Annotated in this window: 104 protein-coding genes and 2 pseudogenes (1 of these 106 cut by a window edge); 57 read left to right on the plus strand and 49 right to left on the minus strand. The window is 64.7% G+C overall.

Features of this window, described 5'->3' with window-relative positions:
• The first annotated feature begins 485 nt into the window (after window positions 1-485).
• The 8 genes from MRBLMD1_RS13625 (at window position 486) to MRBLMD1_RS13660 (ending at window position 8,828) form a co-directional block, all read left to right on the plus strand.
• Window positions 486-1,244 (plus strand): LamB/YcsF family protein, encoded by a 759-nt coding sequence (locus tag MRBLMD1_RS13625; RefSeq protein ID WP_364400472.1) that lies wholly within the window; start codon window positions 486-488, stop codon window positions 1,242-1,244.
• 2 nt (window positions 1,245-1,246) lie between these two features.
• The gene (locus tag MRBLMD1_RS13630) at window positions 1,247-2,914 is read left to right on the plus strand and encodes a 5-oxoprolinase/urea amidolyase family protein (RefSeq protein WP_364400474.1); all 1,668 of its coding nucleotides are present in this window, start codon (window positions 1,247-1,249) and stop codon (window positions 2,912-2,914) included.
• On the plus strand, window positions 2,907-4,655 hold the full coding sequence (locus MRBLMD1_RS13635) for an acetyl/propionyl/methylcrotonyl-CoA carboxylase subunit alpha (protein WP_364400477.1): 1,749 nt from the start codon (window positions 2,907-2,909) through the stop codon (window positions 4,653-4,655). The genes MRBLMD1_RS13630 and MRBLMD1_RS13635 overlap by 8 nt, the downstream gene beginning before the upstream one ends.
• A 49-nt stretch (window positions 4,656-4,704) precedes the next feature.
• Window positions 4,705-5,382, plus strand: a complete 678-nt coding sequence (locus tag MRBLMD1_RS13640; RefSeq protein ID WP_364400480.1) for a GntR family transcriptional regulator — start codon at window positions 4,705-4,707, stop codon at window positions 5,380-5,382.
• A gap of 209 nt (window positions 5,383-5,591) precedes the next feature.
• Window positions 5,592-6,305, plus strand: coding sequence for a DUF969 domain-containing protein (locus tag MRBLMD1_RS13645; protein WP_159632746.1), 714 nt, complete (start codon window positions 5,592-5,594; stop codon window positions 6,303-6,305).
• Window positions 6,302-7,273, plus strand: a complete 972-nt coding sequence (locus MRBLMD1_RS13650; protein ID WP_364400483.1) for a DUF979 domain-containing protein — start codon at window positions 6,302-6,304, stop codon at window positions 7,271-7,273. Before MRBLMD1_RS13645 ends, MRBLMD1_RS13650 begins: the two co-directional genes overlap by 4 nt.
• Before the next feature lie 21 nt (window positions 7,274-7,294).
• Window positions 7,295-8,392 (plus strand): DUF2891 family protein, encoded by a 1,098-nt coding sequence (locus tag MRBLMD1_RS13655; RefSeq protein WP_364400486.1) that lies wholly within the window; start codon window positions 7,295-7,297, stop codon window positions 8,390-8,392.
• 172 nt (window positions 8,393-8,564) lie between these two features.
• On the plus strand, window positions 8,565-8,828 hold the full coding sequence (locus tag MRBLMD1_RS13660) for a hypothetical protein (RefSeq protein ID WP_224025242.1): 264 nt from the start codon (window positions 8,565-8,567) through the stop codon (window positions 8,826-8,828).
• On the opposite strand, the gene MRBLMD1_RS13665 is transcribed toward MRBLMD1_RS13660, so the two are convergent.
• The 5 genes from MRBLMD1_RS13665 to MRBLMD1_RS13685 all read right to left on the minus strand — a co-directional run bounded on the left by MRBLMD1_RS13665 (window position 8,825) and on the right by MRBLMD1_RS13685 (window position 15,112).
• Entirely contained in the window at window positions 8,825-8,971 is a 147-nt protein-coding gene (locus tag MRBLMD1_RS13665) for a hypothetical protein (protein ID WP_201302453.1), read from the minus strand. The two genes, MRBLMD1_RS13660 and MRBLMD1_RS13665, sit on opposite strands and share 4 nt — an antisense overlap.
• The gene (locus MRBLMD1_RS13670; RefSeq protein WP_224025244.1) at window positions 8,964-9,524 is read right to left on the minus strand and encodes a hypothetical protein; all 561 of its coding nucleotides are present in this window, start codon (window positions 9,522-9,524) and stop codon (window positions 8,964-8,966) included. The genes MRBLMD1_RS13665 and MRBLMD1_RS13670 overlap by 8 nt, the downstream gene beginning before the upstream one ends.
• Before the next feature lie 181 nt (window positions 9,525-9,705).
• On the minus strand, window positions 9,706-12,534 hold the full coding sequence (locus MRBLMD1_RS13675) for an FAD-binding and (Fe-S)-binding domain-containing protein (protein WP_364400491.1): 2,829 nt from the start codon (window positions 12,532-12,534) through the stop codon (window positions 9,706-9,708).
• A 16-nt stretch (window positions 12,535-12,550) separates the two neighbouring features.
• On the minus strand, window positions 12,551-13,297 hold the full coding sequence (locus tag MRBLMD1_RS13680; RefSeq protein ID WP_159632741.1) for a FadR/GntR family transcriptional regulator: 747 nt from the start codon (window positions 13,295-13,297) through the stop codon (window positions 12,551-12,553).
• Window positions 13,298-13,366: 69 nt separating this feature from the next.
• Complete coding sequence (locus MRBLMD1_RS13685; protein WP_159632740.1) at window positions 13,367-15,112, minus strand: L-lactate permease; 1,746 nt, start codon at window positions 15,110-15,112, stop codon at window positions 13,367-13,369.
• Between the two features lie 187 nt (window positions 15,113-15,299).
• Between MRBLMD1_RS13685 and MRBLMD1_RS13690 the strand changes: the two genes are divergently transcribed.
• From MRBLMD1_RS13690 to ppsA, 5 genes are all read left to right on the plus strand, one after another.
• The gene (locus tag MRBLMD1_RS13690) at window positions 15,300-16,103 is read left to right on the plus strand and encodes a (Fe-S)-binding protein (RefSeq protein WP_224025246.1); all 804 of its coding nucleotides are present in this window, start codon (window positions 15,300-15,302) and stop codon (window positions 16,101-16,103) included.
• Window positions 16,100-17,650 carry a LutB/LldF family L-lactate oxidation iron-sulfur protein gene (locus MRBLMD1_RS13695; protein ID WP_141180897.1) on the plus strand — a complete coding sequence of 517 codons (1,551 nt, stop codon included), beginning with the start codon at window positions 16,100-16,102 and terminating at the stop codon, window positions 17,648-17,650. Before MRBLMD1_RS13690 ends, MRBLMD1_RS13695 begins: the two co-directional genes overlap by 4 nt.
• Window positions 17,647-18,285 carry a LutC/YkgG family protein gene (locus MRBLMD1_RS13700; protein ID WP_141157908.1) on the plus strand — a complete coding sequence of 213 codons (639 nt, stop codon included), beginning with the start codon at window positions 17,647-17,649 and terminating at the stop codon, window positions 18,283-18,285. Before MRBLMD1_RS13695 ends, MRBLMD1_RS13700 begins: the two co-directional genes overlap by 4 nt.
• A gap of 9 nt (window positions 18,286-18,294) precedes the next feature.
• Window positions 18,295-19,113, plus strand: a complete 819-nt coding sequence (locus tag MRBLMD1_RS13705) for a pyruvate, water dikinase regulatory protein (protein WP_141157907.1) — start codon at window positions 18,295-18,297, stop codon at window positions 19,111-19,113.
• 146 nt (window positions 19,114-19,259) lie between these two features.
• Window positions 19,260-21,671 carry a phosphoenolpyruvate synthase gene (gene ppsA, locus MRBLMD1_RS13710; RefSeq protein WP_364400498.1) on the plus strand — a complete coding sequence of 804 codons (2,412 nt, stop codon included), beginning with the start codon at window positions 19,260-19,262 and terminating at the stop codon, window positions 21,669-21,671.
• 11 nt (window positions 21,672-21,682) lie between these two features.
• Here ppsA and MRBLMD1_RS13715 read toward each other — a convergent pair whose 3' ends face one another.
• A complete protein-coding gene (locus tag MRBLMD1_RS13715) occupies window positions 21,683-22,117 on the minus strand; it encodes a nuclear transport factor 2 family protein (RefSeq protein WP_364400501.1) in 435 nt (144 codons plus the stop codon).
• Window positions 22,118-22,286: 169 nt separating this feature from the next.
• On the opposite strand from MRBLMD1_RS13715, the gene MRBLMD1_RS13720 reads away from it, so the two are divergent.
• Complete coding sequence (locus MRBLMD1_RS13720) at window positions 22,287-23,336, plus strand: helix-turn-helix transcriptional regulator (RefSeq protein ID WP_364400504.1); 1,050 nt, start codon at window positions 22,287-22,289, stop codon at window positions 23,334-23,336.
• 15 nt (window positions 23,337-23,351) lie between these two features.
• Window positions 23,352-24,269 carry a CPBP family intramembrane glutamic endopeptidase gene (locus MRBLMD1_RS13725; protein ID WP_159632732.1) on the plus strand — a complete coding sequence of 306 codons (918 nt, stop codon included), beginning with the start codon at window positions 23,352-23,354 and terminating at the stop codon, window positions 24,267-24,269.
• A 1-nt stretch (window position 24,270) separates the two neighbouring features.
• Here MRBLMD1_RS13725 and MRBLMD1_RS13730 read toward each other — a convergent pair whose 3' ends face one another.
• The 5 genes from MRBLMD1_RS13730 to MRBLMD1_RS13750 all read right to left on the minus strand — a co-directional run bounded on the left by MRBLMD1_RS13730 (window position 24,271) and on the right by MRBLMD1_RS13750 (window position 30,332).
• Window positions 24,271-25,008, minus strand: coding sequence for a hypothetical protein (locus MRBLMD1_RS13730; RefSeq protein WP_275181613.1), 738 nt, complete (start codon window positions 25,006-25,008; stop codon window positions 24,271-24,273).
• Window positions 25,009-25,128: 120 nt separating this feature from the next.
• Complete coding sequence (locus MRBLMD1_RS13735; protein WP_364400507.1) at window positions 25,129-25,989, minus strand: carbohydrate ABC transporter permease; 861 nt, start codon at window positions 25,987-25,989, stop codon at window positions 25,129-25,131.
• A 26-nt stretch (window positions 25,990-26,015) separates the two neighbouring features.
• On the minus strand, window positions 26,016-26,975 hold the full coding sequence (locus MRBLMD1_RS13740) for a carbohydrate ABC transporter permease (protein WP_364400510.1): 960 nt from the start codon (window positions 26,973-26,975) through the stop codon (window positions 26,016-26,018).
• Between the two features lie 61 nt (window positions 26,976-27,036).
• Complete coding sequence (locus tag MRBLMD1_RS13745) at window positions 27,037-28,326, minus strand: ABC transporter substrate-binding protein (RefSeq protein ID WP_364400513.1); 1,290 nt, start codon at window positions 28,324-28,326, stop codon at window positions 27,037-27,039.
• Window positions 28,327-28,364: 38 nt separating this feature from the next.
• Window positions 28,365-30,332 (minus strand): glycoside hydrolase family 127 protein, encoded by a 1,968-nt coding sequence (locus MRBLMD1_RS13750; RefSeq protein WP_364400516.1) that lies wholly within the window; start codon window positions 30,330-30,332, stop codon window positions 28,365-28,367.
• A 205-nt stretch (window positions 30,333-30,537) separates the two neighbouring features.
• On the opposite strand from MRBLMD1_RS13750, the gene MRBLMD1_RS13755 reads away from it, so the two are divergent.
• Window positions 30,538-31,554: a LacI family DNA-binding transcriptional regulator gene (locus MRBLMD1_RS13755; protein ID WP_364400519.1), complete on the plus strand. Its 1,017-nt coding sequence runs from the start codon at window positions 30,538-30,540 to the stop codon at window positions 31,552-31,554.
• Window positions 31,555-31,575: 21 nt separating this feature from the next.
• Here the strand turns inward: MRBLMD1_RS13755 and MRBLMD1_RS13760 are convergent, their stop codons facing one another.
• Window positions 31,576-32,466: a potassium channel family protein gene (locus MRBLMD1_RS13760; RefSeq protein WP_224025260.1), complete on the minus strand. Its 891-nt coding sequence runs from the start codon at window positions 32,464-32,466 to the stop codon at window positions 31,576-31,578.
• A gap of 50 nt (window positions 32,467-32,516) precedes the next feature.
• Here MRBLMD1_RS13760 and MRBLMD1_RS13765 point away from each other — a divergent pair, with 50 nt between their 5' ends.
• The 3 genes from MRBLMD1_RS13765 to MRBLMD1_RS13775 are packed head-to-tail and all read left to right on the plus strand — an operon-like array spanning window position 32,517 to window position 34,269.
• On the plus strand, window positions 32,517-33,029 hold the full coding sequence (locus tag MRBLMD1_RS13765; RefSeq protein ID WP_364400523.1) for a GNAT family N-acetyltransferase: 513 nt from the start codon (window positions 32,517-32,519) through the stop codon (window positions 33,027-33,029).
• Window positions 33,026-33,700 (plus strand): DUF1214 domain-containing protein, encoded by a 675-nt coding sequence (locus MRBLMD1_RS13770; protein ID WP_364400526.1) that lies wholly within the window; start codon window positions 33,026-33,028, stop codon window positions 33,698-33,700. Before MRBLMD1_RS13765 ends, MRBLMD1_RS13770 begins: the two co-directional genes overlap by 4 nt.
• Entirely contained in the window at window positions 33,697-34,269 is a 573-nt protein-coding gene (locus MRBLMD1_RS13775) for a DUF1254 domain-containing protein (RefSeq protein WP_364400529.1), read from the plus strand. Before MRBLMD1_RS13770 ends, MRBLMD1_RS13775 begins: the two co-directional genes overlap by 4 nt.
• Before the next feature lie 88 nt (window positions 34,270-34,357).
• Here the strand turns inward: MRBLMD1_RS13775 and MRBLMD1_RS13780 are convergent, their stop codons facing one another.
• Window positions 34,358-36,034 (minus strand): FAD-binding dehydrogenase, encoded by a 1,677-nt coding sequence (locus MRBLMD1_RS13780; protein ID WP_364400532.1) that lies wholly within the window; start codon window positions 36,032-36,034, stop codon window positions 34,358-34,360.
• Window positions 36,035-36,195: 161 nt separating this feature from the next.
• Here MRBLMD1_RS13780 and MRBLMD1_RS13785 point away from each other — a divergent pair, with 161 nt between their 5' ends.
• From MRBLMD1_RS13785 to MRBLMD1_RS13795, 3 genes are all read left to right on the plus strand, one after another.
• Window positions 36,196-37,002: an SPFH domain-containing protein gene (locus MRBLMD1_RS13785; RefSeq protein WP_364400535.1), complete on the plus strand. Its 807-nt coding sequence runs from the start codon at window positions 36,196-36,198 to the stop codon at window positions 37,000-37,002.
• 161 nt (window positions 37,003-37,163) lie between these two features.
• The gene (locus tag MRBLMD1_RS13790) at window positions 37,164-38,555 is read left to right on the plus strand and encodes an OFA family MFS transporter (RefSeq protein WP_364400538.1); all 1,392 of its coding nucleotides are present in this window, start codon (window positions 37,164-37,166) and stop codon (window positions 38,553-38,555) included.
• On the plus strand, window positions 38,552-38,698 hold the full coding sequence (locus tag MRBLMD1_RS13795) for an MFS transporter small subunit (protein ID WP_364400541.1): 147 nt from the start codon (window positions 38,552-38,554) through the stop codon (window positions 38,696-38,698). Before MRBLMD1_RS13790 ends, MRBLMD1_RS13795 begins: the two co-directional genes overlap by 4 nt.
• A gap of 222 nt (window positions 38,699-38,920) precedes the next feature.
• Here MRBLMD1_RS13795 and MRBLMD1_RS13800 read toward each other — a convergent pair whose 3' ends face one another.
• Window positions 38,921-39,352, minus strand: coding sequence for a DUF2177 family protein (locus MRBLMD1_RS13800; protein ID WP_364400544.1), 432 nt, complete (start codon window positions 39,350-39,352; stop codon window positions 38,921-38,923).
• Window positions 39,353-39,594: 242 nt separating this feature from the next.
• On the opposite strand from MRBLMD1_RS13800, the gene MRBLMD1_RS13805 reads away from it, so the two are divergent.
• The 3 genes from MRBLMD1_RS13805 (at window position 39,595) to MRBLMD1_RS13815 (ending at window position 43,027) form a co-directional block, all read left to right on the plus strand.
• Window positions 39,595-40,464 (plus strand): DUF1295 domain-containing protein, encoded by an 870-nt coding sequence (locus MRBLMD1_RS13805; RefSeq protein WP_364400548.1) that lies wholly within the window; start codon window positions 39,595-39,597, stop codon window positions 40,462-40,464.
• A 219-nt stretch (window positions 40,465-40,683) separates the two neighbouring features.
• On the plus strand, window positions 40,684-41,703 hold the full coding sequence (locus tag MRBLMD1_RS13810) for a TerC family protein (RefSeq protein WP_364400551.1): 1,020 nt from the start codon (window positions 40,684-40,686) through the stop codon (window positions 41,701-41,703).
• Window positions 41,704-42,166: 463 nt separating this feature from the next.
• Window positions 42,167-43,027 (plus strand): GmrSD restriction endonuclease domain-containing protein, encoded by an 861-nt coding sequence (locus tag MRBLMD1_RS13815; RefSeq protein ID WP_364400554.1) that lies wholly within the window; start codon window positions 42,167-42,169, stop codon window positions 43,025-43,027.
• Between the two features lie 8 nt (window positions 43,028-43,035).
• On the opposite strand, the gene MRBLMD1_RS13820 is transcribed toward MRBLMD1_RS13815, so the two are convergent.
• Entirely contained in the window at window positions 43,036-43,497 is a 462-nt protein-coding gene (locus tag MRBLMD1_RS13820; RefSeq protein WP_364400557.1) for a hypothetical protein, read from the minus strand.
• A gap of 162 nt (window positions 43,498-43,659) precedes the next feature.
• Between MRBLMD1_RS13820 and MRBLMD1_RS13825 the strand changes: the two genes are divergently transcribed.
• Entirely contained in the window at window positions 43,660-44,094 is a 435-nt protein-coding gene (locus tag MRBLMD1_RS13825) for an SRPBCC family protein (RefSeq protein WP_364400560.1), read from the plus strand.
• 215 nt (window positions 44,095-44,309) lie between these two features.
• On the opposite strand, the gene MRBLMD1_RS13830 is transcribed toward MRBLMD1_RS13825, so the two are convergent.
• Entirely contained in the window at window positions 44,310-44,933 is a 624-nt protein-coding gene (locus MRBLMD1_RS13830) for a DUF4190 domain-containing protein (RefSeq protein WP_307488714.1), read from the minus strand.
• A 600-nt stretch (window positions 44,934-45,533) separates the two neighbouring features.
• On the opposite strand from MRBLMD1_RS13830, the gene MRBLMD1_RS13835 reads away from it, so the two are divergent.
• On the plus strand, window positions 45,534-45,800 hold the full coding sequence (locus MRBLMD1_RS13835; protein WP_307488713.1) for a hypothetical protein: 267 nt from the start codon (window positions 45,534-45,536) through the stop codon (window positions 45,798-45,800).
• 24 nt (window positions 45,801-45,824) lie between these two features.
• Here MRBLMD1_RS13835 and MRBLMD1_RS13840 read toward each other — a convergent pair whose 3' ends face one another.
• The 4 genes from MRBLMD1_RS13840 to MRBLMD1_RS13855 all read right to left on the minus strand — a co-directional run bounded on the left by MRBLMD1_RS13840 (window position 45,825) and on the right by MRBLMD1_RS13855 (window position 50,207).
• Entirely contained in the window at window positions 45,825-46,223 is a 399-nt protein-coding gene (locus MRBLMD1_RS13840) for a YybH family protein (protein ID WP_364400564.1), read from the minus strand.
• Between the two features lie 65 nt (window positions 46,224-46,288).
• Complete coding sequence (locus MRBLMD1_RS13845; protein ID WP_307488710.1) at window positions 46,289-46,891, minus strand: TMEM175 family protein; 603 nt, start codon at window positions 46,889-46,891, stop codon at window positions 46,289-46,291.
• A 38-nt stretch (window positions 46,892-46,929) separates the two neighbouring features.
• The gene (locus MRBLMD1_RS13850; RefSeq protein ID WP_364400568.1) at window positions 46,930-49,566 is read right to left on the minus strand and encodes a PEP/pyruvate-binding domain-containing protein; all 2,637 of its coding nucleotides are present in this window, start codon (window positions 49,564-49,566) and stop codon (window positions 46,930-46,932) included.
• The gene (locus MRBLMD1_RS13855; RefSeq protein WP_364400571.1) at window positions 49,563-50,207 is read right to left on the minus strand and encodes a DUF998 domain-containing protein; all 645 of its coding nucleotides are present in this window, start codon (window positions 50,205-50,207) and stop codon (window positions 49,563-49,565) included. Before MRBLMD1_RS13855 ends, MRBLMD1_RS13850 begins: the two co-directional genes overlap by 4 nt.
• A gap of 327 nt (window positions 50,208-50,534) precedes the next feature.
• Between MRBLMD1_RS13855 and MRBLMD1_RS13860 the strand changes: the two genes are divergently transcribed.
• Both MRBLMD1_RS13860 and MRBLMD1_RS13865 read left to right on the plus strand, forming a co-directional pair.
• Window positions 50,535-50,855 (plus strand): GYD domain-containing protein, encoded by a 321-nt coding sequence (locus MRBLMD1_RS13860; protein WP_159632709.1) that lies wholly within the window; start codon window positions 50,535-50,537, stop codon window positions 50,853-50,855.
• Window positions 50,856-51,127: 272 nt separating this feature from the next.
• Window positions 51,128-51,658 (plus strand): hypothetical protein, encoded by a 531-nt coding sequence (locus tag MRBLMD1_RS13865; protein ID WP_224025279.1) that lies wholly within the window; start codon window positions 51,128-51,130, stop codon window positions 51,656-51,658.
• 487 nt (window positions 51,659-52,145) lie between these two features.
• On the opposite strand, the gene MRBLMD1_RS13870 is transcribed toward MRBLMD1_RS13865, so the two are convergent.
• From MRBLMD1_RS13870 to pxpA, 7 genes are all read right to left on the minus strand, one after another.
• Window positions 52,146-54,851, minus strand: a complete 2,706-nt coding sequence (locus tag MRBLMD1_RS13870) for a PEP/pyruvate-binding domain-containing protein (RefSeq protein WP_364400575.1) — start codon at window positions 54,849-54,851, stop codon at window positions 52,146-52,148.
• A gap of 9 nt (window positions 54,852-54,860) precedes the next feature.
• Entirely contained in the window at window positions 54,861-55,178 is a 318-nt protein-coding gene (locus MRBLMD1_RS13875) for a hypothetical protein (RefSeq protein ID WP_364400578.1), read from the minus strand.
• 173 nt (window positions 55,179-55,351) lie between these two features.
• Window positions 55,352-56,338 (minus strand): biotin-dependent carboxyltransferase family protein, encoded by a 987-nt coding sequence (locus MRBLMD1_RS13880; RefSeq protein ID WP_364400581.1) that lies wholly within the window; start codon window positions 56,336-56,338, stop codon window positions 55,352-55,354.
• Entirely contained in the window at window positions 56,328-57,233 is a 906-nt protein-coding gene (locus MRBLMD1_RS13885; protein ID WP_364400583.1) for a 5-oxoprolinase subunit B family protein, read from the minus strand. Before MRBLMD1_RS13885 ends, MRBLMD1_RS13880 begins: the two co-directional genes overlap by 11 nt.
• Entirely contained in the window at window positions 57,230-58,579 is a 1,350-nt protein-coding gene (locus tag MRBLMD1_RS13890; RefSeq protein ID WP_364400586.1) for an acetyl-CoA carboxylase biotin carboxylase subunit, read from the minus strand. Before MRBLMD1_RS13890 ends, MRBLMD1_RS13885 begins: the two co-directional genes overlap by 4 nt.
• A gap of 9 nt (window positions 58,580-58,588) precedes the next feature.
• Window positions 58,589-58,828 (minus strand): acetyl-CoA carboxylase, encoded by a 240-nt coding sequence (locus MRBLMD1_RS13895; RefSeq protein ID WP_018770516.1) that lies wholly within the window; start codon window positions 58,826-58,828, stop codon window positions 58,589-58,591.
• 13 nt (window positions 58,829-58,841) lie between these two features.
• On the minus strand, window positions 58,842-59,594 hold the full coding sequence (pxpA, locus tag MRBLMD1_RS13900) for a 5-oxoprolinase subunit PxpA (RefSeq protein ID WP_364400589.1): 753 nt from the start codon (window positions 59,592-59,594) through the stop codon (window positions 58,842-58,844).
• 112 nt (window positions 59,595-59,706) lie between these two features.
• On the opposite strand from pxpA, the gene MRBLMD1_RS13905 reads away from it, so the two are divergent.
• Window positions 59,707-61,152, plus strand: a complete 1,446-nt coding sequence (locus tag MRBLMD1_RS13905; protein ID WP_159632703.1) for a PucR family transcriptional regulator — start codon at window positions 59,707-59,709, stop codon at window positions 61,150-61,152.
• Here MRBLMD1_RS13905 and MRBLMD1_RS13910 read toward each other — a convergent pair.
• Window positions 61,149-62,204, minus strand: a complete 1,056-nt coding sequence (locus tag MRBLMD1_RS13910; RefSeq protein ID WP_159632702.1) for a LacI family DNA-binding transcriptional regulator — start codon at window positions 62,202-62,204, stop codon at window positions 61,149-61,151. The two genes, MRBLMD1_RS13905 and MRBLMD1_RS13910, sit on opposite strands and share 4 nt — an antisense overlap.
• A 266-nt stretch (window positions 62,205-62,470) precedes the next feature.
• Between MRBLMD1_RS13910 and MRBLMD1_RS13915 the strand changes: the two genes are divergently transcribed.
• From MRBLMD1_RS13915 to MRBLMD1_RS13945, 7 genes are read left to right on the plus strand one after another with little or no spacing between them, the layout of a single operon-like run.
• Window positions 62,471-63,490: an asparaginase gene (locus tag MRBLMD1_RS13915; protein WP_364400593.1), complete on the plus strand. Its 1,020-nt coding sequence runs from the start codon at window positions 62,471-62,473 to the stop codon at window positions 63,488-63,490.
• 44 nt (window positions 63,491-63,534) lie between these two features.
• Window positions 63,535-64,425, plus strand: coding sequence for a polysaccharide deacetylase family protein (locus tag MRBLMD1_RS13920; RefSeq protein ID WP_224025290.1), 891 nt, complete (start codon window positions 63,535-63,537; stop codon window positions 64,423-64,425).
• A complete protein-coding gene (locus MRBLMD1_RS13925) occupies window positions 64,422-65,813 on the plus strand; it encodes an MFS transporter (RefSeq protein ID WP_364400596.1) in 1,392 nt (463 codons plus the stop codon). The genes MRBLMD1_RS13920 and MRBLMD1_RS13925 overlap by 4 nt, the downstream gene beginning before the upstream one ends.
• Window positions 65,800-66,567: an SDR family NAD(P)-dependent oxidoreductase gene (locus MRBLMD1_RS13930; protein ID WP_364400599.1), complete on the plus strand. Its 768-nt coding sequence runs from the start codon at window positions 65,800-65,802 to the stop codon at window positions 66,565-66,567. Before MRBLMD1_RS13925 ends, MRBLMD1_RS13930 begins: the two co-directional genes overlap by 14 nt.
• Before the next feature lie 38 nt (window positions 66,568-66,605).
• The gene (locus MRBLMD1_RS13935; protein WP_364400602.1) at window positions 66,606-67,346 is read left to right on the plus strand and encodes an SDR family NAD(P)-dependent oxidoreductase; all 741 of its coding nucleotides are present in this window, start codon (window positions 66,606-66,608) and stop codon (window positions 67,344-67,346) included.
• A gap of 41 nt (window positions 67,347-67,387) precedes the next feature.
• Window positions 67,388-67,726, plus strand: a complete 339-nt coding sequence (locus MRBLMD1_RS13940) for a hypothetical protein (RefSeq protein WP_364400605.1) — start codon at window positions 67,388-67,390, stop codon at window positions 67,724-67,726.
• Window positions 67,723-68,823 (plus strand): NADH:flavin oxidoreductase, encoded by a 1,101-nt coding sequence (locus tag MRBLMD1_RS13945; protein WP_364400608.1) that lies wholly within the window; start codon window positions 67,723-67,725, stop codon window positions 68,821-68,823. The genes MRBLMD1_RS13940 and MRBLMD1_RS13945 overlap by 4 nt, the downstream gene beginning before the upstream one ends.
• Before the next feature lie 19 nt (window positions 68,824-68,842).
• Here MRBLMD1_RS13945 and MRBLMD1_RS13950 read toward each other — a convergent pair whose 3' ends face one another.
• From MRBLMD1_RS13950 to MRBLMD1_RS13960, 3 genes and pseudogenes are all read right to left on the minus strand, one after another.
• The gene (locus MRBLMD1_RS13950) at window positions 68,843-69,592 is read right to left on the minus strand and encodes an SDR family oxidoreductase (protein ID WP_364400611.1); all 750 of its coding nucleotides are present in this window, start codon (window positions 69,590-69,592) and stop codon (window positions 68,843-68,845) included.
• Between the two features lie 85 nt (window positions 69,593-69,677).
• Entirely contained in the window at window positions 69,678-69,824 is a 147-nt protein-coding gene (locus MRBLMD1_RS13955; RefSeq protein WP_364400613.1) for a hypothetical protein, read from the minus strand.
• Window positions 69,825-69,870: 46 nt separating this feature from the next.
• Window positions 69,871-69,924: pseudogene (locus MRBLMD1_RS13960) on the minus strand (hypothetical protein); the annotation flags it as partial.
• A gap of 449 nt (window positions 69,925-70,373) precedes the next feature.
• Here MRBLMD1_RS13960 and MRBLMD1_RS13965 point away from each other — a divergent pair.
• Window positions 70,374-71,762, plus strand: coding sequence for a serine/threonine-protein kinase (locus MRBLMD1_RS13965; protein ID WP_364400615.1), 1,389 nt, complete (start codon window positions 70,374-70,376; stop codon window positions 71,760-71,762).
• Here MRBLMD1_RS13965 and MRBLMD1_RS13970 read toward each other — a convergent pair.
• Both MRBLMD1_RS13970 and MRBLMD1_RS13975 read right to left on the minus strand, forming a co-directional pair.
• Window positions 71,755-73,470 (minus strand): thiamine pyrophosphate-binding protein, encoded by a 1,716-nt coding sequence (locus tag MRBLMD1_RS13970; protein ID WP_364400618.1) that lies wholly within the window; start codon window positions 73,468-73,470, stop codon window positions 71,755-71,757. The genes MRBLMD1_RS13965 and MRBLMD1_RS13970 overlap by 8 nt on opposite strands.
• A gap of 120 nt (window positions 73,471-73,590) precedes the next feature.
• Complete coding sequence (locus tag MRBLMD1_RS13975) at window positions 73,591-74,094, minus strand: Lrp/AsnC family transcriptional regulator (RefSeq protein WP_364400620.1); 504 nt, start codon at window positions 74,092-74,094, stop codon at window positions 73,591-73,593.
• 93 nt (window positions 74,095-74,187) lie between these two features.
• Here MRBLMD1_RS13975 and hisC point away from each other — a divergent pair, with 93 nt between their 5' ends.
• The 3 genes from hisC to MRBLMD1_RS13990 all read left to right on the plus strand — a co-directional run bounded on the left by hisC (window position 74,188) and on the right by MRBLMD1_RS13990 (window position 77,578).
• Complete coding sequence (gene hisC / locus MRBLMD1_RS13980; RefSeq protein ID WP_364400622.1) at window positions 74,188-75,297, plus strand: histidinol-phosphate transaminase; 1,110 nt, start codon at window positions 74,188-74,190, stop codon at window positions 75,295-75,297.
• Between the two features lie 45 nt (window positions 75,298-75,342).
• Window positions 75,343-76,755, plus strand: a complete 1,413-nt coding sequence (locus MRBLMD1_RS13985; RefSeq protein ID WP_364400624.1) for an amino acid permease — start codon at window positions 75,343-75,345, stop codon at window positions 76,753-76,755.
• A 208-nt stretch (window positions 76,756-76,963) separates the two neighbouring features.
• The gene (locus tag MRBLMD1_RS13990; RefSeq protein ID WP_324644429.1) at window positions 76,964-77,578 is read left to right on the plus strand and encodes a toll/interleukin-1 receptor domain-containing protein; all 615 of its coding nucleotides are present in this window, start codon (window positions 76,964-76,966) and stop codon (window positions 77,576-77,578) included.
• A 401-nt stretch (window positions 77,579-77,979) separates the two neighbouring features.
• Here MRBLMD1_RS13990 and MRBLMD1_RS13995 read toward each other — a convergent pair whose 3' ends face one another.
• The 5 genes from MRBLMD1_RS13995 to MRBLMD1_RS14020 form a co-directional block, all read right to left on the minus strand.
• Entirely contained in the window at window positions 77,980-80,121 is a 2,142-nt protein-coding gene (locus tag MRBLMD1_RS13995; protein ID WP_364400627.1) for an AAA family ATPase, read from the minus strand.
• Window positions 80,108-80,674 carry a hypothetical protein gene (locus MRBLMD1_RS14000; protein WP_324644431.1) on the minus strand — a complete coding sequence of 189 codons (567 nt, stop codon included), beginning with the start codon at window positions 80,672-80,674 and terminating at the stop codon, window positions 80,108-80,110. The genes MRBLMD1_RS13995 and MRBLMD1_RS14000 overlap by 14 nt, the downstream gene beginning before the upstream one ends.
• Window positions 80,671-82,008 (minus strand): SIR2 family protein, encoded by a 1,338-nt coding sequence (locus tag MRBLMD1_RS14005; protein WP_364400630.1) that lies wholly within the window; start codon window positions 82,006-82,008, stop codon window positions 80,671-80,673. Before MRBLMD1_RS14005 ends, MRBLMD1_RS14000 begins: the two co-directional genes overlap by 4 nt.
• A 420-nt stretch (window positions 82,009-82,428) precedes the next feature.
• Window positions 82,429-83,805: a hypothetical protein gene (locus tag MRBLMD1_RS14015; protein WP_364400635.1), complete on the minus strand. Its 1,377-nt coding sequence runs from the start codon at window positions 83,803-83,805 to the stop codon at window positions 82,429-82,431.
• A gap of 160 nt (window positions 83,806-83,965) precedes the next feature.
• Window positions 83,966-84,532, minus strand: a complete 567-nt coding sequence (locus MRBLMD1_RS14020) for a hypothetical protein (protein WP_364400637.1) — start codon at window positions 84,530-84,532, stop codon at window positions 83,966-83,968.
• Window positions 84,533-85,338: 806 nt separating this feature from the next.
• On the opposite strand from MRBLMD1_RS14020, the gene MRBLMD1_RS21995 reads away from it, so the two are divergent.
• The 6 genes from MRBLMD1_RS21995 to MRBLMD1_RS14045 all read left to right on the plus strand — a co-directional run bounded on the left by MRBLMD1_RS21995 (window position 85,339) and on the right by MRBLMD1_RS14045 (window position 93,216).
• Window positions 85,339-85,881 carry a hypothetical protein gene (locus MRBLMD1_RS21995; RefSeq protein ID WP_414703703.1) on the plus strand — a complete coding sequence of 181 codons (543 nt, stop codon included), beginning with the start codon at window positions 85,339-85,341 and terminating at the stop codon, window positions 85,879-85,881.
• Window positions 85,882-86,039: 158 nt separating this feature from the next.
• Window positions 86,040-88,721 (plus strand): Z1 domain-containing protein, encoded by a 2,682-nt coding sequence (locus tag MRBLMD1_RS14025; RefSeq protein WP_364400640.1) that lies wholly within the window; start codon window positions 86,040-86,042, stop codon window positions 88,719-88,721.
• On the plus strand, window positions 88,718-89,710 hold the full coding sequence (locus tag MRBLMD1_RS14030) for a PD-(D/E)XK motif protein (RefSeq protein ID WP_364400643.1): 993 nt from the start codon (window positions 88,718-88,720) through the stop codon (window positions 89,708-89,710). The genes MRBLMD1_RS14025 and MRBLMD1_RS14030 overlap by 4 nt, the downstream gene beginning before the upstream one ends.
• Complete coding sequence (locus MRBLMD1_RS14035; RefSeq protein WP_364400645.1) at window positions 89,710-91,545, plus strand: hypothetical protein; 1,836 nt, start codon at window positions 89,710-89,712, stop codon at window positions 91,543-91,545. Before MRBLMD1_RS14030 ends, MRBLMD1_RS14035 begins: the two co-directional genes overlap by 1 nt.
• On the plus strand, window positions 91,532-92,413 hold the full coding sequence (locus MRBLMD1_RS14040; RefSeq protein ID WP_324644439.1) for a hypothetical protein: 882 nt from the start codon (window positions 91,532-91,534) through the stop codon (window positions 92,411-92,413). The genes MRBLMD1_RS14035 and MRBLMD1_RS14040 overlap by 14 nt, the downstream gene beginning before the upstream one ends.
• Window positions 92,413-93,216, plus strand: a complete 804-nt coding sequence (locus tag MRBLMD1_RS14045) for a hypothetical protein (protein WP_364400648.1) — start codon at window positions 92,413-92,415, stop codon at window positions 93,214-93,216. Before MRBLMD1_RS14040 ends, MRBLMD1_RS14045 begins: the two co-directional genes overlap by 1 nt.
• 138 nt (window positions 93,217-93,354) lie before the next feature.
• Here MRBLMD1_RS14045 and MRBLMD1_RS14050 read toward each other — a convergent pair whose 3' ends face one another.
• Window positions 93,355-94,812, minus strand: a complete 1,458-nt coding sequence (locus MRBLMD1_RS14050; protein ID WP_324644441.1) for a DNA cytosine methyltransferase — start codon at window positions 94,810-94,812, stop codon at window positions 93,355-93,357.
• Window positions 94,813-95,196: 384 nt separating this feature from the next.
• On the opposite strand from MRBLMD1_RS14050, the gene MRBLMD1_RS14055 reads away from it, so the two are divergent.
• The 3 genes and pseudogenes from MRBLMD1_RS14055 (at window position 95,197) to MRBLMD1_RS14065 (ending at window position 98,262) form a co-directional block, all read left to right on the plus strand.
• Window positions 95,197-96,300, plus strand: coding sequence for an HNH endonuclease (locus MRBLMD1_RS14055; protein WP_364400651.1), 1,104 nt, complete (start codon window positions 95,197-95,199; stop codon window positions 96,298-96,300).
• A pseudogene (locus MRBLMD1_RS14060) lies at window positions 96,290-97,230 on the plus strand (MFS transporter); the annotation flags it as partial. The gene MRBLMD1_RS14055 and the pseudogene MRBLMD1_RS14060, both read left to right, overlap by 11 nt.
• A 39-nt stretch (window positions 97,231-97,269) precedes the next feature.
• Window positions 97,270-98,262, plus strand: coding sequence for a nucleoside hydrolase (locus tag MRBLMD1_RS14065; protein WP_364401443.1), 993 nt, complete (start codon window positions 97,270-97,272; stop codon window positions 98,260-98,262).
• 45 nt (window positions 98,263-98,307) lie between these two features.
• Here the strand turns inward: MRBLMD1_RS14065 and MRBLMD1_RS14070 are convergent, their stop codons facing one another.
• From MRBLMD1_RS14070 to MRBLMD1_RS14080, 3 genes are all read right to left on the minus strand, one after another.
• Window positions 98,308-98,628: a hypothetical protein gene (locus tag MRBLMD1_RS14070; protein ID WP_364400653.1), complete on the minus strand. Its 321-nt coding sequence runs from the start codon at window positions 98,626-98,628 to the stop codon at window positions 98,308-98,310.
• Window positions 98,629-98,746: 118 nt separating this feature from the next.
• Window positions 98,747-99,121 carry a PH domain-containing protein gene (locus tag MRBLMD1_RS14075; protein ID WP_364400656.1) on the minus strand — a complete coding sequence of 125 codons (375 nt, stop codon included), beginning with the start codon at window positions 99,119-99,121 and terminating at the stop codon, window positions 98,747-98,749.
• A gap of 96 nt (window positions 99,122-99,217) precedes the next feature.
• A complete protein-coding gene (locus MRBLMD1_RS14080) occupies window positions 99,218-100,000 on the minus strand; it encodes a GntR family transcriptional regulator (RefSeq protein ID WP_364400659.1) in 783 nt (260 codons plus the stop codon).
• A gap of 138 nt (window positions 100,001-100,138) precedes the next feature.
• Here MRBLMD1_RS14080 and MRBLMD1_RS14085 point away from each other — a divergent pair, with 138 nt between their 5' ends.
• Complete coding sequence (locus MRBLMD1_RS14085) at window positions 100,139-100,987, plus strand: class I SAM-dependent methyltransferase (protein WP_364400661.1); 849 nt, start codon at window positions 100,139-100,141, stop codon at window positions 100,985-100,987.
• Here MRBLMD1_RS14085 and MRBLMD1_RS14090 read toward each other — a convergent pair.
• Entirely contained in the window at window positions 100,984-101,559 is a 576-nt protein-coding gene (locus tag MRBLMD1_RS14090; RefSeq protein ID WP_364400664.1) for an HNH endonuclease, read from the minus strand. The genes MRBLMD1_RS14085 and MRBLMD1_RS14090 overlap by 4 nt on opposite strands.
• 195 nt (window positions 101,560-101,754) lie before the next feature.
• Between MRBLMD1_RS14090 and MRBLMD1_RS14095 the strand changes: the two genes are divergently transcribed.
• The 3 genes from MRBLMD1_RS14095 (at window position 101,755) to MRBLMD1_RS14105 (ending at window position 103,553) form a co-directional block, all read left to right on the plus strand.
• Window positions 101,755-102,492, plus strand: coding sequence for a hypothetical protein (locus MRBLMD1_RS14095; protein WP_364400666.1), 738 nt, complete (start codon window positions 101,755-101,757; stop codon window positions 102,490-102,492).
• A 20-nt stretch (window positions 102,493-102,512) separates the two neighbouring features.
• The gene (locus MRBLMD1_RS14100) at window positions 102,513-103,010 is read left to right on the plus strand and encodes an SRPBCC family protein (RefSeq protein ID WP_364400668.1); all 498 of its coding nucleotides are present in this window, start codon (window positions 102,513-102,515) and stop codon (window positions 103,008-103,010) included.
• Between the two features lie 252 nt (window positions 103,011-103,262).
• Window positions 103,263-103,553, plus strand: coding sequence for a hypothetical protein (locus MRBLMD1_RS14105; RefSeq protein ID WP_364400671.1), 291 nt, complete (start codon window positions 103,263-103,265; stop codon window positions 103,551-103,553).
• Window positions 103,554-103,680: 127 nt separating this feature from the next.
• On the opposite strand, the gene MRBLMD1_RS14110 is transcribed toward MRBLMD1_RS14105, so the two are convergent.
• The gene (locus tag MRBLMD1_RS14110; RefSeq protein ID WP_364400674.1) at window positions 103,681-103,983 is read right to left on the minus strand and encodes a YciI-like protein; all 303 of its coding nucleotides are present in this window, start codon (window positions 103,981-103,983) and stop codon (window positions 103,681-103,683) included.
• A 245-nt stretch (window positions 103,984-104,228) separates the two neighbouring features.
• Between MRBLMD1_RS14110 and MRBLMD1_RS14115 the strand changes: the two genes are divergently transcribed.
• Window positions 104,229-105,170 carry an endonuclease NucS domain-containing protein gene (locus MRBLMD1_RS14115; protein WP_364400676.1) on the plus strand — a complete coding sequence of 314 codons (942 nt, stop codon included), beginning with the start codon at window positions 104,229-104,231 and terminating at the stop codon, window positions 105,168-105,170.
• A 137-nt stretch (window positions 105,171-105,307) separates the two neighbouring features.
• On the opposite strand, the gene MRBLMD1_RS14120 is transcribed toward MRBLMD1_RS14115, so the two are convergent.
• The 4 genes from MRBLMD1_RS14120 to MRBLMD1_RS14135 all read right to left on the minus strand — a co-directional run bounded on the left by MRBLMD1_RS14120 (window position 105,308) and on the right by MRBLMD1_RS14135 (window position 109,392).
• The gene (locus tag MRBLMD1_RS14120) at window positions 105,308-106,081 is read right to left on the minus strand and encodes a DeoR/GlpR family DNA-binding transcription regulator (protein WP_364400679.1); all 774 of its coding nucleotides are present in this window, start codon (window positions 106,079-106,081) and stop codon (window positions 105,308-105,310) included.
• A 115-nt stretch (window positions 106,082-106,196) separates the two neighbouring features.
• Complete coding sequence (gene pdxA / locus MRBLMD1_RS14125; protein ID WP_364400682.1) at window positions 106,197-107,201, minus strand: 4-hydroxythreonine-4-phosphate dehydrogenase PdxA; 1,005 nt, start codon at window positions 107,199-107,201, stop codon at window positions 106,197-106,199.
• Complete coding sequence (locus MRBLMD1_RS14130) at window positions 107,201-108,406, minus strand: four-carbon acid sugar kinase family protein (RefSeq protein ID WP_364400685.1); 1,206 nt, start codon at window positions 108,404-108,406, stop codon at window positions 107,201-107,203. Before MRBLMD1_RS14130 ends, pdxA begins: the two co-directional genes overlap by 1 nt.
• Window positions 108,403-109,392, minus strand: a complete 990-nt coding sequence (locus MRBLMD1_RS14135) for a 2-keto-3-deoxygluconate permease (protein ID WP_364400688.1) — start codon at window positions 109,390-109,392, stop codon at window positions 108,403-108,405. Before MRBLMD1_RS14135 ends, MRBLMD1_RS14130 begins: the two co-directional genes overlap by 4 nt.
• A 186-nt stretch (window positions 109,393-109,578) precedes the next feature.
• Here MRBLMD1_RS14135 and MRBLMD1_RS14140 point away from each other — a divergent pair, with 186 nt between their 5' ends.
• A complete protein-coding gene (locus MRBLMD1_RS14140; protein ID WP_364400691.1) occupies window positions 109,579-110,244 on the plus strand; it encodes a DUF3841 domain-containing protein in 666 nt (221 codons plus the stop codon).
• A gap of 351 nt (window positions 110,245-110,595) precedes the next feature.
• The gene (locus MRBLMD1_RS14145; RefSeq protein ID WP_364400694.1) at window positions 110,596-111,438 is read left to right on the plus strand and encodes an esterase/lipase family protein; all 843 of its coding nucleotides are present in this window, start codon (window positions 110,596-110,598) and stop codon (window positions 111,436-111,438) included.
• Between the two features lie 85 nt (window positions 111,439-111,523).
• Here the strand turns inward: MRBLMD1_RS14145 and MRBLMD1_RS14150 are convergent, their stop codons facing one another.
• Window positions 111,524-112,039, minus strand: the 3' end of a protein-coding gene (locus MRBLMD1_RS14150; protein WP_364400697.1) for an MFS transporter. It continues 705 nt past the right edge of the window; only the last 516 of its 1,221 coding nucleotides appear in the window; the start codon falls outside the window, past its right edge — the gene reads right to left on this strand; it ends in the stop codon at window positions 111,524-111,526.

Genomic DNA, 112,039 nt, shown 5'->3' on the forward strand with positions numbered 1-112,039 from the left:
TAAGACCCACAGCGCCGATGGTACTGCACCCGGGAGGGTGTGGGAGAGTAGGTCACCGCCGGAACAACTATTAATGGTCGAGGCCCCAACCACACGGTTGGGGCCTCCCACATTTAACACACAAAACACCCCATGCCGCAGCGAGCGGAACCCCGTTCCAGGGAAACCCTCGGGCCAGTGCTCCAACGCGCCATCCCATCCTGCCCGGATTCTTCGGACTCGCCATCACTTCCCGCCCACTACCTGACAGCAGGTGATGCTGAAGGGGGAGAAGGGGCAGGATGTGAGAGCGCGTTGGGGGAGAAGGGGCAGGATGTGATAGCGGGTAGGGGGAGAGGGGGGCAGGATGTGATGCCGCGTTGGGGGAGAAGGGGCAGGACGTGATGCCGCGTCGCGGAGAGGTTCGTAACGAGGATGATGGATTGTTGAACAATCCGGCTTTTTAGGGCATTCTTGAAGGACACCAATCCGAGACGGAGATCACAATGCCCAGCATCGACCTGAACAGCGACGTCGGCGAGTCCTTTGGGAACTGGTCCTTCGGCGACGACGCCGCCATTTTCGAAAGTGTATCCAGCGCCAACGTAGCCTGCGGCTTCCACGCGGGCGATCCCGTGGGCATCATGGCCACCTGCCAGGCTGCTGTGAAGGCCGGCGTCACCGTTGGCGCCCACCCCGGTTACCGGGATCTGGCCGGATTTGGCCGCCGCTTCGTGGACATGACCCCGGAAGAGCTGACCGCTGACGTCGTCTACCAGATCGGCGCAGTCCAGGCAGTAGCCCTCGCAGCAGGAACAGCCGTCCGCTACGTCAAGCCCCACGGTGCCCTCTACAACACCATCGTGAACCACCCCAAGCAGGCCGGCGCCGTGGTCGCAGCGATCCTCGCCGTGGACCCCACGCTGCCCCTTATGGTGCTCCCCAACTCCGAGATCCAGCGCCAGGCCGAAGCCGCCGGACTGCGGACCGTGGCCGAGGCGTTCGCTGACCGGGCCTACAATCCGGACGGCACCCTGGTCTCCCGGCGCGAACCGGGCGCAGTGCTGCACGAGGTCGCTGACGTCGTCGAGCACGTCCTGCGCCTGGCCACCGACGGCGTTGTCCGTGCCATCGACGGCTCCCTGGTCCCCGTCAACGCCGAGAGCATCTGCCTGCACGGTGACACCCCCGGGTCCGTGGCGATGGCCGCCGCCGTCCGCGCCGCACTGGTGGATGCCGGCATCCAGATCCAGAGCTTCGCCTAGCCATGACCGCGCAGCAGCACGAGGCTCAAACTGCCGCCCACGCGGCCCTGACCGGGATCCGCCCCGCAGGGGACAGGGCCATCCTGGTGGAGCTGCCGTCCCTGGACGCCGTCCTCAGCCTCCAGGCGCAGCTCACCGCACATCCGCAGCCGGGCCAGGTGGACGTCATCGCTGCCGCCTCCACGGTCCTCATCACGACGGATTCGCCGCAGGCAGCGCAGGCACTGGCCGCGCACGTCCGCAGCCTGGACCTCGAGGCGCCCACAGAAACCGCGGGCACGCTGGTCACCATCGACGTGGTGTACGACGGCGAGGACCTGGATGAGGTTGCCACGCTCACCGGGCTGGACCGCGGGGGAGTCGTGGCAGCCCACACCGGCCAGCTGTGGACCGCGGCCTTCGCGGGCTTTGCTCCGGGCTTCGCCTACCTCACCGGGCAGGATTCCAGCCTGGAGGTTCCCCGCCGCCGCTCGCCGCGCACCGCCGTCCCCGCCGGAGCTGTTGCCCTGGGCGGCGCCTACTCGGCCGTCTACCCCCGGCAATCCCCGGGCGGCTGGCAACTGATCGGCCGGACCGATGCTGCCATGTGGGACTTGGGCCGGGAAAGTCCCGCGCTGGTCCGGCCCGGGGACACCGTCCGGTTCAACGCGGTCCGTGCCCAAGCGACCGTGACCCACCACCAGCAGTCCAATGCCGGCGCGGCCTCAAAGGAAGCACAAGCCACCGAAGGCCTCGCCGTCCGAAAGCCCGGACTGCAGTCCACCATCCAGGACCTGGGCCGCCCGGGCTACGCGTCGCTGGGCGTCAGTAGCGCCGGCGCCATGGACCGCGGAGCACTCCGCCGCGCCAACCGCCTGGTGGGCAACGGGGAAGGCGATGCCGGAATCGAACTCCTCTTCGGCGGACTGGAACTCGTTGCCCTCAGCGACCAGGTCCTGGCGGTCACCGGAGCAGCCGTTCCGTTGGAGATCATGCCGGATGGGCTGCGGGCTGGGGAAGAAAGGCGGACGACGGCGGTACGCCACGCGGCGTGCGATGCCCCCTTTGCCCTCCTGGCAGGGGAGCGGCTGACCGTCGGCACCCCCACCGCAGGCCTCCGCTCCTACGTGGGTGTCCGCGGCGGACTCGGCGGACCCGAAGCCCTGGGCAGCCGTTCCACGGACACCATGTCCGGCATCGGTCCCGAACCGCTTCAGGCGGGCACCGTCCTGCCCGTGCGGACTCCCAAGCCCGGGAGCATCGTGGGCCACCCCGAGGCCTTGCCACTCCCGGACCGGAACGAAGCCACAGTGCTGCGCGTGGTCCCCGGACCCCGGGAGGACTGGTTCAGCGGCGAAACCCTGCAGGATTTCCTCACCCAGGAGTGGACCGTCACACCCCAGTCGAACCGGATCGGCCTCAGGCTGAACGGCCACGCCCTCACCCGCAGCCGGGACGGAGAGTTGGCCAGCGAAGGAACCGTCCGCGGCGCCGTGCAGGTACCCCCGGAAGGCCAGCCCGTCCTGTTCCTCTCCGACCACCCGGTGACCGGCGGGTATCCGGTGATTGCCGTCGTCGTCCACGCAGACCTGGACAAAGCCGCCCAACTTCCCCCGGGCACCACCGTGCGGTTCGCCGCCATGCTCCCGGCAGAACTGCCCGAAACTCCTAAGGAAAGCCCCCATGCGTAAAGTCCTCATTGCCAACCGAGGCGAGATTGCCGTCCGGATCGCCCGGGCCTGCGACGATGCAGGCCTGGAAAGCGTGGCCGTCTACGCCGATCCCGACGCCGATGCACTGCACGTTTCCGCCGCCACCGAGGCGTACGCGCTGCCCGGCTCCAAGCCCCAGGACACCTACCTGGACATCGAAAAAATACTCGCCATCGCGGTGAAAAGCGGCGCCGACGCCGTCCACCCCGGCTACGGCTTCCTATCCGAAAACGCCGGCTTCGCCCAGGCAGTCATCGACGCCGGGCTGACCTGGATCGGGCCGTCCCCGGAAACCATCCGGCTCCTGGGCGACAAGGTCAGCGCCCGCGAAGTGGCGGTCCGCGCCGGCGCCCCGCTGGCCCCGGGCAGCGACGGCCCGGTGGCCAGCGCCGCCGAGGTCCGGGCGTTCGCCGAGCAGGTGGGACTCCCCGTCGCCATCAAGGCTGCCTTTGGCGGCGGCGGCCGCGGCCTGAAGGTGGTCCGGAACCAAGCCGACATCGAGGAAAGCTTCGACTCCGCCGTCCGTGAATCCCTGGCCGCCTTCGGCCGCAGCGAGTGCTACGTGGAGAAATTCCTTGACCGGCCCCGCCACGTGGAAGCCCAGGTCATCGCCGACACGCACGGCAACGTGGTGGTGGTGGGCACCCGAGACTGTTCCCTGCAGCGCCGCCACCAGAAACTCGTCGAGGAGGCTCCCGCGCCCTTCCTCACCCCCGACCAGCGGGCGGCCATCCACGCCTCGGCCAAGGCCATTTGCCGCGAGGCCGGCTATGTGGGCGCCGGCACGGTGGAGTACCTGCTGGACGGCAGCGGCTTCCTGAGCTTCCTGGAGGTGAACACCCGGCTGCAGGTGGAGCATCCCATCACGGAGGAGACCTCGGGCGTGGACCTGGTGGCAGCCCAGTTGGCCATTGCGGCGGGGGAGAAGCTGCCCATCCTGGAGGACCCGGAACCGCGCGGCCACGCGTTCGAGTTCCGGATCAACGCCGAGGACCCGGGCCGCGGCTTCCTGCCGTCCCCGGGTGCCGTCACCGGGTTCGAGGTGCCCACCGGACCCGGCATCCGCGTGGATACCGGTGTCCGCGCCGGTTCCGTGGTGCCGGGGCAGTTCGACTCCCTGCTCGCCAAACTGGTGGTCACCGGCGCGGACCGGCAGCAGGCCCTCCGCCGCGCCCGCCGCGCCCTGCGCGAGTTCCGCATCGGCGGCCTGGCCACCGTGCTGCCGTTCCACCGGGCCGTGGTGGAGACCCCTGACTTCACCCGCACCGACGGGCTGGACATTTACACCACCTGGATCGAGAGCGGGTTCGCGGCATCCCTGGAGGCGGACCCTGCCTTCAGTCCCGCCGCCCCGGAGGAGCCCCGCCGCACCATCGGCATCGAGGTGGACGGCAAGCGCATGGAACTGGGGCTGCCCAAGGCGCTGCTGGATTCACTGCTGGACGGCGGCGGCCGCCGGGGTGCGGACGGCCCGAAGCAGAAGGCAGAGGAAGAGGCGGAACAGAACGACGGCGACCTGCTGGCCACCATGGCCGGCACCGTGGTCAAGTGGCTGGCCCAGCCCGGAGCCTCGGTCGAGGAAGGGGAAACGGTCCTGGTGCTCGAAGCCATGAAGATGGAGACCGCCGTCGCCGCCCACCGCGCCGGCACGCTGGGCGAGCAGTTCGCAGCGGCGGGGGACCCCGTGGCGCCAGGCCAAGTGCTCACCAGCATCGGGTGAGCGGGGACGCCGGCGCGCCGGCACAGGCCTGGGCCGATATCGTGGTGCCATGACGTTTGACGAGGTGCTGGCCGATCTCCAGGCCCAGGCCAGGACCACAAAGCACTCCGAGACCGGGCTTTGGGTGGCCGCCCAGCTGCGCAGCCGCATCGCGGCCGGCAAGCTCAAGCCCGGTTCCAAGCTCGCGGAGGAAGCCCTCCGCGAGGCCCTTGGCGTGTCACGCAACACCCTGCGGGAGGCGTTCACCGCGCTCCACGCCGAGCACATCGTCACCCGCATCCCCAACCGGGGCGTCTTCGTCGCCCACCCGACGGCGGATGACATCCGCGAGATCTACCGCGTCCGCCGCTTCCTGGAACCTGCGGCAGTGCTGTGGTCCGGCGAGACCTCCATCGAGCCGCTGCCGGCCATCATTAAGGCCGCCAGGGCCGCCGCCGTGGAGGGGGACATTCCCGGCATGGCGGGCGCCAACCAGGACTTCCACCGCGCCCTCGTTAACCGTGCCGGCAGTGAGCGGCTCAACAGCCTCATGGACCAGGTCCTGGCCGAAATGCGCCTGGTGTTCCACTCCATGGCCGCCAACCCCGCATTCCATGAGCCGTACGTGGAGGACAACGCCAGGATCGTGGAGCTCATGGAAGCCGGGGACCGGGCCGCGGCAGCGGACTTCCTGTCCGCCTACCTGGACCGAGCCGAAGCGCAGCTGCTCGCTGCCGTCGAACGCTGACCAAGACCCTTCCCAGGGAGGGGTTGCAGGATTGTTGAACAAAACGGTATGCTGTGGATCACACCGTTGTTCTGCAGCTCACTGCATCCTGCAGCTCTGACGTAACCGGGGCTCCCGCCCCTCGGCGCCGCCCAACCAGTCAACCGGGCACGGACGCGCCGGCCCCCACTTTCGCAGACCCGTCACGGGTCCCCTGGGAAGGGATAATCATGCTTGTACTCATCGGGGTGCTGCTGGTGATCGTTGGCTTCGCCATCCGCCTGAACCCCCTGATTGTCGTCACCGTCGCCGGCATCGTCACCGCACTGCTGGGCGGGATGAACCCCGCACAGATCCTCGACTCGTTCGGCACCGGCTTCGCCAGCAGCCGTTCGGTCACCATCTTCGTGGCGGTGCTGCCGGTGGTGGGCATTATCGAGTACTTCGGACTGCAGGAGCAGGCCAAGGTCCTCATCGGCCGCCTGGCCAAGCTGACGGCGGGCCGCGTCCTGATCGGCTACCTGGCCGTCCGCCAGATCACCGCCGCCGTGGGCCTGAACAGCATCGGCGGCCACGCCCAGACCGTCCGCCCGCTGGTGTTCCCCATGGCCGAGGGCGCAGCACTGCGCCGCTACGGGCACGTTCCGGAAAAGATCAGCGAGAAGATCAAGGGCCACTCCGCCGGCGCTGACAACGTGGGCGTGTTCTTCGGCGAGGACGTCTTCGTGGCCGTGGGCTCCATCCTGCTGATCACCACGTTCGTGGACACCACGTACCACCTCCACCTGGAACCGCTCCAGCTGGCCCTCTGGGCCATCCCCACCGCCATCGCCGCCTTCCTCATCCACGGCTTCCGGCTCCTTCGCCTGGACAAGCAACTGGACAAGGAATACCGCGAATACGAGCTCACCGCCCAGAAGGAAACCGCAGGAGAAGCCAAATGATCAACGTTGAAGCCGTCTACTGGCTGATCGGCATTCTGTTCGTCGCCTGGGCATCGCTGATTGCCGCCGATGCCAACCACCCCCGCCGCTGGGGCAGCTCCGCCTTCTGGGGCCTGCTGGGCCTGTGCTTCTTCTACAGCACCTGGGTCCAGGCCGGCACCGCGCCCGGCTGGATCCTGGGCATCGCGGTCCTGATCCTGGTTGTCCTGGCCTCCACCGGCCTGCTGGGCCACGGCAAGCACCGCACCTCCACCGGCCCGCAGCGCGAGGCCTTCGCGAAGCGCTTCGGCAACAAGCTCTTCATCCCCGCCCTGACGCTGCCCCTGGTCACCGTCATCCTGGTCCTTGCGGCGCCCGTGCTGAACATCGGCGGCACCCCGCTGCTGGACCCCAAGAACACCACGCTGGTAGCCCTGGCCATCGGCGCCGTGGCCGCCGTCGTCGTCGCCCTCCTGATCCTTAAGCCGAAGAACCCGGCAACGCCCATTTTTGAGAGCCGCCGCATCCTCGAATCCATCGGTTGGGCCGCGCTGCTGCCGCAGATGCTCACCACGCTGGGCATCCTCTTCACCAAGGCCGGCGTGGGAACCGCCGTGGGCGCCCTGGCCTCCGGGCTGCTGCCCAAGGGCTCGCTGATCGCAGGCGTGCTGGTCTACTGCATCGGCATGTTCCTCTTCACCGTGCTCATGGGCAACGGCTTCGCCGCCTTCCCCATCATGACCGCCGCCATCGGCTGGCCCGTGCTGGTGCAGACCTTCCACGGCGACCCCGCCATCATCTTCGCGATCGGCATGCTCGCCGGCTTCTGCGGCACGCTCTGCACCCCCATGGCCGCCAACTTCAACCTGGTGCCGTCCGCACTGCTGGAAATGAAGAACAAGTACGGCGTCATCACGGCGCAGGTGGGCACGGCCATCCCGCTGCTGGCGGTCAACATCGCACTGATGTACTTCCTGGCCTTCCACTAAACCCCTTCGCAAAGGAGCACCATGGACAACGATCTTCGCGCACAGGCGGCACCGGATTACGCGGCCGTGGTGCTGGGCAACCTTTCCGAGCCCTTCCCGCACTCGGCCCACCACACCCAGGTGTCCGCCGACGACCGGCCCACCCCGGAGCAGATCCACCCCGCCTTCTACACCTCCTTCGACTGGCACTCCTGCGTGCACATGCACTGGCTGGGGGCCAGCCTGCTGGGCGGCACCCCCGGGTCACCTTCTGCCGGGGCTGCCCCGGCGGGAGCGTCCGACGGCGGCACGGCGGCCTGGGTGGACAGCTCCACCGAGGCGTCCCTCCGGGAAGCGCTGGGCGCCAACCTGACGCAGGCGAAGCTGGCAGTGGAACGGGACTACCTGGTGGCCAACCCCTCCTGGGAGCGGCCCTACGGGTGGGCGTGGCTGATGCGGCTGGCCGCCACATGTTCCGCGTCCTCCGATGCGCAGCTCCGGGAATGGGGCACCGCCTTGGAGCCGCTGGTGGACGCCGTGGCGGAGCTCAGCGTGGCGTGGATGGCCAAGGCCCAGTACCCGGTCCGGCACGGGCTGCACACCAACGCCGCGTTCGGTGTCGGCTACATGCTGGATGCCTTCCGGTCGCTGGGCCGGGCTGATGCTGCCGCGGCGTGCGAGGAAGTGGCCCGCACCTGGTTCGGGAACGACCGTGGCTGGCCGGGCGACTGGGAGCTCAGCGGCCAGGACTTCCTCTCCGCCGGGCTGAGCGAGGCGGACCTGATGCGCCGCGTCCTGTCCGCCGACGAGTTCGACGCTTGGTTCGCGGCGTTCCTCCCCGGCCTTTCCGCTGAGTCGCGGATCCTGCAGCCTGTCAGCGTCACGGACGAAACCGACGGCTACCTGGTGCACCTCCACGGGTTGAACCTGACCCGCGCCGGACAGGTGGCCCGGATCATCGCCACCCTCCGGGAATCCTCCACGTCCGTGGCGTCCGCCGCGGCGGCTGAGCTCAACGAGGCCCTGGACCCGCTGCTGAAGGCCGGGCTTCGCGGGCTGGAGAGTGGCGACTTCATGTCCACGCACTGGCTGGCCAGCTTCGCCTGGGACGCGCTGGGATCCGTGGCGGCGCTGGACTGACTATCCAGCAGGTGACGGGATGAACCAGTCACACTCGGTGTGAAGGGACGCGGCGGTGCCCATATGGGCGCCGCCGCGTTAGTCTTTTCCCACCACGCCCAGTGCGTGACCTGGGAGCAGCGGGCAGGGTCGTAATGAGCTGACCGTCCGCCCGCGAGCCCAGAGGAATTCCATGCGCCAGCACGCCAGCACCTGCACGCCAGACCCTGCAACGGCAGGGCAAACCGCCCTCAAGCCCAGGAGGAAGCGGACCAGGCATCCCCGGATCGCCGTGGGGGACAGGGTCCGCTTCGCCGAGGGAACCGTCTCCGGCACCGGGGTGGTGGATGCCGTGACCTCCGACTACTCCGTTATCTGGGTATGGACGGACGAAGGCCAGGGCCGGCGGATGTTCCTGCAGGGGTACGGAAGCATCGTCACCGCAGTGGAGGCCTAATTCAGCTGTTCGGAGCGCGCGGCGCGCCGCCCGTCCGCTTGGAGGATGCCGTCCCGGACCCCTGCGCGGATCACGCCGTACAGGATGTAGAAGAAGACGGCTCCCACGAGGACAAACAGGACCAGCCCGGTAAAGTCACCCATTGTTTTCCTCCTCCGGCCAGTACGGCTGAACGGAAGCCGCTGCCTGACGCAGGGCCCCGCCGTCGAGCATCAACGACGTTTCCTCCAGGCCGAAGTCGGTCCATTGGCAAACCAGCCGGAGATCCCCGGCTGGGGGCAGCGGCCACAGCCAAAGGGTGCCGCTGCCGGAGAACTCCTCATCGCCCCCGCCGCCACCGCCGCCGTTCAGGGCGAGGACCGGAGGCTCCGGGTTGGTGCCCGGTTCCATCAGCCCGTAGGGAATTTGGCTGCCGGTGCTCGCTTTTGAACCGTCAGGAAATTCGACGCCGAACATCAGCCCGGTCTGCCGCTCGCTGCGCCCGCGAAAGCCCCTGCCGGGCTGGAAGAACAGCGGCTGCAAATCGTCCCAGTCCCTATCGGATTGATCGGTCCGGCGGAAGAGCCAGGACAGACTGAACAGGCACCCGGTAGAGAAGACTTCGGCGCCTTTGACCGCCACCACCATTCCCGGTGTCCGGCTCACGAACGTGCCCAGATGGACAACGGCAGGCAGTTCGTAGGCGGGTGCAGCCACCCAAGGGGGCGGGACGTGCCTGGTTGACCGCGGCCGGGGCGGCAGGGGAGGGACGGGAAAGTCCTGGAAGAAGGTCATGATGGTCCTTGGGTCCGCTGGCTGCGACCGACCAGCGGAACAAGCGGCTGCGCCGCCCTGGATCCCCCAATCCGTCCTTGCCCGGCCAGTCTAGCGGGATGCCTCAGGGCCGGGTGGCCTCCTCGAGGATTTCCAGCAGGTGGCGGTAGGAGTGGCCGGTCGCCTTGGACATCCCCAGCTCGCAGGTGCGGTTGGTGGAGGCATAGGCATCGAACTCCCGCTCGTTGATCTCGCCGGCCTGCCGGTTGGTGGCGGAGTCGGTGAGTTCAGGGTGGAGCAGGCCCCGGTCGCCGGCGAACGCGCAGCACCCCCAGTTGACCGGCACGAACACGTCATCCGTGACGGCCCCGGCGATGTCGAGCAGCGCGGGGTTGGTTCCCAGCTGGGTGGATGAGCACGTGGGGTGCAGGGCCATGGAACCCAGGGGAGCGGTTACCGTGAGCTGGCCCAGGACGTGCTGGTGGACGAACTCCACCGAGTCAACGAAGCGCAGTCCGGCATACCGTTCCCCGTCCGCGCCGGCAAGACGCTTCATGGTCTCCAGGCCTTCCGTGCAGGAAGCGGCATCGCACACCACGGGCAGCCTGCCGCGGCCGCTGGCCTCGTACAGCTGGTCCAGGACCTTGGCGGTCATGGCGTCGTAGCCCTGGGAGAAGCCCTTGGATTTCCACGGCGTGCCGCAGCACAGGCTCTGGATGCCTTCGGGGACGGTTATGCCCACTCCGGCACGTTCGCAGAGGTCCAGGAATGCCTGGGCTGAGCCCTTTCCCTTGCCTTCCGGTCCCTCCGCGGGGCCGAACATGGTGCCGATGCAGGCCGGGAAGAACACCGCCACGCTGCCTGGGTCCCGGCGTTCCCGGCGCCTGGAACCGCCGCCGGGCAGCACGTCGGCGTAGGCGGGCACCGCCTCCGGTCCCAGCAGCGCACGGCCGACGGCGGTCGCGGCCTTTGGCAGCGGCGCCGGCATGGCCTTGGCTACAGTCAGGGCCAGGCCGCCGCCGGCGGTCACGGCGCCCCAGTTTTCGGCGGCCTTGTTCCAGCCGGCCGCGGCGACGGTGTTCGCATTTTCCTTGCGCAGCCGACGGACCAGGTCCCCGGTGTTGATCAGCACCGGGCAGGCGGTGACGCACATGCCGTCCGCAGCGCAGGTCTGCATGCCGTCGTAGTCATAGTCCTTGCGCAGGCTGCCGGCGAGGGCGTGGTCGCCGCGCTGCTCAGCGGCAGCAATGTCGCGCCGAAGCACGATGCGTTGGCGCGGAGTAAGCGTGATGTCCTTGCTGGGGCACACCGGTTCGCAGTACCCGCACTCGACACAGCGGTCCACCTCCTCCTCGACGGTGGGAGCCACCTTGAGGTTTTCGATGTAGGAGAGGGGGTCGTCGGCGAGCAGCACACCCGGGTTCAGGAGGTTGGCCGGGTCGATCAGCCGCTTGATCTCCTGCATGACTGCGTAGAGCTCGTCGCCATACTGGCGGCGGACGAAGGGGGCCATGATGCGGCCTGTCCCGTGCTCGGCCTTGAGTGAACCGCCCGCGCCGAGGACCAGGTCCACCATCTCGTCGGTGAAGGCCTGGTAGCGCAGCAGTTGGTCCGGATCGTCGAAGCGCTCGTTGAGCATGAAGTGGACGTTTCCGTCTTTGGCGTGCCCGAAGATCACCGATTCCTTGTAGTGGTGCTCGTGGAAGAGCTGTGTCAGTTCGCCGCAGGTGCCGGCAAGGGCGGGAACCGGGACAACGATGTCCTCCAGCAGTGCGTTGGTTCCGGAGGGGCGGGCGCCTGCCACGGCCGTGTACAGGCCCTTGCGGACGTGCCACAGGGCAGCCCGGTCTTTCGGGTCGGAGGTCAGCGCGAAGGGTGTTGCAAGGTCCAGCGAGTCGAACAGCTGCTGCGAGCCTGCGCGCTTGCCGGACAGTTCGGCGGCGTCCGAGCCCTGGTGTTCCACCAGCAGCGCGGCGTGTCCTTGGACCGGCAGGGTACGGATCGCGGCGGGGGCGTCGGCGGCGGCCTGGGCCACCTTCAACGCTGCCGCGTCCATGAGTTCAATGGTGGCAAGGCCGGTGGACACCAGGTCCGGCAGGACTCCCATCGCCGCGTCGAGGGTGTTGAAGACCAGCAGACCGGTGGCAACGGCAGGTTTGACCTCGACGGTGCGGAAGACAGCCTCCGCCACGAAGCCGAGGGTTCCCTCGCTGCCGATCATCAGGTGCATCAGGATGTCCACGGGGCGTTCGTAATCCAGGAAGGAGTTCACGCCGTAGCCCATGGTGTTCTTCATCGAGAACAGTGAACGGATGATGCGGACGGACTGGTCGTTTCCCACCACCCGCCGGCGCAGCTTCAGGAGCCCCTCGTGGAGTTCCGGTTCCAGCTCGCGCAGCCGCCGGTCTGCGTCGGCGTCGGCGGTGTCGATGACCGTGCCCGAGGGCAGCACCAGCACCATTGATTCCAGCGTCCGGTAGGTGTTGAGCTCAGTGCCGCACGCCATTCCTGAGGAGTTGTTGGCGATGACACCGCCCACGGTGCAGGCGATTTCGCTGGCGGGATCCGGGCCGAGCTTGCGTCCAAAGGGGGCAAGCCTGGCGTTGACGCTGCGCACCGTGGCGCCGGGCTGGACACGGACCCGGGCGCCGCCGTCGAGCACCTCAACGCCGCGGAAATGCTGGCGGGTGTTGATCAGCAGGCTGTCACTCAGGGCCTGACCGGACAGGCTCGTGCCACCGGAACGAAAGGTGGCGGGAAGCCCAAGCTCCCGGCTGCGCCGGAGCAGGGCGCCAACGTCGGCGGCATTGCGTGGGGTGGCCACCCCTTGCGGGACCAGGAGGTAGTGCGAGGCGTCATGTGCCATGGCATGGCGGTCCAGGTCCCGCGTGCTGACGGTATCCGGATCCAGCAGGTGGACGGGGGATTCGGCTCCTGCGGCTGTGGTTCTCATGCGTGGCTCCAAGAAATCAGGTAATGGGGTGGGGCGGGGTGGCGTCCCCGGCCCGCTGGTAGAACCATTCGATGTGTTCGCGCAGCAGGCGTGCGGCGAGTTCGCCGTCACGGGACTGGACGGCATCAAAGATTCCGTGGTGTTGGGTGCGCAGGGCTGCCAGGACCGCCGGCCAGTCCTCCATCGCGTCCATGGCTCCCTTGACGTAGCCCACGATCGAGCCGCTGAGGGACTCCATGATGGTGGCCATGACTTCGTTGCCTGCAAGCGAACTCAGCGCCACATGGAACCTGGCGTCCAGCTCGTGGAAGGTTGCCCGGTCCAGCTCGGGTTGGTCCATGGCCTCCAGCAGTTGGGCCGCCTGTTTCCGCTCCGCGTCGCCGCCTTCGCGCGCGGCACCGGCGCGGGCAGTCCACGTCTCCAGGAGGATACGGGTTTGGACGATGTCCTGGACCGGCAGCCGGTTGCTGGCTACATGCAGCCGGAGGGCGGAGGAGAGTCCGGCGGACGGATCGGAGACCACAATGGCACCGGAGGTGGGACCGGAGCCTACCGAGCTGCGGACCACGCCCATGGCGTCGAGGATACGGATGGCCTCGCGTACGGACGCCCTGGATATTCCATAGTTTTCCGCCAGGGTCCGTTCGCCCGGGAGCCGGTCTCCGACCTTGATTTTGCCGGCCCGCAGGTCCGCTTCAATGTCTTTCAGGAGCGCATCGTGGGTTCGACGTCGGGGGGCTGCTCCGGCTGCGGCGGGTGTCACGGGCGATCCTCTGGAGTGGTGGAGTGCGGGCCGGGAGGGCCCGCACCCCGGTTGTGCGCGGGTGGAGGGCTACGGGAGCATCCAGCCCAGGACTGGGGTGGATTGCAGGTAGACGATGGTGCACAGCACCAGAAGCAACCCCACGCTCCATCCGACTACCTTACGCAGAAGGACCGACTCCTGGCCGTCAAGGTTCACGGCGGTGGCGGCAATGGCGAGGTTCTGCGGGCTGATGAGCTTGCCCACCACACCGCCCGCCGTATTGCCGGCCACGAGCAGGTTCGGGTCGATGCCTGCATTCAGGCCGGCGGTCTGCTGCAGCTTGGCAAACAGTGCGTTCGCGGAGGTGTCCGAACCTGTCACGGCCGTGCCCAGCCAGCCGAGCACCGGGGAGAGGAACGCGAAGAAGCTTCCGGTGCCGGCCAGCCAGACGCCGATCGAGACCGTCTGGCCCGAGTTGTTCATGACGTAGGCGAGGGCGAGCACCGTGATGATGGTCAGGCCGGCCCAGCGCATCTTGAAGATGGTCCGTCCGATTTCGGCCACGGCGTTGCCAACTGTCATGTGGAAGCGGCCGCCCTCATCGAAGCGGGCGTAGACGGCCGCGACGATCAACCCCGTGATCAGCAGGAGCGTGCCCGGGCTGGACAGCCACTGGAAGACGTAGACGGTGGAGGACAGCGGCTTGCCGTCGGCGCCCACCAGGGCGTCGTGCAGGACAGGCCATGGAACCTTGACATCGGTGGCGGCGAGGGCGGCCGGAAGGTCGACGCCGAGCTTCCACAGTTTGGCGATGCCGAACACCACGATGACCAGGAAGTAGGGAAACAGTGCCAGCCACGTGCGTGCCGGGGTGAGGCTTTCGCCGTCGGCCGCCTCTATGGTGGCGACGCTGCCGGACCGGGCGATTCGCGGACCCTGGCCTGCCGGCGTGGTGCCGGCCGCAGCGGCCTCCGCGGCGACGCCCAGCCGGTCACGCGCTGCTGTGGTGCCCCGGGGCTTCCAGAAGCGGAAGAACAGCACAGCCGCGCCCAGGCCCACCAGCGAGGCCATGATGTCGGTGAGTTCGTAGGAGAAGAAGTTCGAGCAGAGGAACTGCGCTGCGGCAAAGGAGAATCCGATGACAAGCGCGGCAGGCCAGCAGTCCTTCAAGCCCTTGCGTCCGTCCAGGATGAAGAGCAGGATCAGCGGGACGAAGGTTGCCAGCAACGGCGCCTGGCGGCCCACCATGGCACCAATGTCCGTGGCGTGCAGGCCCGTGAGTCCCGCAGCGGTGGTGATCGGGATGGCCATGGCACCAAAGGCGACCGGGGCGGTGTTTGCCACCAGCACGGCAGCAGCGGCGCGGAGCGGGGGCAGGCCCAGGGCCAGCAGCATGGTGGCGGTGATGGCCACCGGCGCACCAAAGCCGGCAAGGGCCTCGAGCAGCCCGCCGAAGCAGAACGCGATCAGGACGCCCTGCAGTCGGACGTCGCCCCCGCCGATGACGTCGAACACCCGCCGGAGGTCTTCAAACCGGCCGCTGAGCACCGTGACCTGGTAGAGCCAGACGGCCATGACCACGATCCACAGCACGGGGAAGGCGCCGAAGACCCCGCCCTGGGTGGCGGACAGAAGCGCCAGTCCGGCGGGCATCTTGAAAGCCAGGATGCCTACCGCCAGGGCCACCAGCAGGGCGAAGGCCCCGGCCACGTGGGCTTTGGTCCTGACGACGGCGAGAAGGACAAAGAAGGTCAGCAGCGGCAGCAGGCCGACGATGGCCGACCAGGCAACGCTGTTCAGCACCGGGTCTGTGCTGGGGGTGAAGTGGTCCACGAAGTTCCTCCACGATGAGGGCGATGGGGATGGCTTTGGTCAGACCACAATGGTCCGACCACGGAAGTGTAGCCCACTTTCGGCCAAAGTGTGAGCCGGTTCACCCTTCGCCGGTGGGGTTGTCAGTGGCCGCCATCACGTGGTCTACTGTGGTCAGACCATACCCTCACCCTTCCGGAAGGCCGTCATGAGAATTGCCTTGTTCGCCACCTGCATCGTGGACGCGATGTACCCGGCCACGGCGAAGGCCACCGTCAGGATCCTGGAGCGGCTGGGACACGAAGTGGTGTTCCCCGCCGGCCAGGCCTGCTGCGGCCAGATGCACGTCAACAGCGGCTACCTCAAAGAAGCCGTCCCGGTGGTCGCCAACCACGTGGCCGCATTCGATACCGCGGACTACGACGTCGCGGTCGCCCCGTCCGGGTCCTGCGTGGCCTCGGTGAAGCACCAGCACCCCATGGTGGCGCGCGCCTGCGGCGACGCTGCCCTGGAAGCCCGGGCCACCGCCGTCGGCACCAAAACCTACGAGCTGTCCGAACTCCTGGTGGACGTGCTGGGCGTGACCGACGCCGGGGCGCAGCTGGGTTCCTACTTCCCGCACCGGGTGACCTACCATCCCAGCTGCCACGGGATGCGGCTGCTGCGGCTCGGGGACAGGCAGTCCCGCCTGCTGCGGACCGTGCAGGGAATCGACCTTGCCGAGCTGCCCGAACAGGACCAGTGCTGCGGCTTCGGCGGCACGTTTTCCGTGAAGAACGCCGATGTTTCGTCGGCCATGCTCCAGGACAAGGCGGCCAACATCGAGTCCACCGGGGCCGAGCTCTGCACCGGCGGGGACGCCTCCTGCCTGATGCACATCGGCGGCGGACTGTCCCGCCAGGGCAGCTCCACCACCACCCTCCACCTGGCTGAAATCCTCGCCAGCACCTTGGAAGAACCGGCGTCCGTCACCGGCGAAGTCCGCGTCTCCACCGGAAAGGCCCTGCGATGACCACCTTCCTGGGAATGCCCTCCCTGCCGGCCTTCGGCTCGGGCAACCTGTTCGCCGGGGAGTCCTTCCCCACGGCGGCGCACCGTGAACTGGGCAACGCGCAGTTGCGCGCCAACCTTGGCCATGCCACCCACACCATCCGCGACAAGCGCCAGGCGGTGGTCTCCGAACTGCCTGACTGGGAACAGCTGCGTGATGCGGGGTCCGCCATCAAGCAGGCGGTGATGTCCAGGCTGCCCGAGCTCCTGGAGGAGTTTGAAACGAACTTCACCGCACGCGGCGGCGTGATCCACTGGGCACGCGACGCCGGGGAAGCCAACGAAATCGTGGCCGGACTGGTCCGGGACACCGGCGAAACCGAAGTGGTCAAGATCAAGTCCATGGCCACCCAGGAAATCGGGCTCAACGAGTACCTCGAGGAGCAGGGCATCGGGGCCTTCGAAACCGACCTCGCCGAGCTCATCGTCCAGCTGGACCACGACAAGCCCAGCCACATCCTGGTTCCCGCCATCCACAAGAACCGCACCGAAATCCGGGACATCTTCCTCCGCGAAATGCCCGGTGCCGATCCTGCGCTGACCGACGATCCCTCCGTCCTGGCCATGGCTGCCCGCGAGCACCTGCGCCGGAAGTTCCTCACGGCGAAGGTAGCCGTGTCCGGGGCCAACTTCGCCCTTGCCGATTCCGGCACCCTGGCAGTCGTGGAATCCGAAGGCAACGGCCGCATGTGCCTCACGCTTCCGGAAACGCTGATCACGGTGATGGGCATCGAGAAGCTGCTGCCCACCTGGCAGGACCTGGAAGTGTTCATGCAGCTGCTCCCGCGTTCTTCCACCGGGGAACGGATGAACCCGTACACCTCCCTGTGGACCGGAGTGACGGAGGGCGACGGGCCGCAGAACGTGCACCTGGTGCTCCTGGACAACGGCCGCAGCGCCGCGCTCGCCGACGAAATGGGCCGCTCCGCCCTGCACTGCATCCGCTGCAGCGCCTGCATGAACGTCTGCCCGGTGTACGAGCGCACGGGCGGCCACGCCTACGGCTCCACCTACCCGGGCCCCATCGGCGCGATTCTTTCCCCGCTGCTCACCGGCATCCAGGCGGAGGAAAACAACTCCCTGCCGTACGCCTCCTCCCTGTGCGGTGCCTGCTACGACGCCTGCCCCGTCAAGATCAACATCCCGGACATCCTGGTGCACCTGCGCAGCGTGGATGTGGACAGCAAACGCGGGAAGAAGAAGGTCCCCAGCCAGATGGACGTGGGCATGAAAGCCGCATCCTGGGCTTTGTCCTCCGGCAAACGCCTGGGCCTGGTGGAGAAGGGGCTGCCGCTGGGCCGCCTGGCCGCGGGGCCGGACAGGAAGATCACCAAGCTGCCCGGCATCGCCGCCGGCTGGACCCAAAGCCGCGACATCCCGGCGCCCCCGGCACAGTCATTCCGGGACTGGTGGGCCAAGGAACACCGGAACGCCGGCGACGCTCCCGGCACACCGGAAGCCGGTCCGTCCCGTACGCCGTCCCCAGACACAAAGGAAACCCCGCAATGACCGCACGCGAAGACATCCTCTCCCGGATCAGGGCCGCATTGCAGGACAGCCCGCAGGCGCCGCAGATTCCGCGGGACTACCGGGCAGCATCGGAACTCGACACGGACGCACTCATCGAGCTCCTGGTGGACCGGCTGGTGGACTACAAGGCGCAGGTGGCGGTGGTTCCGGAAACGGAGGTGCCCGCACGGATTGCCTCGCTCCTTGACGGGGCGAACAGCTTCGTCGTGCCCGAAGGGTTCGACGCCGGATGGCTGGCAGGGACCGATGAAGGCGGCGGCGGCGGGTCCCGCCGCCGCGTCGACTCTCCGGCGGCACCGCTCAGCGTCGCCGAGCTCGATGGCATCGATGCCGTGGTGACCGGCAGCGCCGTGGCCGTCGCGGAGACGGGAACCATCATCCTGGACGGCAGCGCCAACCAGGGCCGCCGCGCCATCAGCCTGGTCCCGGACCACCATATCTGCGTGGTGAAGGCCGCCGATATTACCGGGATCCTGCCCGAGGCGCTGGGCCGGATCGACGGGACCCGGCCCATCACGATGATCAGCGGACCGAGTGCCACCAGCGACATCGAGCTTGAACGCGTGGAGGGCGTCCATGGCCCGCGCAGGCTGGACGTCATCATTGCCCGCTAGAGTCATCCCATGACCACTGCTGCTCTACGGCCTGTCTACTTCCTGTCGGACAGCACCGGCATCACCGCGGAAACCCTGGGGAATACGCTGCTGACGCAGTTCCCCGTGGACAACTTCGACCGCGTCACCATCCCCTTCATCACCACGGCTGAACAGGCCCGGTCCGTAGTCCGGACCATTGACGGCCTGGCTGCCACAGGGCCGCAGCCGCTGGTCTTTTCCACCGCCGTCAGCAGCGAGATACGGCAGATCCTGGCCGGCTGCAAGGGTGTCATCGTGGACCTGATCGGTACGCACGTGGGGGTCCTGGAACAGGCGCTGGGGGCACCGGCCAGCGGCGAACCGGGCCGGGCGCACGGGCTGGGGAACGCCGCGCGCTACCAGTCCCGGATGGCGGCGGTGGAGTACGCGATGGAGCACGACGACGGGCAGAGCCTGCGTGCGCTGGAGAAGGCCCAGGTGATCCTGGTGGCCCCGTCCCGGTGCGGCAAGACGCCCACCACCATGTACCTGGCGCTGCAGCACGGGATCTTCGCCGCAAACTTTCCACTGGTGGATGAAGACTTCCAGCACGACGGGCTGCCCAAGCCGCTGCGGCCTTTCGTGTCGAAGTGTTTCGGCCTGTCCTCCAACCCGCTGCGCCTCAGCCAGATCCGGACCGAACGGCGGCCCAGCTCCCCGTATGCGTCCCTGCGGCAGTGCGGTTTTGAGCTGCGCAGCGCCGAGCAGCTGTACGTCTCGCACCGCATTCCGTACCTGAATTCGGCCACCGTCTCCGTGGAGGAGATGGCGGCCACCATCCTGCAGCGGATGAACCTCAAGCACTAGCCCGGAATTTCACAAACGTGGCGTAGCGCACATCATGTGGAAAGTCCGCTGCAGACCTGAAACTGTTAGCTGGATCTTTCTTCCGGCCGGCACTACCGTGCGCGGCCGGCGATGCCTACGCCACCCTCTGCAAAGGAGCAGTAAATATGACGACTGACGTTCTGTGGTTCTCTGAACTCGGACTCAAGGACCTGGACAAGGTGGGCGGCAAGAACGCCTCCCTGGGCGAGATGGTGCAGAACCTGACCTCTGCCGGCGTCCAGGTTCCGGACGGGTTCGCCACCACGGCCGACGCGTACCGCAGGTTCCTGTCCGATTCCGGCCTGGACCAGAAGATTGCCGACCGGCTGGTGGGTCTGGACACCGATGACGTGACGGCCCTGGCCGCCGCCGGCCAGGAAATCCGCTCCCTGGTCCGCGATACCCCCTTCCTGCCGGACTTCGAGGCGCAGGTCCGCGAGGCGTACCAGCAGCTGGTGGACAAGCACGCCGGCTCCGCCGACCTGTCCTGGGCCGTACGGTCCAGCGCCACCGCGGAGGACCTCCCCGATGCCTCCTTCGCCGGGCAGCAGGAAACCTTCCTGAACGTCCGTGGGATCGAGAACATCCTGCAGGCCATCAAGGACGTCTTCGCCTCCCTCTACAACGACCGCGCCATCGCCTACCGCGTGCACCACAAGTTCGAGCACGCCGAGGTGGCACTCTCCGCCGGCATCCAGCGCATGGTGCGTTCCGACGTCGGTGCGTCCGGTGTCATGTTCACCATGGACACCGAGTCCGGCTTCCAGGACGCCGTGTTCGTCACCTCCTCCTACGGGCTGGGCGAAGCCGTGGTGCAGGGTGCCGTGAACCCGGACGAGTTCTACGTCTACAAGCCCGCCCTGGAGGCCGGCCGCCCGGCGATCCTCAAGCGCGGCCTCGGCGAGAAGGCCCTGCAGATGACGTACACCAACAGCAGCGAGATCGGCCGCACCATCGATTTCGTCCCTGTCGAGGACTCCCTGCGCGCACGCTTCAGCCTGACGGACGACGACGTGGAGCAGCTTGCACGGCACGCCGTCGCCATTGAGAAGCACTACGGCCGTCCCATGGACATTGAGTGGGGCAAGGACGGGACCGACGGCGGCCTGTACATCCTGCAGGCACGCCCGGAAACCGTGCAGTCACGCCGCGCCCCCGGCAGCATGAGCCGGTTCCGCCTGAACGAAAGCGGTCCCGTGCTGGTGGAGGGCCGTGCCATCGGCCAGCGGATCGGCGCCGGCAAGGTCCGGATCCTCACCTCCATCGACCAGATGGCCTCCTTCCAGACCGGCGACGTCCTGGTGGCGGATATGACGGACCCCGACTGGGAACCCATCATGAAGCGAGCCTCCGCCATCGTCACCAACCGCGGCGGCCGTACCTGCCACGCCGCCATCATCGCCCGCGAACTGGGGATTCCCGCCGTCGTGGGCACCGGCAACGCCACTGACTCGCTGTCCGACGGCCAGGAGGTCACTGTCTCCTGCGCCGACGGCGAGACCGGCACCATCTACCAGGGCCTGCTGGACTTCAGTGTTGAGGAAACCGGCATCACCCAGCTGCCCGAGGCGCCGGTGAAGGTCATGATGAACGTCGGCACCCCGGAGCAGGCGTTCACCTTCGCCCAGCTTCCCAACCACGGCGTGGGCCTGGCGCGGCTGGAGTTCATCATCAACCGGCAGATCGGCATCCACCCCAAGGCCCTGCTGAACCTGGACAGCCAGCCCGAGGACGTGGCCGCCGAGATCCGGGAGCGGATCAGCGCCTACGACAGCCCCCGCGACTACTACATCAAGCGGCTGGCCGAAGGCGTGGCCACCATCGCCGCGGCATTCGCGCCGGAGCCGGTGATCGTGCGCATGTCCGACTTCAAGTCGAACGAGTACGCCAACCTGATCGGTGGACCGGCCTACGAGCCGCACGAAGAGAACCCGATGATCGGTTTCCGCGGCGCGTCCCGGTACCTGGAGCCGTCCTTCCGGGACTGCTTCGACCTTGAGTGCGAGGCGCTGTCCTTTGTCCGCAACGAGATGGGCCTGACCAACGTCAAGCTGATGATCCCGTTCGTGCGGACCCTGGACGAGGCGCAGGGCGTCATCGAACTGCTCGCCGAGAACGGCCTGCGCCGCGGCGAAAACGGCCTCGAAGTGATCATGATGTGCGAGCTGCCGTCCAACGCCCTGCTGGCCGACGAGTTCCTGGAGCACTTCGACGGCTTCTCGATTGGCTCCAACGACATGACCCAGCTGACCCTGGGCCTGGACCGCGACTCGGCCATCGTGGCCAACAGCTTCGATGAGCGGGACGCGGCCGTCAAGAAGCTGCTCAGCATGGCCATCAAGGCCTGCCGCGCCCGCGGAAAGTACGTGGGCATCTGCGGCCAGGGCCCCAGCGACCACCCGGACTTCGCCGAGTGGCTGGTGAAGGAAGGCGTCAATTCCGTCTCGCTGAACCCGGACACCGTGGTGGACACCTGGATCCGGCTCGCCGGGGCGTCGGAGGAGACGCCGAACGTCGCCGCGGCTGCCGGCGTATAGCGGGTAGCCCCTTACCCCTGGGCCGGCTCGGGCAGCAGCCCGAGCCGGCCCAGGAGTTCCGTCTGGTCGAAGTCGGCGTGGTGCGAGGTAATCACGCCGTCCTTCACCGCAGTGACGTCGCAGCTCCTGACCCTGAGCTGCCGTCCGGTGGGCGGCAGCGTACCGCCGGTGGGCAGGCGCAGCTGCCCGGTGTTCGTGCCCACCACAAAGCCTTCGGCGACGGCCACGTCTCCGGCCTCATGCGTGGCTGTCCGTTCGTACCTGACGTCAGGCATGGCTTCCCAGAAGTGCGAGTAATAGTCCGCGATGGCTTGTTGGCCGGTGATCGCGTCGTGGTCCGGGGTGCGGACCACGGCGTCCACGGCGTAACAGCCCGCCAGTGTTTCCCTGTCCTTTGCATCCATGGCCGCCATCAGCCGGTCCATGACGTCGCGTGCCTGTCCCATTACAGCCTCCATTGATGTGTCGGCGCCGGGCCTGGTGCCCGCGTCCATGAAGGAAACGTACGACGGCGGAACGCACCGCTGCGATCCCCTCGCCGGGGGTTTCGGGTCACGGCCGGAAACCCCCAAATCAGGGGATTGCCGCGCTGGCCGCCGGGACGATACTGGAGGTATGTGGGAGGAGCGCGCGGAGCGTGCCCGGCGCGACATCGCCGCCATGGCCGCCGGCGGGATGGACCTGGCCGGCCTCTACGCGGCGGCGCTGGCCGTCGTGCAGCGGGAGGTGCCGTTCGAGCAGGGCTGCTGGGCCGCCGTCGACCCCGACTCCATGGTGATGACCTCCATCACCAACTGGCAGCCGTGGCCCGTGGCCAGCCATCAGTTCGAGGAATATTTCCTGCGTTTTGCCCAGTCCGAGTACACCGGCCGGGAGCCGAACACGTTCGTGGAACTGCTGCGGCGTCCCCGCCCGATCGCCAGGATTTCGGACGCGCCGCACCGGGAGGTGGTGCGCAGTGTCCGGATCAACGATCTGCTCAAGCCCCTGGGCCTGGAACATGAGCTGCGTGCCGCGTTCCGGGTGGACGATGCGTGCTGGGGAGTGGGCAGCATCTTCCGGGAAGGCGGCCGCGACTTCACCGACCGGGAGGTGGAATTCCTGGGCGCGGTGTCCGCCACCCTGGCTGCGGCGACCAGGGCGGCCGTCCGCGTGGCGCACCCAGCCTGGCCCGCCGCCGTCGGGCCCGTCATTGTCCTGGCCGGGCTGCACGGGGACTTGCGTGCAGCCACGCCCGCGGCTGCGTCCTGGTTGGCCGCGGTGGAGGACGCGGCGCCCGGCCGCTTCAGCCAAACGCTCCTGGGGGTGGTGGCGCAGGCGCACGCCGCAGCATCCGGGACGGCCCGGGCGAGGATGCGCGGCGCCGGGAACAGCTGGGTGGTGCTGCAGGCCAGCCGGTTGATCACCGGCGATGACCCGGAGCAGATGGTGGTGACCGTGGAACCTGCCACCACCCATGAACTCGCCAGCCTGCTGCTGATGGCGTACGGCGTCACGGCACGGGAGCGGGACGTCTGCCTGGAGGTGTTGTCGGGCGGTTCCACCGCGGAGATCGCCGGGCACCTGTTCATCTCCCCGCATACCGTGCACGACCACCTGAAATCGGTCTTCGAAAAAGTGGGCGTCGGGAGCCGGGGCGAGCTGGTGGCCCGGCTCGTGGCGTGAGGGAAGGGAGGACGCATGCATGCGCTGGCGGATTCCATGCGCAGGCACCCGTTGCCGTGGTACTCCGCCGTGACCTTCCTCCTGTCCTGGGGAGCCATCGTGGCGGCCGTGTGGATGGTCACCGGCGGCCTGTCGCCCACACCCGAACAGTTCCAGCGCACCATCCCCGCCACCGTGCCGGCCATGCTGCTGGGGCCCGCGGTGGCAGGCCTGGTCCTGACAGGAATCGTGTCGGGACGGGAAGGGTACCGGGAGCTTTGGGCGCGGCTGCTGATCTGGCGGGTCGAGGGGCGCTGGTACCTTTTCGCCCTGCTGGCCGCTCCGGTGACGCTGGCCGCACCCGTGCTGGTGCTCTGGATATCGTCCCTGGATTATGCCCCGCGGATTGCCACGGAGCCGGACAGGGTTGGAACACTCGTCACGGGATTGGTCCTGGGGCTGGTGGCCGGGCTCTTCGAGGAGATCGGGTGGACCGGGTTCGCCATTCCCAGGGCCAGGCAGCGCTACAGCGTTCTCTGGACGGGAGTCCTGGTGGGGGTGCTGTGGGGCGCCTGGCACTTCTTCGTGAACTACTGGGGTGGTGGCGGGACGAACGGCGGCGTGCCGCTGGCGGTCTTCATGCCGCTGTGGGTTGCCGGTGTCCTGGTTGGCCAGCTGACGGCCTACCGGGTGCTCATGGTCTGGGTCTACGAGCACACGGGGAGCGTGTTCGTGGCGGCGGTGATGCACGCCAGCCTGGCGGCATTCCAGTTCATCCTCAACCCCCTGGCACCGGGAGTTCCCCAGCAGGTCTACCCGTGGGGGCAGGCGGCCACCATGTGGCTGCTGGTAGCCGCCGTGGCACTGACCAGCCGGGGCGAGATGACGGGTCCGCGGCGGTTCCTGCCGATCCACGTCCGGTCCCGGCACCGGCCGCCGCGGCGGCGAAGGTAGCTTACGGGGTCTTGCGGGTGGTGGCGGGAAGATGCTGCGCAGGATCGAACCGGTCGAAGGACGAGGCGCCAATCACGAAGATGCCGCGCTGGGGGATCCAGAAATCACCCAGCCTGGTCTGCACGGTGAGTGGCTGCGGGGTGCCGAGGTCCTCGCCGCCGAGGGTTGCCGTGCTGCGGGAGATGAACCACATGCGCCGGGGTTTGGCCCGGAAGCCCTGTTTGTTGGGAACACTGCCCGTCAGTCCGAGGTGTCCAGCGCTGAGCATGGGGCCGGCGGCGGAGCCCATCGACTTCAGGAATGCCTTGTTGGACAAAAGCTTGTTGGGCAGCGCCGTCATCACCGCGCTCATGGCAGCGGTGATGGGCGTCGATCCGAGTTCCACGTCCCAGGTGAGGTCCACTTCCTGGCCGATGGTCACGGTGAAGGATGTGTCGCCGGTCCAGTCGACGCCGACGTCGCACTGGACGGCATCGGTGAGGCCGGCGCTGAAATAGCGGGCGCAGGAGACATCCGGTGCTGCGTTCGCGTAGATGGTCCAGGAGCCGGAGGGCCTGCGCAGCCAGACCGAGGTGTAGCCCGGGCCCACGCTGGTCACGGGGAAGCGCCGCATGGCCAGGACGTGGCCGGTGCTGAACGTCAGCCCCATCACGCCGTATCCGGAGAACCGTTCGTCGTCGCCGGGAGTGAGCGTGGCCTGGTGTTCCGCTTCGAGGGCCCGCGTCCGGATGGTCTTCATGGCTATTCGCCTCCCCATGGATGGTGGGCTGAGTTTACGCCCGGCCCCGCGCGGCTACAACGGACGTCGAGTCCGGGTGGGTGTTATGGGGCGTAAGCTTCCTTTGCCTGGTCCCAGGGCTTATTTCATGGCGCCCGTGAGCATGCCTCGCACGTAGTACTTCTGGAGCAGGACGTAGATGACGATGCACGGGATGATGGTCACCGCGACGCCGGCCTGCAGCGCTCCCCAGTCCAACGTCCCAAAGGTGCCGCTGGAGAGCACGTTCAAGGCGACGGGAAGCGTGTACTTGGACTGGTCGGTCATCAGGATCAGCGCCGCGAAGAACTCGTTCCACGAGGCGAAGAAGATGAACAGTGCGGTGCTGATTACCCCCGGAATCGCCACTGGAAGCAGCACCCGGACCATCGCCCGAAGCACGCCGCACCCGTCCACCAAGGCGGCTTCCTCGATGCTCGACGGCAGCGCGGCGAAAGAGTTTCGCATCAGGAAAATGCCGAAGGGCAGGTTGAAGGTGGTGTAGACGAGCATCAGGCCCAGAAGGTTGTTGGTCAGCCCAATCTGGTGCAGCACCAGGTACAGCGGCGTGATGACCGCCTGGAAGGGAATCATGAAGGTGGCCAGCGTGGCGAAGAACAGCAAGTTGCTGCCACGGAACCGCAACCTGGCGAAACCGTAGCCCGCAAGCGTGCTTAGCACGATGGTCAGGAGGGTGGCGCCGATGGAGACCATGACGCTGTTGCCGAGCTGCTGGATGAAGCCCACGCCCCCGTTCTCGTTGCTGAAGAGCTTGGCGAAGTTGCCCCAGGAGAAAGAACCGGGGAACAGCGTCGGCGGAGCGGCCGCGGCCTCGGCGGGGGACTTGATTGACTGGGAGACCACCACCCAGAACGGGTAGAGGAACAGGGCCGCAAGGCTGACATTGATGATCCACCAGGCTGCGCGCGGCACCGGGCGAAGACTGGACTGCAGTGAAGTCATGAGGGGTCCGTTTCCGAAGTGGTGGACTAGTTGTGGTCCGAGTTGCGGAGAATGAGCATCTGGATGGCGCTGACGATCGCGAGCACGATCATCAGCAGGGCCGAGAGCGCGGCGCCGTAGCCGAGCTGGAAGCCCTGGAAGGAAACCCGGTAGATGTGGTAGACCGCGGTGATGGTCTGGTTGGCCGGACCGCCGCTGGTCATGATGTAGAACTGGTCGAAGGCCAGCAGGGAACCGGACACCGAAAAGACCAGCACCAGGGCGAGAGTGGGCCGCAGCAGCGGCAGGATGATGTACCGGAACACCTGCGTCCGGCTGGCACCGTCGATCCTGGCCGCTTCCTCGAGCTCAACGGGTATGGACTGCAGCCCGGAGTTCAGCAGCAGCATCTGCATGCCGGCGACCTTCCAGACCACCATTGCGCATACGATGCCCAATGCGGTGGCGAAGGTGCCGAACCAGTTGTCCGAGTGCGATGCCAACCCGCTGCGGGTGAGTAAGTCCAGCATGGGCCCGATGTTGGGCTGGGCCATGAAGAGCCACAGGTAGCCGGCGGCGGCGAAGCCGACCACCACCGGCAGGAAATAGATGGACTGAAAGACCCTGGATGCTTTTCCAGGGCGCCGGATGAGCAGTGCCAGCGCGATTCCGATGACCAGCAGCAGGGGAGTCATGATCAGCGTGTAAAGCAGGGTAAACCCCGCCGCACGCAGGAAGTCCTGGTCCTGGAATGCGGTTGTGTAATTTCCCAGGCCGATGAAGCCGATCTTTCCCAGCAGCGGCCAGCGGTTCAGGGACATCCACAGCATCAGGACCACGGGCAGGAAGAAGAAGACGGTGAGGAGGATCAGAGCCGGGGTGACCACCGCGGCGCCGAGCCTGCTGCGCGAGGTGGAAAGGGTCCTCCGGCGCCCCCGGGGGCGCGGAGGCACCGACGGGCGTCTGATCTTGCCGGGCCGCGCCGTCACGATGGTGTTGTGTGCCAAGGTAGTTCTCCTTTAGGACAAGACGGGTGCTGCCGCGGTCTGCGGCAGCACCCGTGGAATGTCAGGGTCCGGTCTGGATAATCTGCTGGGCGGCCTGCTGCGCCTTCTGCTGCGCGGCCTGGACGTCGCCGCCGAATACGGCCTCGTTGATCATGGTGGCCCAGGGCCCGTTGTTGTCGTTGAACAACTTGTTTTCCACGACGCTGTATGGTGTCTTTCCGGTTTCGAGCGCCTTGCTGAAAATCTCGTTGCGGGGGTCCGCCGAGGCATAGACGCTCTTCACCAGGTCGGTCCTGACAGGAACGATGGAATTCTTGGCCAGCAGGGTCTGGGCCTCGTCGCCGGTGGCCCACTTCACGAAGTCCCATGCCGCAGGCTTGTTCTTCGATCCCGTGGTGACGGCAATGTTGTCACCACCCGCAAAGGAGGCCGACCCGCCGTTCTCGCCCGGGATCGGGGCGATGCCGTAGTCGATCTTCTTGTCCGTGTTCAAGGTCTGCGTGAAGAAGGCACCGAGCACCACCATGCCCACTTTTCCGGCCTGGAACAGGGCGGGCTGGGCTGTGCCGGAGTCGGTCTTCGCCGCCTCCGGCATCACGCCGGCGTCGTGCATCTGCTTGTAGAACGTCAACGCCTTGGTTACCTCGGGGGAATCCAGCTTGGCGGTCTTGCCATCGGCGGAGAGCACGTCACCACCGCTGGCCCAGACGCTGGGTGTGAACTCGAAGATGTTGCAGCCGCCGCATTGTCCGGCCATGGTGAAGCCGTAGGTGTCCGGTCCCAGTGCACGTATTTTCTTGGCTGCGCTGAGGATTTCCTCGTAGTTGGCCGGCGGCTTGGCGGGATCAAGGCCCGCCTTTTGAAAGAGTTCCTTGTTGTAGAACAGCACGGACGCTTCCGCCGTGAAGGGCAGGGCGTAGGTCTTGTCCTCCCAGGTGGAGAGTCGGGCGTGGGACGGGCTGAGCTTGTCCTTGTACGGCAGTTTGAATGCCTCGTCCGTGATGTCCTGCAAGACGCCGGTGGACGCGAAGTAGGGCAGGTAGACCAGGTCGATCGATGCCACGTCCGGTCCCGACCCGCCGGCGGTGGCGGTGCCGAATTTCTGTACGAAGTTTCCGCTGGGCACGATGGTCACCTGGACCTGGGCCTTGTGCGACTTGTTGTAGGCATCCGCAAGGATGTCCATGAATCCTTTCTGCGAATCGCGTGCCCAAAGCGTGATGGTCCCGCTGGGCTCCCCGCCGGAGGAGGCCTGCAGCGTGTCTGAGCCGGAAGGTCCGCCGCAGCCGGTGGCTGTGAGGGTGAGGGATGCCGCCAGCGCCAGTGCTGCGGCGAGTTTTGTGCGTTTCATATGCTGTTCCTCTTCATAGGGATGGTGTGGCGGTGCAGCTAGGCGACGGGGATCCAGACCCGCATGGCGGCCGGACCGCGGTTGGCCCAGCGGAAATACGGAATGGCAGTCAGTGCGACGGGCCGCTGCTCCACGGCATCAGCTCCGTGGGTTCGGTAGAGCGGTTGCTGCCCCGGGGTACGGGCCACTCCTGCGGCCTTGAGTATCGTTCGCACCCCCGGGATGCCGTCCGCGGGGATGATTTCCACTGGAGCGGCCGCGTCGATGGCAAGGTCTTCAAGTACGACGCCGTCTGCCTGGTCGTGTTGCTCCAGGCAATAGACGACAGGTCCACGCGCCAGGGCGACGGTTCCGCGGACGGCGTCAACACGTGGGTTAGCGCTAACAATACGGGCCGGCATGGGTAGTGTGAGCAGGACTGTGGTCCTGCCTTCCCAGTCGCGGTGCAACCGGATATAGCCCAGTGCGTCCGGCGCGGCCTCCACCGCGGAGCCGTCAATCACAACCTGGGGGTGCTCGCACCAGGAAGGGATGCGCACAGAAAGCGTCCATTCGCCGGCAGGGGCCGTAACCTCGATGCTGGCCGTCTCGTCCCACGGGTAATCCGTTGTGGTGGCAACTGATACTTCACCACCGAAAGGCTCGCCCGAAGCGCGCACCTCGCCGTCATGCAGCAGCTGAAGCTGCAGCCCGGACTCATCCTGCGTGGCCACGTAGTGGTGCAGGGACGCCACCAGTCGTGCCAGGTTCGGCGGGCAGCAGGCGCACGCGTACCAGGACAGGCGTTCCGACGGCGCGTCCTCGGTGGATCCGTCGTGGCCGGTGCGCAGCTGCAGCGGATTCGAGTAGAAGAAGCTGTTGCCCTCCAGGGAGGTCGAGGAGGCGATGCCGTTGTAGAGGGCCCGTTCCATCTCATCGGCATATTTGCCATTGCCTGTGGCGAGCAGCAGGCGCCAGCTGAAGTGCAGGCTCGCTATGGAGGCGCAGGTCTCGGCGTAGGCGCGGTCCGGTGGCAGCTCAAAGGCGTCCCCGAACGCCTCGTCCCGGTGGCGCGATCCCAGGGCGCCGGTCAGATAGGCCTTTTGGGAAAATATGTTCTCCCATAGCGATTCGGCGGCCTCCAGCAGGGACCGATCACCGTTTTCGAGGTAGGCATCGGCTACTCCGGTTGAGAGGTAAACCTGCCGCACCGCGTGCCCGGTTGCTTCCTGGGCTGCCTTGCGAATGGGAAGGTGGTCCTGGAAATACTGGCGGCCGAACCTGTCGTCGGGCAGGATGCCGTGGCCGCGCAGGTCCAGTTGCCGGACCGCCGTATCGAGGTAGCGTTTGTCTCCGGTCAGGCGGTAGAGCTCCACCAGTGCCGTTTCTACTTCCGGGTGGCCGTCAATCTTTTCGACGCCGCCCGGGCCGAAGGTTTCCACGACGCAGTCAGCAACACGGCGGGCCACCTCCACGATGGTTCCGTTTCCGGTGGTGCGGGCCGCTGCCACGGCGGCCTGCAGCAGGTGGCCGGCGGTGTACAGTTCATGGCTCCATTGGAGCTTGTCCCAGCGCTGGCCGGGCTCGACGCCTTGCACCCACGTATTCAGGTAGCCGTCGGACTCCTGCACCTTGGCCAGGAGGGTGCCCACGGACTCCAGGTACTCTTCCCAGCGCGGGTCGGCCTGGCGGCCGGCCTCCCATCCCACCGCCTCCAGCGTCTTGTAGAGGTCTGTGTCCTGGAACCAGAAACCCCGGAAGGCCGCATCGCTCTCGCCGGCCAGGCGCCGGAAGTTGTCCAGGGCGCCGCTGGATTCCACATTCTCTATGCAATGGGGGATGGTGGCAGTCCGGTTGAGCTCCTGCCAGCTGCCCAGGTGTCCCTCCGGGCGCAGCCGCGCGGAGTTGAAGGCCAGCGGGCGAAGCGCGTAATGCCCGGACGCCGTCGCCCCGACTGGCCCTGCTGCGGTCCCGTTGCTGGCCCCCTGGCCGCTGGCCGGTGCCGGAATGTCGTGAACAGATGTCATCAATGACCTCTTCCATGGTGTGAATCGAAGGGTGATGCGACAGAATCCGGAAATCCGGAAACGGAAAATTAGGAAATCGTCTTCCGAAGCCCGACTCTAAGTGGCCTGCGTCTAATGTGTCAACGGTTTCTGATAGGCTGCACAAGGATTACAGGCAGTTCGTGCAGTCGGGGGAGCTTGTATTCCCGGGTCAGGAGAGGGAGGCATGTCGGAAAATAGTTTCCGTAATTCCGGCATAGCGGCGGTAGCCGCGCTCGCGGGAGTTTCGACCGGAACAGTGTCAAAGGCCTTGAACGGCACGGGCCAGCTGCGGGAGTCGACGCGGCTGCGCGTCCGCGCTGCCGCGGAGGAAGTTGGCTGGCTGCCCAATGGCGCAGCACGAAGCATCCGCGGTGGCAGGACGTACACAGTGGGGGTGATCACCACCGACAGTTACGGACGCTTCAGCATTCCCATTCTGCGCGGGGTCGAGGACGCGCTCGGCCTCGGGGAGATGCTCTGCTTCCTGTGCGACAGCCGGGACGACCCCATCCGGGAGCAGCACTACGTGCGTACGCTCCTGGCACGGCAGGTTGATGGAATCATCGCCGTCGGGCGCAAGGTGGATCCGCGGACGCCGCTGGGGGAGCACCTGCCCGTACCAGTCATCTATGCCTTTGCGCCGTCAACCGATCCGCTGGACTGCTCAGTCACCGCGGACGAGCGCGGCGGCGCCCGCCGTGCCGTTGACCACCTGATCAAGACCGGCAGGCGTCGACTCGCCCACATCACCGGCCTGGAAAACCATGCGTCCGCCGCGCTGCGTGCGGAAGGTTTCCTTGCCGCCATGGCTGATCAGGGCCTGGAGCCAGTGGGGGACATCTGGTATGGAAGCTGGAGTGAGGAATGGGGCCACAACGGGGTCCGTGCGCTGCTGGCCAACCACCCGGACGTGGACGCCATCTTCTGTGGCAGCGACCAGATCGCCCGGGGCGCCGCCTATGAACTTGAACGGCACGGCCGGTCGATCCCCGACGATGTAGCACTGATCGGCGTGGACAACTGGTCCCCGTTCACCGATGGGTACCGGCCGCATCTTTCCAGCGTGGACCTGAACCTTTCCACGATCGGCCGCCGCGCGGGGGAGGCCCTGTTGTCAGCCCTGGACGGGGTCCCGCGTCCAGGGGTTCACATTGTGGACTGCGACCTCATCGTCCGGGAGTCCTCAGGTCCGCCGAGGTGACCTGCGGGACAAACCGCAGCGTCACGCCCGCGGCGCCGGGGGCCGCCGGTGCCGGTGGTGGAGTTCGTAGTGGTCGAACACGTCGGAGGACGTGTCTCCCACATGGCCGAACTTTCCGCGCAGCACTTCTGCCAGGTCATCCAGGGCCGCGTACAGCATCCGCCCGGCAAACCGCAGTTCAGGGTTGTCGCTGGCCTGGGCTTCCGAGGCCAGCTGGTGGGCGTAGGCAAGGGTGGCCGGCAGCGATCCCCGCTGTTCCACCTCGTGGAAGTAGTAGGTCTCGTGGAAGGACAGGAGATCGATGCTCACGGACGCCACGTTTTCGGCCATCGCCTCCAGCAGTCCCGCCGCATGACCGGCTTCCAGCGCCGCGATGCCGGAGGTTCCCGCCGCTTCCCGGAACAGGTTGAGCCGGTGGGCAAGGGCACGCCGCCGGCTCAGCGCCGGGTAGGTCTGCAGGATCCAGGAAACCGTGGCGGTGAGCAGGCCAAAACCTGCCACGGCCTGGAACGCCATCACCAGCCGAAGGACCGGATGGATGGCCACGATCTCACCGAAACCGGCGGTGGACAGGGCCACCAGCGAAATGTAGAGCGCCTCGGCGAAGTCGGCCTGCCGGGGGATGTCGTTCGAATAGGAGAAGCCGGCCGGCAGGTGGGGGAGGTACAGGAGCGCCCAGCCCACGGCAGCCAGGGTGGCCCAAGCAGCGATGACCGCAGCCATGGCCAGCGGTGCGGCGACTGATGAGGCGCCGCCCCTGAGTTTCCTGGACAGCAGCCAGAACCCGCGCATGATGGTCCGTCCCACGGGGCCCGAGCCATGCGGGTAGAGCAAGGTGTGGAAGACGTCGGCGATCATCAGCAGAATCAGCGCCGCGCCAACTGCCGTCAAAAGCACGCCCTCGAAGTCCATGCCTCATCTTAAGTGCCGCAGAGTGCGGGTCCGCTGGTTAGGCTGGCGCCATGGACTTTCGACTTCGCCAGGCCAGCCCGGAAGACGCCGAGGCGGTGGTGCTCATGCAGACGCTGGCGCACGAGGAGTGCTACCCGCACCTGCTCTCGCCGGCCTTCTTCGAGCGGCGCCGGGCCGGCATCCCGGAACGGGTGGAGCGGCGGCGGGCGTTCCTGGACACCCGGGAGCCGCGGATCCTCGCCTTCGACGCCGACAACCAGCTGGTGGGCTACGCGGACGCCGGCCCCGGGCGGGAGGACGACGCTCCAGAAGCGCTGGAGCTTTACTCGATCTACACCCTCAGGCGCACCTATGGGAGCGGCCTGGGGGCAGCACTGGTGTGTGCCGCCGTCGGCTCCGGTCCGACGTACCTGTGGGTGCTGGAAGACAACCCGCGCGCGCTTGCCTTCTACCTGAAACAGGGGTTCCGGCCCGACGGTAAACGCAACACCCTCCCACCCGAATGGGAGGCCCTTCCCGAACTCCGGCTGGTCCGGAGGGCCAAGGAGGCAACGGAGCGTTGAGGAGGGCCTATGCCTACTTCGCCGCGCTGGTGGGCCTCATCTGCGTGGCGTTCGTCCTTGCCATGCTCTTCCTCCCGCTGAACCGGACCGTCCGCAGCGATGTGCTGCAGGGCTTCCTGATCGGCTTTGGCCTGGCTTTCGTCACCGCCCAGGTGTACGCCAGGGTCAAAGCCGTCCGGGTGAACGGGTGGATCACCATGCCCGGCCTGGGCGATCCCGGCAACGGCGTGCTGCTGCGCGCTGCCTGCGCCCAGCTGTTCCCGGGCCCGGTGAACACACCGGAAGAAGCGGTCTACTGGTGGGCCAATTCTGACGCCTCGGGCGCCCCGCTGACCGGCCGGCACCAGTACGTCCTCCGGTTCCCGCCCGGCGGACTGCCGCCCACCAACGCCTTTTGGTCACTCACGATGGGCGACGCCCGGAACCGCTTCGTGGCCAACCCCCTCCACAGGTACAGCGTGAGCGACAGGTCCGGACTGGTCCCTGGCCCGGACGGCTCTGTTGAGGTCTGCATCCAGGCCACCCCTCCGGCAGGCCGCGAACGCAACTGGCTGCCCGCCCCGGACGGAAAGTTCATCCTCTGGCTGCGTGTCTACGAGCCCGGCCCTGCGGTCCTGGACGGAAGCTATGTGGTTCCGGCAGTGGCCAGGGCGGGAGGCGGGACGCCATGAGGCTGGAACACCTGTTCATCGTCTTCACGGTCATGGCGGGCACGTGGTTCGCTGCCACCTATTTTTGGCCCCGCATGCTCCTCTCCGTTTTCAAGCGGGCCATCGTGGTCAAGGGCTTCGGCGAAGGTCCCGTTCCCGTCAACACCCTCTACACCCAGTCGCAGGCGCTCTTCGCAGACCCGCTCAATATGCCGGCGGGCACCTCCCGAGTGGCATCGGCCGGCGTCAACCGGGACACCCTCCTGACCTTGGGTTGGCTGGACCTCTCGAAAGGTCCACTGGTGCTCCACGTGCCGGACATGGGAGGGCGCTACTACAGCGTGCAGTTCACCAACCCCTCGAACAACACCAATTTCGCCTACGTCGGCAAGCGCACCACCGGAACTGGACCAGGGGATTTCCTCATCACCGGGCCTGGATGGTCCGGTGATGTCCCGGGCGGGATGGGACATATCGCTTCGCCGCGCCGATCGGTGCTCCTCATCGGCCGCGTGCTGGTCTACGACGACGGCGACCTCCCAGCCGCGTACAGGCTCTCAACGCAGCTGCGACTGGCGCCCCCGCCGTAACTACAAGAAGGCACAACGGACGACGGCGGCACAGGGCCGGGTGCCGCAGCTGACTTTGGCGGGGCCCGGGCCCTGGTGCGCCCCCGGGCTACAGCGCGGCGGCGAGCGTGCGGCCCGCGGTAAGGCCGGTGAAGATGCAGCCGCCCAGGAAGGTGCCTTCGAGCGCGTTGTACCCGTGGGCGCCGCCGCCGCCGAAGCCGGCCGCTTCCCCGGCAGCATAAAGCCCGGGAATGGGAACGCCGTCCCGTCCCAGTGCCTGGCCTGTGAGGTCCGTCTGGATTCCGCCCAAGGTTTTCCGGGTGACCACGTGCAGCCGCACGGCGATCAGCGGCCCGGCTTTCGGGTCGAGGATCCGGTGCGGCTTCACGGTGCGGAAAAGCCGGTCTCCCAGGTAGCGCCGGCTGTTCCGGATGCCGGCCACCTGGATGTCCTTGGAATAGGGATTGCGGACTTCGGCGTCGCGCTCCTCGATCTGCCGCCGGAGGTGTCCGTGGTCCAGCAGCGGCTGGTCCGTCAGGGTGTTCATCCCGCGGACCAGGTCCGCCAGGTTGTCGGCCACCACAAAGTCAGCGCCATGCTCCTTGAACGCCTCGATGGGGCCGGACGCGCCGCGGCCCAGCCGGGTCCTCAGCAGGAGCTTGAGGTCCCGGTTGGTGATGTCCGGATTCTGCTCGGAGCCGGATAGGGCGAACTCCTTTTCGATGATGCGCTGATTGAGGATGAACCAGGAATGGTCGAACTGCTGGATCCCAGGAGTAGTTCGGAGCAGGCCGAGGGTGCCCAGGGTGTCGTAGCCGGGCAGGCCGGGGGCGGGGAGCCGGCGGCCCAGGGCATCGAACCAGAGCGACGACGGCCCGGGCAGGATCCGGATGGCATGGTCCGGCCAGATGGGGTTCCAGTTCCGGATGCCCTCCGTGTAGTGCCACATCCGGTCGCGGTTCACCAGCCTGACGCCGGACTGGTCGGCGATGTCCAGCATCCGCCCGTCCACATGCTGCGGGACGCCGGTGACCATCTTCCGCGGCGGCGTCCCCAGCCGATCGGGCCACCAGCGGCGCACCTGCCCGTGGTTGCCGCCGATCCCGCCGGACGCGATCACCACAGCCTGCGCCCGCAGCTCGAACTCCCCAACCACGTCCCGGTTGGAGGAGACGCCACGCGGGGAGGCATCCGGTGCCAGCACTGCGCCCCGCACCCCGGTGACCGTGCCGCCGTCGTACGTTAAACCGTCAACCCGGTGCCGGAAGAAAAACCTGACGCCGCCCGCCGCGGCAGCCGCGCGGGCCTTGTCTGCGAAGGGTTCCGACACCCCGGTGCCGGTGCCCCAGGGAACATGGAATCGGGGGACCGAGTTGCCGTGGCCGCCTGCCCTGCCGTCGCCGCGCTCCGCCCAGCCCACCAGCGGGGTGAACCGGATGCCCTGCTGCTGCAGCCAGGCGCGCTTCTCCCCGGCGGCGAACTCCACGTACGCGCGCCCCCACCGGGCCGCCCATTCGTCCTCCGGGTGCGGGCCGGAAAGCCGGTCCCACTGCGCCGAGCCCTGCCAGTCCTGCCATGCCAGCTCAAAGGAATCCTTTACGCCCAGCCGGCGCTGCATCGGGGTGTCCACCAGGAACAGGCCGCCCAGCGACCAGAACGCCTGCCCGCCCAGGTTGGCCGCGTTCTCCTGGTCCACGATGGCCGCCCGCCGTCCGGCGCGGACCAGCTCGTTGGCGGCCACGAGCCCTGCCAGCCCGCCGCCGATGATGATGACGTCCGCGTCCATGCGATCCCCGCCCTGCCTGACGATAAGTGAGAGTCCAGCATCAACCTACAGCAGGTTTGAAGCTCTCCTTCATGGTTGGTGGGAGAATGGAGCCAGGACATCTGTCACGGCGCCGGCCCGGCTCCGGCAGGTCCCACCCAGTACTTCAGGAGGGGATCCTGATGGACCCCACCACCGTCATTGCGGTTGTTGTCGTCATCCTGCTGCTCATCGCGGCGAGGATGTCCATCCGGATTGTGCGCCAATACGAGAAGGGTGTGCTCTTCCGGCTTGGCCGGGTGGTCGGCGTGCGGGAGCCCGGGCTGCGGCTGATCGTCCCGGTCATCGACCGGCTGCCGCTGGTCAGCCTGCGGATCGTCACCATGCCCATCCAGTCCCAGGGCATCATCACCCAGGACAACGTGAGCGTGGATGTTTCAGCGGTGGCCTACTACCGCGTGGTGGACGCCGTGAAGTCCATTGTCGCCATCGAAAACGTTGCCGCGGCCATCGACCAGATCGCCCAGACCACCCTGCGGAAAGTCGTGGGCCAGCACACCCTGGACCAGACCCTGTCCGAGACCGCGCGGATCAACGCTGACATCCGGCAAATCCTCGATGTGCTCAGCGTCGAGTGGGGCGTGGAAGTCACTCTCGTTGAGCTGAAGGATATCCAGCTGCCCGAAAGCATGAAGCGCGCCATGGCCCGCCAGGCTGAAGCTGAACGTGAGAAGAGGGCCAAGATCATCGCCGCCGAAGGCGAGGCCATCGCCGCCACGGCGCTCGGCGACGCGTCGGACACCATGATGGCCCACCCGCTGGCCCTGCAGCTCAGGAACCTGCAGTCCCTCGTGGAAATCGGCGTGGACAAGAACACCACCGTGGTGTTCCCCGCGCCGCTCATGAGCACCATCGGCGAACTGTCGGCTTTCCTGGCCCGGGAGGGCCAGGCGGCCTCCGCCGGTAAACCGCCCATCAAGGCCGCCTGACCGCCGCTCGCCGTAAAATCCCCGCCGTTCGGCGCGCCAACAGTACGTTTGCTGATGATTTGCATGATGATTGCCCAAGGCAAGGGGCCTGGGCTCGTCAAGGTCTTTCGCCTCTGGATCGATCAGACATCGACGTCTTCGACAAGCAAAGGGAATCAACCATGGGCTTCCTGGACCGTGACCACTCCATCGCCCCGCCGGGCTTCAACCGCTGGCTGGTCCCGCCGGCGGCGCTCGCCGTCCACCTGTGCATCGGGCAGGCCTACGCCACCAGCGTGTACAAGACCGCGCTGGTGAAGCACTTCGGTGCCAGCCTGACCGAGGTGGGCGTGATCTTCTCCATCGCCATCGTCATGCTGGGCCTTTCCGCCGCGGTCATGGGCACCTGGGTGGACACCAACGGCCCGCGCAAGGCGATGTTCACGTCCGCGATGTTCTGGGTGGGCGGCTTCCTCATCGGCTCGGTGGGGATCTTCACCCGGCAGCTCTGGCTGGTCTACCTGGGCTACGGCGTGGTGGGCGGCATCGGACTGGGCATCGGGTACATCTCGCCGGTGTCCACGCTGATCAAGTGGTTCCCGGACCGGCCGGGCCTGGCCACCGGCATGGCGATCATGGGCTTCGGCGGCGGCGCACTGATCGCCAGCCCGGTATCCCAGGCACTGCTCAAGGCCTACGATCCCAACTCCGGCGCCCAGGGCTGGGTTGCCAGCGGTGATGCCGTGGGCAAGCTCTTCCTGACCCTCGCCGTCGTCTATCTCGCCTACATGCTGTTCGGCGCGTTTACCGTCCGGGTGCCCGCCGACGGGTGGCGCCCCGCCGGGTTCGACCCCTCCAAGGTCAAGGCGGCCAAGCTGGTGACCACAGAGAACGTCTCGGCCAAAAACGCCATCAAGACGCGCCAGTTCTGGCTGGTGTGGGTGGCGCTGTTCTGCAACGTCACGGCCGGCATCGGCATCCTGGAGCAGGCCGCGCCCATGATCCAGGACTTCTTCCGGCAGTCCGACGGCAAGTCCCTGGTGAGCGCCGGCGTGGCCGCAGGTTTCGTGGGGCTGCTGTCCATCGGCAACATGTCCGGCCGGTTCGCCTGGTCCGCCACCTCCGACGTTACGGGCCGCAAGCGGATCTACATGGTGTACCTGGGCGTGGGGGCCGTGCTGTACACGGTGCTGGCGCTGGCCGGGTCCAGTGCCACGGCCCTCTACGTGGTGCTCGCCTTCGTCATCATCTCGTTCTATGGAGGCGGTTTTGCCACCGTTCCGGCCTACCTGCGGGACCTGTTCGGGACGTTCCAGGTGGGCGCCATCCACGGCCGGCTGCTGACCGCGTGGTCCGCCGCCGGTGTGGCCGGGCCACTGATCGTCAACAGCATCCTGGATGCGCAGGGCAAGCCCGGCCAGCTGAATGCGGTGTCCTACCAGCCGGCGCTGCTGACCATGGTGGCGCTGCTGGTGATCGGCTTTGTGGCCAACCTGCTGGTCAAACCCGTCGACGCACGGTTCCACGAATCCCGTCCCGAGCGGCACGAATCCCACCATGGAGGCCTGAAATGAGCAGCACCGCAAACACCCACGGCGCACACGAGCCGGTCAACAAGTCCACCGGCAGGCTGGTCCTGGCCTGGGTCCTGGTGGGGATCCCGCTGGCCTATGGCGTCTTCCAGACGTTGACCCAGGTGGCAGCCCTGTTCGGTTGAGTTCTTGCCCTTGGTGTCACACTGGCCCGGTTTTGGCGGCCGAACCGCGCGGGTTGCCCTTTGCTTCCCTCGCTTGGCGCTGAAAACCGGGCCAGTCTGTGCGCCAGGGCGTCACGCAGAGCAGGGTTTTGGCGGGAGCGGACGACGGCGGCCCCGGTTTTCCGGGGGTTCGCCGCCGTTCGTGGGCCTAAAGCGTGCCGCCCGTGACGCGGGTGCCGGCGGTCAGGCCGCGGCAGGCTTCCTGAGCCGCCGCCGCAGGATGGTTGCCGTCACCCAGGTGACCAGGCTGCAGGCCGCGGCGCCCCAGAGGATGTCCGTCACGGCCACCAGCGCGGTAAAGTCCTTCAGCACGGCGAACCCGGTCAGCGCCCAGGTGGCGTAGGTGAAGAACCCGAACAGCGCAGCGCCGGTGACCCGCTGCCGCAGCGTAGCCCGGGAGTCGTTGGGCCGGATGCCGTAGTGCACCATTCCCGCCACGAAGATGACATAGAACAGCACCGCGCCAGGCAGGTTGGCCGTGGCCCCCAGCAAGTGGCCGATCTGGCTCCGGTAGAGCGGGTTGGCCACCAGCAGGATCCACACCACATCCAGCACGGCGAAAATCAGGGCGCTGACAACGTAGGCGGTTAACCAGTTCTTGGTGCGGGGGCTCATGGCGGGCTCCTTGGCTCGGGCGCGGCTCGGGTGCGGTTCAGGAGTGGTTCGCAGCCACTGCCGGGAGCGGACTGCCCGGATCCGCATTCTTCCAGGAGGGAAGCCGGGCAACCATGCCGGTTCCGCCCCATACAGGATGGCCGCCGCTCCGAACACTTAGTGGACAAGGCCACCATGGCCGAGTTGTTGTTGGATACGGCCGTGCAGCAGCGCGCGGCGGACCAGGGGAAAGGAATCTGTCCGTGAACGAAAAGAGCCGCAAGGCCCTCATCAGCACCGTCATTGCCGTGGTGGTGGCGGTGCTCATCGCCCTTGCCGGAAGCCAGGGCGGGTCGAGGATCGGCGGGTTCCCTGTGTTCGCACTGGGGGTTGCCATTGCCTTCGTGATCCAGTGGCTGGTGTTCATCCCGTCCTACAAGGCGCAGACGGAGAAGTTCTACGACCTCACCGGTGCCCTGACCTACATCTCCATCACGGTGTTCCTGGTGCTGGCGTCCCCCGGCGTGGATGCCCGCGGCATGCTGCTGGCGGCCATGGTGGTGCTCTGGGCCGCGCGGCTGGGCAGCTTCCTGTTCCTGCGGATCAGCAAGCACGGCAAGGACGACCGGTTCGACGAGCTCAAGCCGGATTTCTTCCGCTTCCTGAACACCTGGACCATCCAGGGCCTGTGGGTAGTGCTCACCGCGGCGCTCGCGTGGGTGGCCATCACGTCGGACAAGAAGGTGGGCCTGGACTGGTTCTTGTGGATCGGCCTGCTGGTGTGGCTCGTGGGCATCACCATCGAGACCGCGGCGGACCTCCAGAAGAACCGGTTCAAGGACGATCCCGCCAACAAGGGCCGCTTCATCAGCACCGGCCTGTGGTCCAAGTCCCGCCACCCCAACTACTTCGGCGAGATCACGCTGTGGGTGGGTGTCGCCATCATTGCTCTGCCCGTCCTGCAGGGCTGGCAGTGGGCGGCGCTGGTCTCCCCGGTGTTCGTTGCCCTGCTGCTGATCAAGGGAAGCGGCGTGCCGCCTTTGGAGAAGAAGGCGGACAAGAAGTGGGGCGGCCAGGCCGACTACGAGGAGTACAAGAGGAACACTCCTGTCCTAGTGCCCAAGCTAAAGTAGGGCTCTGCCGCAGCATGATTACGACGGCGGCATCCGGAACCGGGTGCCGCCGTCGCCCGTTGATCAGTTACGATTTAACCCATCAAGGGGAGTACTCCCGACTGTGCGTGGCCCGTCAATACGGATGCAGCGAAGCATCCCGGGCCACCGGCTCCGGTTCCCACCGGGCGGAGGAGACCTTGGCGTACATGTCAGCGCCTACCCTTTGGAGTACCCGCCATGCAGGTAACACCCCTCGTCTGGATCATCACCATTGCTGTGACCATCCTGTTCTTCGTTTACGAGTTCTTCGCCCACGTCCGCAAACCCCACGAACCGTCCATCGGTGAATCGGCGCGCTGGTCGGCCTTCTACATCGGGCTCGCGCTGGTGTTCGGCGCCGGGATTGGAATGGTGTCCGACTGGACGTACGGCGGCGAGTACTTCGCCGGCTACCTCACCGAAAAAGCCCTGTCCGTGGACAACCTGTTCGTCTTCCTCATCGTGATGACAGGCTTCGCCGTTCCCAAGAAGTACCAGCAGAAGGTGCTGATGGTGGGCATCATCATCGCCCTCATCCTCCGCGGCGGGTTCATCGCCATTGGCGCCACCCTGATCGAAAACTTCTCCTGGGTGTTCTACATTTTCGGCGCCCTGCTGCTCTTCCTCGCGTACAAGCAGGCCTTCGGCGGCCACGACGCCAACCCGGCTGACGGCAAATTCATGAAACTGGTCCGCCGCATCCTGCCGGTCACCCCGGACTACCACCGGGACCGGCTCACCGTGAAGCTGGACGGCAAGCGGTTCGTGACGCCGATGATGCTCACCATCATCGCGATCGGGTTTGTGGACCTGATCTTCGCCGTTGACTCGATCCCCGCGATCTACGGCCTGACCAGCGAGGCCTACATCGTCTTCACCGCCAACGCCTTCGCCCTCATGGGCCTGCGGCAGCTGTTCTTCCTTATCGGCGGCCTGCTGGAACGCCTCGTCTACCTCGCCCAGGGCCTCGCCGTCATCCTCGCGTTCATCGGCGTCAAGCTGGTCTTCCACGCCCTGCACGTCAACGAGCTCTCCTTCATCAACGGCGGCCAGCCGCTCCTCTGGGTGCCCGAGATCCCCATCTGGTTCTCCCTGCTGTTCATCGGCGCCACGATCCTGGTGGCCACGGTGGCCAGCCTGGCCAAGACCCGCGGCGGCGGTGAGGCCGAAGTCCGGGCAGGTGAGGTCACGGACTCCACAGCAGGCAGCCCGCGCTAGCCGGCGGCTGGCCACCTGCGCAGGACGTACGACGGCGGCACTCCAGGTGGGTGCCGCCGTCGGGCAGTCCACTCCATGACATGGTGCAATGACCCCTGTTGAAGAAGCGGGTCCCGTCTTACACTTAATGCGCCTGCAGGTAACCATCAGATGACGCCGGGTTGTTCAGGACATGAGAATGTCCGAGCCGTCTCTTAGCGAGATCGCGAAGGTACCTGCAGGTTCTGCGTCTGAAGACTGCACTGCTGGAGGGGCTCCCCTTCTGCCGTCACCGTGCGCCGTACGTGGATGCGTCACGGATCTTTCCCAGGCGCAGCGTTGGCGCAGGAGTCGGGAAGGATTGCCCGAGTTCCGCTGGAACCGTCAATCCGGGAGATTCCCCGACGCTAAGCTCTTGCGTGGCGTCAGCGGTAATGGGGGCTGACGCACCAAACCTTTCATGCACACAACCTGGGGAATCTGCATGTCCAGAAACGCGTCCTTGCCCGACACCATGCCTGCCTCCGGCGCCCGCTGGACGGCCGCCGTCGTCCTTTCCGCGCTGCTGGCCCTCTTCGGCTCAAACCTGCCGGCGGTAGCTGCTGACACAGGCACCGAGCCGTCAGCAACAGTGCAGGCCGCGGACCTGCTGGTTACCCTGCCGGTCAAGGGCCGGGCACCCAAAACCGGGTACGAGCGCTCCCTGTTCGGGGCAACGTGGGCGGACGTGGACCAGAACGGCTGTGACACCCGGAACGACATCCTCAACCGGGACCTGACGGAGATTACGTACGTCACCGGCGTCCCGTGCACGGTCAAGACCGGCGTACTTGCGGACCCCTATACGGGCACTGTCATCAACTTCGTCCGCGGCACCACCACCAGCAGCGCCGTGCAGATCGACCATGTGGTGTCACTCAGCGACGCCTGGCAGAAGGGTGCCCAGCAGTTGACCACGGAGCAGCGGACGGCGTTCGCCAACGACCCGCTGAATCTCCAGGCGACGGACGGGCCCACGAACCAGCAAAAGGGCGACGGGGACGCCGCGACCTGGCTGCCTCCGGCCAAGGGCTTCCGGTGTGAGTACGTCGCCCGGCAGGTCTCTGTGAAGACGCGGTACAGCCTGTGGGTGACGCAGGCGGAGCACGACGCCATCGCCGGTATCCTCGCCACCTGCCCCGGACAGCAGGCACCCGCCACCGTAGCGGCTGCCTCCAGCGCCACGGTCGTCTACTACGCGAACTGCTCCGAGGCCGTGGCTGCCGGGGCTGCCCCCTTGTATGCCGGCAGCCCCGGATACCGTTCCGGACTGGACGGCGACGGCGACGGAGTAGCCTGCGAGTGATAGCTCCGTTATGCCGCCTTCGGCCCTGTTTGGGGCGGGGCGTCCTTGTTCAGTGCCAGGCCTGCGATGATCGCGCCGGCCAGGAGGAGTACGAACGGCGTTTGGAGAATTGAACCCAGAAGTGCGAAACCCGAGTCCGCAATAGGTCTTGACGCCGCAATGAGGCAGGCAACGTCCATAGCCAGGGCCACCACGTAGCCGGCGACGAAAATGACCATCACCGCGGGCGGCCGGTAACCCTTGGTGAAGGCCCGCACTGCCGAGTCGTAGGCCACGAATTTCAAGCCGATGAAGATCGGAGTGAAGGTCAGCAGGTCCACGATATGCACATTGTCCGGGAATCTGCGCAGCGGCACGTTCGCGTCGCCTTGGTAGACCCCCTCGGAAAAGAACCACCTGGTGCCCAGGTGGATCCCGATCAACAGGGCCGACAGCAGCCCGTACCGCAGCCATGTTCCACGCCGTGTCATCCCCATCGCCCAGTATGGCTGTGCGTGCCATGTGGGTTTCAAGGCAGTTGCGGCAAACTTGAGGTGCAGGCCGTTCATGCTCTTCCCCGGACGGCCTCCAGATGGCAGATTGTTCCTTGGCGCCGGAATAGCCGGACACGAAAAAATACGCTTAGGGGCACCATGGCTCACGCCGAGAACCAGATCACCATCAGCCGTTCGCCCGACGAGGTATATGCGTTCCTGGCCGACGGGCTGAACAACACGGCCTGGCGCGCAGGCGTTCAGTCGATCTCGCTGAAGAGCGGCACTCCCGGAATGCTTGGCGCGGTGTATAAGCAGACGCTGAGCGGACCCGGCGGCCGGCCCATCGACGGCGACTACGAGATCACCGCAGCCGAACCCGGCAGGCTCCTCGGCTTCCAGGTGGTGGCCGGTCCTGCCCGCCCGTCCGGCGCCTACCACCTCGGGCCATCCGACGGCGGGACAACGGTCCGCTTCACCCTGGACCTGCAGCCCAAGGGACTGATGAAACTCGTCGGGCCGATGGTCCAGCGCACCATGGACCAGGAGGTATCCCAACTGGCCCACCTCAAAACAGTCCTCGAGGCGCCGTAGGCACAAGCCCCATCACCGGCACAGGCATAACAACCGTCGGCACCCGGTTTGCGTGGTGCCGTTCGGCTTTGGCCACCCTAGGCCTGGCAGGCGACTACGAGGCCGTGCCCAGCGAAAGCCGGATTCAACATTAGGGCAGAACGAAGTGGGCACAAATCCGGTTAAAGCTGGTGCAGGAAAGCAATGCGCCGTCCAGCACCAGCCCTATTCCACTTCTACTTCTGCCAGGTGTTTCCAGAGCAGGAAGCGTGCGCGCCGGTGCCACTGCCCGTGTTCTTTCCTGCACTCTTCCCGTCGACCAGGATCTCGCATGAGACCGCACCCGCAGCATCGGAGTAGCTCCCCGTCACAGAGATGCTCGTGACATTGAATTCCTTCGACGTGATGGATTTCTTCCATTCAGCAGTGATGTCTTCTGTCGAGGTTCCGCCAGGCGTCCAGTAAGAAATGTGTGCGGGACCGGATGTAGTGACCACGTACTCTACGGTGTGCTCGGCATTGATCTTGTCATCGATGGACTTTGCGGCGGCGCTAACACCCGCAGTCACCGCGCCGGCGACGATCAGGCTGACAACACCCAGGATGACTCCGGCGATGGCCATGCCCTTTTTCCGGTTCTTTAGGAACATGGCGATGATACCGAGAATGATTGCCACCGGGCCGAGAAAGAAGGAAATCATCCCTACCAACGGGATCATGCTGAAAACGGCGGCTACAATGCCTACTACCAGCGCTGCAACACCGAGACCATTCTTGCGTTTTTCCTCGAGAATGCGGACGTGGTGAACAGGCTGCTCTGGCATTTTAGGATACGCTGTGTCGTTCTTGATATTGGACATGATTTTCCCCTTTTTTGATGCAGGTGAGACCTTGCTACTTGCTTCTGTGAAGTGCAGCCAGCTGGAACAGCTTACGAGCGGCGGAAGATTGCCTGAGCAGGCAATTTTCTTCGTGAGGTGGATGCAGCAGCACAGGCTGCAGGCGGGTAGTTCTGCCCGGTGCAGCCTGTATAGGCAGACGCCCGGGAAGACACTGAAGTTCCATTTACCACGAAGTACATCCCCCATAGACAAGCAACGTCAGTGGATCCAAAGAGGAACTTCCGACGAGACTGGCATTACGTTGTCGGTTTAGCATTTATGCCAACACTGAGGCCATGGCTATTCGACACATTTATTGTCCGCCAAGAATTCGCTCGAGAACGTAAAGCTTCATATTCTTCAGTGAATGCTTCGGAAACCTTGAGCGAGAACTGAGTGAGGATGAACGATAACTGGGTCCGGCCCCGGCGCCCACGAAGTCCAGCACCCGTCAGGTGATTTGAATCCTTCCGTCCGCGTCTCCGTACCGCGATAGGCCACTGTGGTAATGGGGACCATGCCGCTTCAGTAAAGCTGGGGCAGACTTGAGGCTGCACCCCCAAACGAAAGCAGGACCCCGTGATCACTCTCCAGCAGGACGCCGACGGCTTCGTCCGCATGAACCGCCACTACCCGGCCAGTGTCCGCATCCGGATTGCCTTCAATGATGGCAGCACCGGCGAGTTTTCCGGCCGGGTCCTCAACAACGCCTACGACGCCGCGCTCGCCGATTTCCGCGCCCAGAACGGCCTCGACGCGAAGGGCTTCAACCGGACTCCGGCAGGCCGGACCAACTCCGGCAACAAACTGGACTTCGTTCCCGTGCACCCGGGCATGGGGGAGTAGCCGGGGCGACAAACCTGCGGGTGGTCACACGGCAAGTGCATCGGCATGCCGGTGAGCAACCTTCCACTGCCCGCCCTCGCGCCGGTAGACCTGCGTGGCCCGGAGCGTGAGGCCGGTGGGCTCGCCGTCCCGTCGGAATGAGATGCGTTCGATGCCGGCGGTGTAGGCCATGTCTCCTATGACGCCGCATGCCTGCAACTCGAACTCGTACGATGTGCAGTTGGAAAAGCTGTTTTCCAGGAACCTGAAGATTTGCTCTATTTCTGCCAGCCCGTAAGCGTTGCGGAAGGCCCCCAGGATGCTCACCGGCTCAACCTGCGACCAGATGGCGCGCCGGGGGTCCGCGTCGCCGTTGTGCAGGGCGACTTCCGCGTCATGCAGGGTCGTTTTGACCCACTGAATGAAGTCTTCGCTGTCACTCATGGCGTCAAGGTACCCGCGCCGTGCGGGCCCGGCAAGGGGGAAAACGCCGGTGCAGTAACCGGTGGTTACGCCTGCCCGGCGCTGTCCTGGTGGGCCGTCACCACAAAGTGTTCCACCCGCCGGTCCGGAACCAGCCAGATCAGAGCGACGACGGTGAAGACCGCGACTCCCAGCAGCGGCTGAACGAAGGTGAGGGCGATGCCGGTGAGGTAGATCAGCGGTGAGGCCTTGCCCTTCCAGTCCTTGCCTACGGCCTGGGCCAGGGCCCCATCCTTGCCCTGCACGGCGATCAGCCGCCGCTCCAGGATGAAGTAGGCGATCGCGGCGCACAAAAGGTTGACGCCGTACAGCAGCACGGGAACCTGCAGGAAACCGGACTCGTCCATCCACCGGGTGGTGAACGGGAACAGGGACAGCCAGAACAGCAGGTGGAGGTTGGCCCAGAGGATGCCCCCGCTCACCCGGCTGGCGAGGTGGATCATGTGGTGGTGGTTGTTCCAGTAGATCCCCACATACACGAAGCTCAGGAGGTAGGTGAAGATCGTGGGCAGGATGGCGGCGACGCCTGCCCACGTGGGTTCCTCGGGCGTGTGCAGTTCCAGCACCATGATGGTGATGATGATCGCCAGTACGCCGTCGCTGAAAGCCTCAAGCCGGTTTTTATTCACCCGAACATCATGCACGCAAAGTCACATGGACGGGGGCCTCACACGACGATGGTGACGGTGCCCGCGTCGCCGTCCACGCTCACCTTCTGTCCACCGGCCAGCCGCTGCGTCGCCACCCCCGTGCCCAGGACGGCCGGGATGCCGTACTCGCGGGCCACGATGGAGCTGTGGCTCAGCGGGCCGCCCACATCGGTGACCACAGCGGAGGCCATCGCGAACAACGGCGTCCAGGCCGGAGTGGTCATGCGTGCCACCAGCACTTCGCCGGGCTGCATCAGGCTGAAGTCCTCGGGACCGCGCAGCACGCGGGCAGGCGCAGTCACCCGGCCGGAACTCGCACCCGCGCCCTTGATCACGTCGCCGGACTGGCGCTGCGATCCCGCCGGCATCATCGAGCCGAAGGCCTTCTCCATCCACGCTTTTTGCGGCAGCATCTGCGGGGCTTCGGCCTTCGCCTGGCCGCGCCACAGTATCCTGCGTTCCTCGACGGCGGCCGCCCGGACCGGCCGCGACGCACCGGCCAGGGCCACGCCCGGCTCCACGTCCGCCAGCCCAAACTCCACCGCACTCTGAAGTTCCTGGAAGCGCAGCCAGAACACGTCGTCGGGGGCGGCGATGACACCCGACCGCACCAGGCGCCGGCCGAGTTCCCGCAGTATCCGCCGCAGCAGCGGCCACGCGAGTCCGACGTCGGCCAGCGCGTCCTCGCGGACCGGCGCTGTCTCCTGCGCCCATTTCAGCACCCGGAGGAACAGGGCCCGGCGCCGCGGGCCCAGGCGCGAAGCCACCTCCCGGGTCAGTGCCTCCCGCCGCTCGGTCAGGAGCCGCTGCCGCTCATGCGGGTCGGTTCCCTGCCCGCGCAGGTAGAACTTCACCGTTTCCAGCTGCGCGGACGGGTTGTCCGCCGGCACCGGGGTGGCGAAGTCCAGGTTGTAGACCGCGTGCCCGTAGAGGTCCAGATGTTCCTGGAAGGTGAACCGCCATTCCTGCCACAACACGTCCTCCACGCCCTCCGGCGCGGAACCTGTCCGCAGGCACTCGGCGAGTTCCGGCGTCGGCCGCTCCAGCAACGCCTTCACCAGCGAAGGATCGCTGCGCGCCCAGCCCGCGAGGTCGTACAGGGACTTTTCCGCCCGGATGGGCTCGCTGTCAAAGCCCAGCAGGAACTCCTGGGCCGGGGGATCGCCTTCGCGCCGGACAGCCTTGTAGCAGGCCCGGAAGGACAGTTCGCTCATGTCGGCCATCGGAATGATGGACTGCACGGCGGTGTAGTACACGGTTCCCGCGTCCAGGAGGGCCCGCACGCCCGCCAGCAGCTCCTCTCCCGAAAGCTCCGTTGGTGGCTTCGCTGACCAGTCCTTGATGATGCGTTCGTAGCGCGGATGCGAGTAGTCGCGCCAGCCCGCGACGCCCATATGCGCCTTGCCGCCGAACAGTGCCCCCATGGCCGGCACCGTCCTGCCCGTCATCCGCAGCATGGGCCAGGTGCGGTAGTAGTAATAGGCGTAGCCGTTGACGGTGGGGAAGCGGACGTCGCCCTCGCGGAGGGAGCCCGGCCCCAGCGCCTGGTTCATCAGGGCGGACAGCGAGCGGGACACCGAGCCGTCGACGAGGTCGGCGAAAAGCGGGGTGAGCGGTTCCGGCATCTGCTCCACGATGCTCGCCCGGAAGTAGAGGCCCTTGGGGTAGGGGACAGGCCATTCCGTGGGGACGTCCGCCGCGGGTTCGGGCAGCGCGGTGATGGGCCGGGACTGGAGCAGGAAGAACGTGCCGTCCGCCCTGGCCCACTCGATGTCCTGCGGGGCCCCGAAGTGGTCAGCGATCCGCTGTCCGTGGGCGGCGAGCTCGGCCGCCGCGGCATCGTCCAGGACCGGCGCACGACGGCGGTCTTCCGCCACCTTTTCCTCAGCCGTCCCGTCCTCCGTCAAGACCGTCATGACCTCCTTGTCGGCTGTCTGCCGCGTGAGGACTGTGCCCGTGTGGGCGTCCACGGTCAGGTCGTCGGTGGTGACCTGACCGCTGACCACGGCCTCGCCCAGGCCCCACGCGGCGCTGATCACCGTCTGGTCGCGGCGGCCGTTCGCGGGGTTGGCCGTGAACATCACCCCGGCTGCCTCGGCCTCCACCATCTGCTGGATTACGACGGCGAGACGCACCTGGCCGGGCAGCACGCCTTCGCGGGCACGGTAGGCCATGGCGCGCGCCGTCCAGAGGGAGGCCCAGCAGTTGATGACGGCCTTGGCCAGGGCGTCCAGGCCGCGGATGTTGAGGTAGCTTTCCTGCTGCCCGGCGAAACTGGCGGAGGCGAGGTCCTCGGCCGTGGCGGAGGAGCGGACCGACACGGCGGTGTCCCCGCCGCCGAGGCGTTCATACGCTGACTCAAGTTCGGCCTGGATGGCGGCAGGCATGGAGCCTTTGCGGAACAGGGTCCGGATCAGCGCCGACGCATGCTCATACTCCTGCGGCGACGCATCAGGTGGCAGAGCGGCCAACTCCTGAATGGCCGCCCCGAGGTTGTTCCCGGCGGTGAAATCAGCGTACGCGGCGGTGGTGAGGACCACCCCCGGCGGGACCGGCAGCCCGGCCCGGATGAGGCCGCCCAGGCCCACGGCCTTTCCACCCGCCCCGGCGATGTCGCTCCGGTCCACGTCGCCCAGGTCCATCACGTAGGTCATGACGATGCCCCCTTACTGTCGATCGCCGTCGGCCGTTTCCAAAGCACTGCCGCCAGGACCGCAACCCATAGCAGGAACGCCCCGATGCTGATGCGCTCGCCGACGCCCAAGACGAGGTTCGGTCCCGGTGCTGCCATGAACGCGACCATACCCATGAGGGCTGACAGTGCGAGCGAGACGATCGAGTAGGCGCGCATCCGGCCGTGGAATCCTGCCTCGACAAAGCACATGGCGGCGACCATAAGGCCGAGCTGCACGTTGGTGGCCACGATGTGCGCCGGGATGGACGTGTCGTCGCCGAGGCGCAGCGGGAAAAGTGCGCCCATGATGTTCCAGAGCCCGTAGGCGGTGAGCAGACCGGCGCCGATGCGCAGGGCCCTGTGCCCGCGGACCGAGGTCCAGACGCCCAGTCCGAACGCGGTGAACAGGACCGTGTAGAGCCAGGTGAGCGGGGCCACGACCTGGTAGCCGGGGGAGCCGACGGCCAACAGTTCGCTCACCATCTGTTCGGTGCGCCGGTAGCCGGCCCATTGGGACGCCGCAATGCCGTCGGTGAACACCACGTAGAGCAGTGATGACAGCGGCCCGGCCGCGAGGAGGGCGATGCGCAGGGTTTCCTTGCCGCGGCTTTCGAACGGCACAGCCGGTCTTTGTCCGGGGAGTCGTCCTCCTGCAATTGACATCTTGGAATGTCCTCAGAGCCCGCACTCCAGCAACCGGTAGGCGCAGGGCACGCGGGCGGAAGCCTGGACGCCTACCTGTTCCAGCGTCTGCCCAGCGCGGATGCATGCCTAGGGCCGAACGGCCTTGGGGGCTGCGGTAGGGCAGGAACGCTGACCCCTATTCCTGTTATTGGGTATCCGGGAATCTTGACTGCACCGGCCCCCGGGAATACGTTCCGCCTTATCGGCGCCGGTCCCGGTAAACCACGGAATGAGGCGCCGGCGGACAGGCCAGGAGGAAAGACCATGCCGAAGTATCTGTTTGAAGCAACGTACGTGGGCCAGGGCATCAAGGGGCTCATGCAGGAAGGCGGTACCGCGCGGCGTGACGCCCTGACGGAAGCCCTGAAGTCTGTGGGAGGCACGCTGGAAAGCTTCTACTACGCCTTTGGGTACTACGACGTCCTGGGCGTTTTTGAGATTCCGGACGATGCCAGCGCCGCAGCGCTGTCACTGCTGATCAATTCGTCGGGGACCGTCAACGTCCGGCTGAAGCCGCTCCTTACCGTGGAGGACCTCGACGCGGCCGCCAAGAAGACCCCGTCCTACCGGGCGCCGGGACAGTAGGGGAGTGACGCGCCTGGGCCGGCGGGCCGCCGTCGGAAATTACGACGGCGGCCTGCCGGTCCAATGGGAAAACTGTCGCTCAATTTTTCGACAATAATGCAGCCAGATAACCGCAGGTACTTTCCACAACAGGAACGCGGACGTATTCTGGGTCTCCCCCTGCCGTATGAAGCACGGCATCACTCCACTCCCACTCTCAATGCGCATCTCTTGCGTTACTTGTTTCCATTTTTTAGCGGCCAAAGACGGCTGCCGAGTACACGGAGAATCAGATGAAATTCACAAAGGCTCATATTTTTGCGCCATCTGCCATGATTGTTGCCGCACTGCTCACCATGTCACCATCAGCAGTTGCTGCACCCCCGGAAAAAGGGCCGGCACCCGGCGACTTCTCCGCGGATTTGCTCGCCGGAGAAGCATGCCCGGACTTTCCCCTGCGCGTCGAAGCGTCCGGCTCGAACGTAACTGTCAGGACCTTTTACGACAGGCAAGGCGATCCCGTTCGCATCCTGCAGGCGGGGAGGGGGTACACCCTGACCTACACGAACCTCGACACAGGTGAGTCCTTGACAATAAGGCCCACTGGTTCCAACCGGACCATCGTGGACAATGGCGACACCTTGACCATCACAGAAACGGGAACTGCCGGGATCATTCTCTTTCCTTCAGACACGCCCAAAGGCCCCAGCAGCACACAGTTCTATGGCCGCATTGTCTACACCGTCGTCGACGACGGCTCATTCACTCTGACGTCCCTAAAAACGTCCGGGACCAGCATCGATATTTGTGCCAGACTCGCATAAAAGGAAGCCGTAAAACGGACCAAAAGCGCTCTACTTGATTAACGGAAAGAGGAGACCCGCCCGCAGGTAGATTCGGTCATTCGTGGCTGGCGGGCCGCCGTCGGAATTTACGACGGCGGCCTGCCGCTGCTTGGGCGGGTTACTGCGGACACTGCCTGGCGGCGAGAAGCGCGAGATCGTAGATCAGCTGCTGGACTTCGCGCTCGCGGCCGCTGACCCTGGGGACCGGCGTCTGGGTGGGTGCGGGTCCGTTGCGAGGCGGCGCAGGAACGGGCCGGTGGGCTGCGGGCAGACCAGTTGGGCTGGCGGGCTCAACGTTGCCGGCCCTGTCAGCGATATTGCCTGTAGATGCGTCCGTAGTGAGCAAGATTGTCCCCCTGGTCGAGCTTGTGAACACCCTAGGAAGCAGCAACCGGCATTCGGTAGGGCTTTTGTCCATTGAGGGGATTTATTGTCCCAATCTTGAGCGAAAACCCGTCCTTGGGCCTCACCACGCCACAGTTCCGGCGGCCCCGTCCACGGTGACGCTCTGGCCGTCGCGCAGCCGCTCGGTGGCGTCCGCAACACCCACCACAGCGGGGATGCCATACTCGCGGGCCACCACCGCGCCGTGCGAAATGACCCCGCCCATCTCCATCACCAGGGCACCCGCCGTCATGAACAGCGGGGTCCAGCCGGGATCAGTGGAGGGGGCCACCAGGATTTCCCCGGGCTCAATATGGGCACCCACAGGATCCAGGACCACCCTGACCTTCCCGGTGGCAGTGCCGGCGGACGCAGGAGTTCCCGTGAGGCGGTCCGCGGCGGGGCCCGGCTGCGCGGCGGAGGCTGCCGTCATGGCAGCCTCGACGTCCGTGCCGTCCGAGAGTAGAAGGCGCGGGACGTGGCGGCGCCGCAGCTCGACGTCGTACATCTGCCGGCGGTCAGCCACCAGTTTCCTGACGTCCGCCCCGCGAAGGGCCACGCGCAGTTCGTCGAAATCGAGGAAGAAGACGTCGCCGGGATGGGCAATGGAGCCGGTCTTCGCCAGTTCGTCGCCGATGGCGTCGAGCTGCCGGTGCATTTCCGCCAACACCAGCACGATGTAGAACTTGGGCAGTTCCCGCAGCCCGGAGAGCTGCCGCACCCGACGCAGGGACAGCGCAACCAGTCGTCCCCGGAGCCGGCTCCTGGCCGCCGCCCGTCCCACGAGCTCCTGCACGCGGTCATCCGCGTGTTGGGCGGCGCGGGCAAACTGGCGGTCCGGGGCCTGCTCCGGATCCTCCACGCGGAGATAGTTGGAGATGATCCCCAACAGGTGGTCCGGTTCCTCGGCCCAGCGCGGCATCCCCAGGTCGATTTCCGCCACGGCACCGTGGCCGTACCTGGCCAGGAACCCACGCAGGCTTTCCTGTGCAATCCCCGGCAGGGTGCCCGCCCGGTAGCGCCGGGCAAGCTGGTCCGGCCGCTGCTCCATCAACGCCTTCCGTGCCTCCGGATCCTTGCCAATGTCCGCCGCTACGCGCCACAGTTCCAGGTCCATCTCGGTGGTCACGTTGTGCGGCAGCCCGCGCAGCACTGCCTCCAGCTCGCGCGGCTTCGCGATCCCGCGCAGAAGCCTGCGGGCGGCGGCCAGCATCACGTAGCCCGCGGAGGGGGCCGGCAGGGAGGACTTGATGATCCCGTCAACCGTGCTGCCCAGGATGCCCTCCGCGTGCTGCAGCCGCTGCGCTGCCGTGGCCGGTCCGGGCAGTTGCAGCAGGGTTTCCAACTGGTCCTGGTATCCCCGTGCCCGGCGCAGTTCCGCCTCGGGCCGCAGCACTGCCCGGGCCATGGCCGGGAAAAGGGCCACAACCGTCCACAGGCTGCTGATTCCGGCGTTCGCGGTCGCCTTCGCTGCCGGCGTCCTGCCGCGGCGGCGCTTCCTGGCCCGCTGGCCGGGCGCGGACCGGACAACGCTGAAGCGGGGGTCGTCCAGCAGCGCGGGAAACACCGCCGCGGACCTTCCGTCCGCCAAGGGCAGCATCCGCAACAGCCACTGGCGGCCGTACGTGTTCCGGATCGCGGGCGTCAGGTCCACGTACAGCCGCAGCCCCGGGGACGCGTATTTCCAGGGCCCCTTGGTGTTCCTCATGATGCCCAGGACGGACAGCCCCATGGGGGTGATGGGGCGGGTCAGCCCCTGCAGGAGGGTGGCGCACAGGTAGGCACGGGCCTGCCCGTCAGCGGCGGGGCCGGCCCCGGCTGGTGCTTCCTCGGGCAGCGGATACAGCGTGGTGATGGGCCGCGACTGGGTGAGCCAGGCCGTGCCGCCGGCGTCGATCACCCACTCCACGTCCTGGGGCGCACCAAGCAGCCGATGGGCCGCGTCGCCGAGGGAGGCCAGTTCCCGGAGCTGTGCGTCCGTCAAGCCGGACGCACGGACCTGCGGTGCCTGCAGGATCCGGCCCGATGCCGTCTCCACCCTGAAATGGTCCGGATTCACCGCGCCGGACACCACCGCCTGCCCCGGCCCGTGGCCGGCATCGATGACGGTTTCCGTCCGTGTGCCGGTCACCGGGTTGCCGGTAAACAGCACGCCCGCTGCAGCGGCGTCCACCATGCGTTGAACCACGACGGCGAGACCCACCTCCCGCTGGCTGATCCCGTTGGTTGCGCGGTAGGCTGCCGCCCGGTCGGTCCAGAGCGAGGCCCAGCAGCGACGGACGGCCTGGACGACGGCGTCAGCACCGGCCACGTCCATGAAGGAGTCCTGCTGCCCGGCGAAGCTGGCAAAGGGCAGGTCTTCGGCGGTGGCGGACGAACGCACTGCCACCGGGCCGCCGCCCATCGCGGCGTACGCGTCACGGATTGCGGTCTCGACGCCTGGCGGTACCGGCGCTGCCGCCATGGCCCCGCGGGCCTGGCCAGCGAGCTGGTTCCGGTCTTCGTCGGGAAGGCCGCGCCCGCCGTCGTACCCTGTTTTCGTGTCGGTGCCGGCGGCCCCGTCCAGCCGGGCGGCGATGGCGTCCATGTCCTTGGGAGCGGCCTCCCGGTAGGCGGCGGTGGTCAGGCAAAAGCCCGGCGGAACGGGAAAGCCCGCCGCGGCAAGCCGGCCCAGGTTGATCGCCTTCCCGCCCGCGGTGGCCAGCGACGCTGACGCCACGTCGGCAAGCTCGATGACCAGTCCCGTGCCGTCGCCGCCCCGGTCCGGACCGGGAGTCAGGGAAGCCATATCCGGCTGCTAGGCGTTGCCTGCACCTTGCCCGGTGTCCTCCCACAGGACATCCAGGTTGTGGAAGATGACGGGCCCATCGCACAGCGCGGCCATCCGGGCAGCGAACTCGGACGTCTCCGGCCGGCCGGAATTCTCCATGGCCGAGTCAAAGGAATCGAAGTCCACGATGGTGAAGTAGTGCCCCGGATGGTCCCGGTCAGCTGTGGCCACGATATGGCGGAAGGTGGGCGCAGTGGTTCCCTCGGTTCGGGAGGGGCGGCCCAGCTCTTCGATCTCCTTGATGCGGGAGGACGTGAACTCGATGATCTGCACAAACCCGGCCATGATGGCTCCTCGACGGCGGTGGACGCTGATGCGGATCACGGTAAGCCCGGCGGCGGCCTGCGCACAGGGGGAAAAATACCCTACTTTGGCCCGCTGAAAGCGCGCAGCATGGCAGATCAATCAGCCAGCGACGGGGAGCGGCGGGCCCCGGACAGGGGACCCGCCGCTGCCCGTCAGCGGTTGGCGCCCAGTGCCGCCCAGGCCTTGGTCCGGCGTTCGGCAAGATCCCTGCGGGCAGCCAGCGCATCAGCCAGGCTGACAGCGGCAAACCGGGTCGCCGTTCCCGGCGCAGCCCGGGCCACCAGGTCCATGTCCGCGCTGATCACGGTGCCCACCATCGCGTAGCCGCCGCCGGAGACGGCATCGCGGTGCAGGATGATCGGCTGGGTGCCACCGGGAATCTGGATGGATCCCACGGCATACCCCGCGTCCACGATGTTGGAAGGGTCCGAGCCGGCGCCGAACGGCTGTTCGCGCTCCTTCCATTTCACCCCCGGTCCGGAGTAGCGAAGACCCATCCGGTCAGCCACGGGAGTCACTTTCCACTCCTCGTTGAGGAGATTGCCCAGGCCTTCCTCGGTCAGGCGGTGGTCGTACAACCCCAGCACGATCCGGACTTCCTGCTCCTTGGCGAAAACAGGCCGGAACTCATCCGGGACGCTTTCGGCCTGGGGGAGCCTACCCCCGTTGAGGGGAGCGCCCACGGGGACAACGTCGCCCGCCTCGAGCTTGCGGCCCTTGAATCCGCCGATAGCACCCAGGCTGTACGTGGACCTGCTGCCCAGCACCTCCGGGACGTCAATGCCGCCCTGGACCGCGATGTAGTAGCGGGTGCCGCCCTGGATGACGCCGAAGGAAAGCTGGTCCCCGGCCTTCAGCAGCAGGCGGCTCCACTGCGGCCGCGGCTCCCCGTTGACCTTGACCTCCACAGGGGCGCCGGTGACGGCGATGACGGCATCGCTGTCCGTGGTCAGGACCGGGCCCAGATAGGTGCACTCAAGGACCGCTTCCCGTGCCGTGTTTCCCACCAGGGCGTTTCCCAGCTCGGCGGAGTACTGGTCCATGGAACCGCTTTGCGGGATCCCCACGTTGTAGTGGCCCGTGCGCCCCTGGTCCTGGACCGTGGTGGCCAGGCCGGGGTTTCCAATTTCAAATGCCATTGAGGACCTCCATGAGTTCACGGTTGTAGCCTTCCGGGTCGGCCAGCGCCCTGGACAGCTCGAACGTCACCGGCGCCTGCCGGTAACGGAAGGTGCCGGCGGTGATCTCCGCCTGGATGGCGTTGTATTCCGCCTCCGTGACCGGCTTGAACTTCACGATGTCCCCGGGGCGGAAGAACACCATGAACTCCTTGAAGTCCGCCAGGGCCTGCTCGGGGTCGAAAATGGGGGCAGCGGCCACGCCGAACATCTGGTACCCGCCGGCACCCCGGACGGAATAGATGCAGCCGAAGCATCCGCCGTGCCCCACCGTCAGCTTGGGGGTGTCGGTCCGCGGGCTCAGGTACTTGGGGACCTCCAGCTGCTTCTTGCGGTCCACCAGCTGGAACAGGAACGGCAGCCCGGCCACGAAGCCCACCATGGACACCAGCCACGGCTGTTCGTGGTGCCGCTGGATGAACTCCGCGGCGTCCTTGAGATGGTTGACCTTGGCCGCGTAGTCGATGTCGCTGCCTTCGGGCTCCTGGTGGAACCCTTCCCGGAACCGCTCTGCCACTTCCGCGGTGAACGGGTCCTCGTACCAGACCGGGACTTCGACGATCCGGGTCTCCAGTGCGCGTTCCTGGTGGGACGTCAGGTCCCGCTCGATGTCGCGCACAGCCGTTTCCAGCTGTTCCGGAGGCAGGACGTCGGGGTCGAAGCGCACCAGCAAGGATGCGTTGGCCGGGCAGATGTCCACGATTCCCGGGAGCCCGGCGTCGGAGAGCCTGCCGGCGATGGACATGACCTTGAAGTTCGCGGGCAGGCTCATCGCTTCGGAGACTTCCACGAACAGGAATTCGTCCCCGCCCCAGGTGTAGCGCGCACCCGGGAGGACGGCGGCTTCGGTGGTCATTTTGCCCCCATGAGGTCGGCTGCGGTTTCAATGAACTTGGAGTGGTGGCTGACCTCGGCGAATTCAGGCCGCGCCAGCAGCGCCAGGTGGACGGGGACAGTGGTCTTGACCCCTTCAATGTGTGTTGCCCCCAAAGCCGCCAGGGTGGCCGCGATGGCGGCATCCCGGTCCGGGGCGTGGACGGCCAGCTTGGCCAGAAGGGAATCGTAGTAGGGGCTCACCACGGAGCCTGCTTCCACCCCGGTGTCCACCCGGATCCCCTCACCCGAGGGCCAGTCCAGGGACCGGATGGTTCCCGGGCTGGGGAAGAAGTGGTGGCTGGGGTCTTCCGCGTTGATGCGGCATTCGATGGCGTGGCCGCTGAAATGCACGTCGTCCTGGGAAATGGACATGGATCCGGTGGAGGCTATCAGGAGCTGCTCGCGGACCAGGTCCACGCCGGTGATCTGCTCGGTGATGGGGTGCTCCACCTGGATGCGGGTATTCATCTCAATAAACGCGGCCTCGTGGTTGACGGGGTCGTACAGGAACTCCACGGTACCCGCTCCGTGGTAGCCGCACTGGCGGGCAAGGGCCACGGAGGACTCCCTGATGGTGGCACGGACGGCGTCAGGGAGGTTGGGGGCGGGGGCTTCCTCCAGCACCTTCTGGGATCGGCGCTGCATGGAACAGTCGCGGTCGCCGAGGTGGATGAAGTTGGTCCCGTCGCCAAGGACCTGCACCTCAACGTGCCGGGCGTGCTCCACGAACCGTTCCAGGTAGACGGTGGGGTCGCCGAAGACGGATGCGGCCTCGCCCCTGGCCATCTCGATGGTTTCCAGGAGCCCGCTTTCGTCGTGCACGAACCGGATGCCCCTGCCGCCGCCGCCGGCGGAAGCCTTCACCACCAGCGGGTACCCGATGGCACGCGCAATGTCGACGGCGTCGACCTCCGGATCCAGGGGGCCGTCAGACCCCTTGAGCACCGGGACACCGGCGTTGGCTGCCGCCTCCCGGGCCAGGGACTTGTTGCCCATCATGGCGATGGTGTCCGCGTTGGGGCCCACCCAGGTGAGGCCGGCGTCCGCCACCTTCCGGGCGAAGACGGCGTTCTCCGAGAGGAAACCGTAGCCCGGGTGCACGGCGTCGCACCCCTGCTCGAGGGCCGCGGCCACCAGGGCGTCCTGGTTCAGGTAGCTGGCGGTTGCCTGGGCCGGCCCCACCACCACGTAGTGGTCCGCTGTCCTGGCTGCCAGTGATTCCGCGTCGGGCTCGCTGACCCCCAGGACGGTTTCGATGCCCATGTCGCGGGCGGTCCGGGCGATCCGCACGGCGATCTCGCCGCGGTTTGCGATGAACAGTTTCATGGGCTGCCTTTATCCTTCCCGGATGACGACGATGGAGTCGCCCGGGTTGACCATGTCGCCTTCGTTGACTTCAAAGGATTCCAGGGTCCCGGCGACGTCGGACTGGATCTCGGTGAACTGCTTCATGATTTCCACGATGCCGATGGTCTGGCCGACTTCGATGGTGTCGCCTTCGTTGGCGAACGGGGGTTTGCCCGGCCCGGGCTTGCGGTAGAAGACGCCGGGAAGGGGTGAAACGATCGTGGCCATGTGCTGCTCGCTTTCAGGAGTGGGTGGATCGGGATGAGTCGAGTGCCTTGCGCACGGCGGAGGCGACGGCGACGGCGTTGGGTGCATCCGAGTGGACGCAGATGCTCTGGAAGGCGATGTTCAGGGGAGTGCCGTCGACGGCGGCCACGGGCTCGCCTGCCACCGCCCGGCTGACGCGTTCCGCGGCGGCGTCCGGGTCGGTGGGTGCGGGCCGTCGCTGGATGAGGAGCTCCCCGCCGGGGCCGTAGTTGAGGTCCACATAGAGCTCCGCAACGAAGTCCACGCCCATGGCGCGGCACACGGATTCATGGGCGGTCCCGGCCAGGCCGTAGAACGGGACACCGAACTGTTTGGCTGTTCCGGCGGCCGCCTGCATGAGGTCTTCGTCGCCGGCGAGCATGCCGTAGAGCGCGCCGTGGGGTTTGATGTGGTTCAGGGACATCCCGTTCTTGGCCAGGAAGGCGGTCAGCGCCCCGGTCTGGTACAGGATGATGGACTCGACCTCCTCGGGGGTGAGCACCATGCGGCGGCGGCCGAACCCCATGGGATCGGGGAGCCCGGGATGGGCGCCCACGGCCACGCCGTGTTCGGCGGCAAGGGCCACCGTCCGGTTCATGACGTCCGGGTCCCCGGCGTGGTAGCCGCAGGCCACGTTGGCGACGTCGATGATTTCCATGAGTGCGGCGTCGTTGCCGAACTCGTGCAGGCCGAAACCTTCACCCATGTCCGAATTCAGGAGCACCTGGGCAGGCGTGGTTTGCGTCACGTTTTTTTGCATGCAGGCAACGGTACAGAGGCGGGGACCCGGCCGGAATTGGGCGGATCGCTGAATGTGGCCACGCGGATTATGCTTTTTGCACTAACCAGGAGGGCCTGCCATGCGTGTTGCCGATCTCGCCGCGGATTCCGCGCTGAACATCCGCCTTGCCGTGCCGGGAAGTCCGGGACGCCTGGCCCGGCCCATCGCCTGGTGCGCCCCCACGGAGCACATGGACCCCACGCCCTTCCTCAGCGTCAACGCGCTGCTGCTCACCAATGGGATGGGCCTGAACGTCAAGGACTACCGGATCTGGGATGCCTACGTGGAGCGGCTGATGTCCGTGCCCGTCTCGGGTCTGGTCTTCGGCCTGGGCGCAGCGCACCGGGAACTGCCGCCGGGGCTGGTGAAGGCCTGCGAAGCGCATGGCCTTCCGCTGCTTGAACTGCCTCCGGAGGTGCCGTTCATCCAGGTGATGCGGCACGTGGATCAACTTATCGCCGCCGAACGCTATGCCGAGCTGCGCGCGGGGTGGGACCTGGCGGATGAGTGCACCAGGCTGGCGGCGGGCGGCCACTCGTTGGCGCAGGTCCTGGAACGGGTGGCCACCACCATCCGGGCGCGGGTGGCGGTCCTGGACCACAACGGGTTTGAACTCATGGCGGCAGGTACGGCCGGGGGCGGGACGGCCCGGACCATCCTGAGCCTGCCCAGCGGCGGAATCCTCCGGTTCAGGCTGGCTATCGAGGGAATCAAGAGCAGCCTGGTGCTGCAGCCGCTGCTGGGGCCGGTGGCTGCGGTGATTGCCATGCAGCTGAGCTACACCCTGGGGTCCCGGTCGCCCCTGCATTCGCGGGAAGCTGCCCGGTTGATCGAGGCGCTCTACGAGGCCCGGGGGACTCCGGCGCCGGCCCTGCGGCGCTACGCGGCGGAGGCCGGGTTCGAGCCGGACAGGGAGTGGGGAGTCGTGCTGATCGGCGGTGCGGGGGAGGTTGCGCCGGCCAAGCTGCGGACCATCGCCTGGCGGGTGCGGGTGGGCCTGCAGGCTGAATTCGGGACCGTGCGGTTCATGGAGGAGGCCGGCCTGACGACGGTGCTGGTGCAGCGCGGGGAAGCGGGGATGGAGCTCATGGAAGCCGTCCAAAAGTCCTTCCAGGACGCGCCGGAACTGTCCGCCGTCGTCTCCGGGTGCGGGAACCTGGACGAACTGCCGCTGGTGCTCCAGCTGGCCCGCCGCCGTGTGGGCGAGCCGGGGCTCCATCAGGCGCCGGTCGCTGACCTGGCCGGCGTGGTGGAAGGCCTGCCCGGCGCCGGGCTGGTGGCCATGTCCCGGCGCCTCCTGGCCCCGTTGATGTCCGACGGCGGCACGGCCTTGCGCGAAACGCTTGAGGCATATTTGCGGTACAGCGGGAATACCCGTGAAACCTGCAGGGAGCTCTTCATCCACCGCAACACCCTGACGTACAGGTTGCGCAAGATCGAGGAGCTTCTCCGGGTTGACCTGGATGACGGCGAAGTGCGGGCCACCTGCCTGCTGGCACTGCGGATCGTCGCCGCCGGAACCTAGTTGGCGGCCATCTCGGCGGGCGCCCTGGCGGCGCTGCTTTCGCGGACGAACAAGGTGGGTTCCAGCTGTACGGGTTCGGGTTTTTCGCCCCTGAGTACGGCCTGGATGAGCTGCACCGCCGTCCGTCCAATGTCCGCCATGGGGGAGTGGACCGAGGTCAGCGGAATGGGAAGTTCGGCGGCCAGGGAGGTGTCGTTGTAGCCCACCACCGCCACGTCCTGTCCTACGGTGAGGCCGTGGGAGCGCAGGGCTCCCATCGCGCCGATGGCGGCGAAATCGTTGACCGCGAAGATTGCGGTGGGGCGCGGCCTGCCGCTGGCGAGGATCTTGTCCCCGGCTTCCCGGCCGCCGGCGGTATCGAATTTGGACCACACGACGTCGTCGTCGGAGATGGTGCCGCCCAGGGACCGCCAGCGGTCCAGGAACCCGGCGGTGCGGTCGACGGCGGTGCTTGCGTAGGGCTCGCCGGCAATGACCGCCACCTGCCGGTGGCCCATTTCCCAGAGGTGGCTGGCCACGAGTTCGCCGCCCACGACGTCGTCGCAGGTAGCGGACGGGTAGCCCGTCACCCGGCGGTTCATCAGGACGAACGGGACCTTCCGGTCCGTCAGCTCCTGCAGGAGGCCGCCGTCAAGATGGGCGTCGCCAATGATCAGGCCGTCCACCCGCCGGGCCAGCATGAGGTCGATCTTCCGCCGTTGTTCGTCCGGGTCATCGCGGGAGTTCATCACGAACGCGGAGTAGCCCACCTCGGCCGACGCCTCGTCGATGCCCTCGTACATGATGGCCAGGACCAGGTCCGAAAGCCGGGGGACGATGACCCCCAGCAGCTTGGTCCGCCGGGTGCGAAGGCTGGCGGCCTGCGGGTCGGGGGAGTAGCCCAGCTTGCGGGCCAGTTCACGGACGCGCTCGGCGGTGGCCGCCGAGGCCGCTCCCTTGGCCACGTCGGAACCGGAATGCAGGACCCTGGAGACAGTGGACGGATGGACGCCCAGCTCCCGAGCCAAATCCTTCAGCGTGACCGTCCGGCCGCCGTCGGCCTTTTCTTTCATGTCCCTCTCCTGCCCACCGGGGCCACTGTAGCCCAGGTCTGCCCGGGCTGCCCGGAAGGGCGCCAAGGTAACCCTTGACGTGACCCGCTTCACATCCTATAGTCGTTCATCAGCGCTACCCAAACGTTTGGGTAGACCACCCTAAAACTTCCCCCGGCGCCCCCACCCCCAGGCGCCGCCCCCCGTTTCCATGCATCTCCTCTTCTTCGCGGAAGGTCACCCAATCGATTGGGTTGCGGACCGTGCAGCAAACCACCGGAGCTGAAATGACTGTTACCGACTCCCACATCGTGCTGCTGGCTACTGGAGGCACCATCTCGTCGCGTTCTTCCCAGGCCGGCGGCGCGGTTGCCTCCGATACGGGCGAGCAGGTGTTCAAAGCCCTCGGCCCGCGTGTGTCACACCCCGTCCGGGTGCTGGACGTGTTCCAGAAGGGGTCCTACCTCCTGACGTTCGACGACATGCTGAGGATCTGCGCCACTATCCAGGACGTCCTCAAGGACCCCAACGTCCTGGGCGTGGTGGTCACCCACGGCACGGACACCATGGAGGAGACCGCCTACCTCGCGGACCTGACGCACACGGACGAGCGGCCGGTGGTGTTCACCGGCTCGCAGCGTGCGGCTGACTCTGACGCTCCCGACGGGCCGGACAACCTGGCCCGGGCCATCGCCGTCGCCGGTTCCAAGGACGGGCGGGGCAAGGGGGTGATGGTCCACTTTGCGGGCACCATTTTCCCGGCGGCCGGCGTCCGGAAAAGCCAAACTCTTCGGCTGAATGCCTTTGCGAACCCCGATTTTGGGGTACTTGGCCAGGTATCAGCCCAGGGAGAAGTTGCCATGGACGGCAGCGGCGGCAGGCTCGAGGCCCTGCCCCTGCCCCAGCCGGGCGGCGGCTCCCCGCGGGTGGACCTGGTTGCCGCCTACCCCGGTGCCGACTCCACCCTGATGCACGCCGCCCTTGAAGCAGGAGCGGAAGGCATCGTCCTGCAAGGAACCGGAAGCGGCAATGCAAACGCCAGCCTCTGCGCAGAGGTGGCCGCCGCCGTCGCGTCCGGCGCCGTGGTGGTCACCAGCACCCGCGTGGACGCGGGACCGGTGGTGCCCATCTACGGGGCCGGCGGCGGTGGCGAGGACCTGCGCGTTGCAGGCGCCATCAGCTCCGGCCACCTCCGGCCGTCACAGTCGCTGATCCTGCTCAGCCTCCTGCTCAGGATCAATCCTGACCGGGACCGGATCACCGAAATTTTTGCCCAACGAGGGAGGCCCCCTGAACCTTCCGCCTGACACCCAGAACACTCCGGTTTTGAACGAATTGAAAGGAAAATCTCATGGCTAAGGACATTCAAGTCGCCTTCGGCGTGGACGTAGACGCAGTGGCAGGCATGCTCGGCTCCTACGGAGGAGAGGACTCCCCGTGCGACATCAGCCGCGGCCTGTTCAGCGGTGAAGTCGGCGGACCCCGGCTGATCCGTTTGTTCCAGAAATACAACCTCCCGGCCACCTGGTTCGTGCCGGGCCACTCGATCGAAACCTTCCCGGAACTGACGCAGATGATCGTGGATGCCGGACACGAGATCGGGGTGCACGGATATTCGCACGAGAACCCCATCGCCATGACCCGGGAACAGGAGACCGCCATCCTGGACCGCGCGATCGAACTGATCGAAAAGGTGTCCGGCCGCCGGCCCACCGGCTACGTTGCGCCGTGGTGGGAATTCTCGCCCGTCACCAACGAGATCCTCCTGGAGCGCGGCATCAAGTACGACCACTCCCTGATGCACCGCGACTTCGAGCCGTACTACGTCCGCGTGGGCGACTCCTGGAAGAAGATCGACTACACCAAGGACGCCCAGACCTGGATGGAGCCGCTGAAGCGCGGGCAGGAAACGGACCTGGTGGAAATCCCGGCCAACTGGTACCTCGATGACCTGCCTCCCATGATGTTCATCAAGGCATCCCCGAACTCGCACGGGTTCGTCAACCCCCGCGACATCGAAGAGATGTGGCGGGACCAGTTCGACTGGGTCTACCGCGAAATGGACCAGGCCGTCTTCACCATGACCATCCACCCGGACGTCTCCGGCCGGCCGCAGGTGCTGCTCATGCTCGAGCGGCTCATCGAACACATCAACTCCCATGAGGGCGTCACCTGGTGCACCTTCGACCAGATCGCCGATTCCTTCCTCGCACGCAGCCCCCGTAAGGACAACAAGTCATGAGCATCCAAGAACCGGTTGTCGACCTGTCGCAGCCCCGCCCGGACGAGAAGCGCCGCTTCCCGGTCTTTTCCAAGCGCCACACCACCACCGCTACCGTGCTTGCCCTGCTGGCCTGGACCGTGGCCGTCTTCGACTACGGCCTGTTCGGCACCCTGCTGCCGGCCATGCAGCAGGAATTCGGCTGGTCTGCCCCCGAGGCGTACGCCATCAACACCTGGATCGCCGTGGGCACCGCCATCGTCTGCTTCGGCATCGGGCCCGTCATTGACCGCCTGGGCCGCCGCAAAGGCATGATGACCACCATTGGCGGGACCGCCGTCGTCTCCGGCCTCACGGCACTGATCCCCACGGGGATCCCGTTCCTCAGCAACGCCATGCTGGTGGTGGTCCGTTCCTTCGGCGGCCTCGGCTTCTCCGAGCAGGCCGTGAACGCCACCTACATGAACGAGGTCTACCAGGTCACCGAAGTCGCGGACAAGCGCAAGCGGCCCGGCTTCCACTACTCCTTCATCCAGGGCGGCTGGCCGCTCGGCTTCCTGCTGGCCAGCGCCCTGGCCCTGGCCTTCCTGCCCTCCCTGGGGTGGCGCGCCCTCTACCTGATGGCCACCATCCCGGCCGCCGTGATCGTCTGGGTCATCGCCAAGAAGCTCAAGGAGACCCCCCAGTTCGAACTGCACCACAAGCTGACCGAGCTCGAAAAGAGCGGCAAGACGGCGGACGCGCACTCCCTGGCCCACGCGTACGGCGTCGAGCACTCCTCGGCAGCCCCGCTCAAGCGCATCTGGGAGCCGCACCTGCGCCGGAACACCTTTGTCTTCTCGCTCGCCTGGATTGTGAACTTCTTCGGCATCACCATCTTCAGTGTCCTGGGCAGCTCCGTGCTCAAGAACGCGAAGGGCGTGGAACTCTCGGACGCCTTCTGGATGCTGATCGTCATCAACCTGCTGGCCTACTTCGGCTACGTCTTCCACGGCTGGCTCGGTGACAAGATCGGCCGGAAGCGGACCATCATCGGCGGCTGGATCCTCTCCGGCATCTCCTTCTCCATCATGCTCAGCCCCATCGCCACCAGCCCGTTCATGATCATCCTGACCTACGGCGCCGGCCTGTTCTTCCTGGTGGGTCCGTACGCGGCCATCCAGTACTTCATGGCCGAGTGCTACCCGGTGAGCTGCCGGGCCACCGGTACCGCCTTCATCGGCGCCATGAGCCAGCCCGGAACCATCCTTGGCGGCGCCATCTTCACCGCCATCGCCGCCGGTGCCGGCACCGGTACCGCAGCCCTGTGGGTCGGTGCCCTGGGCACCCTGGTCTCCGGTCTCCTGATGATCGCCGCCAAACCCCCTGCTGAAGCCCTGATGGAGGACCACCCCCATGACGTCGCCTAACAAAGCCGCCATCATCACCGGTGCCGCCAGCGGCATCGGCCGTGCCCTCGCCGTCCATTACGCCCGCCAGGGGGTGGTGTCGGTCATCGGCACCTTCCCCGGCGACCCCCACGATCCGGAGGAAACCCTTCGCCTGGTCAAGGAGGCCAAGGGTGAAGCGGTGATCCATGAGGTGGACGTCCGCACCACCGCCTCCGTGGACGCCCTGGCCCAGCGGGCCGTGGACGAGTACGGCCGTCTGGACTACGCCATTGCCAACGCCGGCATCCTCCGCAATTCCCCGCTGGGGGAGATGACGGATGAGCGCTGGCACGACATGCTCAACGTGGACCTCACCGGCGTGCTGCGCACGCTGCGTGCCGGGGCGGAGAGAATGACCGACGGCGGCGCGCTGGTTGCGGTCTCGTCCATCGCCGGCGGGGTGTACGGGTGGGAGGAACACGCCCACTATGCCGCTGCCAAGGCAGGCGTGCTGGGCCTGGTCCGCAGCGTGGCGGTAGAGCTTGGGCCGCGCCAGATCCGTGCCAACGCCGTGATCCCCGGCCTCATCGAAACCCCGCAGTCCCTGGACCCGGTGAACTCGCTGGGCCCCGAGGGGCTGAAGCGGGCCGGGAACGACATCCCTTGGGGCCGGGTGGGAAAGCCGGAGGAAGTGGCCAGCGTGATCGGGTTCCTCACCTCCGACGAGTCCCGCTACATCACCGGGCAGGCCCTGGTGGTTGACGGCGGCCTCACCGTGAAGATGCGCGCCTGACGGCGCCCTGACAGCCCGCCTCACAACGAAAGGACACCATGAACACATCGACTGCTGACCAAGCTTCCGGAAACGCCCAGGCCGGAAACGGCCGCCGGGTGGTGGTCACCGGCGGTTCCAGCGGGATCGGCAAAGCCATCGCCGAGGCTTTCCTGGCCAACGGGGACCGGGTGGCCGTGCTGGACCGCGCCGGCGGGGACGGCGCCATCCGCGTGAACGTGGCCGATGAAGCCAGCGTGCGGGCGGCCTTCGCCGAGGCCCGGGAGAGGCTGGGCGGCATCGACGTCCTGGTCAACAGCGCGGGCCTGTTGACGGAGTCCCCGCTGGAGGACATGTCCCTGGCCATGTGGAACGAGACCCTCACGGTGGACCTGACCGGTGTGTTCCTGTGCTGCCGGGAGGTGGTGGGGGAGATGCGGCAGCGCAAGTGGGGCCGCATCATCAACATCGCCTCCCAGCTGGCCATCAAGGGCGGTGTGGGGCTGACGCATTACAGTGCCGCCAAAGCCGGCGTCGTAGGCCTTTCCAAAGCACTTGCCCTGGAAACGGCGGCGGACAACGTGCTGGTCAACTGCATCGCCCCGGGGCCCATCGAGACGCCGCTGGTGGAGGGCATCTCGGAGAGCTGGAAGGCCGCGAAACGCGCCGAGCTTCCGCTGGGCCGGTTCGGGACGCCGGAGGAAGTAGCGCCTGCCGCCGTGCTGCTCGCCAGCGACCCCGGGGGAAACCTGTTCGTCGGGCAGACGCTGGGGCCCAACTCCGGCGACGTCATGCCGTAAGGAAAGGGAACAACATGTGCGGTGCCTGCGGAAGGACCACCGTGGCGGACCCTGCCCTGGGGCCGGTGCGGACCATGCGGCAACACCTGATCGTGGCAGCCACGGTCACCGCCGTCTGCACCGGCCTCCCGGGCGCCCCGAAAGTAACCGCGCTCAAGGACGGCTGGCTGATGACCGGCCCCGCCGGGGCCTCCAAACAGTGCCAGACCGTCGAGGAACTGTGGTCTGCTGTGCTCGGCTGCTTCACTGACGCGTCCGTTCTGGACCAGCTGCAAAGGCGCCGCCAGGCGTACGCAGCGGATCCGTCCAACGCCGGCCTGCCCGCCCGGGCTGCCGGGCTGCTGGCGGACCCCGAACACTACCAAGGAGATTGTGCATGACTGATTACACCCCGCTCTGGTCACCCATCCGGATCGGTTCCACCGAGCTGGAGAACCGGGTGGCGCTGGCTCCCATGACGAGGATCAGCGCCACCGAGGACGGGCATGCCACGGAGAGAATGGCGTCCTACTACCGGACGTTCGCCCGCGGCGGCTTTGGGCTGCTGATTACGGAAGGCATCTACCCGGACACCGCCCACAGCCAGGGCTACCACTTCCAGCCGGGCATCGCGACGGAAGAGCAGGCCAGGTCCTGGGCGAACGTGGTGGACGGCGTGCACGCGGCCGGCTCGAAGATCTTCGCGCAGCTGATGCACGCGGGGGCGCAGAGCCAGGGGAACCGGTATGTGACCTCCTCGGTGGGGCCGTCGGCGGTGGCACCCAAGGGGGAGCAGCTGGGGTTCTACCGCGGCGAAGGTCCCTACCCTGTTCCTGCCGCGGTCACGCTGTCCCAAATGAAAGAGATCCGGGACGGGTTCGTCACAGCGGCGCTGCACGCCCAGCAGGCCGGGTTCGACGGCGTGGAGATCCATGGTGCCAACGGGTACCTGCTGGACCAGTTCCTCACGGACTACCTGAACCAGCGCGACGACCGCTACGGCGGCTCACCGGAAAACAGGGTGCGGCTTGCCGCTGAAATCTGCCATGACGTCCGCGAGGCCGTTGGCCCAGGCATGACGGTGGGGATCCGCGTCTCCCAGTCCAAGGTCAGCGACACTGAGCACAAGTGGAGCGGGGGAGTGGCCGAAGCCGAGGTCATTTTCGGCACCTTGGGCGCCACAGGGATCGATTTTGTCCACACCACCGAGTACCGTGCCGCGGAGCCCGCGTTCGCGGATGCGGAGGAAACCCTGGCTGCGCTGGCCAAGCGGTACTCCGGGGTGCCGGTGGTCGCCAACGGCAAGCTCGATGATCCGGATACGGCCGCGTCCATGCTGGCGGACGGCTCAGCGGACGTTGTCGCGCTGGGCAAGGGAGCCCTGGCCAACCGGAACTGGCCGCACCTTGTCCGCAACAACCTGGAATTCGGGGAGCTCGACCCCGCAGTCTTCGCTCCTTTGGCGGACGTCAAGGACTGGGAGCTGGAGGACGGGTAGGGCGGGGTAGCGTCGGCTTTTAAACGGCAGCGATGGCGTCGAGCCACTCCAGGAACGTCTGGCGTCCGACGGCGGATCCCGGCACCGGGATCAGGGAGCCGTTGCGCATGGCCTTGCCCATGGGGCCGGGCAGGTGCAGTGGAACGATCCGTTTCCTCTGATGCGTCTTGGCGAGGTAGGCCGCGACCAGGCTTTTCAGCTGTTCGGTCCGCGGGCCGCCGAGGTCCGGAAGGCGTCCCTTCGGCCCGGCCTCGGCGGCGTCCACCAGGGCCGCGGCTACCTCCTTGGCCGCCACCGGCCGGGTGGACATCACGGGCACGAAGACCAGCGGGCCCACTGATGCTGCCTTGATGGACATTGGCACGAACTCGTGGAACTGGGTGGACCGGAGGAGGGTCCAGGGAATGCCGCCGTGCTTGACTTCGTCCTCCTGCACCAGCTTCCCGGCGTAGAGTCCCGAATTGGCTTTATCAATGCCGACTATGGACAGAGCCACATGGTGCTTTACGCCGGCCTTCTTCCCAGCGGCCAGCAGGTTCTGGGTGGCGTTGGTGAAGTAATCCACGGCTTTCTTGGTGGACATGGCCTGGATGCCGGAGACGTCGATGACGGTTTCGACATTTTGGAGTGCCAGATCGAGACCCCGCCCGTTGACCAGGTCCACCCCCTCCGCGCGGCTGAGGCTGACCACCTCGTGCCCGTGTTCCCTGGCGATGGCCACGACGTGGCGGCCCACTGTACCGGTTCCCCCTGCAACGGCAATCCTCATGGAAGCAATACTAAGCGGGTGCTACCCGGCAAGGGCGGTCCTCCCCGCCTACGTCCCGTTTCGCACTTTAGCGCTCTCCCTGCTGTTAGCCGGTCAAAGGTGCAAAGAGGAAACGCGCGGCCTCGATCCGGTTGCCCAACCCCGCCGTACCGCCATCGTCGGCCCAGGCCTGCCAGCCAACATCCTGCACGTGGGGCGCGCAAGCAGATCCGGTAGTGGTCCACCAGCTCACCGGTCAGCCGGATCTCGAAGGCTTCCAAACGGAGTCCGAGTCCGGTGGTGCCGTTGGGATTGGCCGACGACGACCAGGGTTGCCCTCCGATGTCCTGCACAAGCCCCCGTCATTGAATGCCGCCGGTGTAGGCCGAGCCGCAGACGGCGGCCAGGTCGAAGAGCACCAAGGCCGGCCATGATGGCCCCCTTCTACCCGAAGGATGACCAAATATCACCCGGAGAAGAGCCGGGGCCAGCATGGAGAGGGGGAGTAGCCCGGCGATTATCGCTTTGGGCGTCCAAGCAACGATTTAGGGCGCTCGCGGCTCCGCTAAGGCCACGACATTGTGTCCCCTTAGCATTCCTCTCAGTCATCGAAATCCGAGTCACTTCATCGTGGGACGTTCTCCAACTTCAACGGGTGTCTCCAAATTCAACGGTTGTGCGGGGGAGGACTACCCGCAGGCTTAGCCGCCCGAGAGAATATGGCTACACTAAGGTGAGAAACAGTGTGCTTTAGCGTATTTTGGCTGCCTAATAAGGTGCGAGATAAAATTCGGGGGACGAATTGGAGTCTGCAGGATTTTCAGTTTCACACGATCAGCTGCTCTACGATGGAAAGCCTGTCGGCAACGGCCCGACGAGCCCCGGGTTTCGGCAGTTCTCTTTTGAAGCGGTGCCCTTAGGTGAGGGAGGCAACGGCGTAACCTTCCGCGTGAAACACAGAAGACTGCAAGTGGATCAAGTGGTGAAACTCTACATTCCCGACCGCGAGGGCGTAGCCGAAAAGGCGTTGCTTGAGTCTCGCAAAAATGCAGATCCTGAAATTCGTGATGTCATTGCCCAAGTTCATGATGCGGGTACTTACTCTTATCCAAAAGAGATTTCCTACTCCGTCATGGAAAGTGTGTCGCGAATTCAAACTCTAAAAGAGTGGATTTGCGAACGTGACAAATTGTGGAAGTTGGCTCAGGAAAGTATGGAAGCTGATTTGGGTGCAGACAGGAGATCCTTTCAGCTGTGGAAGAATCGCCAACGACGTCACGTGGTGGCCGACGCGCTCAATGTAGCTGCGGGTTTTGTCGGCGCCGTAGTAAGACTGCACTCAGCAGAGGTCACCCATGGAGATCTTAACCCGGGAAATATTCTCATACTGCAAGAGGCGACGCTCGAGAATCGCTACTTGGGGTCCGGTGGAAGTCAGGCTCAGCCGGGAACTCTCAAGCCGTTCTTTGTCAAGGTCATTGACCTAGGCTCAAGCCAGGTGGTTGGCACGGGGGTAGATATTGGGATCGCAAGAGAGAACTGGTTTGTCATGGACAACCTGCGAAAAATCCTAAAGCCCCTCTTCGACGGGAAGGGGAGCGTTCAGGACTGGACTATGCTTGAAAAATACACATTCGAAGGTTTAGTAACGTTTGTGATTTCCGGTACTCAAAAGCCGCCCAACCCCGCTGCGCTCAGTGGTGACCTATTTCGCCTGCTTTGCGTGTTGAATGTTCTTCACGGCCACCTGCATAATTCTCGCGATCAGGGAACAGACGTACCTTCTCAGCGCTTTAAGTTTGACCATACGGACTTGGTCATTCTCAACGAGCTTATGGGCGGGCAACTAACCGGACACCAAGACAGCGAGATTTTCGATCTCGATGTTCTCGCTGTTCTCAGAGTCCTCCATGAGCCCACAGCTAATTCTCTCATTCGATGGCAGACCCTCATGGAGCATTACGGGCGCCTGCACAGCGGATTTCGTAAGTATGAAATTTATGACGGTCGGATAAGGGTTGCGCAAGGTACAACAAACAAAAGCCTAACGTCCAAAACTCAATATGATGACCTTCATGCGATCGTGGCAAAGACGCTTCGTAGCGAATTGTGGAACTACGATCATGAGCAGAATGCTCATGAGGTGCTGCAGAGTCTTAGGGAAGGCGGTTTGCCCATCCCGGCTAGGTAGTCAGCAGGCCATCCACTGCGGCAGATGGGCTGCACAATACTGCCGTTCCTGGACTATTTCGGGACAGCTTACTTGCCTGACTAGCGTTCATCCACTCGGTCAGCCACGGCGCCCGGACGGAGGACGTGATCCGGCAGTCGGCCACGAAGGTGCCTTGGGCGCCGGCATCAATCCAGTCCTGCAGTGCAGATAGGTCGCCGAGCGACCGGATCACCGCAGATTCGGCCCCCAGAGCCCGTGCAACACCGCTGAAGTCCACTTCGGGGATCAGCATGGGCTTTTCGGTCAGGCCCTGCGACCCGTACTGGTGGATTTCGGCGCCGTAGGCGGCGTCGTTGTAGATCACCACGATCGCGCTGCGGGCGGCGCCGATCAGCGATTCGAGGTCGGACAGGCCCATCAGGAACCCGCCGTCGCCCGAGGCCAGCACCAGGGTGCGGCCGTCCTCCACGGCACGGGCGGCCCCGACGGCGCTCGCCAGTCCCAGACCGATCGACTGGAACGCGGTCCCCACCATCACCAGGTCCTGCGGCCGCGGGATGTTCCAGTACATGGGCGCCCACCCGATGAAGTGCCCGCCGTCCTGCACCACCGTGCGGCGCTCCGGCAGCACGGCATCCAGCGCCGTGGCGAGGGCGCGCGGGTCCAGCCGGCCGTCAACAGTCTCGGTCGATCCGGCCTCATGACCCGGCCCCTCGCCCAGGCGGCGGCGGGCCTCCGTGCGCCACGCTTCCGCCGCGGCCTCGCCGTCCACGAGATGAAGGAGGCGCGCAGCAGCGGCCTTCGCGTCCGCCTGCACGAACAGGTCCACCCGCGGGTTGGTCGGCTGCAGGGCGGTGTCGATCTGGATGACCGTGGCATCGGGGCCGAGCAGGTGCCCGAACCGCATGGTGAACGGGCTCAGGCTCGCCCCGGCCACCAGGACCATGTCGGCCTCGCCCATAAGCCCGGCCGCGGTGTCGGTGCCGAAACCGCCGGCCACGCCCAGGTACCCCTCGCCATTGAGGAGGTTGAGCGCCAGGGCGGTTCCGGCGGTCAGTGCGCCGAGCCGGTCGGCGAGTTCGCGGAGCTCCGGCCCGGCTCCGGCGAGGTGCGCACCCCGGCCGGCCAGGATCAGTGGCCTCCTGGCGCCGGTGAGCAGGCGGGCAACCTGCCCAAGGCCGCAGTCGACGTCGTTCGTCACCTTGGGTGCCGCCGCCTCCGGAAGGTCCTCGTCTGCAGCCTCAAGCGCAGCGAGGTCGTAGGGGATGGCAAGCACGACGGCGGTGCGCCGGGTGAGTGCGTACTCCACCGCCTGCCGGGTGACGGTGCCCGCGGCGTCGCGGGTGGCGGTGAAGGTGGCCGCGCCGAGGCCGGCGGCGATGGCCGACTGGTCCACGTCCCAGGGCCGGGCCCCGCTAGTGGGGGCGTCCCCGGTGACCAGCACGACGGGGATCTGCGCCTGGACGGCCTCGGCCAGGGCGGTGAGCGCGTTGGTGTAGCCGGGGCCGTAGGTGGTGGTGCCCGCGGCGAGCCGTCCCGAGGTGCGGTAGTAGGCGTCGGCCGCGGCGATGGCGGCGCCCTCATGCCGGACGGGCGTGAAGCGCAGGCCCTGCTGCTCCGCGGCGTCCAGGAAGTAGACATTGCCGTTGCCCATGACGCCGAAGACGTCGCTGACATAGCTGCTGAGAACCTGTGCCACACGGCCGGAGACGGTAAGTGAAGTCATGCAGGAATCCTGCGCGCCACTATAAAGATCGGCAACACCCGGAAACGTAGCTGGGACTTTTGGCAGCGGGAGAGTAGAAGAACTGCCAAAACGCCCACTTGTGGCGCGCATCACCCTATATTAGCTGGAAGCGGCGGACTCCTGCTCGGACAGCCGGCTGATGAGGCCGTCGTAGCGGGGCGGCATGAGTTCCAGGATGGAGATGGCGGTGCTGGTCCGCTCGATCCCGTCGATCTCCAGGATCTCGTTGGTGATGCGGTAGAGGTCGGCCGTGCCGCGGGCCACCACCTTGGCCATGAGGTCTGCGTCGCCGGTGGTGGCGTGCACCTCGATGACCTCCGGGATCGCGGCGAGCCCGTCCTCCACCGATCCGGTCCGCGTCTGGCTGATGGACAGCGAAAGGAAGGCCATCAGTTCGTAGCCCAGCGCGGCGGGGTCCAGCCTGCGGCTGAAGGAGCGGAGCGCGCCGCTGCGCTCCAGCCGCGCCAGCCGGGCGTGGACGGTGTTGCGGGCGACGCCGAGTGTCCGGGAGAGTGCCAGGGCGCTGGCTTCAGGGTCCTTGTCGAGGGCAAGGATGATCCTGCCGTCGAGCGAATCGAGGGTACGGGAGGCAGCGATGGTCATATTTTCACCAGAAGTACTAGAAGTTGAGCAGAAGTCCCAAGCACAAAAGCGTATCTTGCATTGTGGTCCGGGTCACTTCCATGATCGGTCCTCATGAGCCCTGAACAACTCCTCGCCGAACCCGAGATAGCGCTGCCCACCCTACGCGCCGCGGTGACCGGTCTTCCGGCCTACGTCCCGGGCCGACGCAGCCTCGGTGCGGATGTCGCCGCCCTCGCCAGCAACGAAAGCCACTACGAGCCCCTGCCCGCCGCCACCGCTGCGGTGGCCGAAGCGGCCGGCAGGATGAACCGCTACCCGGACATGGCCGCCGTCGAACTCCGCGAACGGCTGGCCCGGCACCTGGGCGTCACCGCGGGGGAGATCGCAGTGGGCCCAGGCAGCGTGGGCGTCCTGCAGCAGATCATCACCGGTCTGTGCGATGCCGGGGATGAGGTGGTGTTCGCGTGGCGCTCCTTCGAGGCGTACCCCATCCTGGTGGAGCTGGCCGGCGCCCGGCCGGTCCGCGTCCCGCTGGACCGCGGCGAGGGCCACGACCTGGACGCCATGGCCGCCGCGGTCACCGAGCGCACCAGAGTGATCCTGCTCTGCACCCCCAACAACCCCACCGGCGTGCCGATCAGCCACGACCGCCTCGAGGCCTTCCTGCAGTCCGTCCGCTCCGACATCCTGGTGGTGATCGACGAGGCCTACGTGGAGTACGCCGACGCCGGCAGCGGCCCCGACTCCCTGGCGCTCTACCGCCGGTACCCGAACGTCTGCATCCTGCGCACCTTCTCCAAGGCGTACGGGCTCGCCGGCCTGCGCGTCGGGTATGCCATTACGACGGCGGCAATCGCCGAAGGTTTGCGCCGCACCGCCCTGCCGTTCGCAGTGAGCGCGCTGGCGCAGAAGGCGGCCATCGCCTCTATGGACGCGGGGGAGGAGATGGCAGCGCGGGTTTCCCTGGTGAAGCAGGAGCGCGCCCGGATGGCGGCCGAGCTGGAGGCGCAGGGCTGGAAGCTGCAGCCGAGCCAGGGCAACTTCCTGTGGATCCGCGCCGATGGCCAGCTGCTGGCGATGCTGGTTGACGCGTTCGATGCCGCCCGCATCATGGTCCGGGCCTACCAGGGCGACGGCGTGCGGATCACCGTGGCCGATCCCGCCTCCAACAGCCGCGTGCTCCGGCTCCTGGCAGCCCACGTGCCCGTGGCAACTTCCTGACCTTTTTCTCATTCCGTTCGACCGACAAGTAAGAGGAATCCGTTTATGGAACACCAGACAACGACGTCTGCCCGCGCCCTCGGCGCGGCCCTCAAACCCCGGCAGCTGACCATGATGGGCCTGGGCAGCGCCATCGGCGCGGGCCTGTTCATCGGCTCCGGCGCCGGCATCCGGGCCGCCGGCCCGGCGGTGCTGATTTCCTATCTCGTGGCCGGCACCCTCATCATCTTGGTGATGTGGGCGCTTGGCGAGATGGCCGCCGCCAACCCGGACAGCGGCGCGTTTTCCGTCTACACGGCCAAGGCCTACGGGCCGGTGGCCGGCGCCACCGTGGGCTGGCTCTGGTGGATCCAGCTGGTGGTGGTCATCGCCGCCGAAGCTTTAGGTGCGGCCGGCCTGCTGGCGACCATCTTCCCGGCCCTGCCGGTGTGGCTGATGGCCTTCGTGTTCATCGTGGTGCTCACCGCCGTGAACCTGACCAGCGTGAAGAACTTCGGCGAGTTCGAGTTCTGGTTCGCCCTGCTGAAGGTGGCGGCGATCGTCGGGTTCCTGCTGGTGGGCTTTGCCTTGCTGTTCGGGTGGCTGCCGGGGGTGCAGTCGCCGGGCATGGCCAACTTCATGGGGGAGGGCTTCGCGGTTAACGGGTTCAGCGGCATCGCGACGGCGCTGTTCGTGGTGGCGTTCGCATTCGGCGGCACCGAGATCGTGTCCGTGGCCGCAGCCGAGACGGCCGAGCCGGCCCGCAGCGTGAAGAAGGCAGTCCGGACGGTGCTGTGGCGCATCCTGGTTTTCTACATTGGTGCCATCTTCGTGATCGCGGCTGTGGTTCCCGTGGGTTCGGCAGGTTTGAAGAGCCCGTTCGCCGCGGTTCTCGACGCCGCCGGCATGCCCGGTGCGGCGACCGCCATCACCCTAGTGGCCGTCGCGGCTCTGCTCTCCGCGTTGAACGCCAACCTCTACGGCGCCTCGCGGATGGCGTTCTCCCTCGCCGAGCGTGGTGAGGCGCCCCGGTGGCTCGCTTCGGTGTCCAAGGCCCGGGTTCCGGTTGCTGCCGTGCTGGCCAGTGTGGCCTTCGGCATTGTCACGGTGGTACTGGAGCTGGCCTTCCCCGAAATGGTCCTCGGCGTCCTGCTCAACATCGTGGGTTCGACCTGCCTGCTGGTGTGGACATCCGCACTGCTCGCCCAGTTGGCGCTGCGCCTCCGCGCCGACCGTGAAGGAACAACGCTTCCCCTCCGGATGCCCGGCTTCCCGTGGCTGACGGCCGTGGGTCTTGTCATCCTGGCGGCGATCTTTACGGTGGGCTTCATCGGTGAGGAGTCCCGCCCGCAGCTCCTGAGCACGTTTGCGCTTGTGGCGGTTCTTGCGGTTGGGTGCTGGATGAATCACCGGAAACGGGACGCTCACCCCAGTGTGGAATCGTCGGACGGTGAAAAGCAACCTGTGCGCGTCGACTGAAATCAGCGGCCTTGACTCACGGCGTTTGGCTCAAGGCACAGAAAGGGCGCGTCCGGCTTTGGCCAGGCGCGCCTTCGCCTTGCAAACCATGTTGGTCGACCACGGTTGGTTACGGGGCGTTTCCTCAATCTAGGAAACTCCACTGTGGTCGACGAGGAGCCGAGGACCGCACGCAGTAGCACGAAGGGTCTAACACTAGGATTGCAGGATGCAGAGAATCTTCTTGTCTCACCAGAGCGACGATAAGGCAATTGTCCGCCAGGTGCAGGGCGAACTGATGTTGATGGGTGCAGAACCCTTTTTCGACGAATTGAGCATACTCAACGGCGAGGTGATACCCGGACGAATCGAAGCGGCACTCGAGACAATTGACGTGTTCGTTCTTTTTTGGTCTTCAACCGCAGCTAAGTCCGACTGGGTGACAGCAGAAAGGCAAGCCGCGTGGGGTAAATTTCGGGTTGATGAGGAGTGCTTTCTCATCGTTGTCCTAGATGACACTCCATTGCCCACCACTCTCGCCTACAAGAAATACATCGATGGCCGGACTGAGCCCGCGCGAGAGATGATCGCTCGGGAAATTCTCGGGCTGGAGCACGGTGCACGGTTGATCAAAGCGGTGCAGAGTACCTTGGACACTTGGGGTATCGACATTGCTTTCATGGAAGGCTATGGTCCGTACGCGGGTTGCCCCGAATGTGGTGCTGGCATCGGTGATATGGAAAAGTTTGCAGTACCTGATCCCAGACGCGAGACCGGCTATGGTTATCTGCGCTGCACCAAGTGCGAGTGGACTGGTGGTGGAGGAGAAGTGCAGTTCTACTGAGCGATCTGGACGACTTGCCGTTTGAAGTCTGCAGCGATGCCGGCAAATTAGATGCGCGTCATCTTCCACGCCTAGTACACCTTCCACGAACTCAGCCGGCCACGTATTCCTAAACGGAGTTAGGTCTGCTCAGGTGTCATCTTGCCGAGAGCATTTACCGCCAGTCCCATAAACATCGTGTTGCGCAGGATGTCCTCGTGCTTCCAATCAGGGGCGACGCAGCAGCGGCGCCCCTGATTCGAGCCCCACCCTATATTGGGTGCAGCAGTGTTGAAGCGCCCTCGGCGACGCTGCACCTAGTGTTCCGAGATAAGAGGATTCTCTCGCTGCGCTTCACTCGCCACTTTCGGTCCAGCCCTGAAGACTCGACATCTCCCGGGCTCCAAGGTTCTAGCTTGAGGTCAGATGACTCGACGGAGAAGCCGAATCGGCTCCTCCAGCATCTGCCCATCGACGTCTCGCTCATCGACTGTGGGTCCACTGCGGTCCCACCCTGTAAACCTGATAATTCTCGTCCTGGCGCCTTCAGATCTAGGCGCCAGCTTTCGTTCAAGCAGCCCAGATAACCGCCGCTCATGAGTAGACACAATTAGCTGTCGCCGCAGCCTGAGGTGCCTACACAAGTCAGCGAAACCGAGCACATTTACGTCATCCATCGACTGGACTGGGTCATCCAGCAGTAGGAAGGGTAGTCCGCTATCGTCCATCGACAGGCTCATCGCGATGAAATAGGACAAAGCAACGATGTTGGCCTGCGACGTCGAGAAGATCAGGAGCGGGTCGGCTGCTATGCCCGCCACCTGATCAATCACCAAGGGGCTCGTAGTCCCCCTTCGATAGTAGGTATCCAGTTCGAACTCGACAGTCTTGAAGGCGGGATGCGGGTCCAGTCGGTGGAAGATGTCGGCTACCAATGGTTGAATGGACCGCAGCCGCTTCTCAGTGACTTCAACCCGGGCCTCAAGGGTCTTGTCAGAGAGCACCCGGAGCTTCTCGGAACGGGCAGCTTGGGTTGCCAAGTGTGCCTCTGCGTCAGCGAGAGCCCCCTCGAGAGTTGTGTATTCCGCAACGTCTCGCTCTATCGCGTTTTGGTCGTTTTGCCTGTCGAAAGTCTCCAATAGGTCAAGTAGGGCCCGGCGCCCTGCGCGGAAATATTCAGAGGCTGGAACAGCAACCGAAACAAAAGAGTCGGAAGCGTATGAATCGAACTTCACGAAAGAGATGTCCGTGGCGAGAGCCTTTATGGCATCGCTGGCTGCCTGGTCTGCGTCGCTGCTTGCATGCCAGCGGTCAGCCTGTTGCTCTGCCTCGGCAAGCGCGTCTGCAGCTTCAGAGGCCGCAATTGAGGCTTCACTGAAAGCATTCGCGCGCTCAACGAACGATTTCTCCAGTTCCAGAAGGGTGCCGGTTGCCTCTGCGCGCTCGATGAGATCGCGTTCCACATGCTCACGGTCAATCGGCTGACTGCACACCGGGCAATTATCCGACAACATGGGTATTGCAAGCGCAGCCAACTTGGCCACTTCGACAGCGGTCAGCCGCGCAGCGTTCAACTCTGATTGCGCTGCTCCTCTTAATGCTCCGGCGGCGTCTTTTCGTAATTTCGCTTGTTCAGCTTCTTCACGCAGTGCCTCAATCGTGCCAGGGCTAGTTGGACCTTCCAGGCCTTCATTTAGCTGTATTGCACGGCGGACGAGCTCGCGAGAGGTGTCTACTAGGTCGGCCGCCTTGCCAAACGCTGTCGCAGCGAGTCGAGCATCTTCTGGCGAATCCAGCTTCACCTCGGACTCGTTTAGGGACATGCCGGCGGGCGTTCCCCTTAGTCTTTCGAGGACTTCATTACGGACGGCATCGATTTGGGGCCGGCTCGCCAATCGTGCTCGCGCGGTCTCAAGTCGATCCTGGGCTTGCTTCAGTGCAACTAGTATCCTGGAGTGCTCAGCTCGGGCTTGTCCCTCACGATCAGCCGCTTGCTTTGCGGCGGATTTGGTCGCGTCCTCAAAGTCCTCAAGCGCGCCCAATCCGAGAACCGTGCTTAGCTGCCGGTACCGTTCAGCTGGTTTGGCCTCCAGCACGCTCCGCAGCACGTCTTGCTGCATTAGACCAGAAGTGGTTAGTGCCGAATGGAGAGTCAGTTGAGTGTCGGGCAATAAGATGCGTCGAAGCTTTGCCTCTGCCTCCTCACCAAACGCGGTTGATACGCCGTCTCGAGTAAGTTCAAGGGTACTTCCGCCTTGATCGCCAGTGCGCCGCAGCATCACCCGGCCATCCGGAAGGCTCAGATCGATCTCGACCGAAGCTTTTCCACCGATACGATACTGGTTTACGACGTGCTCAACATTTCGCCGTGATCGAAGAACTTCGAGTCGTTCGATCCTGCCTAGCAGGACCCACTGCAGCGCATCGAAAAAGCTTGTCTTACCGGTTCCATTTGGTCCCGTGACCACGACGGCAGATGCCGAAAGATCGAACTCACGCGCGTCACGGAAACCGCGAAACGCTTCAATACGGAGTCGCTCAATGGTGGGCCTAAAGGACGTCATCCAGAGATGCCCCCTGTTCGAAAGCAGTGACGGCACGTTGCGCAAAATCTTGGCCGACGCCGTGTGCGATGAGTGTTTGCAGTAGTGACTCAAGCGCGTTGTTGAGTGCTACAGGTGTCGCCGGGCTCATAGGTTCGATAAATGGTGACAGCGCCTGCCTCGCCGCATCCAGGGTTGGATCGACGCCGGTGTGAGCGATGCGACGCACCCGAGATGTATCGTGATTGATGGCGTACAGGTCGCGAGTTGAGGCGTCATCTTCGGTCGACTTCTCTTGCGTGAGTAGGACGAGGTACGTGTCCCACTTTTTCGGCCCAAGAGGGACAGTCCCGAGGCGTCGGGAGAGCGCCTCGGATACAAGAGGTTCTGCCAGTATGAGATTTTGAATAGTGTTCATAGCCGCGACTGCAACCACAAAATAATCATTCTCCGCTAGGAGCAGGTCGACCTCCTGATTCAAAGTCTCGACCTGGAAACCCTGGTCAGATAGTACCGTCCGAGTGAAGCCGAGTAGTTCGCTGTCGGATCGGTTCCACAATGAGATGGCCGTCACGCCGCAATCACCTCGTCTGCCTGTGTGATGTCGGGCGCCAACGAGAGAGGCCCATCCACGATGTCCAGTTCATCTAGATCTCCGAGGATGTTGCTGGGTAATCCTCGTAGCTTTGGGATCGGCCCCACGCCGCCCGCAACGACGAATCGCGGATAAGGCCCACCCTTGTTGGCATGGGCCTGCAAGCGGTACTCCGCCGCTTGGACGAGATGCCGCATCGGCACCGTACGCGTCGCTATCAATAGCTCGATGGGGCCTGGGCCACTGTCGAACACTTGATTCCGGCCGAGCCGAGCTGTGTCCCCGGTGAGACGTCCCAAAGCTATAAGCACTTTAGCCAGCTCCGGGCTCTTGAGGACCGCCTCTCCAGCACGTGGTTCAATGTCGACCTCACGGGCCCACTGGAGTACCGATAGCGCGTCGGACTCCAACAACCCGTCGATTGCCTTGTCTAAATCAGATTTGAGTTCTTGATCCGATGACAGGCCGGCGCTGTGCTCGTCCAGTCGGCCCATAATGTAGGCCGAAGCCATCTGCTCCATAAATTCGTCTGCCGTTGCGGCTATCTTGTAGTCGTCCTGAAGGTTCGGCGCGACGGTCTTCCACTGGGAGGTCTCCCAGTCGGACTGTATATTTGGCGCGACAACCCGAATATTGTCGACGGATTCAACTTCCTGGATTGCTTCTTTGATGCGCTTCTTTATATACCCAGCGACGTCACCGATTCCGATAAACACCACAACGGAATTGCCGAGCCGCGCGTGCGTCTGTTCCCGTACCCAAGGCGGTGGCTCTTCTAGATGGCTGCTCGTCACGAGCAACGTACTCGGCTGAGATGCACAGCCGTGAATCTTGAGAATCGAGGGTGGTGTGACATCCACTAGATCGCGGCTGCTGGTAATTGTGGGCAGGCGTTCCTCTCCGGCTCCTCGCTCTATGCAATTATCCCAATTCGTAGTGAGGACATCGATGGCTCCTTCGAGCAAGAGATGCGCCAAGATGCGGTGAGCATGGCCAGGTTTAGCCGACTTGAAGTTTGCCGCTATCGCGGATGTTTGACGCAAGGCGCTTTCGCCGCCGGGAAGCGCTGCGGCTTCATCTGCAACAGCAAGAAGATCCCATGGGTCAACGGCCTGGAGGGCCGGGAACGCTATCCTGAGCCGTGTGTGTAGACGTTCGGCGAGAACAGCACCCGTCGGGAGGTTAGTTGGCTGGGACAGGCTAATGCCCGCGCCGGCATAGATTACGATCTTCCGGGCAGACATTGCTTGGGCTGCTAAGTCAACCGCATATGGCGAGACGTTAGCCCTAACCGGGGACGGGGTGTGAAGCATGTCGCAAGTATAATGGCAACTTCTGCCAGTCGATCGCCTCATGGCCTTTCAGTAAAGAGTGCAAAGACTGTCACGAGGCCCTGATTATCGCCGGTCACGTTAGGTCCCCTGTGAAATTGAAAATCTCTACTAGTGATAGTAGCTAGACCATTACGGACATCACCGCGCAAGGCCGTGCTCACCGCCGTGTCGACTTGGCTATTCGAAGTCATCCTAGTGACTTGTGATGTCTTCTGACGAAACCTTGGCTCAGCGCCCGCCACTACCCGCCTGTCAACACCGCTTTCCACGCCTGGCTGCCCGACAGCGCGAGCTTCAGTTCGCGGCCGCCCGCCTCCTCCAGCAGCCCGGAATCACCCACACCAACCAGGAGACTCCGTGCCCGGGACAATCCGACATATAGCTGTTCCCGCGCCGGACTCATGTCCTTGAACCCGTTGACGCAAAGGACAACAACGGACCGCTCCAGGCCCTTGAACCCCAGCACATGGCCGTAGAACTCACCCTCAATGGCATGGAAATCCCGCCAATACTCCTCCGTTGCGCCGCGCTCGAAGTAGTCCAGGTGGAGGGGTGGCGGTCTTTGGTAGTGAGGAGCGCGAGTTGGTTGTTCGCCCAGCCCTGGTCAATCAGCGCATTCAGGCAGTCTTCAGCGACGTCGAGCGCATCGTCGGCGGGGCAATCCACGAACCGTACCGGCAGGCCGGTGCTGCCGCGGGGCTTGAAGTAGTCGCCGGCGAAGGGTTTAAATGTTTCGGCGACTTTAAGTGTGTTGCGGAGGTTGTCATCAATATGGATGGGCACCAGCGTGGCCATCGGACCGTCGGCGAGGTCCGCCGGCGCGCCTCCCCATCGTTGGTAGACGTCCTGCCGGTCATCCATAAAGGCATAAACCTCCCCGGCGTCCGGGTGGGTGGTGCAGGCGAGCAACGCGTCCCACCAGAGAGGAGCGAAGTCCTGCGCTTCATCGACGATGACAGCGTCCAGCCGCTCGTGCGGCATGACAGCGTCCAGCCGCTCGTGCGGCGCCATCCCGGCTGCCAGCTCCTTCAGCAGGCGGGGCACCTCGACGTCGAAATAGTCCTGCCCCTGCCCGTCAGGGACGCCCAGCCCGCGCACGTATTCGTGGAACTCGCCAGTGAACACCGGCTTGGCCTGTCGCCAGCTTGCGACGCGGTCCTGAAGGTACTGCCCCAAACCTTTGTTATAGCAGAAGAGGCCCACTCGCTTGCCCTCTTTGCTGAGCATGCGGGCCTTTTCGACGGCGAGCCAGGTCTTTCCGCTGCCGGCGCCGCCGGTGAAGCGGATCCGGGGGAGCGAGCGGGAGGCCTGAAGCAGCGCGGACTGGCGATCGGTGAGATGGTCCTGTGCTGCCTCGTCCTCCTGAAAGGTGGTGGAAGGTATGACTGCGGTGTCCAGGTTTCCGCCAAGCTTGCGGACGATGCGTTCCAGGAAGGCCGGGGCCAGCGGGGAGGCGCCGCCGCCTTCGTATTCGATGGCTTGGCGGATGAGTTCCGCGGGCGACTTGCTGCCGGTCCTGTCCAAGATGAGTGACCGGGGGCAGCCGGCCATGGTCCAATCACTCGGCACATCGGTGTAGGGCAGGCTGACCATGTAGACGCAGCGGCTGCTGACACGGCAACCAAGTTGGTCCTCTAGCCAGTTCTTGAGTGCATGCAGTGAGCTTTGGGACTGCGCCACCGGACTCTGGATCTTGCGCTTCTGGCTCCGGTCCGACTGGTACCACTGCCCGTCGGCGATGCTGACTTGGCCGCCCTTGACCTCGATCGCTGCCATGCCCACATTCGGCCAGAGGACCAGCAGGTCAATCTCGAATTCGTTACGGCCATCGCGGAGGCCAGGACACAGTCATCGGGGAGGCCGTCCTTCAGTGCCGTCCAGACGGCCTTTTCCGCGTGACGTCCCTCGTTGAACTCAGGTTCCTCGGCAATGCACCTCACCGCGCCCCAGCCTTGGTGTCTCGGAAGGCGGGCAACCCAATCTGGGCGCGGATATCAGCAAGGTCCTGCGTATTCCGGTCGATCTGCTTAATCTGTTTCTTTTCGGTGATGGAGGAAAGAATGCGATTCGCGACCGCACAGCCCACGAGCGCGAAGGAGGCCCATCTCGCAGCGATAATAAATTCCGGCATGGTGAGGAACGCGTTCTTCAGGGCAATGACATTGTTTAAGTTGCCCGTCAGGCCGTCCGGGATGTCATTCAAGGTGTCGGTGACCGGCTGGAAGAAGGGTCCTGCAGACAGTTCGGGGCTCTGAAGCGTTGCATCTCTCCCGATGGACCATCGCGGATCCATGAGGTGCGCGAGGATATAGAAAACCACCGCAAGGTTGGCCGCGGCAAAGGCCGCCGTACCTGCAGTGGCGGCGGTGACAAGCCTGGCGGTGATTGTCAGGGGCGTGGACACACGGCTTCCTATGAGAAACAGCAGGCCGACAACCACGGCGGCGGTCCAAACAAGATTCTTGAACGTGTCCACGGTGGCTCCGCTGAGCATTTCCATCACGGGGTATCAATCTTTCCGCTGCTGTACATTTGCATGCACCCGATTCGTAGGTTCTGGCCACCTCAATCTACATTTGCCGCCCGAGTTCAGAACCTGTTTCAGGTCATATCTGTATCAGCAGGCTCTGACATTATTCGGAAGCCTGGATCGCGCCTTCGGGAATGTCCTGAATTCAGTCGTCACCTGGCCTCGAAGCATCTGCATAAACAGCGGATCTGGCCGCGCGTCAGGTGGGACGCGCGGCAGGTCTGTGAGCGCGTCCAAGCAGAAATGCCCGCCACGCGCGCTCCGTACAGGGCTGCGACAGTGGCCGTCCTCGACTCCGCACGGAAATCGGAAGATGGGCGGGACCACCAAGTGACAGCCCCGCCTACCGGATGGCACTCCACCCCCTTGGAAGGTCTGAACCACCCAGCCGCGCGGGTGAAATCGCTGGGCTTACACCGCTCCGCGGTCTCGATGCGCTTCAGCCACAGGGCGGCACGCGCAGCGGGCAGAAGTGACAGTTGAGTCCGTACAGCAAGCTCACCGGTCAGAACCGCGTGGCGGATCACCAAGCACCACAGCATGCACGCCTTCTCCGCGGGGCGGATTCCTTAGACGTCACCGCGTGGCTGCCCCAGTGCAAGCATTTCGGATGTGAAGAATGTTCTGAACTGGATGGAATTTAAGCCAAGGCCGAAGAGACCATACGGGGCACCTTGATCTACGCAGAAAATGGGACGCTTCGATACCGGCACATCAACGCCTTGTCTTGGCGAGTGGCGAGCGAACTTTGCCGAAGGGATGCAGGATTGTAGATAGGCCTGACGGCCGACGGCGGTTCCGCGGCCCATGCAGACGCCCTGATGATGACAAGTGGGAGCGGGACTGACTATCAGGCACGCCGGCGGGGTTTGGGTTTCACTGCGGGTTCCGGCGGGGACTTTCCAATTTCATGGGATCGAGCTTTCAGCGTGCCGAGTGCTAGGGCTATAGCGATGGCACTCGAAGAATCCCAAGGCATTCACCGACCAGAGAAATCGCCGCCTACCTCTCCAAGGGCCCTCGGCTATCGCTTGATGGCGTCTACGCTAGAGCTGACACTGGGAGACCGTCTGGACTGGTCAACATGCGAGTACCGCGGGGGGCCGCTAGACCCTAAGTCCGTGATGACCTGTGAGCGGCTGCGAGATTGGGAAGACACAGGATGGGTCTTGAGGCGTAACGGGGAACCTGTGGCCAAATTCGACAATTTTGGGTGGCTGGAACTCGATGGGAGGCTTATAAATCTTCATTCCGGGTACCGCGAACTTGATGGACGTCTGTATCAACTAGTGCTTGAGGTCTTCGGCCCACTATTGCCATAAATAGCGTCAGCGTTGTCACTCCAAACTTGGGCAATGCCAGGATACAGCTCCCAACAGCACCTTGAGCGGGAACACAGGTGCTCGAACCATTGTGACTGTGCTGACTATTGCCGCTAACATCTGACGAGATCTAAAAGCACATACGAAATGGGAGATTCATGGGGGCGGCGACTTACTCCGACAGCGATGTCGAAGCGATGGCTGACACACTTGCGACGCTGGTGGCTGGCGGCAAGACTCTGCAGGGGGCTCAATCGGCGTTGGCTTATGCACCGGCAGAACTTGTCCATGCAGCACGGGTCTTTTACGAGAAGCGGCTAAATCTCATCAAGGAGATCCCGGACCCTGGATTCTTGGCGAACGTTCAGCAGAAAGTCGGCTTCTGGTATTCCGGTCCTCGCCACGACGATGTGGTGTGGCCCACCCTCAAAGCGAGGTTGCTCGAGGAATTGCCCGAAGCTGCGGTTTCGGGGGTTGATGCTGCCTCCTCCAAAGTAATTGGTCTGGGCAGTCCTCCAGGTAAAGAGTCCATCAATACAAGAGGACTAGTCCTTGGCTACGTTCAAAGTGGCAAGACAACAAACTTCATGTCGGTGGTAGCTAAAGCGGCAGACGTTGGTTACAGGCTTATCATCGTGCTGACCGGAACAACCGAGAATCTTCGCACTCAGACCCAGGACAGGATCAATGACTACCTGATACAGCCCTGCAACTCCATATGGAATCCTCTGACTTCTGTCGACATGGATTTCAGCCAGACAACCTCTGCTGATGCGATTCTCAGTAATACGTCCATGCGTTCAATTGCCGTTGTGAAGAAAAACCCGGCTAGGTTGCGGCGGCTTCGCAATTGGATAAAGACTGCATCCGCCACTACACGTCAAAGTTGTCCGATTCTCATCATCGACGATGAAGCGGACCAAGCTTCCATCGACGTCGGAACTAGGCGCCAATCCACGATCAATGCTCTAATTCGGGATTTGTTGGCCAACCCGAAGGCGGCATATATCGCATACACGGCTACGCCTTTTGCGAACCTGCTTATAGACCCGAGTGTCGAGCAAGATCTGTACCCGCGAGATTTCATCGTCGATCTCCCCCGTCCGGATAATTACTTCGGTGCTGAGCGCATATTTGGGCAGTTGGAAGGCGAGAGCTCCGAGTACTCAGTAGATGATGGACTGGACGTAGTGCGCCTGATTCCTGAGTTTGAAGTGGATGATGTCCGTCCTCCAACGAACAAGACAGCCTTGGGAGGCTGGGCGCCGGAAGTGCCCGATGCAATGGGAACTGCGATTCGCTGGTTTCTACTTGCTACCGCTGCTCGACGCATCCGCTCGGGCAAGGTCTCGCATTCGTCGATGCTAATTCATACCTCCATGCTTGCTGCAGCGCATGAGAAAACTGCGGAAGCGGTAGTCGACTACTTGGAGGATATTAGGGGGGCTTTGGTCAATGAGGCACCCTCAGCGTTTGATGCATTCCGGGATCTCTGGGAGTCTGAAGCGGGCCGCGTGCAAGCAGGAACGTTCGGAAACCAGGCTCTGGCATTCGATGACCTGATGCCAGGTTTGTTGGAGACGGCGCGTGCGGCAAAAGTGATTGTCGATAACTACCAGTCCAATGACCGACTTGTCTACCACAAGGAAAATCCACAAACAGTGATCGTCATTGGTGGCAATACGCTATCCCGTGGCCTGACACTGGAAGGGCTAACTTCGAGCTACTTCGTGCGTGCGTCTTCCGCCTATGACACTTTGCTCCAAATGGGACGCTGGTTTGGATATCGCGTCGGCTACGAAGATCTGATCCGTATCTGGATGAGCGCGGAGCTGAAGAGCTGGTTCCTTATGCTGTCCATCGTGGAGGCGGAGATTCGTGAAGAGATTCAGGTTTATGAGGCGGAGGGAAAGACGCCGGCTGAACTGCCCGTGAAGATCCGGACGCACCCGCAAATGTCTGTTACTTCTGCCGCGAAGATGCGCTCTGCCGTCAAGGCCCAAGTTAGCTACTCGGGTCGACGCGTTCAAACAATCATGTTCAACGAATACGATGCTGAATGGCTGAATGCCAACATAGCAGCGACAAAAGACTTTTTCTCAAGGCTAATCAGCCAAGGTCATAGTGAAACCGAACTAGAAGCCGCTAGGCGGGGATTCCGCGACGTCTCGGCTGACGATGTATTAGCTTTTCTTGACAGCTACAATATCCACGATGCGGCGAAATCGATAGACAAGGATGCAATTCGCCGGTATGTCGAAAGGGAGCGGGCCGAAGGTGACCTGAAGAATTGGGATGTGGTTCTTATGGAACCTCTCAGTGGCACGGGGGAACTTGACTTGGGGCTGAATGAAAAGGTCCGGCTCATGCGTCGTAAAAAGATGTATATTCCCAGTGATGATGGAACAGCAAATCTTAAGGCAATCGCCTCCACATCCGATCGGGTCGCCGATCTTGATGTGGGACTCGAATTCATCCGGAAGTCGTTAAATATCAAGTCGACGGATAAGGTTTCAGACCGACAGTTGCTGCAGTTTAGGCAGTTACGACAAACGGGCCGAAGAGGCCTCCTCTGTGTCTATCCTATTGCCAAAGAATCAGATCCTGATCTCGTCTCTGGTACCGTGCCGATCGAGAACCGGAGAGCTCCGCTCGTTGCGGCCGCGGATTTGATCGGTCTTTGCTTCATGTTTCCGGAGTCACGCAATCCACGTTCCGTAGTCGACTATGTTGCCGCGAAGGTAGACGCAGACTACCTTGAAGCCCTCGACGAGGAACTGGACGCGGCCGACAAACTGGACGAAGAAAAGGCCGCCAGCGACGAATTGGTGAAGGCATGAGAGAGCCGTCCGCCTCAGTTTTTGACTTCCTGGCTAAGGATGTTTCGGCGGCCGGGAGCTTCCACTCGCGTAAGTCAGGGACCAAGACTGCACACGGAGAGGTCCTATTTGCGGTCGACGCTGGAGGCAGGCCAACCCTACTTGTTCCAATGGGCACACTCGTGGGTGCCATGCCTGATTGGCACAGCAAATCGCTATCACTCCAGACGCTTGAGCTGGCAGTCGACAGCGGGAAGCGTCCCTTTACGATCCTACGGTGCCTCGACCCCAAGCTGCATCACCAGTTTGGTCTGTTAGCAGACGATGTTCTCGATGTCATCGAATCAAACCCCGATAAGGCTTCAAGTGCCGTAACCGCAACTCTTGACCGCTGGAGGAACCTGTTCGAGGCAGAGCGAGGGTCTCTCTTGGGAGCAGCGCAGCTGGCCGGGATCATGGCCGAACTTCTTGTCCTGGAACAGCTGGCGGAGTCGCGGGGCCCCAAAGCATTGTCCGCTTGGCAAGGTCCAAAGGGCCATCGCCATGATTTCGTACTCAGCGACTGCTCGATTGAAGTTAAGGCAACAACTAACCACAACAACATGGTGGTCACCATTCATGGTGGGCGTCAGCTGGCCCAGCCTGACCACGGAGAGCTCTATCTGCGAGCTTTCCAGTTGGAGCGCACTCCCGTCGGGACGTCCGTCCCTGGGAAAATTGCCGAGTTACTTGAGCTGGGGCTATCTCGGCTGGATCTCCTCACCGCACTTGAGGGAGCACATTATTCAGATGCGGACGCGTCGACTTATGAAGAGACTAAGTTTTCGGTTCTGTCTGAAAAATCATATTTGGTTGGTAAGGCATTTCCCCGCATAACTCCTGAGACTGTGATGCCACCAGAGATAATTGATCGCCTAAGCAGCATTGCTTATTCTCTAGATTTGGGGCAGTTGGAAGAGGCATCTCTCAGCCTCAAAGCAGTCCTACTAGCTGATGCTGGGCCAAGCTGATGTTCTCTCTCTATAGGCAGCAGTACGGTGCAGATGGAGGGGTGGATGCGCGGTCCGCAGACAACGCAATTGGACGTACTTCCCTCGGGCTTTGGGACCTCGTGCTTCGAGAGTCTCTGCAGAACAGCTGGGACGCCAGGACGGACAGAAACGGACAAATCTCGTACTCAGTGGACGAGTATGAGATGGATGAGGACCAGACACGAATACTGGCGCGTGAGGTCTTCGGTCAACTTCCGCCGAATTGTCGATCCACCGACCTTCAAAAGCACATACTTCACAGACGAATACGAGTGCTTGTTATATCAGATGAGGGAACCAGAGGATTAGGCGGCCCAATCCGCGCGGATGTCTCTGGAAAGTCTGGAGAGCGTCGTGACTTCGTTGACTTTGTACGGAACCTCGGCCGCTCAACTTCAAAAGGTCTGGAGGGCGGTACCTATGGGCTAGGCAAGGGGGTCCTTTATCGGGCGAGCCAAGTGGGCCTGTGTCTGGTCTACTCGCAGGCGCAGTACAACGGAGCAATTGAGCCGCGGTTGATCGGGGTGTCCGGTGGTGACGGCGACTACGACGACGGCAAGAGCCGATACACCGGGCGTAACTGGTGGGGCGTTCCTGGCGCTGACGGGATTGTCGACCCCTTGGTGGGACAGGAAGCCCGAGACCTGGCCCAGAGGCTGGGAATGCGTGTACCAAGGCCTGAGGGGACGGGCACCAGTATTATGATAATTGCACCTGACTTTTTAGGCGTGAAAAGCGGCTCAGAACGAGTATCAGCAATTGCAGACGCAGCCTTAAAATGGGCTTGGCCACACGCCCTCGACATCGACAAGGGGCCAAATATTAGGTTCAGGTTTAGCGCTGACGGTATCGAAATTGCCGGCCCGCGCCCGCTCGACCATCCAATTTACCGCGAATTCGCAACAGCCTACATCGAAGGCCGGCGCAAAATACTGAATCCAGATCACGAAGGTAACTGGCAAACCACGTTTACCCTTATCTCAAGCAAGCGGCCCAAACGCTATCTGGGCCTACTAACACATCGTCTGAGTCATGACCCCACCGCATCAGGTTCTGAACTCGAGAACTCTGTTGCCCTGTTGCGGGATCCCCGAATGGTTGTGAAGTATCTTTCTGTCGCTGCACCTCCCAATGGGGTTCCTGTTTATGGTGTTTTTATTTCTGCGCCGGATATGAATAACAAATTTGCTGAATCCGAACCAGTGACTCACGATGACTGGGTATACCGCCAAGCGGCCGTCGAAAAGAACGCACCGAATCCGGTGAGGATTGCGCTGGATAACATTCGCGAGACGTTCCGGAACCTTTCAGTAAAAGGTGCAGTGGCTGGGGATGGAGTGCATTCGAAAGGGGCCTCTAGAGTAGCCGCTGCCCTTGGTGGCCTCTTAGCAGGATTTTCCGGCTCCGGCGCGGAGGTGCAGCCCGCCGTGAGTTCGTCGGCCAATGGATCAAAGAGGGCAAGGAAAGCATCCGTACGACTCATTACGTCCGCTTCACTTGACCTCTTGGACGGAGAAGTCGTTGCCAAGTACACGTTCGCCTTGACGGGTGGCCGACCCGGCAACGCGCTGGCTGTCAGAGTTGCCGCGCGGGTCGTGACCGAGTCCGGGGGAAACGAATCAGATGGTCCGATAGGAGCGGAGCTTCCCCGCTTCATCGGGTGGTTGTATGCCTCCGGGACTCTGTCATCCCAAGAAGTAATGACTGTTACGGCACCGCATGAAGAAGAAATCACTGCCATCTTCACTCAACCTGCCGACACTGCCATACGAGTTACTGCCGTAGTGGAGGAGCACGAGTTTGCAGGCCATTAGTTTCGGCTACCTGACTTTGCCGATCGAGGAAGTATCCACACTGGCGTGGGAAATTTCTGTCGGCGATTCGCCACTTGTTGACGGACAGCCCGCGGCCGAAGACTGGACGTATTACGACGACATCCTGATCAAGTGTTCGTTCGAGCTGGAGCTGGAGCACGCACTAGATCGATTAAGACTTCCAGCCAGTGCGGGACTAGGCGCTGTTCTTGTGGCTAGGTCCTCGGGAACCCCCTTAATTATCGCTTCAGATGTTTGCAGGCTGCGCGGCCGGCGGCAGCACATCTATCTCACCGTCCCTGGCACTCACGTTTCGGGCGCACTGTCACTGGAATTCCAGATCTCGCTGCTTAACCCTGGCGATACTCTCGAGAGCCCGTTGGCACCAAAACGGCTTGGAAACACGGTATTTCGAGTGGAACGGAAAATTCTTCTAGAAGGCATAGCTCCTCGCCTGCCGATGTTGCCGGTCAGCTTCGCCGACCACGGAATTGTTGGCTCCGATAAGGCCCTATGGTGGCTTCGATTGACAACCCGTGATCTTTCAGCCAGCGCTTCTTCAGCGATTTGGTTGTGGCTGAACGTGGACAACGCATTCATCATGCAACTGCTGGAGAACTGGGAAAACCCGGAGTCAGCTGCTTGGCTCCGTTTTCTTGAAATTGACTTCATGCGCCAGTTGCTCCGTGAGGCCCTCGGCAATGACGAGTTGAGCCTCGAGGTTCCGTACGCCGAGGAATCACTCGGGTACGTGCTGAGCAGTTTGGTCAGGCTATTGGGCAACTCCCTTGAACAGCTCAGGCTTAGATACCAAGAGGATCCGGGACGAGTGGAAGCAGAACTGCAAGCAAAGGTGGGAGGGCGCTGATGGCTGACCAAAGCGCCTTGCTCTGCTATCCCCGCATGAGCCTGTACGACGCTTCTCTGTCATGGGAGCTGCTGCGTACTCAGAGTCTTTCTGAGATGGATTCGTCCATTGACCTGGCGAGCGTTCAGGCCCCCTATTATCCCCTTGCCCGCCAGCGTGCCGGCTCTGACGAGTTGATGAGCCTTCGGTTAAAAATTGTTGGCATTGCGGAGGAGTTTGGTTTTCCTTCTGCAGTAAGCAGCAAGTTCTTGGTCGATTTCGATCGCGCCGTCGGTCCGGAAATTCATGCCCAGATGGCAATTATGCCCTCGGATGCTTCATCCATAGATGTCTGGAACTTCATCAATACCGCGGTGGTACCGGATGTCGTCTTATGGCGCTACGGACGCTTCAACGTGCAGAACAAGAAGTGGAATATTTCCGAAGATCGCCTTTTCGATATGACTCGAACGACCATGGGCCGTCTTTGGTGGAGAGTCCACCTCCTTGGTCCCGAGCTGGCTAGCCAGCTCGGGGAAGATGAGGTCGTCAACCTGCTGGAGAAGCCGCGCATTGGCGGCTACCCGCTGCTGTCACGCGCCATGGGAGAACGCTTAATTGCATTTGCTTCGGAGTCGAATACCGGACGCAGAATGGAACTTTTCCGTGACGCTACGAAACGCTTGGTTCGAAAAATGGCAGTTCAATCCGTCTTTGTAATGACTCCAGTAGAGATCAATGAATTTGTTACTTCTCTATTTTTAGAGTCTGCTGAGGCGCTCGGAATACCACCGCTCACGACGCCCCCGAATCCACTCAAATAACAGGAAACTCCGTTTGGCCGGTCTGCTTCTGGCTGGCCCAACTACACGTGAACAGCGGACGGTCGTCATTCTCGACTCGACACTCGGATGCACTCTCCAGCAGCACGAGGCACGTGCGATTTTACTGAACAGCAGGTCCTAGTTACCTTGAATGCTCGTCAGCAGATCAGCCACTATTTCCCCAATCTGCTTTGAGAGCAAAGGCGGTACGGCGTTTCCCACTTGATGGAATTGCTGAGTCCTGGACCCCTCAAAAAAGTAGTTATCCGGGAAGGACTGAAGCCGTGCTGCCTCCCGGACTGTGAAGCTGCGCGCCTGTTCAGCGTCCGGGTGGATGTAGTAATGTCCGTCTTTTGAAATATGGGATACGACCGTTGTAGACGGAGCATCCCAGACCTGCACTCGGAAGCGATCTGTAAAAGGAGTGCCTAGTCGACCCACGTTATTGTGCTCGGGATGGAGTGTAGTGGGGAGATCTGTGTACTTTGGACTCTTCCCCAAGCGCTCTGCCAGGCGCGCCATTACGCGGTAGCGCGCTAGATCTGAGACCATGTGGGCACGAGGCTCGTGTTGTATCGGTTTGACGAGCCGCCCATCTTGTATCCAAGCCTCATATTCGTCCACAGCCAGTGTCCCGGCTTTCATCGGCTCGGCCTTTGTCCCTTGGGGCATCTTCTGAATCGCGTCCAACGCTTCTGCCTCCACCTTGCGCCAGTCCAAGTCAGCCTTTGGCCGTCGGCTCGAAAGAGCTGCCCTTACACTTGGCATCGTCTGCAAGGCCGCGCGAACAGTCACAGCCCCATCCGCCTTGATAAGCACACGCCGAGGCGTCTTGGCAGCGACGTCGGTTCTAACGCCAAGCAGGATGACGCGGTGCCGCCTCTGAGGAACTCCATAGTCTTCAGAGCGGATGATGAAGTCCGATGGATTCAAGTCGTCTGGTTCAGCATCCACCACCAATGAACGGATTTCATAGCTTGCCCCGCCGGGAAGACGCTTCAAATCGCTTAAGATCGTCTGGAACATGCTGCTGTCGCCATGTTTCGACGAGAGCAGTCCCTTTACGTTTTCCATCACGAAAATTGTGGGCTTGAACTTGCCGAGGATATGAAGATACTCGCGGTAGAGGAAATGCTTGTGGTCAAAGGCGAAGGACTCATCGCCCGTGCGTCGTGACCGGCCGGCCAAGGAATACGCTTGGCAGGGCGGCCCGCCAATGAGCGCCCAATGTCCTCGTTCATTTTCAGGTCCAAGTTGCCGCTCGATGAAGCTGTCCACCCTGGGGCGGTTGTCTTCGCCCAGTTCGACTTGGTAAACATGAGCTTTTGCAGTCATATAGGCCTCTTTGAAGTCACCTGTTAGAACTGTTTGCCACGTTTTTTTGCCTTGGATGTAGTCGAAGTACGGCTGCAACTCTCCTCCGGTACGTACAAGCTCCCGGTACGTTGCCCGCAGCCTGAGCGTCTGACAAGCAAGACTGTCCATTTCGAACGATCCCAACGTGTTGAAGACGAAGCCGCCCTGCTCATCCCTGACGCTTGAGAAACCTTCGTTAAGGCCTCCGGGCCCGGCGAAGAGATCAATAACTGGAAACACATGCACCCCTTGATATCCGACACTCCAGGATACCAGGTGCCGCGGACATTCGATGTGGCGCGTCGGGGAGCATTGCCGGTCGGGCCAGTGTTTATAAGCACATCCATCAACTCAGGCGGTTGGCACGCGCAGCGTGTGACTGGCACACACGTCATTTCAACGATGATCCGGCCACCAGGTCCACGCGCGCGTCTTCCCGCACTTGGCCTCCGTGGCCGGTTCCAGTGAAGCCGGAGGCTACGACATCGCCCCGCTGAGCGCCCTCTATCCCGGAATCGACGCCCCGCGCCGCCAAGGTGAGCGGGGGGAGGGTCTTCAGGCATTGGGGGCCTACCCCCTCCCTGTTGTCCGCCTTACCTAAGAATGTCGGTCCTCACTGTCACGATGTCACTTGGAAAGCTGGTGAGGAGAGCCGACGTGGATAATCAAGCAAAACGTGTTGGCAAGACAACCGAGGAAAGGTTCTGGGAGAAGACACGACGTGAGCCGAGCGGTTGTTTGGTGTGGACGGCGTATAGGACGGCGGGCGGTTACGGGCAGTTCACGCTGAACGGGAGGCGCATTGGTGCTCATCGTGCGGCCTGGATCATTGCGACGGGAGAGGAACTCACCAGGGCGCAGTGCGTCTTGCACGTTTGCGACAACCCGCCCTGCGTGGAGATAACCCACCTGCGGGTCGGAACCACCGCCGAAAATACGGCGGAGAAGATTGCGCGCGGCCGTGACTTCTACATGAGAGGGGAGCGCCACGGGGCGGCAAGAATCCCCGAGGAAACCATCGTGAAAATCCGGTCGATGCTCGCTGAAGGGATAACCCATGCCCGAATCGCCGAGGTATTTGGGTGCTCCAGGACGCATGTGACCAACATCAGTAACGGAAAAGCAAGGAAAGCGCCTTCGCCTCAACCCACGGCGTTGATGGTTGCCATGGCGCTGCAGAGGGCTAGGGCCCAAAGCTACCGGGAGAGGCAACTCATCATTGTGGAGTCGATAGTGCATCCCGACGATGCAATCCCTTGGGAGGAATGGCGTCCGACTCGCTTCCACGGATACTGGGTTAGCTCTCTCGCCCGTGTCCGGGGGCCTCGGGGTACGATTTTGGCGCAGACTCGTGGTGGCGGGGAAAAACGCTCTTACTTTTTTGTCCAGTGTGGAGCAAGGAACACGAGGCAGGTCCACTGGCTAGTTTGTGAGGCCTTCCATGGCCCACGACCAGAGGGCATGGTAGCCGCCCATAATGATGGCGACTCCTTCAACAACTTACCGGAGAACCTCAGATGGGCGACTCCCGCTGAGAATCAGGCGGATAGGAGGGCACATGGCCGACTGAAGACAGGGGAAGAGCACCCTCAGTCGAGGCTGACCGATCTCCAAGTTCAAGAAATTCGTAAACAAGTTCCCGGACCCCATGGGACACTTGAGCGCTTGGCCCGAGAATTTGGCGTGAGCGCGTCGACGATTGCCCGTATTCGCGACGGCAAGCGTTAACGGCGGCATCGGGGGAGTAGACGGCTGGGTGGGCGGGCTCATGGCCGAGACCCTGAGGTTCCGATCCATCATCGTGGTGGTGCTGGTCCTCACGGCGGTGGCCGCCCTTTGCATCCTCCGCTTGGTCCCCGCCGGCCGGCCTTCCGGCATCCGCGGCGCGATGGACTGGTGGGGCGCGGGCTCACTCTCGCTGTTCCTGGTGTTCCTGACCTACTTCGTGTCCGACGGCTCCTCCACGGGCTGGACGCCGCCCACCGCCCTGGCGCTGCTGGCCGGCACCCTCGCCTCCTTCGCCGCGTTCTGGCTGATCGAGAAGCGCCGCCGCCACCCGCTCATCGCCGTGCACCACCTGCGCTCCCGCCAGGTGTGGCCGGTCATCGCCACCACCGTCCTCACCCTGGCCGGCATCTTCGCGATCATCAACTTCACCGTGGTGCTGCTGAGCCAGGACCACGACGGCGGCTTCGGGCTGAGTGCCTCCGTTTCGGCGTTGCTGTTCCTCACCCCCGCCGCGCTGATCGGCGTGTTCGCCGCACCGTTGGCGGGGTGGCTGGCGGACCGGCGCGGGTGGATTAGGATCCTCAGGTTGGGGACCGGACTGAGCCTGGCGTGCGCCGTGGTGGCCGCCTTGTTCTCTACTTCTTCTCTGGCCGTTCTGGTGGCCGTTGCCTGCATGGGCATCTTCTACAACGGCCTGTTCCTCACCGCCATCAACGGGCTCTCCGTGCTTTTGTCACCGAAGGAGGCGTCGGCGGCGCTGCCCGGCATCAACGGTGCGTCCTTCGGGATCGGGGCGAGCCTCGGCGTCGTGCTCGTGGCGCCTTCGCCGCCCAGGCCACGGCCGCCGGCTACGCCACCGCCCTCTGGATCTCGGCGGGCATCACCGCCGCCGCGTTCATCGTCAGCCTCTTCGTCGCCGCCCCCCAAGGGCGAGACCCTCTAACCCCTCATCCCCTTCAAGGAGACCCCATGACCACCCGCCGCCCCATCTACCTGGACTGCGATACCGGGATCGACGACGCCCTCGCCCTGGCCTACCTGCTCGCCTCGCCCCTAGCTTCCGTGGTCGGGATCGGGACCGTCAGTGGGAACGTCAGTGCCGCCGTCGGCGCCCGCAACACCCTGGACCTGCTGGCGCTCGCCGGCGCCGCCGATGTTCCGGTGGCGCTGGGGGCAAACGATCCGCTGGCTGCTTCTTTCCACGGCGGGGCGCCCTGGGTGCACGGGTCCAACGGGGTGGGCGAGGTTGAGCTGCCGGCGTCTGGCGCTTCGCTGGCGGCCGAGTCCGCGGCCGCGATGCTGGTGCGGCTGGCGCGGGCATATACGGGGGAGCTGCGGGTGGTGGCGATCGGGCCGCTGACCAACATCGCGCGGGCCCTGGAGCTGGAGCCGTCCTTGGTGCAGTCGGTGACCATCATGGGCGGGGCCGCGCTGGCGCCGGGAAGCATCACGCCCGTGGCCGAGGCCAACATCTGGCACGACCCTGAGGCCGCCGCCCTGGTGCTGGCCGCCGACTGGGACGTGACCCTGGTGCCGCTGGACGTGACCATGGCGTCGGTACTGGAGGAAACCCACCGGCAGGCTCTCCTTGCTTCGTCGGCGCCGGTGCCGCGGGCGCTGGGGGAGATGCTGGCCTACTACTTCCGCTTCTATGAGGGCATCTACGGCCGGCCCTGCTCGGCGATGCACGATCCGCTGGCCGCGGCGCTCGCCGTGGGGGCGGTGAAGGCTGCGCTGGCACCCGTGGTGCATGCCGCCGTCGACACCTCCGACGGGCCCGGCCGCGGGCAGACCGTGTGCGACATGCGCGGGCTGTACGCGGGGTATCCGCCCGTGAAGGGCGCGCGGTGCCGAGTGGTGCTCTCGCTCGAGGATGACTTCGGCCCGCACCTGGTGGAGACGCTGCTGGGGCACTTTGAAGGCACGACGGCGGCACTCGCCGAGGCGGGTTCGGTCGCCTGACGCGACCCGTCGGCATGACAGCCCACACCCGAACGATCGAGATGCCTAACTGGCTGTTGACGCCGAGTTCGCCCCTTCAGCAGGGTCCGCTGGCGGCAACATGAGATAGCGGTAGTCCATTCTTCTCTTGAGCACGGAAACTTTGGGCGACGGAAAACCGGCGTCCCGTAGTTCCTGCGCTTTCCATCCGGCGCCCTTGGCTTTTTTGAAGGACTCTATGTAGCGGCGTCTTGCCTGATACAACACGCGCTCGGCGTCGTTCATGGCCTTAAAGGCTTCGAGGACGTTGGAAGCGAGCTCGAGTTGTTGTTCTGAATGGCGCTCATTTGTCTGTCGGAGGAACTCCAACGGGTTCTGGCTTGTCATGGCTCATCGTAGCGATCGGCGCCAGGGACAGACCAGAGTCGACATCTGGGGTCTCGATACAACCCCAGGACCCCGAAACGGCGGGAGGTAATCCTCCCGCCGTTCGATCTTGTCCAGGTTAGTTCTGCGATCCGATGACCGAATGCGCGATCAGCATGTCCAGGCGGCGAATGTCCACCTTCTTGCCGACCTTGATTTTGATATGTCCCGCCCGGGTCCACATCTCCAGTTCGGCGTCGAGATCGAACTTGCCGGCATTCTCGGAGGACCACATATTGACGGCGGTGTAAGGCAAGGAGTACACCTCGACCTTCTTGCCGGTGATGCCTTGGGCGTCGCGGACAATCATGCGCTTGGTGGTGAAGATGGCGCTGTCCCGGAACGTCCTGTACGCCGCAACGGGCTGCTCGCCCGGGAGCATCAGCTCCATCACGTCCTGTGGAATGGGACATTCTTCAACGAACATCCACGTAGTTACTGCTGCTGCCTCCATAAAGGAGCCCCCTCTTCCTTTGTTACCCAACCCGCTCAGTCTCTCAAACTCCGGGCCGGCGGTGTTCAGGCGCGCTGCGGCTGCCGCCCGTTGGGGTCAGGACTGGAACTGCTGCATGACTGAGAGGTGCCCGGCCCTTGCCGAAACCAGGCACTTGGCCAGGTAGAAGGGTCGGTTGCCGTGCCGAACGTACTGCGTCAGCACCAGGACCGGGTCCGATGGGCGCAGGTCCAGTAGCTTCGCGCGGCTGGGGCCCACTTGGCTGAGGCTGATCTGGCACTCGCCCGGCCCGGCCAGCCGGCCCAGCTGGGTGTTGAGCGTGGCAAGCAGGGTGGCGTCGCCGTCGTCCTTTATCTCAAGGGGCGCGGCGGCGTTCCTGCCGAAGCTGACCGGCTGGGCCGTGACGTTTTCCTGCAGGTGGGCGATGGCCTCACCGTCCCGGATCAGGACGGATTCCCAAAGCCAGCAGTCGGTGCCGGGCTCGACGCCGATGCCGGGGGCGACGAACTCCGAAGCGGCCTGGCGGATGGCTTGGGTGCGTTTGACCTCGAGCGTCTGGCCGGGGCCGGCGAGGACTTCCTCGAAGGGACGGATGCGTTCGATGCCGATGCGGGGGAGGGTGTCCGAGACGAAGCGTCCGACGCCGCGCCTCGCCCTGATGAGGCCGTCCTCCTCCAGGAGCATGAGGGCTTCGCGGACCACGGTGCGGCTGACTTTCATGTCGGCACCGAGTTCGGTCTCGGTGGGAATCATGGAGCCGGGCGTGAGGAGGCCGTTGCGGATGGCCTCGGCGATGCGCGAATACACAGCGACGCGCAGCGGCGAGCCGGGCTGGGCGGCCACCGGCTGGGACAGGAACCGGGCGGCGTCCTGGTGCACGTTTTGCCTCGTTCTTTTTGGTGGGTGGGTCCGGGGATTCCAGCCTAGGACATGTTGCACCTGTTTGTTGGACAAGCGGCAGTGGCGCCGTCGGCATTCCTCTTCCGTCGTGCCGGAGAGCCGTTGTAGTGTCAGGGCGTGATCGTGCCCGATATTTCCCAGGACGCAGTGGCGGTGGCGGAGCACTACGACGAGCTCGACCTCCTTTATCGCCGGGTCTGGGGCGACCACGTCCATCACGGGCTGTGGGTTACGGGGCGTGAGACATCCGGGGAAGCGGTAGAGGCGCTGGTCGACACCGTTGGAGATCGACTGCGCCTCACGCCCGGCCAGGTGTGCGTCGACATCGGCTGCGGCTACGGCTCCACCGCACGGCGGCTCGCCGTAACACGCGGGGTCCGCGTCACAGGGTTCACGCTTTCCGTTGAGCAGGAAGACTATGCCGCTGCGCATCCGGTACCGGACGTGGACATCCAGGTCTGCGATTGGCTCACGAACGGGCTGCCAAATGCCTCGGCCGAGGCTGCGTGGGCGATTGAGTCGAGCGAACATATGGTCGACAAGCCCAAATTCTTCGCCGAAGCGCACCGGGTGCTGGTGCCCGGCGGCGGCTTCGTTATCTGTGCGTGGATTGCCGAGACCGATGCCAGCCGCTGGAAGGTCCGCCACCTGCTCGAACCGATCTGCCGCGAAGGGCGTCTGCCCTCGATGGGCACGCGCGAGGAATATGAGGCCATGGCAACGGCGGCAGGCCTTACGGTCACCGGCTATGAGGATGTCAGCAGCCGCGTTGCCCGGACATGGATGATCTGCGCTGGCCGGCTTGTGAAGACGTTACTTACCGACCGCGGGGTACGCCGCCTTGCCCTCGGCGCACGCAATCGCGGAGCGATTCTCAGCATTCCCCGCCTGATCCTGGCTTACCGCACCGGCGCCATGCGCTACGGGATCTTCACGCTGGCGAAGGCTGTAGAGACCGTCATTTAGGACAGCGGCCGGCGCTCGCCCACGCTGATGGAGGACGACGGCGGCAGGTACTCCCGCCGTCGTCGTTCCATCCTGCGCTGCTGACCGGGGGACGGGATGTTGGCGCGCTTGGCGCGGTTGCACCTGGCGCAGGCGGCGACGAAGTTCTGCAGGCTGGTGGAGCCGCCCTTGGACCACGGGTAAAAGTGGTCGCCATGCTCCGCGGGGCGGCCGCAGCGACGACCGAAGCCGGCTTCCAACTCGCACAGGCCGTTAGCCCGTGCCATCCCTTCGCGGCGCTGCTGGCGGGTGAAGCGGCGTACCGGGTCGCGGCGTCGCATATCTCGCCTGCTAACGACGGCTGCGGCGATGCCGAGCACGACTACGACCACAAGGGGGAGCGCAGCTGCAGAGACGACGCGGTCAAACATGCCGCGCAACACTCCAGCGGCGACGGAGGACCCCGCTCCGGAAACCGGTGCTGCCTTGGCCGTGAGGGCCGTCATCACCGAGACGGCGAGCCATATCAGCACCGCCGAGTACGCCAAGCGAAGCCCTTGCCGGGTCCAATAGATACGGCCGAGTTCCTGCATTGCTTCCCCCATTTTTTGTTCGCGGGCGTCCGTGATCGCTGATGCCCAGGGAATGCTATAGGCCACGTGCAGGCAGGTGGCCCAGGATTGGCTCAATTTTTGCCGAGCTTCCCGCCTTGGCCCCGCCGTCGTCCATGCCCCTGCTGCCGTCCCGCCGAATAGACGTACGTCACTATCAGGTGCAAGGGTGGTCGAATGGATGCCGACATCAACTTCTACTTTGACCCCACCTGCCCGTTCGCCTGGATGACCAGCAAATGGGTGCGGCAGGTGCAGGCGCAGCGCGACTACAGCGTGGATTGGCGATTCATCTCCTTGCGGCTGATCAACTCCAACGTGGACTACGACGCACATTTCCCGCCGGAGTACGAGGCCGGGCACACGGCTGGACTCCGTCTTCTGCGGGTGGCGGCGCGGGCGCGTGCGGAGCATGGGCGCGAGTCGATGGCCCGGCTGTATGAGGCATTCGGCTCCCACATCTTCGAAACCGCACCGGACCCGGCCGAACAGCGCACCGAGGGCGAAGTCCGTGAGCGGCGCGGGACACGTGAGTTCGTGGAGCCAATCCTCGCCGACGCAGGCTTGCCCCTTGCGCTGGCGGAGGCTCTCGACGACGAGTCCTGGGACCGCGAAATCCGCCAGGAGACAGATGAGGCGCTGGCGCTGACGGGCAAGGACGTGGGCACGCCCATCATCCACTTTGAGCCTCCCGCCGGGGTGGCCTTCTTCGGCCCGGTGATCAGCCGGCTCCCGGACGACAATTCGGCCGGCGAGCTGTGGGACCACGTGGTGGGGCTGGCACGCTTCCCTGGTTTTGCCGAACTCAAGCGAAGCCTGCGCGAGCAGCCACAACTTGCTGCCTTCGGAGTCGATGCCGATACCGTTGGCCAGCAGGAAGACTGGCACGGCGGCAGCCGGCGGCAGAAGAAATGACGTCAGTAGAGGATAGATCGATGAAGACAAACACCCGCCAACACCAGGAATCCGTAACCGTGCAGGCCTCAGCCGAGACACTCTACGACCTGGTCTCCGACATTACCCGCACCGGCGAGTGGAGCCCGGTCTGTACGTCGTGCTGGTGGGACGACGAGGCCAACGCCGGCCAGGTGGGGGCATGGTTCACCGGGCGTAACGAGCTCCCGCACCGGGCTTGGGATACCCGGTCGCAGGTGGTGGCTGCCGAGCGTGCCCGCGAGTTCGCCTGGGTGGTGGGTGGCCGCTTTGTCCGCTGGGGCTTCACAATGACCCCGGCAGATAACGGGACCACGCTGACCGAGTCGTGGGAATTCCTGCCGGACGGGATCGCCATGTTCGAGGAAAAGTTCGGCGACGATGCTTCCGTCCAGATCGCCGACCGCACCCAGCAGGCACTCGACGGCATCCCGAAAACGCTCGCCGCAATCAAGCGGATCGTAGAATCCATCGCTGTAACTGAGCAGGCACGGCGCTAGGACCGGGGCTGCCGCACCAATAAGAGTGCAAGGTATGGACCGTGACCCGGGCACATTGGGCGGCAAGAGGGAGTGCAGTGGCGGCACCCGCGCTGCCTGCGAACGGACATAGTCGAGGTGCGTCCGGCCGGGAATTACTGCACCCATATAAGGCCTGACTTTTGACCCTAGTGTCCGTCTCTTTGCGGAGCCATTACTGATGGGAGGAGCGGCACCCCGGCCGCCCCATCGACGTCCTCAGGGAGAAAGACCATGTTCGCCAGAATTAGCACCTACAAGACCGGCCCCGATACCCGCAGGGATAACCCCAGCGACGAGGTTGTGGACAGCGTGCTCCAGCTCCCAGGCTGCAAAGGCATCTACTACCTGAATGGGAAGGACACGGAGAACGCCCTGTCCATCACGCTTTGGGACACGCAGGAAGCGATGGTGGCCAGCCGCCAGGCGGCCAGCAGGATCCGGGAGGAGAGCAGCCAGTCGGACAAGACCCAGATCGTCTCCGTGGAGGAATTCGAGGTCACCGCCAGCAACCTCAAGGATTGAGCCGCCATCCTCCGTGCCGCCCGGCCCGTGCCCTCCGCCGGGCAAGCGCCGTCTTCTGGAAACCGAGTGCAACAATGGCGCCATGGCCCAGAGCAGCCTCAGTCCAGCGCTACTGTGCGGTGGCGTTTTAGGGGCGAACCGGTGTGGCAGCCTCGTTGCCTAGCACCGTGGTCCACGGGCTGGCGGTCCACGACGTGACGACGCCGTTGAGGACGTAGGGATCTGCGGCTGCGAAGGCTTTGGCGGCTTCGACTGGGTTTTCGCCGGTGAAGATCAGCAGCCCCTTGAATGGCCCTTCGCCAATTGCCCCGCCCAGCAGAAGCTCGCCGCGTTCGACCGCTTCCCACCCCGCCCTGAGGTGATCTCCGCGGTACTGCCCACGGCTTTCGAGGTAGTTGTCTGCGTAGGTGTATTCGAGTACGGCGTGCATTGGCGTCTCCGTTTCGTTCAGGGGTTTCAATCGTTGTAGCAGCAGCGTACCCAGCCAGACCTACCCAAAAACGGTAGCCACCTCAACCCGTACCCCGGCGCTCCGGCATTCATTTGCACGCCGCTGAAGTGTCGCTTGTTCATAGTCCGTTTCGAGGGGGCGGCGAGAGCGTTGGTGGGTCATCTATTCGACGTTCTCCGCCGTGGCACAGCTGATCCTGGCTCCCGCCATGGAAGAGTTGGGCCGTGGCTGATTTAAAATTGTTCCGAATCGAGAGTGGCAAAGCTTCAGAGCTCACGTCCCGCAGTTTTGCCCTTGAAAGAGATCTCCAGACACTCATCGAAGAGAATATGGAGGTCACCTTTGGGGTGCGATATCTTGCCACTGAGTACTCCACCGGAAAGGTCCATCGAGGGAGAATCGACTCTCTGGGCTTGGACGAAAACGGGTCTCCTGTCATCTTTGAGTTCAAGCGCACGTCGAACGAAAACGTCATCAACCAAGGGCTTTATTACCTCGACTGGCTTATGGATCATAGAGGCGAATTCCAGATACTGGTGGCTGCGAGGCTTGGACCCGCAACAGCAGAGAGTATTGACTGGTCTGCACCTCGGCTAATCTGCGTGGCCAATGACTTCACCCGGTACGACGAGTACGCAGTAAGGCAGATTGACCGGAACGTTGAGCTTGTCCGTTACAGAGACTTTGGTTCCGACCTGTTGGCCATCGAACTTGTGACTTCGGTGTCATCACAGACATCGGCAACTTCGCGGAAGATGTCTTCGGGATCGGCATTCCCTTCACCGACCGATGGGAAGAAATCATCACGATCCAAAACAGTCAGCGAACTCCTCGCGCAGGCGGACCACGAGTTGGCTGCACTGTACGAGAAATTTGAGATCTTCGCTTTGTCGTTGGGTGATGACGTTATAAAGAACGAGCGGTCCTTGTACTTTGCCTTCCGCAGGCTGAAGAATTTCGCGTGCGTGGAAGTACACCCGAATACAAAGAACTTACTTATCTACCTGAAGGTTGATCCGGAGTCTGTCGATCTTGTAGATGGTTTCAGTCGTGACGTTAGCAAGATTGGCCACTTCGGGACAGGCGATCTGGAGCTAAGAGTTAGCTCCATGGCCCACTGGCCGCTAGTTGAGGAGCTTACACGTCAGGCGTACTTGGCTAACTGACCGCACCGCGGTTCATGAGCAACTGCAACTGCAATGGCGTGTGAGTTTGGTGCCGTGATCTCGGGCCAGAGAAGTCCTGGTTGAAGGCGGAAGGGCTTGGGTTTTACTACTTGTAGCAGCAGCGTACCCAGCGGGGCCTAACCAGAAACCGCCGCCACCTCAACCAGCACTCCCGCGTCGCGGAACTTCTGCACCTGGGCAGGGTCGGCGCCGTCGTCCGTCACCAAAGTCCAGGGCAGCGGCATGCGAGCCCACGCGTGGAACGGCCGCAGCCCGAGCTTGGACGAGTCCGCCAAAACATACACGGAACGCCCCCGCCGGGCCATGAGCTCCTTGAGCCGGGTCTGGGCGTGGTCGGCCTCGCAGATGCCGTCCTCGGCGGTCACGGCGTCCGCGCCCAGGAACACCCGGTCGAAGCTCATCCGCTCCAGCGCCGCCTCGGCCAGCGGCCCCACAAAACTCTGCGAGACGCCCCGGAGCCGGCCGCCCAGGCAGTCCACCTCGATGCCCTCCGAGTCGGCCAGCTCCTGCAACGTGTTGATACCCGGCGTCGTCACCGACAACCGCTCAAAGCCACGCAGCTCGTGCGCCAGGGCACCCGCGGTGGAGCCGGCGTCGAGCAGGATGTTCTCGCCGGGCCGGATCACGGCCGCCGCCCAGCGGGCAATGGCGTGCTTTTGCTCGAACGCCTCGCCCGTACGCTGCCGCAGCGACGCCTCCGGATGCGCACCCAGAGCCATCGCCCCGCCGTACGTCCGGGCCAGCCGGCCCTGCGAATTCAGCAGCGCCAGGTCCCGCCGGATGGTGGAGGCCGTCACCTCGAACTTCGCGGAGAGCTCCTCCACGGAGGCCAGGCCGGAGGTCACGGCAAGGTGGTAGATCTCCTCGCGCCGCGCGTTTGCGCTGAGCATTCCCGGTCTCCTTCCCGTGGGCATGGCGGTGGCAGTGCTACCCATGCTAGTTCCGGCCCCTCCAATAGACAGCAACGGCCGGCCAGTAGCGCTGACCGGCCGCACCAAGCGTCAGCTACACAGCCTCGTCCCGCGCCGGCGCCAGGTCAACAGCTTGCCGCAGGGCCTCGAGCAGCGACTCGTGGTCCGCAATGTTCTTGCCCGCGATATCAAAGGCCGTGCCGTGGTCAACGGACGTCCGCACCACGGGGAGCCCCACGGTGATGTTGACGCCGTTCTCCAGGCCCAGGACCTTCACGGGGCCGTGGCCCTGGTCGTGGTACTGGGCCACCACCAGGTCGAAGTCGCCGCGGCCGGCCAGGAAGAACAGGGTGTCCGCCGGGAGGGGACCGAAGGCGTTGATCCCGTCCGCCTGCGCTTTCTCGATGCCCGGCTGGATCTTCTCCGCCTCCTCGCCGTAGCCGAACAGCCCGTTCTCACCGGCATGCGGGTTGATGGCGCACACAGCGATCCGCGGGTTCTCGATGCCGGAGGTGCGCAGCAGTTCATACCCGCGCTTGATGGTCCGGTAGACCAGGTCCCCGTTGATCTTGGCGATGGCATCGATGAGCCCGATGTGGGTGGTCACGTGGATGACGCGCATCTTCGGCGCCGTCAGCATCATGGACACTTCCTCGGTGCCGGTCAGTTCGGCGAGGAGCTCGGTGTGGCCGGGGAACTTGTGCCCGGCTGCGTGCAGGGCCGCCTTGTTAAGGGGGCCTGTGCAGATGGCGTCCACCTTTCGGTCCATCGCCAGCTGCACCGCCTTCTCGATGAACAGGTACGAGCCATGTCCCGCGGCGGCGGACAGCTCGCCCCAGGCGAGGTCCTCCGGAATGCAGTCAATGTCGAGGACGTCGATGGTGCCTTCCTGGAACAGCGCCTCCGACGGCTCGGCCACCTTCCGCAGGGCCAGCGGGCTGGCGACGATGTCCGCGGCGAGCTGCAGTCGGCGAAGATCGCCGATGACCAGCATCCGTGCCTTGGATCGGAGTTCGCTGTCAGCCAGGGCCTTGACGATGATTTCCGGGCCAATGCCGGCGGCGTCCCCCATGGTGATGGCTACGATCGGGCGTCCCATTACTTGGTACTCATTTCAGTCGTTGTGCTAGAGAAAAACTGTGTGGTCCTGGCCAGCGTGCCGGCGTCGCCGAAGGCGCCGGCCTTGGTGACCAGGAGGGGGAGGGGCACGGGCAGCAGGCTCATCACGACGCCGGGCTCAACCTCGCCCAGGACGGTAAAGCTGCCGACGCCGAGCGCCTTGAGGACCGCCGTCGCCGTCTCCCCGCCCGTCAGGATCAGCGCTTCGCAGTTCCCGATGCCGCCGGCAGTGGCCCTCGCCAGCGCTTCGGCCACGACGAGTGCCTGCGACTTGTCCACGGCACCCATCGGATTTGGCGTCAGCACGACGTCGGTCCGCAGCATCGCGGCCGCCACCTTCCGGGCAACCGTCGGGTCCTCCAGCGCCTGGTGGTCCAGCGTGATGTGCTCGGCACCTGCGGCGACAAGGGCCTCGGTCTGCTGCCGGGCGAGGCCGGAGTAGCTGCCGATCACGGTCAGCGTCCGCTTTACGTGCTGTGCGTGGTCACGAAGGACATCGCGTCCTTCCTCGCGTGCGGCAATGTGCCCGGCCAGCCCGCCGGAACCCACCAAGAGGGCGGGGAAGTCCAGCAGGGCTGCCGCGGCGGCGATCTGCTGAAGGTCATCGTCAGAGACCGCGTCAAGTACGACGGCGTCAGTCCCGCGGTCCCGAATGTCCTGCAGGTGCGCCGCCAGGTCCTCCGGGGTGCGTGCGGTGTCCCGGCCCACCAGTTCAGCGGAAAGACCTCCGGCGGCAACTGCTGCCGCGACGTCGCCGTCGAACCTTCCCTGCGCGTTCTGCGCACCGTTGACGTGGACGATGCCACCTACGGTGGTCCTTCCCGTGGCCGGAAAGGCAGGGGCCACCAGTGCCAGGCCCCTGCCGCGGCCGTTACGGACGCTGGCCAGCGCTGCGGCAATCTCCGGGCCGAGGTTGCCGCGGAGCAGCGAGTCCATCTTCTTGAAGACCTGCCGGTCCTGCCCAAGGGCCTGTGCCACCGCGGCAGCCACGGCGGAGGCAGCCTCCTCCGCCGCAAGGTAGCGGCTCTCGGTGTTGACCGACAGGATGTCCGCCTCCGGCCACGTGGAGGCCAGGTCAAGGATCACGCAACTGCTGTGGGTGGGTCCGTAGGCTGCGGCGGCATCTGCCGCTCCCGTCAGGTCGTCGGCGATGATTGCCCAGCGCTTGGCTGCGGTGGCGTTCATACTGCTGGGGACACCTCGCGGGTTTCCACGGTCTGCTTGGCCTTCAGGCGCTTAGCGTACCAAGCGACCATGAGGGGGCAGCCGATGGCGGTGACCACCACGGAGGCTGCCACCAGCACGGTGGCGGGGCCGGCTGCGGCAGAGTAGGCCGGGTTGGCGGCGGCCACCAGCATGGGAACGGTGGCGGCGTTGCCGGCAGTGGTTGCTGCCGCGAGGCCGGCGATGCCCGAGCCGCCGGTCAGCTTGTCAGCGAAGAAGAGCACGGCGCCGCCGGCGATGAGCACGAACAGGCCCAGGCCGACGCCCAGCAGTCCGGCGTTGAGCACCTGGCCCAGGTTCAGGCCGAAGCCGAGGGCCAGGGCGAAGAACGGAATCAGCACCGGTGCCGCGGCGGAGAGGAACTTGCGCATGGCCGGGTCCAGGGCGCCCAGGATCGCACCGAGGAGCAGCGGGATGACGGCGCCCACCAGGGCCTGCCACGGGAAAGCTGAGAGACCGGCGACGCCGAGGGTCACCATGGTCAGGAAGGGCCCGGATTCAAGGGTCATCACGGAGTAGGCCGCCACATCCTTGGGCTTGCCGTACTGGCCCATGAGCGCCATGTACATGCCGCCGTTGGTGTCGTTGAGGGCGGCCAGGATGGCCAGGACCGAGAGGCCCGAGAGCAGTCCGCCGTCGATGGGAAGTTCACCCATGAACCTGCCGGCGATGACGCCGATGATGATGGCGAACAGGACCTTGCTGCCGAACAGCACGCCGCCCTTTTTCAGGATGTACGGGGTGGCCTTGATATCGATGCTCGCGCCCATGCAGACATAGAAGACCGCAAGGATGGTGGTGCCGCCGGTGAAGAGCGCGCCCGTGAAGGAGCCGAAGAACTTGGCGGAATCCGGGGCGAAGGTGCCGAGGACGGCGCCGATGAGCAGGGGGATCAGCATCATGCCGCCAGGAACCTTTTCCATAGTGGCCTTGATTGGGACAGACATAAAGCAACCTCATTGTTGTTTGGGGAGGGGGAGGTCGGGCGGGCCGCCCAAAAGCATGATGTAGATCATAGGCACTACTGCGCGATTAGCGCAAGGCTATTTGCGCGAAACGCGCAATTCGGATGATTGGCGAACAATCTGCCCTCGCGCCGTCGCGATGTCAGGGGCAGCTTTTACGCTCTGCCTGTGCCGAAATTTCCTGTTGCCCGTTCCCGCGCTGATCGTGCTGTGCCGGCCGGCCGGGTGGGCTATGACCTGACCGCCAGCCGTCTCCTGCTCCACACCTTCCAGACCGAGGATGCTTTCGAGGAGCTCCTTTCGACCGGGCAGCTCCTTCCGGACCCAGATCTGGCGGAACCGCTGTTCGCCGACGCCTATGCCTGGATGTTCCGGGAGATGGACCGCCGCCTTCCCACCAGCGGCGAAGGCGCCCTTTGGTTCTGGGCGCGCACTACCCGTGAATACCTGGTTGACAGCTGCAGGCGCAACCGGGGAGACGTCCTGCTCACGTGCCGGATTCCGCGGGAACGGGTGCTGCTCTCGCACCAGTGGGACTGGCATTGCGCCCTCAGCGGCATTCCGCACGTGCTGGAACTGCCCGGTGAAAGCGATGATGACTACGAGGCACGGCGGGACCGGATCTGGGACGAAGTCGAAGACCGGAAGGGCGCAGCCGGTGTGCTTGGAAAGGGATTCCGGGACTGGCCCGAGGACGTGCGCAGGGATCTCGAGCGGAGCTGGGAGCAGTTCCTCGACCCGTCGACCTACGGCAGGTGGGACACTGTGCAGGCAACGGCGCATGTTCTGTACGCCGAGGACGTCGTCAGTGCCGTGCGGCTGAACCCGCGGTAGGAGCCCGTCCGGTGCGGGAGTTCCCGAGGTTGGCCTGAGTGCCGGCCGCGGGAAACCGGCGCCACCGGCGTCGCCGGCCGAAACTGCACATTCGTGCAAACACCTGTGGTCGCTTGGCCCGCCGCTGGCATGCCCTCATTTAGCTACTCACCAGTAACAACACGCGTGCTGTGGGTCACACTGGTCGCGGAGGCTGCTGCTGGTAAGCATGGGTTTTGGCCGCACGTTCGTGCACTTCCGCTGCGCAGGAGCAGCACCACTGCCAGCATGGAAAACCCCGGCCGGACCTGATGGACACCCCCAAGACCATCAGCCCGGCTTCCCCATAGACAGACGAACAAAGAGGTTTCCATGTCATTGCTTAGCCGAGCCCTGTCCGTTGCCGCCGCTGCGGTCCTCGCCTCCTCATTGATGGCCGCTCCCGCCCAGGCCGTCGACATCTCCCCGCCCGGGGCCAACGACTGGTCCTGCAAACCTTCAGCCGAGCACCCTTACCCGGTGGTGTTGGTTCCCGGGACCTTCGAGAGCATGGAAAAGAACTGGTCCACACTCTCGCCGGACCTCAAGAGCCAGGGCTACTGCGTCTTCGCCCTCAACTACGGTGCCACCAACGGCGTTTACGCCACGGCCCCGGTCAAGGATTCCGCGAAGGAACTCGCCCCGTTCGTGGACGCCGTCCGCTCCGCCACCGGTGCCAAGCAGGTGGACCTGGTGGGCCACAGCCAGGGCGGCATGATGCCCCGCTACTACATGGGCTTCCTGGGCGGGGCCAAGTACGTCCACCAGCTTGTCGGCATCGCACCGTCCAACCACGGCACCGAAGGCGTGATCCTTCCGCCGCCGGATCTGGTGCCCACGCCCGACTACACCGCCGCCGGATGCGCCGCGTGCGCAGACCAGCAGGCCGGTTCGCCCTTCATGAAGGAGCTGAACTCGATCGGCGATACCGTCGCCGGCCCCGCCTACACGGTCATTTCCACCACCCATGATGAAGTGGTCATCCCGTACAACAGCCAGTTCCTGAGCGGCAGCGCCCGGCAGGTCACCAACATCACCATCCAGGACAAGTGCCCGGCCGACGTTATCGAACACGACCAGACGCCCAACGATCCAGTGGTGCACCAGCTGGTGGCCAACGCCCTGGCCCAGGCCTCGGGTCCGGCAGATCCCGCCTACCAGCCCGCCTGCATCTAGGCGTAAAGAAGTACGACGGCGGGAGGCCGGCCCTGAAAGCCGGCCTCCCGCCGTCGTGGTGTCTAAAGCGCCCGGCTGCGTTTGCTTAGCCTGCGTGCTCCGGCGCCGGGTTCCGGGCGGAAATGACCTGCGGTACCGTCACGAGTGCCACGACGGCCAGGGCGCCGGCGGCGGCGAAAGCGTAGAAGCCCCACGGGTATGCGATGCCGGCGGCCACCAGTCCGCCGGTCACGGCAGGTCCGGCGATGGCGCCCACGCGGCCCACGCCCGCGGCGAAACCGAGGGCGGTGGCGCGCAGCCGCGCCGGGAACAGCTGGCTGACCCAGGCGTACACGAGGACCTGGGAGCTGAAGACGAACACTCCCGTGACGAAGACCAGGGCGTTGAGCAGGATGGCGTTGTCAACCTTGACGCTGAGGAGGGCAAGGCAGACCGCGGACAGGCAAAACCAGAGCAGCACGATCCGCTTGGTTCCGTGCTTGTCCGCCAGGATGCCGGCGATGATCAGGCCGGCCACGGCGCCTAGGTTCAGCACCAGGAGCAGCGAGATGCCTGCGCTGACGGGATAGCCGGCGGACGCCATGAGCTGCGGCAGCCAGGT

This window comes from Pseudarthrobacter sp. LMD1-1-1.1 (assembly GCF_040676255.1).
Taxonomy (GTDB): domain Bacteria; phylum Actinomycetota; class Actinomycetes; order Actinomycetales; family Micrococcaceae; genus Arthrobacter.

Excerpts from the sequence above, each read along its gene's own strand:
- MRBLMD1_RS13625 (WP_364400472.1), top strand. The coding sequence starts at position 486 with ATGCCCAGCATCGACCTGAACAGCGACGTCGGCGAGTCCTTTGGGAAC.
- MRBLMD1_RS13630 (WP_364400474.1), top strand. The coding sequence starts at position 1,247 with ATGACCGCGCAGCAGCACGAGGCTCAAACTGCCGCCCACGCGGCCCTG.
- MRBLMD1_RS13635 (WP_364400477.1), top strand. The coding sequence starts at position 2,907 with ATGCGTAAAGTCCTCATTGCCAACCGAGGCGAGATTGCCGTCCGGATC.
- MRBLMD1_RS13640 (WP_364400480.1), top strand. The coding sequence starts at position 4,705 with ATGACGTTTGACGAGGTGCTGGCCGATCTCCAGGCCCAGGCCAGGACC.
- MRBLMD1_RS13645 (WP_159632746.1), top strand. The coding sequence starts at position 5,592 with ATGCTTGTACTCATCGGGGTGCTGCTGGTGATCGTTGGCTTCGCCATC.
- MRBLMD1_RS13650 (WP_364400483.1), top strand. The coding sequence starts at position 6,302 with ATGATCAACGTTGAAGCCGTCTACTGGCTGATCGGCATTCTGTTCGTC.
- MRBLMD1_RS13655 (WP_364400486.1), top strand. The coding sequence starts at position 7,295 with ATGGACAACGATCTTCGCGCACAGGCGGCACCGGATTACGCGGCCGTG.
- MRBLMD1_RS13660 (WP_224025242.1), top strand. The coding sequence starts at position 8,565 with ATGCGCCAGCACGCCAGCACCTGCACGCCAGACCCTGCAACGGCAGGG.
- MRBLMD1_RS13665 (WP_201302453.1), bottom strand. The coding sequence starts at position 8,971 with ATGGGTGACTTTACCGGGCTGGTCCTGTTTGTCCTCGTGGGAGCCGTC.
- MRBLMD1_RS13675 (WP_364400491.1), bottom strand. The coding sequence starts at position 12,534 with ATGAGAACCACAGCCGCAGGAGCCGAATCCCCCGTCCACCTGCTGGAT.
- MRBLMD1_RS13690 (WP_224025246.1), top strand. The coding sequence starts at position 15,300 with ATGAGAATTGCCTTGTTCGCCACCTGCATCGTGGACGCGATGTACCCG.
- MRBLMD1_RS13695 (WP_141180897.1), top strand. The coding sequence starts at position 16,100 with ATGACCACCTTCCTGGGAATGCCCTCCCTGCCGGCCTTCGGCTCGGGC.
- MRBLMD1_RS13700 (WP_141157908.1), top strand. The coding sequence starts at position 17,647 with ATGACCGCACGCGAAGACATCCTCTCCCGGATCAGGGCCGCATTGCAG.
- MRBLMD1_RS13705 (WP_141157907.1), top strand. The coding sequence starts at position 18,295 with ATGACCACTGCTGCTCTACGGCCTGTCTACTTCCTGTCGGACAGCACC.
- ppsA (WP_364400498.1), top strand. The coding sequence starts at position 19,260 with ATGACGACTGACGTTCTGTGGTTCTCTGAACTCGGACTCAAGGACCTG.
- MRBLMD1_RS13715 (WP_364400501.1), bottom strand. The coding sequence starts at position 22,117 with ATGGGACAGGCACGCGACGTCATGGACCGGCTGATGGCGGCCATGGAT.
- MRBLMD1_RS13720 (WP_364400504.1), top strand. The coding sequence starts at position 22,287 with ATGTGGGAGGAGCGCGCGGAGCGTGCCCGGCGCGACATCGCCGCCATG.
- MRBLMD1_RS13725 (WP_159632732.1), top strand. The coding sequence starts at position 23,352 with ATGCATGCGCTGGCGGATTCCATGCGCAGGCACCCGTTGCCGTGGTAC.
- MRBLMD1_RS13730 (WP_275181613.1), bottom strand. The coding sequence starts at position 25,008 with ATGAAGACCATCCGGACGCGGGCCCTCGAAGCGGAACACCAGGCCACG.
- MRBLMD1_RS13735 (WP_364400507.1), bottom strand. The coding sequence starts at position 25,989 with ATGACTTCACTGCAGTCCAGTCTTCGCCCGGTGCCGCGCGCAGCCTGG.
- MRBLMD1_RS13745 (WP_364400513.1), bottom strand. The coding sequence starts at position 28,326 with ATGAAACGCACAAAACTCGCCGCAGCACTGGCGCTGGCGGCATCCCTC.
- MRBLMD1_RS13750 (WP_364400516.1), bottom strand. The coding sequence starts at position 30,332 with ATGACATCTGTTCACGACATTCCGGCACCGGCCAGCGGCCAGGGGGCC.
- MRBLMD1_RS13755 (WP_364400519.1), top strand. The coding sequence starts at position 30,538 with ATGTCGGAAAATAGTTTCCGTAATTCCGGCATAGCGGCGGTAGCCGCG.
- MRBLMD1_RS13760 (WP_224025260.1), bottom strand. The coding sequence starts at position 32,466 with ATGGACTTCGAGGGCGTGCTTTTGACGGCAGTTGGCGCGGCGCTGATT.
- MRBLMD1_RS13765 (WP_364400523.1), top strand. The coding sequence starts at position 32,517 with ATGGACTTTCGACTTCGCCAGGCCAGCCCGGAAGACGCCGAGGCGGTG.
- MRBLMD1_RS13775 (WP_364400529.1), top strand. The coding sequence starts at position 33,697 with ATGAGGCTGGAACACCTGTTCATCGTCTTCACGGTCATGGCGGGCACG.
- MRBLMD1_RS13780 (WP_364400532.1), bottom strand. The coding sequence starts at position 36,034 with ATGGACGCGGACGTCATCATCATCGGCGGCGGGCTGGCAGGGCTCGTG.
- MRBLMD1_RS13785 (WP_364400535.1), top strand. The coding sequence starts at position 36,196 with ATGGACCCCACCACCGTCATTGCGGTTGTTGTCGTCATCCTGCTGCTC.
- MRBLMD1_RS13790 (WP_364400538.1), top strand. The coding sequence starts at position 37,164 with ATGGGCTTCCTGGACCGTGACCACTCCATCGCCCCGCCGGGCTTCAAC.
- MRBLMD1_RS13795 (WP_364400541.1), top strand. The coding sequence starts at position 38,552 with ATGAGCAGCACCGCAAACACCCACGGCGCACACGAGCCGGTCAACAAG.
- MRBLMD1_RS13800 (WP_364400544.1), bottom strand. The coding sequence starts at position 39,352 with ATGAGCCCCCGCACCAAGAACTGGTTAACCGCCTACGTTGTCAGCGCC.
- MRBLMD1_RS13810 (WP_364400551.1), top strand. The coding sequence starts at position 40,684 with ATGCAGGTAACACCCCTCGTCTGGATCATCACCATTGCTGTGACCATC.
- MRBLMD1_RS13815 (WP_364400554.1), top strand. The coding sequence starts at position 42,167 with ATGTCCAGAAACGCGTCCTTGCCCGACACCATGCCTGCCTCCGGCGCC.
- MRBLMD1_RS13820 (WP_364400557.1), bottom strand. The coding sequence starts at position 43,497 with ATGACACGGCGTGGAACATGGCTGCGGTACGGGCTGCTGTCGGCCCTG.
- MRBLMD1_RS13825 (WP_364400560.1), top strand. The coding sequence starts at position 43,660 with ATGGCTCACGCCGAGAACCAGATCACCATCAGCCGTTCGCCCGACGAG.
- MRBLMD1_RS13830 (WP_307488714.1), bottom strand. The coding sequence starts at position 44,933 with ATGTCCAATATCAAGAACGACACAGCGTATCCTAAAATGCCAGAGCAG.
- MRBLMD1_RS13840 (WP_364400564.1), bottom strand. The coding sequence starts at position 46,223 with ATGAGTGACAGCGAAGACTTCATTCAGTGGGTCAAAACGACCCTGCAT.
- MRBLMD1_RS13850 (WP_364400568.1), bottom strand. The coding sequence starts at position 49,566 with ATGACCTACGTGATGGACCTGGGCGACGTGGACCGGAGCGACATCGCC.
- MRBLMD1_RS13860 (WP_159632709.1), top strand. The coding sequence starts at position 50,535 with ATGCCGAAGTATCTGTTTGAAGCAACGTACGTGGGCCAGGGCATCAAG.
- MRBLMD1_RS13865 (WP_224025279.1), top strand. The coding sequence starts at position 51,128 with ATGAAATTCACAAAGGCTCATATTTTTGCGCCATCTGCCATGATTGTT.
- MRBLMD1_RS13870 (WP_364400575.1), bottom strand. The coding sequence starts at position 54,851 with ATGGCTTCCCTGACTCCCGGTCCGGACCGGGGCGGCGACGGCACGGGA.
- MRBLMD1_RS13875 (WP_364400578.1), bottom strand. The coding sequence starts at position 55,178 with ATGGCCGGGTTTGTGCAGATCATCGAGTTCACGTCCTCCCGCATCAAG.
- MRBLMD1_RS13880 (WP_364400581.1), bottom strand. The coding sequence starts at position 56,338 with ATGGCATTTGAAATTGGAAACCCCGGCCTGGCCACCACGGTCCAGGAC.
- MRBLMD1_RS13885 (WP_364400583.1), bottom strand. The coding sequence starts at position 57,233 with ATGACCACCGAAGCCGCCGTCCTCCCGGGTGCGCGCTACACCTGGGGC.
- MRBLMD1_RS13890 (WP_364400586.1), bottom strand. The coding sequence starts at position 58,579 with ATGAAACTGTTCATCGCAAACCGCGGCGAGATCGCCGTGCGGATCGCC.
- MRBLMD1_RS13895 (WP_018770516.1), bottom strand. The coding sequence starts at position 58,828 with ATGGCCACGATCGTTTCACCCCTTCCCGGCGTCTTCTACCGCAAGCCC.
- MRBLMD1_RS13905 (WP_159632703.1), top strand. The coding sequence starts at position 59,707 with ATGCGTGTTGCCGATCTCGCCGCGGATTCCGCGCTGAACATCCGCCTT.
- MRBLMD1_RS13910 (WP_159632702.1), bottom strand. The coding sequence starts at position 62,204 with ATGAAAGAAAAGGCCGACGGCGGCCGGACGGTCACGCTGAAGGATTTG.
- MRBLMD1_RS13915 (WP_364400593.1), top strand. The coding sequence starts at position 62,471 with ATGACTGTTACCGACTCCCACATCGTGCTGCTGGCTACTGGAGGCACC.
- MRBLMD1_RS13920 (WP_224025290.1), top strand. The coding sequence starts at position 63,535 with ATGGCTAAGGACATTCAAGTCGCCTTCGGCGTGGACGTAGACGCAGTG.
- MRBLMD1_RS13925 (WP_364400596.1), top strand. The coding sequence starts at position 64,422 with ATGAGCATCCAAGAACCGGTTGTCGACCTGTCGCAGCCCCGCCCGGAC.
- MRBLMD1_RS13930 (WP_364400599.1), top strand. The coding sequence starts at position 65,800 with ATGACGTCGCCTAACAAAGCCGCCATCATCACCGGTGCCGCCAGCGGC.
- MRBLMD1_RS13935 (WP_364400602.1), top strand. The coding sequence starts at position 66,606 with ATGAACACATCGACTGCTGACCAAGCTTCCGGAAACGCCCAGGCCGGA.
- MRBLMD1_RS13945 (WP_364400608.1), top strand. The coding sequence starts at position 67,723 with ATGACTGATTACACCCCGCTCTGGTCACCCATCCGGATCGGTTCCACC.
- MRBLMD1_RS13950 (WP_364400611.1), bottom strand. The coding sequence starts at position 69,592 with ATGAGGATTGCCGTTGCAGGGGGAACCGGTACAGTGGGCCGCCACGTC.
- MRBLMD1_RS13970 (WP_364400618.1), bottom strand. The coding sequence starts at position 73,470 with ATGACTTCACTTACCGTCTCCGGCCGTGTGGCACAGGTTCTCAGCAGC.
- MRBLMD1_RS13975 (WP_364400620.1), bottom strand. The coding sequence starts at position 74,094 with ATGACCATCGCTGCCTCCCGTACCCTCGATTCGCTCGACGGCAGGATC.
- hisC (WP_364400622.1), top strand. The coding sequence starts at position 74,188 with ATGAGCCCTGAACAACTCCTCGCCGAACCCGAGATAGCGCTGCCCACC.
- MRBLMD1_RS13985 (WP_364400624.1), top strand. The coding sequence starts at position 75,343 with ATGGAACACCAGACAACGACGTCTGCCCGCGCCCTCGGCGCGGCCCTC.
- MRBLMD1_RS13990 (WP_324644429.1), top strand. The coding sequence starts at position 76,964 with ATGCAGAGAATCTTCTTGTCTCACCAGAGCGACGATAAGGCAATTGTC.
- MRBLMD1_RS13995 (WP_364400627.1), bottom strand. The coding sequence starts at position 80,121 with ATGACGTCCTTTAGGCCCACCATTGAGCGACTCCGTATTGAAGCGTTT.
- MRBLMD1_RS14005 (WP_364400630.1), bottom strand. The coding sequence starts at position 82,008 with ATGCTTCACACCCCGTCCCCGGTTAGGGCTAACGTCTCGCCATATGCG.
- MRBLMD1_RS14015 (WP_364400635.1), bottom strand. The coding sequence starts at position 83,805 with ATGGCAGCGATCGAGGTCAAGGGCGGCCAAGTCAGCATCGCCGACGGG.
- MRBLMD1_RS14025 (WP_364400640.1), top strand. The coding sequence starts at position 86,040 with ATGGGGGCGGCGACTTACTCCGACAGCGATGTCGAAGCGATGGCTGAC.
- MRBLMD1_RS14030 (WP_364400643.1), top strand. The coding sequence starts at position 88,718 with ATGAGAGAGCCGTCCGCCTCAGTTTTTGACTTCCTGGCTAAGGATGTT.
- MRBLMD1_RS14035 (WP_364400645.1), top strand. The coding sequence starts at position 89,710 with ATGTTCTCTCTCTATAGGCAGCAGTACGGTGCAGATGGAGGGGTGGAT.
- MRBLMD1_RS14045 (WP_364400648.1), top strand. The coding sequence starts at position 92,413 with ATGGCTGACCAAAGCGCCTTGCTCTGCTATCCCCGCATGAGCCTGTAC.
- MRBLMD1_RS14055 (WP_364400651.1), top strand. The coding sequence starts at position 95,197 with ATGTCACTTGGAAAGCTGGTGAGGAGAGCCGACGTGGATAATCAAGCA.
- MRBLMD1_RS14065 (WP_364401443.1), top strand. The coding sequence starts at position 97,270 with ATGACCACCCGCCGCCCCATCTACCTGGACTGCGATACCGGGATCGAC.
- MRBLMD1_RS14070 (WP_364400653.1), bottom strand. The coding sequence starts at position 98,628 with ATGACAAGCCAGAACCCGTTGGAGTTCCTCCGACAGACAAATGAGCGC.
- MRBLMD1_RS14075 (WP_364400656.1), bottom strand. The coding sequence starts at position 99,121 with ATGGAGGCAGCAGCAGTAACTACGTGGATGTTCGTTGAAGAATGTCCC.
- MRBLMD1_RS14090 (WP_364400664.1), bottom strand. The coding sequence starts at position 101,559 with ATGCAGGAACTCGGCCGTATCTATTGGACCCGGCAAGGGCTTCGCTTG.
- MRBLMD1_RS14095 (WP_364400666.1), top strand. The coding sequence starts at position 101,755 with ATGGATGCCGACATCAACTTCTACTTTGACCCCACCTGCCCGTTCGCC.
- MRBLMD1_RS14100 (WP_364400668.1), top strand. The coding sequence starts at position 102,513 with ATGAAGACAAACACCCGCCAACACCAGGAATCCGTAACCGTGCAGGCC.
- MRBLMD1_RS14105 (WP_364400671.1), top strand. The coding sequence starts at position 103,263 with ATGTTCGCCAGAATTAGCACCTACAAGACCGGCCCCGATACCCGCAGG.
- MRBLMD1_RS14110 (WP_364400674.1), bottom strand. The coding sequence starts at position 103,983 with ATGCACGCCGTACTCGAATACACCTACGCAGACAACTACCTCGAAAGC.
- MRBLMD1_RS14120 (WP_364400679.1), bottom strand. The coding sequence starts at position 106,081 with ATGCTCAGCGCAAACGCGCGGCGCGAGGAGATCTACCACCTTGCCGTG.
- pdxA (WP_364400682.1), bottom strand. The coding sequence starts at position 107,201 with ATGGGACGCCCGATCGTAGCCATCACCATGGGGGACGCCGCCGGCATT.
- MRBLMD1_RS14130 (WP_364400685.1), bottom strand. The coding sequence starts at position 108,406 with ATGAACGCCACCGCAGCCAAGCGCTGGGCAATCATCGCCGACGACCTG.
- MRBLMD1_RS14135 (WP_364400688.1), bottom strand. The coding sequence starts at position 109,392 with ATGTCTGTCCCAATCAAGGCCACTATGGAAAAGGTTCCTGGCGGCATG.
- MRBLMD1_RS14145 (WP_364400694.1), top strand. The coding sequence starts at position 110,596 with ATGTCATTGCTTAGCCGAGCCCTGTCCGTTGCCGCCGCTGCGGTCCTC.